At 36.8% G+C, this 115,343-nt stretch carries 125 protein-coding genes, 1 pseudogene, 2 riboswitches and 2 other annotated features (2 of these 130 cut by a window edge); of the genes and pseudogenes, 34 read left to right on the top strand and 92 right to left on the bottom strand.

Translation table 11 applies throughout. From position 1 onward, the window contains the following. From SJW71_RS02730 to putP, 5 genes are all read right to left on the bottom strand, one after another. Nucleotides 1-809: the 5' portion of a GNAT family N-acetyltransferase gene (locus SJW71_RS02730; RefSeq protein WP_431811727.1), read on the bottom strand. It extends 16 nt beyond the left edge of the window; 809 of the gene's 825 nt are visible here — the first part of the coding sequence; the start codon lies at nucleotides 807-809; the stop codon falls past the left edge of the window. Next, on the bottom strand, nucleotides 809-1,954 hold the full coding sequence (locus SJW71_RS02725) for a M20 peptidase aminoacylase family protein (RefSeq protein WP_274794743.1): 1,146 nt from the start codon (nucleotides 1,952-1,954) through the stop codon (nucleotides 809-811). The genes SJW71_RS02730 and SJW71_RS02725 overlap by 1 nt, the downstream gene beginning before the upstream one ends. Nucleotides 1,955-2,157: 203 nt before the next feature. Then, a complete protein-coding gene (locus tag SJW71_RS02720) occupies nucleotides 2,158-3,645 on the bottom strand; it encodes a peptide MFS transporter (RefSeq protein WP_274794744.1) in 1,488 nt (495 codons plus the stop codon). A gap of 397 nt (nucleotides 3,646-4,042) precedes the next feature. Beyond that, on the bottom strand, nucleotides 4,043-5,326 hold the full coding sequence (gene hflX / locus SJW71_RS02715; protein WP_274794745.1) for a GTPase HflX: 1,284 nt from the start codon (nucleotides 5,324-5,326) through the stop codon (nucleotides 4,043-4,045). 132 nt (nucleotides 5,327-5,458) lie between these two features. Next, on the bottom strand, nucleotides 5,459-6,946 hold the full coding sequence (putP, locus tag SJW71_RS02710; RefSeq protein WP_274794746.1) for a sodium/proline symporter PutP: 1,488 nt from the start codon (nucleotides 6,944-6,946) through the stop codon (nucleotides 5,459-5,461). A 185-nt stretch (nucleotides 6,947-7,131) separates the two neighbouring features. On the opposite strand from putP, the gene SJW71_RS02705 reads away from it, so the two are divergent. Further along, on the top strand, nucleotides 7,132-8,292 hold the full coding sequence (locus SJW71_RS02705; protein WP_312506987.1) for a class I SAM-dependent methyltransferase: 1,161 nt from the start codon (nucleotides 7,132-7,134) through the stop codon (nucleotides 8,290-8,292). Between the two features lie 121 nt (nucleotides 8,293-8,413). On the opposite strand, the gene SJW71_RS02700 is transcribed toward SJW71_RS02705, so the two are convergent. Together SJW71_RS02700 and SJW71_RS02695 are read right to left on the bottom strand one after the other, a co-directional pair. Then, nucleotides 8,414-9,733 carry an ABC transporter permease gene (locus SJW71_RS02700; protein WP_431811726.1) on the bottom strand — a complete coding sequence of 440 codons (1,320 nt, stop codon included), beginning with the start codon at nucleotides 9,731-9,733 and terminating at the stop codon, nucleotides 8,414-8,416. Nucleotide 9,734: 1 nt separating this feature from the next. Beyond that, nucleotides 9,735-10,421, bottom strand: coding sequence for an ABC transporter ATP-binding protein (locus SJW71_RS02695; RefSeq protein ID WP_407135279.1), 687 nt, complete (start codon nucleotides 10,419-10,421; stop codon nucleotides 9,735-9,737). A gap of 419 nt (nucleotides 10,422-10,840) precedes the next feature. On the opposite strand from SJW71_RS02695, the gene SJW71_RS02690 reads away from it, so the two are divergent. The 3 genes from SJW71_RS02690 to SJW71_RS02680 all read left to right on the top strand — a co-directional run bounded on the left by SJW71_RS02690 (nucleotide 10,841) and on the right by SJW71_RS02680 (nucleotide 14,717). Further along, nucleotides 10,841-11,461, top strand: coding sequence for a DUF47 domain-containing protein (locus SJW71_RS02690; protein ID WP_274794750.1), 621 nt, complete (start codon nucleotides 10,841-10,843; stop codon nucleotides 11,459-11,461). Between the two features lie 21 nt (nucleotides 11,462-11,482). Beyond that, the gene (locus tag SJW71_RS02685; protein WP_274794751.1) at nucleotides 11,483-12,499 is read left to right on the top strand and encodes an inorganic phosphate transporter; all 1,017 of its coding nucleotides are present in this window, start codon (nucleotides 11,483-11,485) and stop codon (nucleotides 12,497-12,499) included. A 106-nt stretch (nucleotides 12,500-12,605) separates the two neighbouring features. Beyond that, a complete protein-coding gene (locus SJW71_RS02680; protein ID WP_431811725.1) occupies nucleotides 12,606-14,717 on the top strand; it encodes an MMPL family transporter in 2,112 nt (703 codons plus the stop codon). Nucleotides 14,718-14,762: 45 nt separating this feature from the next. Here SJW71_RS02680 and SJW71_RS02675 read toward each other — a convergent pair whose 3' ends face one another. From SJW71_RS02675 to SJW71_RS02590, 18 genes are all read right to left on the bottom strand, one after another. Next, on the bottom strand, nucleotides 14,763-15,371 hold the full coding sequence (locus SJW71_RS02675; RefSeq protein ID WP_274794753.1) for an alpha/beta hydrolase: 609 nt from the start codon (nucleotides 15,369-15,371) through the stop codon (nucleotides 14,763-14,765). 17 nt (nucleotides 15,372-15,388) lie between these two features. Continuing rightward, entirely contained in the window at nucleotides 15,389-15,580 is a 192-nt protein-coding gene (locus tag SJW71_RS02670) for a hypothetical protein (RefSeq protein ID WP_004231917.1), read from the bottom strand. Between the two features lie 21 nt (nucleotides 15,581-15,601). Next, on the bottom strand, nucleotides 15,602-16,066 hold the full coding sequence (locus tag SJW71_RS02665) for a hypothetical protein (RefSeq protein ID WP_274794754.1): 465 nt from the start codon (nucleotides 16,064-16,066) through the stop codon (nucleotides 15,602-15,604). A 138-nt stretch (nucleotides 16,067-16,204) separates the two neighbouring features. After that, nucleotides 16,205-16,825, bottom strand: a complete 621-nt coding sequence (locus SJW71_RS02660) for an NUDIX hydrolase (RefSeq protein WP_431811724.1) — start codon at nucleotides 16,823-16,825, stop codon at nucleotides 16,205-16,207. An 11-nt stretch (nucleotides 16,826-16,836) separates the two neighbouring features. Continuing rightward, on the bottom strand, nucleotides 16,837-17,934 hold the full coding sequence (locus SJW71_RS02655) for an AI-2E family transporter (protein WP_274794756.1): 1,098 nt from the start codon (nucleotides 17,932-17,934) through the stop codon (nucleotides 16,837-16,839). Between the two features lie 152 nt (nucleotides 17,935-18,086). After that, a complete protein-coding gene (locus SJW71_RS02650) occupies nucleotides 18,087-19,784 on the bottom strand; it encodes a M3 family oligoendopeptidase (protein ID WP_431811723.1) in 1,698 nt (565 codons plus the stop codon). Between the two features lie 142 nt (nucleotides 19,785-19,926). Continuing rightward, nucleotides 19,927-20,460 (bottom strand): YdcF family protein, encoded by a 534-nt coding sequence (locus SJW71_RS02645; protein ID WP_396631764.1) that lies wholly within the window; start codon nucleotides 20,458-20,460, stop codon nucleotides 19,927-19,929. A 117-nt stretch (nucleotides 20,461-20,577) separates the two neighbouring features. Beyond that, on the bottom strand, nucleotides 20,578-22,320 hold the full coding sequence (locus SJW71_RS02640; RefSeq protein WP_431811722.1) for a methyl-accepting chemotaxis protein: 1,743 nt from the start codon (nucleotides 22,318-22,320) through the stop codon (nucleotides 20,578-20,580). A gap of 346 nt (nucleotides 22,321-22,666) precedes the next feature. Further along, on the bottom strand, nucleotides 22,667-23,962 hold the full coding sequence (locus SJW71_RS02635; protein ID WP_312506992.1) for an arsenic transporter: 1,296 nt from the start codon (nucleotides 23,960-23,962) through the stop codon (nucleotides 22,667-22,669). 65 nt (nucleotides 23,963-24,027) lie between these two features. Further along, a complete protein-coding gene (locus tag SJW71_RS02630; protein ID WP_431811721.1) occupies nucleotides 24,028-24,747 on the bottom strand; it encodes a YebC/PmpR family DNA-binding transcriptional regulator in 720 nt (239 codons plus the stop codon). Nucleotides 24,748-24,948: 201 nt separating this feature from the next. Next, nucleotides 24,949-25,410, bottom strand: a complete 462-nt coding sequence (locus SJW71_RS02625) for a low molecular weight protein-tyrosine-phosphatase (RefSeq protein ID WP_274794762.1) — start codon at nucleotides 25,408-25,410, stop codon at nucleotides 24,949-24,951. A 60-nt stretch (nucleotides 25,411-25,470) separates the two neighbouring features. Beyond that, nucleotides 25,471-26,073: a lysophospholipid acyltransferase family protein gene (locus SJW71_RS02620; RefSeq protein ID WP_274794763.1), complete on the bottom strand. Its 603-nt coding sequence runs from the start codon at nucleotides 26,071-26,073 to the stop codon at nucleotides 25,471-25,473. A 78-nt stretch (nucleotides 26,074-26,151) separates the two neighbouring features. Then, nucleotides 26,152-26,985, bottom strand: a complete 834-nt coding sequence (locus SJW71_RS02615; protein WP_431811720.1) for a putative RNA methyltransferase — start codon at nucleotides 26,983-26,985, stop codon at nucleotides 26,152-26,154. A 2-nt stretch (nucleotides 26,986-26,987) separates the two neighbouring features. Beyond that, nucleotides 26,988-28,355, bottom strand: a complete 1,368-nt coding sequence (locus SJW71_RS02610; protein WP_341387016.1) for an MATE family efflux transporter — start codon at nucleotides 28,353-28,355, stop codon at nucleotides 26,988-26,990. Between the two features lie 138 nt (nucleotides 28,356-28,493). Beyond that, on the bottom strand, nucleotides 28,494-29,261 hold the full coding sequence (locus SJW71_RS02605; protein ID WP_274794767.1) for a tyrosine-protein phosphatase: 768 nt from the start codon (nucleotides 29,259-29,261) through the stop codon (nucleotides 28,494-28,496). A gap of 135 nt (nucleotides 29,262-29,396) precedes the next feature. Continuing rightward, entirely contained in the window at nucleotides 29,397-30,347 is a 951-nt protein-coding gene (locus tag SJW71_RS02600; protein ID WP_274794768.1) for an ABC transporter substrate-binding protein, read from the bottom strand. Then, nucleotides 30,331-30,888 carry a hypothetical protein gene (locus tag SJW71_RS02595; protein ID WP_322610579.1) on the bottom strand — a complete coding sequence of 186 codons (558 nt, stop codon included), beginning with the start codon at nucleotides 30,886-30,888 and terminating at the stop codon, nucleotides 30,331-30,333. Before SJW71_RS02595 ends, SJW71_RS02600 begins: the two co-directional genes overlap by 17 nt. 164 nt (nucleotides 30,889-31,052) lie before the next feature. Then, a riboswitch (cobalamin riboswitch) is annotated at nucleotides 31,053-31,250 on the bottom strand. 93 nt (nucleotides 31,251-31,343) lie between these two features. Further along, nucleotides 31,344-31,898 carry a hypothetical protein gene (locus SJW71_RS02590; RefSeq protein ID WP_274794770.1) on the bottom strand — a complete coding sequence of 185 codons (555 nt, stop codon included), beginning with the start codon at nucleotides 31,896-31,898 and terminating at the stop codon, nucleotides 31,344-31,346. Nucleotides 31,899-31,987: 89 nt separating this feature from the next. On the opposite strand from SJW71_RS02590, the gene ytvI reads away from it, so the two are divergent. After that, on the top strand, nucleotides 31,988-33,046 hold the full coding sequence (ytvI, locus tag SJW71_RS02585) for a sporulation integral membrane protein YtvI (protein ID WP_274794771.1): 1,059 nt from the start codon (nucleotides 31,988-31,990) through the stop codon (nucleotides 33,044-33,046). A 99-nt stretch (nucleotides 33,047-33,145) separates the two neighbouring features. On the opposite strand, the gene SJW71_RS02580 is transcribed toward ytvI, so the two are convergent. The 13 genes from SJW71_RS02580 to hmpA form a co-directional block, all read right to left on the bottom strand. After that, on the bottom strand, nucleotides 33,146-34,300 hold the full coding sequence (locus SJW71_RS02580; RefSeq protein WP_274794772.1) for a C40 family peptidase: 1,155 nt from the start codon (nucleotides 34,298-34,300) through the stop codon (nucleotides 33,146-33,148). Between the two features lie 325 nt (nucleotides 34,301-34,625). Further along, entirely contained in the window at nucleotides 34,626-36,614 is a 1,989-nt protein-coding gene (locus SJW71_RS02575) for an ABC1 kinase family protein (RefSeq protein ID WP_431811719.1), read from the bottom strand. A gap of 173 nt (nucleotides 36,615-36,787) precedes the next feature. Then, on the bottom strand, nucleotides 36,788-37,738 hold the full coding sequence (locus SJW71_RS02570; RefSeq protein WP_274794774.1) for a c-type cytochrome: 951 nt from the start codon (nucleotides 37,736-37,738) through the stop codon (nucleotides 36,788-36,790). 235 nt (nucleotides 37,739-37,973) lie between these two features. Continuing rightward, nucleotides 37,974-38,678, bottom strand: a complete 705-nt coding sequence (locus SJW71_RS02565) for a DsbA family oxidoreductase (protein WP_431811718.1) — start codon at nucleotides 38,676-38,678, stop codon at nucleotides 37,974-37,976. Between the two features lie 12 nt (nucleotides 38,679-38,690). Beyond that, nucleotides 38,691-39,467 (bottom strand): sulfite exporter TauE/SafE family protein, encoded by a 777-nt coding sequence (locus SJW71_RS02560; protein ID WP_431811717.1) that lies wholly within the window; start codon nucleotides 39,465-39,467, stop codon nucleotides 38,691-38,693. A gap of 80 nt (nucleotides 39,468-39,547) precedes the next feature. Continuing rightward, complete coding sequence (locus SJW71_RS02555; RefSeq protein WP_404809742.1) at nucleotides 39,548-39,775, bottom strand: sulfurtransferase TusA family protein; 228 nt, start codon at nucleotides 39,773-39,775, stop codon at nucleotides 39,548-39,550. 144 nt (nucleotides 39,776-39,919) lie between these two features. Beyond that, nucleotides 39,920-41,047 carry an MBL fold metallo-hydrolase gene (locus tag SJW71_RS02550; RefSeq protein ID WP_274794777.1) on the bottom strand — a complete coding sequence of 376 codons (1,128 nt, stop codon included), beginning with the start codon at nucleotides 41,045-41,047 and terminating at the stop codon, nucleotides 39,920-39,922. 81 nt (nucleotides 41,048-41,128) lie between these two features. Next, entirely contained in the window at nucleotides 41,129-41,524 is a 396-nt protein-coding gene (locus tag SJW71_RS02545) for a DsrE/DsrF/DrsH-like family protein (protein ID WP_312506999.1), read from the bottom strand. A gap of 17 nt (nucleotides 41,525-41,541) precedes the next feature. Continuing rightward, complete coding sequence (locus SJW71_RS02540; protein WP_274794779.1) at nucleotides 41,542-42,108, bottom strand: sulfurtransferase TusA family protein; 567 nt, start codon at nucleotides 42,106-42,108, stop codon at nucleotides 41,542-41,544. 45 nt (nucleotides 42,109-42,153) lie between these two features. Then, nucleotides 42,154-42,453 carry a rhodanese-like domain-containing protein gene (locus SJW71_RS02535; RefSeq protein WP_274794780.1) on the bottom strand — a complete coding sequence of 100 codons (300 nt, stop codon included), beginning with the start codon at nucleotides 42,451-42,453 and terminating at the stop codon, nucleotides 42,154-42,156. Nucleotides 42,454-42,464: 11 nt separating this feature from the next. Continuing rightward, entirely contained in the window at nucleotides 42,465-42,806 is a 342-nt protein-coding gene (locus SJW71_RS02530) for a rhodanese-like domain-containing protein (RefSeq protein WP_274794781.1), read from the bottom strand. Nucleotides 42,807-42,848: 42 nt separating this feature from the next. Beyond that, complete coding sequence (locus SJW71_RS02525; protein ID WP_274794782.1) at nucleotides 42,849-43,109, bottom strand: metal-sensitive transcriptional regulator; 261 nt, start codon at nucleotides 43,107-43,109, stop codon at nucleotides 42,849-42,851. Between the two features lie 231 nt (nucleotides 43,110-43,340). Continuing rightward, entirely contained in the window at nucleotides 43,341-44,507 is a 1,167-nt protein-coding gene (gene hmpA / locus SJW71_RS02520) for an NO-inducible flavohemoprotein (RefSeq protein ID WP_274794783.1), read from the bottom strand. Nucleotides 44,508-44,697: 190 nt separating this feature from the next. Between hmpA and SJW71_RS02515 the strand changes: the two genes are divergently transcribed. Next, nucleotides 44,698-45,135, top strand: a complete 438-nt coding sequence (locus SJW71_RS02515) for an Rrf2 family transcriptional regulator (RefSeq protein ID WP_155593299.1) — start codon at nucleotides 44,698-44,700, stop codon at nucleotides 45,133-45,135. 48 nt (nucleotides 45,136-45,183) lie between these two features. Here SJW71_RS02515 and SJW71_RS02510 read toward each other — a convergent pair whose 3' ends face one another. From SJW71_RS02510 to SJW71_RS02490, 5 genes are all read right to left on the bottom strand, one after another. Next, nucleotides 45,184-46,164: a GNAT family N-acetyltransferase gene (locus SJW71_RS02510; protein WP_274794785.1), complete on the bottom strand. Its 981-nt coding sequence runs from the start codon at nucleotides 46,162-46,164 to the stop codon at nucleotides 45,184-45,186. A 68-nt stretch (nucleotides 46,165-46,232) separates the two neighbouring features. Next, a complete protein-coding gene (locus SJW71_RS02505) occupies nucleotides 46,233-46,610 on the bottom strand; it encodes a VOC family protein (RefSeq protein ID WP_322605292.1) in 378 nt (125 codons plus the stop codon). Next, on the bottom strand, nucleotides 46,611-47,030 hold the full coding sequence (locus SJW71_RS02500) for a DUF1801 domain-containing protein (protein ID WP_341387025.1): 420 nt from the start codon (nucleotides 47,028-47,030) through the stop codon (nucleotides 46,611-46,613). Nucleotides 47,031-47,081: 51 nt separating this feature from the next. Then, entirely contained in the window at nucleotides 47,082-47,738 is a 657-nt protein-coding gene (locus SJW71_RS02495) for a YdeI/OmpD-associated family protein (protein WP_274794788.1), read from the bottom strand. Between the two features lie 269 nt (nucleotides 47,739-48,007). Continuing rightward, complete coding sequence (locus tag SJW71_RS02490; RefSeq protein WP_312507003.1) at nucleotides 48,008-48,502, bottom strand: DUF1648 domain-containing protein; 495 nt, start codon at nucleotides 48,500-48,502, stop codon at nucleotides 48,008-48,010. Nucleotides 48,503-48,812: 310 nt separating this feature from the next. On the opposite strand from SJW71_RS02490, the gene SJW71_RS02485 reads away from it, so the two are divergent. Continuing rightward, nucleotides 48,813-50,507 carry a methyl-accepting chemotaxis protein gene (locus SJW71_RS02485; RefSeq protein WP_274794790.1) on the top strand — a complete coding sequence of 565 codons (1,695 nt, stop codon included), beginning with the start codon at nucleotides 48,813-48,815 and terminating at the stop codon, nucleotides 50,505-50,507. Between the two features lie 68 nt (nucleotides 50,508-50,575). Here the strand turns inward: SJW71_RS02485 and SJW71_RS02480 are convergent, their stop codons facing one another. Continuing rightward, nucleotides 50,576-51,046, bottom strand: coding sequence for a hypothetical protein (locus SJW71_RS02480; protein WP_431811716.1), 471 nt, complete (start codon nucleotides 51,044-51,046; stop codon nucleotides 50,576-50,578). Between the two features lie 180 nt (nucleotides 51,047-51,226). Beyond that, nucleotides 51,227-51,465: a binding site (T-box leader), on the top strand. An 88-nt stretch (nucleotides 51,466-51,553) separates the two neighbouring features. Here SJW71_RS02480 and SJW71_RS02475 point away from each other — a divergent pair. After that, nucleotides 51,554-53,125 carry a 2-isopropylmalate synthase gene (locus SJW71_RS02475; protein ID WP_431811715.1) on the top strand — a complete coding sequence of 524 codons (1,572 nt, stop codon included), beginning with the start codon at nucleotides 51,554-51,556 and terminating at the stop codon, nucleotides 53,123-53,125. Between the two features lie 49 nt (nucleotides 53,126-53,174). Here the strand turns inward: SJW71_RS02475 and metG are convergent, their stop codons facing one another. The 4 genes from metG to rsgA form a co-directional block, all read right to left on the bottom strand. Then, on the bottom strand, nucleotides 53,175-54,809 hold the full coding sequence (gene metG, locus SJW71_RS02470; RefSeq protein ID WP_431811714.1) for a methionine--tRNA ligase: 1,635 nt from the start codon (nucleotides 54,807-54,809) through the stop codon (nucleotides 53,175-53,177). Between the two features lie 56 nt (nucleotides 54,810-54,865). After that, nucleotides 54,866-55,128: a binding site (T-box leader), on the bottom strand. Nucleotides 55,129-55,229: 101 nt separating this feature from the next. After that, on the bottom strand, nucleotides 55,230-55,877 hold the full coding sequence (locus SJW71_RS02465; protein WP_341387028.1) for an HAD hydrolase-like protein: 648 nt from the start codon (nucleotides 55,875-55,877) through the stop codon (nucleotides 55,230-55,232). Nucleotides 55,878-55,892: 15 nt separating this feature from the next. Next, a complete protein-coding gene (gene fosM / locus SJW71_RS02460; protein WP_431811713.1) occupies nucleotides 55,893-56,318 on the bottom strand; it encodes a FosM family fosfomycin resistance protein in 426 nt (141 codons plus the stop codon). 17 nt (nucleotides 56,319-56,335) lie between these two features. After that, complete coding sequence (gene rsgA, locus SJW71_RS02455) at nucleotides 56,336-57,406, bottom strand: ribosome small subunit-dependent GTPase A (protein ID WP_312507009.1); 1,071 nt, start codon at nucleotides 57,404-57,406, stop codon at nucleotides 56,336-56,338. A 407-nt stretch (nucleotides 57,407-57,813) separates the two neighbouring features. On the opposite strand from rsgA, the gene SJW71_RS02450 reads away from it, so the two are divergent. Both SJW71_RS02450 and SJW71_RS02445 read left to right on the top strand, forming a co-directional pair. Next, the gene (locus SJW71_RS02450) at nucleotides 57,814-58,896 is read left to right on the top strand and encodes a type III polyketide synthase (protein ID WP_274794797.1); all 1,083 of its coding nucleotides are present in this window, start codon (nucleotides 57,814-57,816) and stop codon (nucleotides 58,894-58,896) included. Nucleotide 58,897: 1 nt separating this feature from the next. Then, nucleotides 58,898-59,440: an isoprenylcysteine carboxyl methyltransferase family protein gene (locus SJW71_RS02445; protein WP_407135315.1), complete on the top strand. Its 543-nt coding sequence runs from the start codon at nucleotides 58,898-58,900 to the stop codon at nucleotides 59,438-59,440. A gap of 19 nt (nucleotides 59,441-59,459) precedes the next feature. On the opposite strand, the gene SJW71_RS02440 is transcribed toward SJW71_RS02445, so the two are convergent. After that, a complete protein-coding gene (locus tag SJW71_RS02440) occupies nucleotides 59,460-60,653 on the bottom strand; it encodes a GTP-binding protein (RefSeq protein ID WP_431811712.1) in 1,194 nt (397 codons plus the stop codon). A 169-nt stretch (nucleotides 60,654-60,822) separates the two neighbouring features. On the opposite strand from SJW71_RS02440, the gene rpmG reads away from it, so the two are divergent. After that, nucleotides 60,823-60,972, top strand: a complete 150-nt coding sequence (rpmG, locus tag SJW71_RS02435) for a 50S ribosomal protein L33 (protein WP_274794800.1) — start codon at nucleotides 60,823-60,825, stop codon at nucleotides 60,970-60,972. A 320-nt stretch (nucleotides 60,973-61,292) separates the two neighbouring features. Here rpmG and SJW71_RS02430 read toward each other — a convergent pair whose 3' ends face one another. The 4 genes from SJW71_RS02430 to SJW71_RS02415 all read right to left on the bottom strand — a co-directional run bounded on the left by SJW71_RS02430 (nucleotide 61,293) and on the right by SJW71_RS02415 (nucleotide 63,668). Then, on the bottom strand, nucleotides 61,293-62,018 hold the full coding sequence (locus tag SJW71_RS02430; protein WP_431811711.1) for a hypothetical protein: 726 nt from the start codon (nucleotides 62,016-62,018) through the stop codon (nucleotides 61,293-61,295). 11 nt (nucleotides 62,019-62,029) lie between these two features. Continuing rightward, the gene (locus tag SJW71_RS02425; protein ID WP_274794802.1) at nucleotides 62,030-62,311 is read right to left on the bottom strand and encodes a hypothetical protein; all 282 of its coding nucleotides are present in this window, start codon (nucleotides 62,309-62,311) and stop codon (nucleotides 62,030-62,032) included. Beyond that, nucleotides 62,301-62,876, bottom strand: a complete 576-nt coding sequence (locus SJW71_RS02420; protein ID WP_274794803.1) for a hypothetical protein — start codon at nucleotides 62,874-62,876, stop codon at nucleotides 62,301-62,303. The genes SJW71_RS02425 and SJW71_RS02420 overlap by 11 nt, the downstream gene beginning before the upstream one ends. Nucleotides 62,877-63,017: 141 nt before the next feature. Next, entirely contained in the window at nucleotides 63,018-63,668 is a 651-nt protein-coding gene (locus SJW71_RS02415; protein ID WP_274794804.1) for a hypothetical protein, read from the bottom strand. Between the two features lie 235 nt (nucleotides 63,669-63,903). Between SJW71_RS02415 and SJW71_RS02410 the strand changes: the two genes are divergently transcribed. Both SJW71_RS02410 and SJW71_RS02405 read left to right on the top strand, forming a co-directional pair. Further along, the gene (locus SJW71_RS02410) at nucleotides 63,904-65,163 is read left to right on the top strand and encodes a hypothetical protein (RefSeq protein ID WP_431811710.1); all 1,260 of its coding nucleotides are present in this window, start codon (nucleotides 63,904-63,906) and stop codon (nucleotides 65,161-65,163) included. 169 nt (nucleotides 65,164-65,332) lie between these two features. Further along, nucleotides 65,333-65,947, top strand: coding sequence for an exosporium glycoprotein BclB-related protein (locus SJW71_RS02405; RefSeq protein WP_274794806.1), 615 nt, complete (start codon nucleotides 65,333-65,335; stop codon nucleotides 65,945-65,947). A 103-nt stretch (nucleotides 65,948-66,050) separates the two neighbouring features. Here the strand turns inward: SJW71_RS02405 and SJW71_RS02400 are convergent, their stop codons facing one another. From SJW71_RS02400 to SJW71_RS02345, 12 genes are all read right to left on the bottom strand, one after another. Then, entirely contained in the window at nucleotides 66,051-66,563 is a 513-nt protein-coding gene (locus tag SJW71_RS02400; RefSeq protein ID WP_274794807.1) for a YfiT family bacillithiol transferase, read from the bottom strand. A gap of 81 nt (nucleotides 66,564-66,644) precedes the next feature. Next, entirely contained in the window at nucleotides 66,645-67,124 is a 480-nt protein-coding gene (locus SJW71_RS02395) for a hypothetical protein (protein ID WP_274794808.1), read from the bottom strand. 71 nt (nucleotides 67,125-67,195) lie between these two features. Further along, nucleotides 67,196-67,846: a hypothetical protein gene (locus SJW71_RS02390; protein ID WP_429978448.1), complete on the bottom strand. Its 651-nt coding sequence runs from the start codon at nucleotides 67,844-67,846 to the stop codon at nucleotides 67,196-67,198. A gap of 213 nt (nucleotides 67,847-68,059) precedes the next feature. After that, nucleotides 68,060-68,824 (bottom strand): alpha/beta hydrolase, encoded by a 765-nt coding sequence (locus SJW71_RS02385; protein WP_274794810.1) that lies wholly within the window; start codon nucleotides 68,822-68,824, stop codon nucleotides 68,060-68,062. Beyond that, nucleotides 68,821-69,603, bottom strand: a complete 783-nt coding sequence (locus SJW71_RS02380; protein WP_274797390.1) for an ABC transporter ATP-binding protein — start codon at nucleotides 69,601-69,603, stop codon at nucleotides 68,821-68,823. The genes SJW71_RS02385 and SJW71_RS02380 overlap by 4 nt, the downstream gene beginning before the upstream one ends. 29 nt (nucleotides 69,604-69,632) lie before the next feature. Then, complete coding sequence (locus SJW71_RS02375; protein ID WP_409264009.1) at nucleotides 69,633-70,622, bottom strand: FecCD family ABC transporter permease; 990 nt, start codon at nucleotides 70,620-70,622, stop codon at nucleotides 69,633-69,635. Nucleotides 70,623-70,656: 34 nt separating this feature from the next. Then, a complete protein-coding gene (locus SJW71_RS02370; protein ID WP_274794811.1) occupies nucleotides 70,657-71,664 on the bottom strand; it encodes a FecCD family ABC transporter permease in 1,008 nt (335 codons plus the stop codon). Between the two features lie 103 nt (nucleotides 71,665-71,767). Continuing rightward, on the bottom strand, nucleotides 71,768-72,748 hold the full coding sequence (locus tag SJW71_RS02365) for an ABC transporter substrate-binding protein (RefSeq protein ID WP_322605280.1): 981 nt from the start codon (nucleotides 72,746-72,748) through the stop codon (nucleotides 71,768-71,770). A 204-nt stretch (nucleotides 72,749-72,952) separates the two neighbouring features. Continuing rightward, nucleotides 72,953-73,783: an AraC family transcriptional regulator gene (locus SJW71_RS02360; RefSeq protein WP_322605279.1), complete on the bottom strand. Its 831-nt coding sequence runs from the start codon at nucleotides 73,781-73,783 to the stop codon at nucleotides 72,953-72,955. 10 nt (nucleotides 73,784-73,793) lie between these two features. Further along, nucleotides 73,794-74,258: a DinB family protein gene (locus tag SJW71_RS02355; RefSeq protein ID WP_322605278.1), complete on the bottom strand. Its 465-nt coding sequence runs from the start codon at nucleotides 74,256-74,258 to the stop codon at nucleotides 73,794-73,796. Nucleotides 74,259-74,272: 14 nt separating this feature from the next. Then, on the bottom strand, nucleotides 74,273-74,836 hold the full coding sequence (locus SJW71_RS02350) for a nucleotidyltransferase family protein (RefSeq protein ID WP_322605277.1): 564 nt from the start codon (nucleotides 74,834-74,836) through the stop codon (nucleotides 74,273-74,275). A 16-nt stretch (nucleotides 74,837-74,852) separates the two neighbouring features. After that, nucleotides 74,853-75,662: an alpha/beta fold hydrolase gene (locus SJW71_RS02345; RefSeq protein WP_322605276.1), complete on the bottom strand. Its 810-nt coding sequence runs from the start codon at nucleotides 75,660-75,662 to the stop codon at nucleotides 74,853-74,855. Between the two features lie 113 nt (nucleotides 75,663-75,775). Between SJW71_RS02345 and SJW71_RS02340 the strand changes: the two genes are divergently transcribed. After that, nucleotides 75,776-76,570 carry a sulfite exporter TauE/SafE family protein gene (locus SJW71_RS02340; protein WP_322605275.1) on the top strand — a complete coding sequence of 265 codons (795 nt, stop codon included), beginning with the start codon at nucleotides 75,776-75,778 and terminating at the stop codon, nucleotides 76,568-76,570. Here SJW71_RS02340 and SJW71_RS02335 read toward each other — a convergent pair. Further along, the gene (locus SJW71_RS02335) at nucleotides 76,564-76,929 is read right to left on the bottom strand and encodes a YybH family protein (RefSeq protein ID WP_431811709.1); all 366 of its coding nucleotides are present in this window, start codon (nucleotides 76,927-76,929) and stop codon (nucleotides 76,564-76,566) included. The genes SJW71_RS02340 and SJW71_RS02335 overlap by 7 nt on opposite strands. Nucleotides 76,930-77,048: 119 nt before the next feature. Here SJW71_RS02335 and SJW71_RS02330 point away from each other — a divergent pair, with 119 nt between their 5' ends. Continuing rightward, complete coding sequence (locus tag SJW71_RS02330) at nucleotides 77,049-77,537, top strand: SRPBCC family protein (protein ID WP_312506547.1); 489 nt, start codon at nucleotides 77,049-77,051, stop codon at nucleotides 77,535-77,537. Between the two features lie 320 nt (nucleotides 77,538-77,857). Here SJW71_RS02330 and SJW71_RS02325 read toward each other — a convergent pair whose 3' ends face one another. From SJW71_RS02325 to SJW71_RS02315, 3 genes are all read right to left on the bottom strand, one after another. Then, nucleotides 77,858-78,622, bottom strand: coding sequence for a hypothetical protein (locus SJW71_RS02325; RefSeq protein ID WP_322605274.1), 765 nt, complete (start codon nucleotides 78,620-78,622; stop codon nucleotides 77,858-77,860). Between the two features lie 73 nt (nucleotides 78,623-78,695). Further along, nucleotides 78,696-80,327 carry a ribosomal protection-like ABC-F family protein gene (gene abc-f, locus SJW71_RS02320; RefSeq protein ID WP_322605273.1) on the bottom strand — a complete coding sequence of 544 codons (1,632 nt, stop codon included), beginning with the start codon at nucleotides 80,325-80,327 and terminating at the stop codon, nucleotides 78,696-78,698. A gap of 356 nt (nucleotides 80,328-80,683) precedes the next feature. Continuing rightward, entirely contained in the window at nucleotides 80,684-81,046 is a 363-nt protein-coding gene (locus SJW71_RS02315; protein WP_431811708.1) for a hypothetical protein, read from the bottom strand. 128 nt (nucleotides 81,047-81,174) lie between these two features. Between SJW71_RS02315 and SJW71_RS02310 the strand changes: the two genes are divergently transcribed. The 3 genes from SJW71_RS02310 (at nucleotide 81,175) to SJW71_RS02300 (ending at nucleotide 83,456) form a co-directional block, all read left to right on the top strand. Beyond that, nucleotides 81,175-82,035 carry an endo alpha-1,4 polygalactosaminidase gene (locus SJW71_RS02310; RefSeq protein WP_274794821.1) on the top strand — a complete coding sequence of 287 codons (861 nt, stop codon included), beginning with the start codon at nucleotides 81,175-81,177 and terminating at the stop codon, nucleotides 82,033-82,035. A gap of 114 nt (nucleotides 82,036-82,149) precedes the next feature. After that, nucleotides 82,150-82,623 carry a DUF2243 domain-containing protein gene (locus tag SJW71_RS02305; RefSeq protein WP_274797392.1) on the top strand — a complete coding sequence of 158 codons (474 nt, stop codon included), beginning with the start codon at nucleotides 82,150-82,152 and terminating at the stop codon, nucleotides 82,621-82,623. 14 nt (nucleotides 82,624-82,637) lie between these two features. Then, nucleotides 82,638-83,456, top strand: coding sequence for a cytochrome c oxidase assembly protein (locus SJW71_RS02300; RefSeq protein ID WP_274794822.1), 819 nt, complete (start codon nucleotides 82,638-82,640; stop codon nucleotides 83,454-83,456). Nucleotides 83,457-83,468: 12 nt separating this feature from the next. On the opposite strand, the gene SJW71_RS02295 is transcribed toward SJW71_RS02300, so the two are convergent. Further along, on the bottom strand, nucleotides 83,469-83,978 hold the full coding sequence (locus SJW71_RS02295) for a DNA-deoxyinosine glycosylase (protein ID WP_407135345.1): 510 nt from the start codon (nucleotides 83,976-83,978) through the stop codon (nucleotides 83,469-83,471). Between the two features lie 18 nt (nucleotides 83,979-83,996). Beyond that, nucleotides 83,997-84,791: a DUF2268 domain-containing protein gene (locus SJW71_RS02290; protein ID WP_274794824.1), complete on the bottom strand. Its 795-nt coding sequence runs from the start codon at nucleotides 84,789-84,791 to the stop codon at nucleotides 83,997-83,999. A gap of 104 nt (nucleotides 84,792-84,895) precedes the next feature. Here SJW71_RS02290 and SJW71_RS02285 point away from each other — a divergent pair, with 104 nt between their 5' ends. Next, a complete protein-coding gene (locus SJW71_RS02285; RefSeq protein WP_274794825.1) occupies nucleotides 84,896-85,156 on the top strand; it encodes a hypothetical protein in 261 nt (86 codons plus the stop codon). Between the two features lie 55 nt (nucleotides 85,157-85,211). On the opposite strand, the gene SJW71_RS02280 is transcribed toward SJW71_RS02285, so the two are convergent. Next, a complete protein-coding gene (locus SJW71_RS02280; protein WP_431811707.1) occupies nucleotides 85,212-85,946 on the bottom strand; it encodes a polysaccharide deacetylase family protein in 735 nt (244 codons plus the stop codon). Nucleotides 85,947-86,216: 270 nt separating this feature from the next. Here SJW71_RS02280 and SJW71_RS02275 point away from each other — a divergent pair, with 270 nt between their 5' ends. The 4 genes from SJW71_RS02275 (at nucleotide 86,217) to SJW71_RS02260 (ending at nucleotide 88,229) form a co-directional block, all read left to right on the top strand. Next, on the top strand, nucleotides 86,217-86,339 hold the full coding sequence (locus SJW71_RS02275; RefSeq protein WP_274794827.1) for a hypothetical protein: 123 nt from the start codon (nucleotides 86,217-86,219) through the stop codon (nucleotides 86,337-86,339). 160 nt (nucleotides 86,340-86,499) lie between these two features. Further along, nucleotides 86,500-86,802 (top strand): YunC family protein, encoded by a 303-nt coding sequence (locus SJW71_RS02270; protein WP_274794828.1) that lies wholly within the window; start codon nucleotides 86,500-86,502, stop codon nucleotides 86,800-86,802. Nucleotides 86,803-86,909: 107 nt separating this feature from the next. Further along, nucleotides 86,910-87,536, top strand: a complete 627-nt coding sequence (locus tag SJW71_RS02265) for a DUF2238 domain-containing protein (RefSeq protein ID WP_312506551.1) — start codon at nucleotides 86,910-86,912, stop codon at nucleotides 87,534-87,536. A gap of 48 nt (nucleotides 87,537-87,584) precedes the next feature. Next, on the top strand, nucleotides 87,585-88,229 hold the full coding sequence (locus tag SJW71_RS02260; RefSeq protein ID WP_274794830.1) for an SIMPL domain-containing protein: 645 nt from the start codon (nucleotides 87,585-87,587) through the stop codon (nucleotides 88,227-88,229). Between the two features lie 40 nt (nucleotides 88,230-88,269). Here the strand turns inward: SJW71_RS02260 and SJW71_RS02255 are convergent, their stop codons facing one another. From SJW71_RS02255 to SJW71_RS02235, 5 genes and pseudogenes are all read right to left on the bottom strand, one after another. Beyond that, nucleotides 88,270-88,917 (bottom strand): uridine kinase family protein, encoded by a 648-nt coding sequence (locus SJW71_RS02255; RefSeq protein WP_322605267.1) that lies wholly within the window; start codon nucleotides 88,915-88,917, stop codon nucleotides 88,270-88,272. An 86-nt stretch (nucleotides 88,918-89,003) separates the two neighbouring features. Then, nucleotides 89,004-89,552: a histidine phosphatase family protein gene (locus SJW71_RS02250; protein ID WP_274794832.1), complete on the bottom strand. Its 549-nt coding sequence runs from the start codon at nucleotides 89,550-89,552 to the stop codon at nucleotides 89,004-89,006. Nucleotides 89,553-89,573: 21 nt separating this feature from the next. Beyond that, entirely contained in the window at nucleotides 89,574-90,446 is an 873-nt protein-coding gene (locus SJW71_RS02245) for a DUF4097 family beta strand repeat-containing protein (RefSeq protein ID WP_431811706.1), read from the bottom strand. A 14-nt stretch (nucleotides 90,447-90,460) separates the two neighbouring features. Then, nucleotides 90,461-91,158 (bottom strand): annotated as a pseudogene (locus SJW71_RS02240) (ABC transporter permease). Further along, a complete protein-coding gene (locus SJW71_RS02235) occupies nucleotides 91,151-92,071 on the bottom strand; it encodes an ABC transporter ATP-binding protein (protein WP_431811705.1) in 921 nt (306 codons plus the stop codon). The pseudogene SJW71_RS02240 and the gene SJW71_RS02235 overlap by 8 nt, the downstream one beginning before the upstream one ends. 156 nt (nucleotides 92,072-92,227) lie before the next feature. On the opposite strand from SJW71_RS02235, the gene SJW71_RS02230 reads away from it, so the two are divergent. From SJW71_RS02230 to SJW71_RS02220, 3 genes are all read left to right on the top strand, one after another. Further along, nucleotides 92,228-92,950: a response regulator transcription factor gene (locus SJW71_RS02230; RefSeq protein WP_312506554.1), complete on the top strand. Its 723-nt coding sequence runs from the start codon at nucleotides 92,228-92,230 to the stop codon at nucleotides 92,948-92,950. Next, nucleotides 92,941-94,035, top strand: a complete 1,095-nt coding sequence (locus tag SJW71_RS02225) for a sensor histidine kinase (protein WP_431811704.1) — start codon at nucleotides 92,941-92,943, stop codon at nucleotides 94,033-94,035. The genes SJW71_RS02230 and SJW71_RS02225 overlap by 10 nt, the downstream gene beginning before the upstream one ends. Nucleotides 94,036-94,133: 98 nt before the next feature. Beyond that, nucleotides 94,134-94,376: a hypothetical protein gene (locus tag SJW71_RS02220; RefSeq protein WP_004231701.1), complete on the top strand. Its 243-nt coding sequence runs from the start codon at nucleotides 94,134-94,136 to the stop codon at nucleotides 94,374-94,376. Between the two features lie 48 nt (nucleotides 94,377-94,424). Here the strand turns inward: SJW71_RS02220 and SJW71_RS02215 are convergent, their stop codons facing one another. From SJW71_RS02215 to SJW71_RS02180, 8 genes are all read right to left on the bottom strand, one after another. Continuing rightward, nucleotides 94,425-94,583, bottom strand: a complete 159-nt coding sequence (locus SJW71_RS02215; protein ID WP_004231699.1) for a DUF1540 domain-containing protein — start codon at nucleotides 94,581-94,583, stop codon at nucleotides 94,425-94,427. Nucleotides 94,584-94,686: 103 nt separating this feature from the next. After that, entirely contained in the window at nucleotides 94,687-95,571 is an 885-nt protein-coding gene (locus SJW71_RS02210; RefSeq protein ID WP_431811703.1) for a helix-turn-helix domain-containing protein, read from the bottom strand. 67 nt (nucleotides 95,572-95,638) lie between these two features. Continuing rightward, on the bottom strand, nucleotides 95,639-96,901 hold the full coding sequence (locus tag SJW71_RS02205; RefSeq protein ID WP_312506557.1) for an erythromycin esterase family protein: 1,263 nt from the start codon (nucleotides 96,899-96,901) through the stop codon (nucleotides 95,639-95,641). Between the two features lie 18 nt (nucleotides 96,902-96,919). Continuing rightward, nucleotides 96,920-97,657, bottom strand: coding sequence for an ABC transporter permease (locus tag SJW71_RS02200; RefSeq protein WP_322605262.1), 738 nt, complete (start codon nucleotides 97,655-97,657; stop codon nucleotides 96,920-96,922). Beyond that, complete coding sequence (locus tag SJW71_RS02195; protein WP_274794840.1) at nucleotides 97,657-98,367, bottom strand: ABC transporter permease; 711 nt, start codon at nucleotides 98,365-98,367, stop codon at nucleotides 97,657-97,659. The genes SJW71_RS02200 and SJW71_RS02195 overlap by 1 nt, the downstream gene beginning before the upstream one ends. Next, a complete protein-coding gene (locus SJW71_RS02190; RefSeq protein WP_312506559.1) occupies nucleotides 98,364-99,275 on the bottom strand; it encodes an ABC transporter ATP-binding protein in 912 nt (303 codons plus the stop codon). The genes SJW71_RS02195 and SJW71_RS02190 overlap by 4 nt, the downstream gene beginning before the upstream one ends. Nucleotides 99,276-99,411: 136 nt before the next feature. Continuing rightward, nucleotides 99,412-100,794: a sensor histidine kinase gene (locus SJW71_RS02185; protein ID WP_312506560.1), complete on the bottom strand. Its 1,383-nt coding sequence runs from the start codon at nucleotides 100,792-100,794 to the stop codon at nucleotides 99,412-99,414. Continuing rightward, nucleotides 100,791-101,459, bottom strand: a complete 669-nt coding sequence (locus SJW71_RS02180; RefSeq protein WP_274794843.1) for a response regulator transcription factor — start codon at nucleotides 101,457-101,459, stop codon at nucleotides 100,791-100,793. Before SJW71_RS02180 ends, SJW71_RS02185 begins: the two co-directional genes overlap by 4 nt. A 379-nt stretch (nucleotides 101,460-101,838) precedes the next feature. On the opposite strand from SJW71_RS02180, the gene SJW71_RS02175 reads away from it, so the two are divergent. Beyond that, nucleotides 101,839-102,717 carry a LysR family transcriptional regulator gene (locus SJW71_RS02175; protein WP_274794844.1) on the top strand — a complete coding sequence of 293 codons (879 nt, stop codon included), beginning with the start codon at nucleotides 101,839-101,841 and terminating at the stop codon, nucleotides 102,715-102,717. A 55-nt stretch (nucleotides 102,718-102,772) separates the two neighbouring features. Here SJW71_RS02175 and SJW71_RS02170 read toward each other — a convergent pair whose 3' ends face one another. Then, nucleotides 102,773-103,213 (bottom strand): VOC family protein, encoded by a 441-nt coding sequence (locus SJW71_RS02170; RefSeq protein ID WP_431811702.1) that lies wholly within the window; start codon nucleotides 103,211-103,213, stop codon nucleotides 102,773-102,775. Nucleotides 103,214-103,569: 356 nt separating this feature from the next. Here SJW71_RS02170 and SJW71_RS02165 point away from each other — a divergent pair, with 356 nt between their 5' ends. Continuing rightward, the gene (locus SJW71_RS02165) at nucleotides 103,570-104,415 is read left to right on the top strand and encodes an aldo/keto reductase (RefSeq protein ID WP_274794846.1); all 846 of its coding nucleotides are present in this window, start codon (nucleotides 103,570-103,572) and stop codon (nucleotides 104,413-104,415) included. Nucleotides 104,416-104,469: 54 nt separating this feature from the next. Here the strand turns inward: SJW71_RS02165 and SJW71_RS02160 are convergent, their stop codons facing one another. Next, on the bottom strand, nucleotides 104,470-104,853 hold the full coding sequence (locus tag SJW71_RS02160; protein WP_274794847.1) for a winged helix-turn-helix transcriptional regulator: 384 nt from the start codon (nucleotides 104,851-104,853) through the stop codon (nucleotides 104,470-104,472). A 109-nt stretch (nucleotides 104,854-104,962) separates the two neighbouring features. Here SJW71_RS02160 and SJW71_RS02155 point away from each other — a divergent pair, with 109 nt between their 5' ends. From SJW71_RS02155 to SJW71_RS02145, 3 genes are all read left to right on the top strand, one after another. Beyond that, nucleotides 104,963-106,147: an MFS transporter gene (locus SJW71_RS02155; RefSeq protein ID WP_407135364.1), complete on the top strand. Its 1,185-nt coding sequence runs from the start codon at nucleotides 104,963-104,965 to the stop codon at nucleotides 106,145-106,147. A 193-nt stretch (nucleotides 106,148-106,340) separates the two neighbouring features. After that, the gene (locus SJW71_RS02150; RefSeq protein ID WP_431811701.1) at nucleotides 106,341-106,739 is read left to right on the top strand and encodes a hypothetical protein; all 399 of its coding nucleotides are present in this window, start codon (nucleotides 106,341-106,343) and stop codon (nucleotides 106,737-106,739) included. Between the two features lie 94 nt (nucleotides 106,740-106,833). Further along, a riboswitch (SAM riboswitch) is annotated at nucleotides 106,834-106,941 on the top strand. Between the two features lie 83 nt (nucleotides 106,942-107,024). Next, nucleotides 107,025-107,762, top strand: a complete 738-nt coding sequence (locus tag SJW71_RS02145) for a cyclase family protein (protein WP_431811700.1) — start codon at nucleotides 107,025-107,027, stop codon at nucleotides 107,760-107,762. 29 nt (nucleotides 107,763-107,791) lie between these two features. Here SJW71_RS02145 and SJW71_RS02140 read toward each other — a convergent pair whose 3' ends face one another. Together SJW71_RS02140 and SJW71_RS02135 are read right to left on the bottom strand one after the other, a co-directional pair. Further along, complete coding sequence (locus SJW71_RS02140) at nucleotides 107,792-108,388, bottom strand: DedA family protein (protein ID WP_407135369.1); 597 nt, start codon at nucleotides 108,386-108,388, stop codon at nucleotides 107,792-107,794. A 94-nt stretch (nucleotides 108,389-108,482) separates the two neighbouring features. Next, on the bottom strand, nucleotides 108,483-109,256 hold the full coding sequence (locus SJW71_RS02135; RefSeq protein WP_274794853.1) for a Cof-type HAD-IIB family hydrolase: 774 nt from the start codon (nucleotides 109,254-109,256) through the stop codon (nucleotides 108,483-108,485). 336 nt (nucleotides 109,257-109,592) lie between these two features. Between SJW71_RS02135 and SJW71_RS02130 the strand changes: the two genes are divergently transcribed. The 3 genes from SJW71_RS02130 (at nucleotide 109,593) to SJW71_RS02120 (ending at nucleotide 112,216) form a co-directional block, all read left to right on the top strand. Further along, nucleotides 109,593-110,276, top strand: coding sequence for a DUF2225 domain-containing protein (locus tag SJW71_RS02130; RefSeq protein ID WP_431811699.1), 684 nt, complete (start codon nucleotides 109,593-109,595; stop codon nucleotides 110,274-110,276). 22 nt (nucleotides 110,277-110,298) lie between these two features. Continuing rightward, a complete protein-coding gene (locus SJW71_RS02125) occupies nucleotides 110,299-110,652 on the top strand; it encodes a hypothetical protein (protein ID WP_274794855.1) in 354 nt (117 codons plus the stop codon). 145 nt (nucleotides 110,653-110,797) lie between these two features. Continuing rightward, complete coding sequence (locus SJW71_RS02120) at nucleotides 110,798-112,216, top strand: erythromycin esterase family protein (RefSeq protein WP_431811698.1); 1,419 nt, start codon at nucleotides 110,798-110,800, stop codon at nucleotides 112,214-112,216. A gap of 47 nt (nucleotides 112,217-112,263) precedes the next feature. Here SJW71_RS02120 and SJW71_RS02115 read toward each other — a convergent pair whose 3' ends face one another. The 3 genes from SJW71_RS02115 to SJW71_RS02105 all read right to left on the bottom strand — a co-directional run. Beyond that, a complete protein-coding gene (locus tag SJW71_RS02115) occupies nucleotides 112,264-113,439 on the bottom strand; it encodes a DUF4272 domain-containing protein (RefSeq protein ID WP_407135377.1) in 1,176 nt (391 codons plus the stop codon). A gap of 1 nt (nucleotide 113,440) precedes the next feature. Further along, a complete protein-coding gene (locus SJW71_RS02110) occupies nucleotides 113,441-114,742 on the bottom strand; it encodes an SMI1/KNR4 family protein (protein ID WP_431811697.1) in 1,302 nt (433 codons plus the stop codon). 155 nt (nucleotides 114,743-114,897) lie between these two features. Further along, nucleotides 114,898-115,343: the 3' portion of a MerR family transcriptional regulator gene (locus tag SJW71_RS02105; protein ID WP_274794859.1), read on the bottom strand. The gene runs 409 nt beyond the window's last position; 446 of the gene's 855 nt are visible here — the last part of the coding sequence; the start codon falls outside the window, past its right edge; the stop codon is at nucleotides 114,898-114,900.

Raw genomic sequence — 115,343 nt, 5'->3', positions numbered from 1 at the left:
GAGCGTCTGACTAACAGATAGCTATGAACATATTCCTTGTGCTTCTTCACGCGTACAATGGCGTAATCTTGATTAAATAATGTAGTTAAGATTGTCCGTATTTTATAACGCCAGTCCTCAGCAAGTTTTGGACTCTCGACTTTCATCTTCTGTAAAAATTGAGGGATTGCTAATAGATAGGCATCATTGTAAAAGGATTGTTCCATCTGAAATTCATTTTCTATATCAAGTACTGGCAAACCATCTACGGTTAATGTCCACGGCACGATTTCCTGTGCTATTTCTTCTAACTCATCAAGGCTATCTGTCACCTGTTCACGTTCGATCCACCACTCAACGACCAACCTATCCGAAGGTAGTCCTTCATTAAAATCATCTTGGAGCGGGCCATAGTAATCATTTTCATATTGAAAGCTCGTAGCATTCAGTTTAAGAAATGCTAGATTAGCTAAGCCAGCTTCTAACGGCTCAATTAACCAGCGAACAAGCTGAAATCCATTCTCTTTTGCGTATTCTTGTTGTGCGTGCTTCAATAACTCACCTACACCTTGTTCACGATATGCCTTTTCAACACCAATCATGTGCGAATGTAAATACATTTCTCTATCTCGATAGCCAACGAAGCAATAATTAAAACCAATTAATTTTTCATCTAAATATGCCCCTAATACTAATCCGCCATTTTGAACAGCAGCTAATAATTGATGGGAGGGAATTGCTTGGCTGCCCCAAATTTCTGCATTCAATTTCTGTACTTCTGCAATTTCTATAGGTGTCACTACTTTGTGAATACGCACTTTCTCTAACATTATGCTGACGCCTCCTTTATATGCCTAGACTCCAATGCTAGCAAGACCGCTCTCGTCAGAATTTCAACTCCTGTGACAAGTCTTGCTTGTTTAAATTTCATTTTAGGATGATGCAAGCCTGGTGTAAGCCCACAGCCTAAGCCCAGCATCGTTGTTTTTAAATGTGGTCGTTGTACAGCATAGTGATGAAAATCCTCACCACCAGGCGTATGAACAGGCTTTCTTAAATTCGATAAACCAGCTGCTTGTATAATTGCTTGCTCCATAATATATTGAGCACTTGTATCGACCTCAGCAGCTACAATATTAGCAACAGTACGTAATTCAATTTGCACCTTATGCAATATTTTAGAGGAATCAATTACACGTTTAACCCCTTGAGCTAAATCATCCATTACATTGTTTTGTTGTGCGCGGATATCAATAGTGAATGAAGCATTGCCAGGGATAATATTGCCTGACTCTCCTCCAGCATGAAATTTGGTCATTTTAACAGACACAGGTACCATAGGATCTGTATGGATGGTTCGTAAATCTTCAATGATTGTTGCACCCACTTCAATTGCATTGACGCCCAGATGTGGCCTTGCAGCATGGGCATCCTCTCCAATAATCTCACCTTCTAGTAAGCGAGAAGCCCCGTGATATAAGGCAGCACAATAAGTACCATCCTCTAATTCATGAACAGGCCTTAAATGAACACCGAATAAATAATCTAAATCATCTATAACGCCTTCTTCTAAAACGGATAACGCCCCTGTCCCTTTTTCTTCAGCAGGTTGGAAAATAACACGAATTGTACCATTGAATGATTGCTTTAGTTCTTTTAGAAGTAATAACGTACCAATGGCCATCGTCATATGTCCATCATGTCCACAGGAATGATTCGCTCGAAAATGACCATCAACCTCCTGCCATAGTGCATCTATATCTGTTCGTAACCCCACTTTCGGATTTCCGTTGCCCACATCAACATATAGCCCTGTAGAATGCTTAAAGCGTATTGGTGAAAATCCTTCTTGTGTTAATAGCTCCACTATATAATTGGTTGTTTCTACTTCGTGCCAGCTAATTTCAGGATGAGCATGTAAGTATGTAAAAATCTCCATTAGCCTTGGCCTCAAATAATCTAACTCTTCTTTCATGGCTTCCAACCCCTTAAATTTTCTTATTATTAAAATTATTATAACGAAAATAATCATGTTCTACATAGAAACTTATACCCGCATTCAACAAAATAACTACTTATGATAATATATTTCATTCTAAAGCTCATAGATAGACATTTATTTAGACAGCAAAAAAAGATGCAAGCACAGTTACTAACTACTGTACTTACATCTTTTCTTTAGTTAATACCTTTCATCGCCTTTGAAATAACCGGTGAAAGAATTAATATTATAATTCCAATCACTATAGATAGTGATCCTAAGAAACCAAAGTATGTGAATTCGCTTACAACTTCGTAAACTCTTACTAATTGAGCATTAATAGCTTGTGCTGCTGCACTTGTTAAGAACCATAAAGACATTGTTTGTGCTGCAAAGGCTTGTGGTGCCAGTTTCGTTGTAGCTGATAAACCAACTGGTGATAATAATAGTTCACCAACAACTACTAGGAAGAATGACAGAACTAACCATAAAGGACTTACTAACGTTTCTCCACCAGATAAGTGTGCTGGAATCATCATTACGATGAATGATAGACCCGCAAAGAACAATGCATATGAGAACTTGCGTGGTGTTGTCGGTTGCTTGTCCCCCCATTTAAGCCATAGCATAGCAAATAATGGAGCTAATGTTATGACAAATAACGGATTCAACGACTGGAACCATGAAGATTGAAGCTGAATACCACCAATACTTAACTGTGTACGCTCATCTGCATAGGTCGCTAAAATCGTTGCTCCTTGTTCTTGAATAGCCCAGAACATTACCGCTGATAAAAATAATGGAATGTAAGCGAGTAGACGAGATTTCTCATCCTTCGACGTCTTTTTACTGCGGTACATATAAATAAAGAACACCGTTGGGATAATCACACCAAGTGCTGTAATAATTAAACTAAATACATTCATTGTTAATGTACCCGTTTTAATACCAATAGCACCTAAAATGATAAGAAGTAATGCTACAATCCCGAATTGTGTAAAGACTTTTTTACGTTCTTCAGGCTTTAATGGATTATTTACTTGTAAGCCAGCTAAGCCTAAATATTTTTTCTCTGTTAATTTGTAGACAATTAAACCAACAAACATCCCAAGACCTGCTAAACCAAAGCCAAGGTGGAAACTATACTTTTGTCCAATTGTTCCGACAATAAATGGTGCAATGAATGCCCCCATGTTAATACCCATATAGAAAATAGAAAAACCTGCATCGCGACGACTATCTGTTTCAGCATAAATGTCCCCAACAATACTTGAAACGTTTGGTTTTAATAAACCTGTCCCCATAACGATAAATGCCATTGAGGCAAATAGCATGCTGACACCACCAGGCAATGCTAGCAGCAAGTGACCGATCATAATTAAGACACCACCATAAAAAATGGTTCTACGTGTCCCTAAAACTCGGTCGGCTATCCAGCCACCAATAATACCAGACATATAAACGAGTGAACCATAGATGGCCATAATTGAGTTCGCTGTTCCGCGGTCTAGACCTAATCCACCCTCATTCAATTCATAATACATAAAGAAGATGAGAATTGCCCGCATACCATAATACGAGAAGCGTTCCCAAAATTCTGTGAAAAATAAAGTAAAGAGCCCTTTAGGGTGTCCAACAAAGCCATTTTGAGGGACAGATTTTACAACTTCATCTTTACTAGACATACAATACCCTCTCCCGATTAAATTATTCTCTAAAAAACATCATTACCCTAATTTAAGGATAAAAAATCTTTGTTTCATCATACTAAAGCGTTTTTTAAACTTTAGCAAGAGTTTTAAAAAATGTTGAAAATTTATCATTTTTCAATAAATTCTGACTGATTGATAAAGAAATTATTAAATCCTTTGATATATCTAAGTTTTCTCACTCTTTAATTGTCGATAAACACCATAATAACATTAAATTATTCTAAAATATCTAAAATTCAGATTTATAACTTTATTTACAAATTTACACTATTGCGTCTAGGATTTTGATTACAGCTTTGTTCTAGATTCTACTATTCCCCCTAATGACAAAAAGCATGCCAAAATTTCTTTTGGCATGCTTGGTTTCATTTTATTTTACATATTGCTGGTACTTTGCATAATCAGATGCTTTTACTTCAAGGGATAATAATGTACCATCCTCTTCATAAGAAGTATTAAAAACAGAGGCATATTCATTTAAATAAGAAACAACATTCCCTTGATCATACGGTATTAACATATCACACGTTACATAGTGGGAGAAGATATGCTGACGAATCAATTGTAATAACTCCTCTAAACCAATCCCTTGTTTCGCTGATATCCAAATATTATCACCACTTACTACAGGGTAAGGAACATTTGCAATATCCGCCTTATTGTATACATAGATAGTTGGAATGTCTTCAACGCCAACTGCCTTCAATGTCTCATTTGTTACATCCATCATAAATGCATGCTCTGCATTTGAAACATCTACAACATGCAATAAAAGATCAGCATCTCGCGCCTCTTCTAATGTAGATCGGAATGCTTTTACCAGATGATGTGGTAATTTACTTACGAAACCTACTGTATCTGTAAGTAAAAACGTCTTTTTATCAGGTAATTCTATCTGACGAACAGAAGTTTCCAATGTAGCAAAAAGCATATCTTTTTCAAATACTTGTTTATGCTCTTCCTGCCCTATTTGTGTAAGTAACTGATTCATGATTGTTGATTTACCAGCATTTGTATATCCAACGATTGATACAACGGGAAGTGCATTTTTACGGCGTTGTTTACGTTGTGTCTCTCGTTGCTCTTTCACGTGTTCGAGATCCTTTTTAATTTTGGCAATTTGATCTTCAATTTTCCTTCTATCCAGTTCAAGCTTCGTTTCACCAGCTCCACGGTTTTTAAAGCCACCTCCAGTACCACCACCCTGACGACTTAGAGAAGCATGTAGGCCTACTAAGCGAGGTAGCATGTATTGCAACTGAGCTAATTCCACCTGCATCTGTGCTTCTCTTGTTTTTGCTCGTCTTCCGAAAATATCCAAAATAAGCATCGTACGATCAATAACTTTCGTTGCTAAATCACGCTCTAAATTGCGGATTTGTGAAGGAGACAATTCATCATTAAAAATAACAAGATTTGCTTGTGCTTCTTCATAAAAACTTTTGATTTCCTCTATTTTACCTGTACCAACATAGTGTGAAGGTGTAACACGCTCTAAATTTTGTGTAACAATTCCTACCACTTCTACATGCAAAGCCTCGGCTAAATTTTGTAACTCTTCCATTGAATAATCAAAATGCTCGTCATTTCGTAAATTGACGCCAACAAGTATGGCCTTTTCAACTAATACATCAACTTCCTTAATTCTATCCATTAGAAACCTCCCACCAAAGCCTGGTGTCCCTACGACAAATTTTCTTCATCTTACCATAAAATACTCTTTTTCGTATTTGTGGACCATCCGTATTTTTTTAAAAAATGCGCCTCTCTAAAAGGCGCATTTTCATTACTTTCTTTCTTCTTTTAGTAATACTTCTGAGCGAGTAAATTCTTCTTCAATTTCTTTATTCGGCTTATATGTCAGCATACTAACAACAACCGCAACGATTAAACAAACAAAGAAACCAGGAACAATTTCATATAAAGCACTTGATAAAGCATCCACTTTACCCCAAATAAACGCAGTTGCGGCACCTGTTATCATTCCGCTTAGCGCTCCATAATTGGTTAATTTTCTCCAATATAAAGAAAGCAATATAACAGGTCCAAATGCTGCACCAAACCCTGCCCAAGCAAAACCAACTAGGCTTAAGATAGAGCTATCTGGATTCCACGCTAGGATACCGGCAATAATCGCTACTACTAATACCGCCATACGTCCAACAAAAACATAATGTTTATCATCGGCTGTTTTGTTGAACAACGCTTTATATATATCCTCAACAAGTGCTGAAGAAGTGACGATTAGTTGTGATGAAATAGTACTCATAACAGCTGCCAAAATAGCCGCTAACATAATACCCGCAATAAATGGATGGAATAAAATTTGCCCAAGTACAATGAAAACAGTTTCGGCATCCTTTAACTCACCAGCGTTTTGCTCATAATAGGCAACACCTACTAAAGCTGTCCCAATGGCCCCGAATAAGCTTAACATCATCCAACCAATACCAATACGTCGAGCCTGCTTTGTTTCCTTTACTGAACTAATAGCCATAAAGCGTACAATAATATGTGGCTGTCCAAAATAGCCTAATCCCCAAGCAAGAGAAGAAATAATCCCTGCTGCTGTTGCAGTGGCTGGTAATAAATTTAGAAGATCTGGACTAACGGCTTTAATTGAAGAAATTGTATCCCCTAATCCACCCGTTACAAATAAACCAAATAGCGGTACAGTAATAAGTGCTAAAAACATAATAAGTCCTTGTAAAAAATCTGTATAACTAACCGCTAAAAATCCTCCAAATAGTGTATAGGCAACTACTACTGCCGAAACAATTAGTAATCCTGTGTGATACTCGTAACCAAATGAACTATCGAAGAATTTACCACCTGCTACCATTCCTGATGATACATAAAATGTAAAGAATATTAAGATAATAATACCTGACGCAATTCTTATTAGCTTCGTATTGTCACGTAGGCGGTTATCCAAATAACTTGGAATCGTAATGGAATCATTCGTAACCTGTGTGTAAACACGTAACCGTGGAGCAACAAGTAACCAGTTTAAATAAGCCCCTATTGTCAGTCCTATTGCAATCCAAGCCTCTACAAGTCCTGATACAAATATTGCACCTGGTAAACCCATTAGAAGCCATCCTGACATATCTGCGGCGCCTGCACTTAGCGCAGTTACTGCTGGACCTAAGGAACGACCTCCTAGCATATAGTCTGTTAAATTCGACGTTTTAGCAAATGCATACCAACCAATTGCTAGCATGGCTATCATATAAATAATAATCGCCAATAATTGATACATGTTATCCGTCATATTTTTCCTCCTTTGTTCAATCTTTAATTTTACTATCTATATTAAAGATACCACGATTATACAACACTACATATGATTACTCTAAATTTTCGTGAAATTTTTTCTGAATGCCAAAGTAGTCATTGTACATTATAAAATGTGATAAACTAGTGCCATCTATTACACAATAAAGTAGGCGAAAATGTATGACATTTGAAGAAATGAAAACTCTGCTCACTGAGCAAATTTTGCAGCAACAACTTGTGACTGCTACTATTAGTCAACCACGTATGAAATCGAATGAAATAAAACGTATAAAATTAAAGCCTTTACTATTAAAAAATCACTACCATATACAAATTGAATACCAATATGAACGCATTTTAAAACATGAGAATATTTTATTGGCTGACTTCCCTTCTAAGCTAGAAGCCATTTTTGAAGATTATCGACAAGCTCATATTGATTTCTTAGATGAAAAAGTACAAATCCAATTATCGAAAAAGAATAAAGTACTTTGGAAATCAGATAAATCAGCTTCACCGAAAGAGGTTAATTTAGCCCATAATCGGAAGAAAAACTACTTACTTTCAGATGATCAACCATATCCTTTTTTAATTCGACTAGGAGTTCAAACTGAGGATGGGAAAGTTAAAAAACAAAAATACGATAAGTTTAAACAAATTAACCGCTTCATTGAATTTATTGATGATGCTTTATCTTATTTACCTCAGAATCGACAAGTGCGTATTTTAGATTTTGGTTCAGGAAAATCTTACTTAACCTTTGCTTTGTATCATTATTTAAAAATCGAAAAGGGCTTAGATATTCGTGTTACTGGTTTAGATTTGAAAAAAGAGGTTATTGAAGAATGTTCAAGAATCGCACAGGATTTAGGTTATGACCAGCTTGAATTTCTGGTAGGAGATATTAATGATTATAATGAAGAATCGTCCGTGGATATGGTAGTGACCTTACACGCTTGCGATGTTGCCACAGATATGGCATTAGCACGCGCTGTAAAATGGGGAGCAAGTGTTATATTAAGCGTTCCTTGTTGTCAGCATGAGTTAAATCGTCAATTAAATACACCAGCTCTTGATATTATGTTGCAACATGGACTTGTCCGAGAGCGTTTTGCAGCACTGGCTACAGATGCTATTCGTGCAGAAATTTTAAACCTCGTTGGCTATGAGGCTCAACTTTTAGAATTTATTGATATGGAGAATACACCTAAAAACATTTTAATTAGAGCATATAAAACAGGTAAAAAACCTAGTGAAGAGCAGCGTACTAGCTATAATGCCTTTCTACAATTACTAAATGCCACACCATTTTTAGCAAATGAGCTAAAAGACTACTTATGAAAATCTTCTCAAATAAAAAGGCGCCCCAAACAATATTGGACGCCTTTTTATCTTTGTTTATCAAACCCACAGTGGCTGAGGGTGTTTCAAGTGTTTGTACACCCCGCCGATTTGTCGTAGATTAAAGCTCTTGTCGTAAAGCTTGAATAACATCAATCTTTGTAGCTTTCCGTGCTGGACGATAGCCTGAAATCATCGCTACCCCTATACTAATGGCAGCTGCAATAATGACTAGTTGCCACGGAATAAGAGAAAATGTAATATCATTTGTGGCAAAAGCATCCTCTCCTGTTGCTGCTTTAAGAATCAAGGGTAATGCTGCATTTGCCGCAAAGCTAATGGCATACGAGATGGCAACTGCAATAAGCGTCCCCAAAATACCAATAACCGTACTTTCCATTAAAAATAGTCTTTGGATAAGCTTCGGACTTGCACCAATAGCTTTTAACACACCAATTTCTCGAGTACGCTCTGTGACAGCCATTGTCATTGTATTAAAAATACCAATTGAAGCAATCAATACAGCAATTGTCCCTACAAAGATTAAGCCAATTTTTAAGACAAGGAAAAATACATTCATTTGATCTAATTGTTCAGTTACTGAATATACACTATAGCCTTTATCTTTTAATTTCTCTAAAATCGGCTTTACATTTTCTAAAGTATCAGCATAAATATTAAATTCTGAGTAAAACAACTCATCCTCTTTACTAGCACTATCAGTGGATAAATTTTCAACCAATACTGACTTTTGAGCTTTATCCATATGAATGGAATTATCAACCATCCAGTCATAAGAAGGCTTCTCCATCACACCAACAATTGTATAGCTCATTTTTGGCGAGTTTTCATTTGTGCCAGTCTGAGGCACTAAGGACAGCTCAATATTTTTATCAATCAACGACTCTTTATAGCCTTCTTCACTGCCATCATAGTAGGTTCCTTCTGCCTCAGCCTTTTTACTCTTTTCTTCGATAATATCGCGTTCTTTTTCATTCAATAATGTTTGAGCGAAGTGATAACCTACAACGATTTCATTTGGTTTTGTTGGATAACGACCTTCTGCAAGCTTACCATTTACCTGCTCAAAGTCCTGCATATCCGATAAAGTCAAAGTAGAGGCTGTCTCACGATCTCCTAAAAACGACTGTGCAGAAGCATTCACATTAATCGTTTCAAGTACTGTTTCCACATGGTCCAACTTTTTAATTTCTTGAACCTGTTCTTCGGTGAATTGATTATCTCCATATATTTGAATTTTCGTAACGGTTTCATTCGAAAGAATATCATTGCGTAGTGATTCCTGTAAACCAAAGCCAACCGAAGCTAGCACGATAAGGAACGCACAGCCCATTGTTGCTGCTAAAATTGTCATAAACACACGTAATTTATTTTTCTTGATATGCTGTGTTACAAAATCGATTTGGTCCTTAAATAACATTTTAAGCCTCCTCCTTTACGAGTTCGCCATCATACATACGGAGTCGTCTATGTGCGATAGAGGCTACTTCTTCATCGTGTGTAATAATGACAAAGGTTAGCCCCAATTCACGATTTAAACTTTGAATAAGCAATAATATATCTTGCTCTGTTTCTGAATCAAGACTTCCCGTTGGCTCATCAGCAAGCAATATTGGAGGGTTTGTAATAAGCGCTCGGGCAATGCTGACACGCTGTTGTTGCCCACCCGATAGTTCATTTGGATAATGGTCTGCTACTTCAGTCAAACCAACCTTGTCCATCAATTTCTTTACTTTTTCCTTACGTACAGCCTTACGTAAACCTTGTAGTTTTAAAGGCAATTCAATATTTTCGAAAGCAGATAAACCAGGCATCAATTGAAAGTTTTGAAAAATAAAGCCGAATTGGCGTAAACGAAATGCAGCACTTTCTGTTTCAGTCAGATTGGCAGTTTCCTTACCATTCACTCTAATAGATCCTTGTTCAGCTTTCATAAATCCAGCTAATACTTGCAATAACGTCGATTTACCAGATCCACTTTTTCCCACAATAGCAACAATTTCTCCTTTATTGACCTCGAAGTTCACACCCTTCAATACTGGTACTTGTTTCTCCTTCCCCTTTTTTCCAATTAAAAATGTATGTTGTAAGTTTTCAACTTGAATCATTATAAATAATGCTCCTTTCTCCTTCATTTCCCATTGTAGAGAATAATTCTTAATAAAGAGGAAGGATAAAAATGAAGATATTCTTAAGAATAAGAAGAGAGTCCTTCAAAAATAAAACGTATTTACATTCCCTTTACAATTCAACATGCTAAATCAAATGTTTACACTATTTTTCTCTTATAAATCTGTATTAAACAGAGGAGAACTCTTCAAAAAACCTAGTATTAAAGGTAATTCTCTGTACTACAAAAAACAAATACAGTGGAGTCATCATTATTTTGTGAACGAATTGTATATTACAGCAATGTAAATTTTATTGTCGAATAGTAAATTTTTATGTAGATAAATTAAAGATTTTGTTATGATAGTAAAGTTTAGAGGTCGATTAATTTATTTATATCCAGGAGGATTCGATTTACATGCTTAACTCAAAAAAACAAGACCCTTTCTTTATTGCATTGCATAAAATTGCTGAAAATATGAGAGAGGCTGTACATTACGCAAATGATTTTCGTATTCACAGTGTAGCTGACCTTAAAGAGATTAGCATTACAATGAAAAATTACGAAACTGCTGGCGATAAGCTCATTCACGAACTGATCGTAATGTTAAACAAATCATTTATGACACCTATAGAACGTGAGGATATTTTAGAGTTTGCCATTCGTATGGATGATATTTTAGATGGCACAGAACATTGTATTGCACACTTTGAAATGTTTTCACTTACAGAGATTGATGAATCCATGCGCACTTTCCTAGGATATATCTCTAAGAGTGCTGATGAAATTGTCAAAGCGACTGAAGAGTTAAAGAAAAAGAATCTAATTGGCATGCGTCCACACGCCATTCTTATTAAAGACTATGAACGTGAATGTGATGAGGTACAGCGTACTTCCATCAAAAAACTGTTTTTAAACGAAAAAGATCCGATTCGCCTTATTAAATTTAAAGATATATATGAACAACTTGAAGATATCGCTGATCATTGTCAAAACGTAGCCAATACTATGGAAACAATTATCATGCGTAACGCATAATTAGGAGATGGGCAATTTACAATGAATACAATCATAATACTAACCATACTGGTCGTCATCTTTGCCCTTACATTTGACTTTATCAATGGCTTCCATGATACAGCAAATGCTATCGCAACTTCGGTTTCCACTCGGGCATTGCCACCTCGCACAGCGATCATTATGGCAGCGACTATGAACTTTATCGGTGCCATCACCTTCGTAGGAGTTGCTAAAGCTCTAACTAAAGACATTGTAGACCCGTTCTCTTTAAATGCCTTTGAAGGAGACACAACAGGTTCAGTTGTTATTTTAGCTGCATTAATTTCAGCTATTATTTGGAATTTATTGACTTGGTACTTTGGTATTCCATCTAGTTCTTCACATACGTTAATTGGTTCGATTGCAGGTGCTGCTATCGCATCAGCAGGCTTTAACGTGTTAAACTACGGCGGCTTTACTAAAATTATTATGGCATTAGTGCTATCCCCACTACTTGCCATTTGTGCTGGCTTTATCATGATGACACTTTTTAAATTATGGTTTAAAAATTTAAATTTATATAGAACAAATAAAGGTTTCCGAACAATGCAAATCTTCACCGCAGCCATTCAATCGTTTACTCACGGGACAAACGATGCACAGAAGGCAATGGGGATTATGACAATGGCGCTAATTGCTGGTGGCTTGCATACTGGAGATGAAATACCTTTCTGGGTACGTGCTGCAGCCGCTACAGCAATGGGTCTAGGTACATCTATTGGTGGATATAAAATCATTAAAACAGTTGGCGGTAAGATTATGAAAATTCGTCCAGTTAATGGTGTTGCGGCGGATTTAGCATCCGCTACAGTTATTTTTGGTGCTACGTTAATTCACTTACCAGTATCGACAACACATGTTATTTCTTCTTCTATTATGGGTGTTGGTTCTGCACAGCGCGTACGTGGTGTAAACTGGGGAATGGCTCGAAAAATTGTTACTACGTGGGTAATTACGATGCCAATTTCAGCAGTGATGGCATCCGTTATTTATTTCATATTATCATTATTCTTTTAACGAAAAAGGCTCCTATCCAATGGCTGGATGGGAGCCTTTACTTTGTCACACGACAAAAAGCGACACATCCATTACACTAATTGAAAAGGGGGATACATAAATAACTATGAAAACAATTTCGACATTTATTACAGCACATGCGAAAGCAATCGTAGCTATATGGCTTATTATTTTTCTAGCTATGGCTTATTTTGCTTTACAGCTTCCGGGTAAACTTCAAGGGGATGGCTTTTTTGTTGAAGGCGATCATACCTATGTTACAAATGAGCTAGCAGAAAACTTTGATTTGCCTTCTGATACGATTTTGATTGTCTTTGATCAAGCAAAAGATCAAAAAATTGAAGATACTTTAAAAAAACTCGATCGTATAAATGAAATACATTCAATTCAATCGCCTTTAGAAGATTCCTCTTTACGTAAAGATGACATTGCCTATGCGATGGTTCATTTAAAAAATGATGTTGAGAATCTTCCGGAGATTGTCGAGGAATTCCGTTCATTAATTGAAGGAGACGGCATTAGCATTACTGGAGGACCCGTTATTTCTGCTGACATTAATACAGCCAGCCAAAAAGATTTAGCGTCAGCTGAAGCCATTGGGTTACCAATTGCCATTGTTGTTCTTTTATTGGCTTTTGGTACAGTGATTGCTTCTATCCTACCCATTGTCATTGGTATTGTTACAGTCGTTACTGCCTTCGGAATAATGACATTACTTAGCGGCAGTGTGAATCTATCTATTTTCGTGTTAAATATTGTTCCAATGCTTGGGCTTGCTTTAAGTATTGATTTTGCCCTACTGTTTATCAATCGTTACCGAGAAGAGCGTGCACATACCTCTATTGGACAAGCTATTCAAACTGCTATACAGACAGCAGGACGTTCCATTATTTTCTCCGCAGTTTGTGTCATGATAGGTTTAGGCGCAATGATTGTTATTGATGTAGAGATTTTTCACAATATCGCTCTCGGGGGCACAATCGCCGTCCTATTAGCCGTTCTTTCTGGTCTAACATTACTCCCTGCCACAATGATGCTTTTAGGAGATAGACTTAATAAATGGCGTATATTGCGTGTTAAACCAGGTGGTGCGAACCGTTGGCGTGGCTTCGCTGGTTTTGTCATGAAACATCCCGTTGCGATTGTCATTTCAGCATTATTATTACTTGGTATTGGTATGCTCCCATTAAAGGACATCAAACTAGTGATTCCACAGGTTGACTCCTTACCAACCAAATATGATGCACGTTCAGCATATGACCAATTAGATAAAACATTTGGACTCGGTGAATCATCTACTTTATATTTGTTAGCTGAACGCAAAGAAGGTTGGGAAGATAGTGAGGCACGAGAGCTTATTTATACTATTCAAGAAAAGCTATTAAAGGATCCGTTAGTCTTAGAGGTCTCTACAATATATACAGCCGCGAATATTCAAACACCTGAAGAATTATCAGCATCTTTAGCTGTTCCACAGGTCGCGGAACAATTAAAACCTGTTATTCATACCTTTTCAAAGGATACACAACTATTTATCCCAATTACCATTGATGCAGCAGGTTCTTCCACTACTGCTCAAACGTTTGCACGAACATGGATGGAAAAAGATTTAAATGTAAGTTTTGCTCTTGGGGGGCCAGCTAAATTTAACCAAGAGATTTTCGATGAAATTGCTAGTAAAATTGTTTTGGCTATCGCCATTATCATCGTCTCTACATTCTTTATTTTAATGCTTGCATTCCGCTCAGTCTTAATTCCATTAAAGGCGATTATCATGAACATTATTGGTCTTTCATCTGCATTCGGTATACTCGTTTATATTTTCCAATATGGACATTTTGGTATTGAGGCAGGCTCAATTGTCTTGATTATTCCTGTCATTGTTTTCTGTCTCGTGTTTGGTTTAAGTATGGACTACGAAGTCTTTTTAATTTCTCGTATCCAAGAGGAATATTTAAAAGGGGCAGATAATACACGTGCAACCATTGATGGGCTGACATCTACTAGCCGTATTATTACATCGGCAGCGCTTATCATGATTGTTATCACAGGAGCATTTGCTTTTACGGACGTCATGCCTGTAAAACAAATTGGTGTAGGGATAGCCATTGCTGTTGCTATTGATGCGACAATTATTCGTCTAATGCTTGTACCTAGTCTCATGAAACTATTTGGCGATTGGAACTGGTGGCTACCATTTTCAAAGAAAAGTAAATAAACGAATTAAAATCCGCCTCTCCATAAAAAGAGGCGGATTTTTCAATTAAGCATAGATACTGTTATACCATTCTTTTGCTGCATGTACTTCAGGAATAGTAAGCTGATGTCCAAAATCAAACCATTTTGTCGTAACCTTAGCACCTGCTGAAGTTAACAGTGTTTCTAAATCCTCAGATTCTTGTGCAGTACACATCTGATCATTCGTACCAGCACCGATAAATACAGGAATAGAAGAAAGTTGCGGTAATTCAATTCCACGTCTTGGTACCATTGGATGATGTAAAATAGCTCCCGCTAATGCATCATCATAATGGAATAGCAAGCTTGCCGCAATATTAGCACCATTTGAATAACCTATCGCTACAATTCGTTGCCGATCAAAGCCATATTGCTGTGCTGCCTCCTGTAAAAATTCATATAGCTCCTTTGTACGAAAGATTAAATCCTCTATATCAAAGACACCTTCTGCTAGTCGACGGAAAAATCGTGGCATTCCATGTTCAAGTACATTTCCACGTACACTTAAAATATTAGCTGTTTCATCTATCTCTTTTGCCAGCCCAATTAGACTTTCTTCATTACCTCCCGTGCCATGTAACAACAATAACGTCGGTTTTGTTTCATCTGTCCCTTTATAAAAAATGTGTTGCACTGACAATCACCTCTCAATTATCTTGAATTCGAGATAATTGTAGCCTGTGGCAAAATTAAATTCAAGCTTTTTGACTTATTAATTTCTCGATTCTCTCGATTTGGTTGTTCTTCGTGATTTTTATAAAAATTAGTAATGGTATAAACTGAAAATAAACATGCTGCAATCACCACAACAATAACAATTCCCACTAATTTTTTCCCGTTCATTGATATTTATCCCCCGTATTTTTATTTCTTTGTACGAAAGCCCTCTTCTAGTAAATATTCCTTTGCTGCATCATACGTACCAAATGCCTCTTCAAGATTTTCCCCATGATATACATTCCAAGAACGTTGCTCAAAAGCAAGTTGCAATTGAGCACCTTCTCGGCTATGCCAAATCTCTATAATCGGCTCCTGCTCTTCTACTTCTTCTGATAAGTACTGAATCGAATCTTCAATAATTTCACGAAGCTGTTGCTCATCAAAATCACGAATATTCACTAATCCTTTTTCGTTAGCCACATGCTCATAGCGTAATAAATCCCCAACAAAGACAAATCCATTGCCATTGGGATGTAGCTTTTCAACTACAACTGTCTTTTCATAAAGACTGTCCATATAGTGATAATTTAAGCGTTTTAATGAAATTTCCTTTCTTGTTAGTTCAGTAAACGATTCAATAACCGCTTGTTTTTGTTCAAATGTTAGCATATAAAAAATGCTCCTTTTCTTTACAATCTATCTTACAGTATAACGTATTTTTTGTTTTTTTATCGTGACGTTTCTAAATCATTTTTGCCAATAAAAAATAGGACAAGCTTATACTAACAGCCTATCCTATAAAAAATATCATGTCTGATTAAATATTTTTTCGCGTGCAAATTTTATTACTTGTGCAACATATAGTTCTCGATAAGGAACAAATTGTGCGTTACTAACTGGTCGGACAATATTCATGCGTTGACCATCTGGAAAATATTCGTAGCCTTCAATATTTAACGTCGTTGTTTCGCCTAAGAAAAATGCCTCTGCTTCATCAAGTCTTGCTCTCACTACACCAGAGACTTCTTCATACTGTAATACAAAGGAATCCCAATCATGTTGGAAGGGATATATGTAGACATGGCAAAATTCATTGTCGATCATATTTTCAGAAACAATACTACAAGAGGTCATGCCCATTTTCACTACTTCATGGACATCTATATCTAGACCCAGTTCTTCTTTTACTTCACGAATACCTGACTCAACTGTTTCAATAGCTAATAGATGCCCTGCTGCTGTAATATCAAGCAACCCTGGGTAATCCTTTTTCTGCGAGCTACGTACTTGAAAATAAATATAGTCTTCATTGACAAGCCAGCAATGAAATGTCTCATGCCAAAGCCCTTTTTCATGTACTTCTGCCCGTGTCGCTGTGCCAATTTGCTCATGCCGTTCGTTAAACACTTTTACAATTTCTTGTTCCATTTTTTCGGCTCCTATACTGACTTCGTCGCTTTTTTCTTAATCGCATTACGTTGATCATAAATATTAGATACGATAACCTTTAGTACCGCGTAAAATGGTACAGCAATAATAATACCAATAAAGCCTGCAATATTACCCGCTGCTAAAATAATTGTAATAACGGTTAATGGGTGAATATCGAGTGATTTCCCCATGACATTTGGTGTAATAAAGTTGCTATCAATTTGCTGTGCAACAAGGGTTACAACAGATACCCAAACAACTAAAATAGGATCTTGAATAACTGCCACAATCAATGCTGGAGCAAAGGCTATCCAAGGCCCAATGAATGGGATCATATTCATAAAGAACGCAAAGATCACTAACAGTAACGAATATTCTAATCCAATAATTAAATAACCGACATACATGATGAGTGCTAATAAAAAGCTAATCTGCAGTTGTCCCTGAATATAACTGCGTAATACATCATCAATTTCACTTAATGTCTTTTTTACCCATTGTTGACGCTCGCCACTGAAATATTTATAGATAGATGGGGCAAATTTTTCATGATCCTTTAGCATAAAAATAAAGAAGAATGGAATTAAAATAGCTAATAACGACACAGAAACAATGGATTGTAAAAAGGACACAAATCCCTTACTCGCTACTACTGCGATATCCTGTACAGAATTCGCCATTTTTTCAATAACATCATTTAATTGCTGTGGGAAATTATCTTTATTTTGCGTTACATAGTCTGTTAGTTGTTGGATGCTCGTACTAATACTCGTACTAATCATAGGGGCATTCTTCACTAATTTATTAACTTGCTCGGCAATCGGATTACCGATAATCCAGCCAAATATCCCCGCAATCGCTATTAACCCAAATACAATTGTCAATATACTTGCCCATCTAGGCATTCTCCGTTTTTCTAAAAATCTCTGAATCGGTTCAGTCACATAATATAGGACACCACCAAGTAATAAAGGCACAAAAATAGCTTTTAATATAATGACTAGTGGTGAAAAAATCCAATGAATCTCTATAAAATATTTAATGATTAGTAGTGTAAGTAATATCCCTACGCCTACTTGAAACCAAACTTTCCTCGTCACTTTCATTCACTTCCTTTTATCACAGTTACTGAAAATACTACTGATATATTAACCATTTCGCAAGTATCCTAGTATTTTTAGACAAAATAAAATTGTATGGAGATGATCAATTAAAAAATTCGCTCACTTCATGGAAGTGGAGCGAATTTATAGATTAATTAAAGTGAGGAGTCATCAACTGAATTTAAGTATGCCTCAATTTCCCCAATAACCGATTCAACACAGCCGTTCTCAAATGGCGAAATTAAGCCTGCCTCTTTTACTAGCTTTGTAAAGGACATAGATCCTCCTAAGCCGCATAAATGTATATAATCTTTCCAAGCAGCCTCAAATTCTTCACGTGAACGCTTCCAGAACTGGAAGGCGCAAATTTGGGCTAGCGTGTAATCAATATAATAGAACGGGCTCGCATAAATGTGACCCTGACGTTGCCAAACGCCCCCTGCTGCAAGATAGCTATTATCGTCATAGTTACGATGTGGTAAATATGTTTCCTCGATTTTCTTCCATGCTGCCTTACGTTCAGCTGGTGTCATTGTAGGATTTTCATAAATAACATGTTGGAACTCATCTACTGCAACACCATATGGTAAGAATAGAAGACCGCTACTTAAATGTGTAAATTTATATTTCTCTGTATCTTCTTTAAAGAATAGTTCCATCCATGGCCACGTGAAAAACTCCATACTCATTGAGTGAATTTCACAAGATTCGTAGGTTGGCCACAAATATTCTGGTATGCCAATATTACGACTTGAATACACTTGGAAGGCATGTCCAGCCTCATGTGTTAACACATCAATGTCACCTGACGTTCCGTTAAAGTTCGAGAAAATAAATGGGGAATGATAGTTTTCAATAAATGTACAATAACCACCACTCTCTTTACCTTTCTTCGCTACAAGGTCCATTAATTCATGCTCAATCATGAAGTTGAAGAATTCTCCTGTTTCTGGTGATAACTCCTCATACATTTTCTTACCATTTGCTACGATCCACTCTGGATTACCCTTCGGTGTAGCATTGCCTGATAAGAAGTTTAATGCTTCATCATAGAATTTAAAATCTTCAATACCAATACGCTTTGCCTGGCGCTCATATAGCTTCGTTGCAACAGGTACGATTAAATCTCGAACCTGATCACGGAATTTTTTTACCATTTCAGCATTATAATCGATACGATTCATGCGAATATAACCTAGCTCTACATAGTTTTTGTAGCCTAGTTTAACAGCAATTTCATGACGCACCTTTACAAGCTCATCATATAAACGATCAAATTCTTCCTCATGTTCAGCAAAGAAGCCAAAACGAGCATCTGTCGCAGCCTTACGTGTTTCTCGTTCAGTTGATTCCGAAAATGGGCCAAGCTGAGCAAGTGTTAATGTCTCTCCATTAAATTCGATTTGTGCGGAAGCAACAAGCTTATTATATTCAGAAACAAGCTTATTTTCTTTTTGCATTAAATCAATCACTTCTGGGGAGAACCCTTTAATTTGATAGGTTGCTAGATCGAATAATTGCTGACCCCATTTTTCTTCTAATTGCTGACGGAACGGTGAAGCAATTAATGCTTTATAGTATTCTGTAGTTACTTCCTCTAGCTCTGGACCAACTTCATCGAAATAATCACGTTCTGCTTGATAAAATTCATCATTTGTATCAATAGAAGCACGAATATATACTAAGTTAGCCATTGTAGCAAAGTCATTACTAATTGTATTTAACTGTTCAATGATGCCACTTTGCTCGTCCATAGATTGTGCATTTTTAAATTGTTCGATGAGAGCTAATTGTTGCTCTTTCATAACTGCCACATTTGGACGGTTGTATTCATAGTCTTTAAACGTTTTCATTGAAGTCCCCTCTTTCTGGCCTATCCCCGTAATATTTCTATTATATGCCAAATGAAACCTATTAAGAAACAATTATCTACACTGAGCAATAGTTTTTTTACGAGGAAGCACTAGATAATTTTTCAACGAAGGACATAATTATTTAATAGCCTATAATATATGTTTTTAATAATGCGGCTCTTTCTCTTATTCTTAGTTTAGCTTCTACTGACTTAGGTGTTTTGGCCGCTACGACATCCACTTCAAAATTTAATGCTTCAGCTAGATATTTGGCACGTTTCAAATGAAAGTCATTAGAAACGATGGTGATTTTCTTTGTCTCTTTTGGTAATAGTTCTTTAGAAAATACTAAATTTTCATAAGTCGATGTAGATTGATCCTCTATGATAATTCTTGAAGCCTCAATACCTTTCTGTTCCAGATAATCTTTCATGACAGATGCCTCTGTTCGATCTTCATCAGGTCCTTGCCCACCTGACACAATAACCTTAACATGCGGATAGTTTGTTAAATATTGTACCGCCACCTCTAATCTACTTTTTAACGACAGCGATGGTACACCACCAGGCTTTACTTTTGCTCCAAGTATAATCATATAATCGGCAGAGCCATTGGCATTTGGTTCAACTCCCTGCTCGATTTCTTTTCCCAACCAGATATAAAGAACAATGCCCATACCTACTAGAAGAATACATATACTTATCACCCATTTTTTCACAAATCACCCCTCCTTTACCTTTTATTAACGTGGATAAAGTAAAAAGGATGCTTGGTCAACAAGCATCCTGAAACATCATCTCAATATAAAGCGTTTAATGGACTCCTGTAATGCAGATATTTCATCAGTTAGATCATTAGATGATTCACTAACAAGCTGGATTGCTCGTTGTTGCTCATCTACAGACGCAGTGACCTCTTCAGATGCAGCAGCATTCTTTTCACTAATCAAGGCTATGCTTTCGATCGATTGCATCATATCATTCTTAGAGTTATTTAAATATTCTACACCCTCTGTCATATCTCCTATGAAGGCTATTATCTTTTCAACAGCCAATTTAATTTCTTTAAAGGACGTCTCTGTTACTATGACAGAATCATTTTGCTGACGCACAATCACATGTGTCTTCTGCATCTCATTGTTGACTAAGTTTGTTTCACTTTCAATACCCTTTAACGTCGTGCGTACAAGCTCAGTCGCTACAGCTGTTTGATCAGCAAGCTTTCGTACTTCCTCTGCAACAACTGCAAATCCTTTGCCCTGTTCACCAGCTCTAGCTGCTTCTATTGAAGCATTAAGAGCAAGTAGGTTCGTTTGATCTGAAATTTCGGTTATCGTCCCTACAATACCTTCAATTTCACGCACCTTGACAATTAGACTACTAAAAACAGACTGCATGTTCTGAATCAACGTTGAAGACTCATTGGATTTTTCTTTCAAGCTATCTATATTAACAAGACCTTCTTCATTTGATTCCTTCATATGCTGGGATGTATCGAGCATTAATTCATTTTTTTCATGTAATCCTTCTATTAGACGCGCAAATTCTATAGCTGTTCGATTTGTATCTTCCGCATCAGATGCTTGCTGGACTGCGCCTTCCGATACTTCATTAATGGCTTTAACAATCTCATCTCCATACGCATTTGTTTCTTCAGCTACTGCTGATAGGTTGGCTGATGTTGATTGAATTTCTACTATCGCTTCCTCTACATCCGAAATAAGCGTTTTGAGCTGATCAACCATTTCATTAAAGCCTGCATTTAACTGTCCAATTTCATCTGAACGCTTTAAATGTTCAATGTCTACAGTTAAATTCCCCTTAGCTACTTCGAGCACACGCTTCGATAATTTTTGTACGGGCAATGCCAGATGTCTAGATACTAAAATAACAACAATGGTCCCTATAATAATGGCACCAATTAATGTTACAGCAATCACTATCAGTAAGGAATGTGCCCCTTGGTTAAAGTCTTGCATATACGTACCAGATGCAATAATCCATCCCCAATACGGATCTTTCTCAGAATAGATAATTTTGTCAGCTAAAACATCCTGACCTGGAAGTTCAAACTCATATTCTGTAAAGCCACCACCATCAAGTGCCTTTTCTGTTACTTCTCGAATAAAATAATTACCACTACTATCTTGGTCATTCCATAGATTGTCTCCTTCTCTAGTAGGGTGTGTTGTTAAAGTACCCTTATCATCTAGCACATAAATATAGCCATATTCACCTAAATTACCAGGATAGTTAATTGGTCGCTTCCCTTCACTATCTTTAGGACCAAGTAAAGCTTCTCGTACTCGCTCTTGTGCTACTTCTAAAGGAATATCGCCCTTTTCAACACTCTCATTTGCGAGTTCAATCAATTGCAAAGCCGATTCAACACTATTGTATAGTACTTGCTCTCCAATCTCCTCCATTCCATTTTTCGCCTTACCGTAACTAACTATTCCAATAATCAAACTTGGAATAGTCAATAGTGCTAATGAAATAATAATTAGTTTCCCCTGTATCGAACGTAAAAATCTCATACTTTAGCCCCCCCTATTTTCTTCGTTCAAATATATTAATTTATATTATGTTATGGTTTGATAGTTTTCACAATGGGTAAACGACAAATTATTTTCTAATTTCCCTTAATCTGGTTTAATTCTACATTTAATATGCAAAATGACACATTGATGGTAGTACTGTTTAATTTATGTAACAAAATAAAAAACTATTTTTCTACAAGATCTACGCTCATAGAAAAATAGTTCAAATTAATCAATAGCTTGTATTTAAGAGCTCTTCAGTGCAGACATCCAAGCCTTTTTTATTTGCCTTATAACTTGTCCTTTTAAAGAAATCGAATTGTGCCCTATTTCAATAATAAAACTAAGATATGATACTTATCCAAATAACTAATCCGACTAAAGTAGCGAACAATGTTGGGATTGTAAGAATAATGCCGATTTTAAAATACTGCCCCCAGCTAATTTTAATGCCCTTTTGAGCCAATATATGAAGCCATAATAATGTCGCGAGTGAGCCAATCGGTGTCATTTTTGGTCCTAAATTGGTGCCAATGACATTTGCATAAATTAGACCTTCTTTCATCATACCTGTTGCGCTTGTTTCGGAAATAGCTAAAGCATCAATCATGACAGTGGGTAAATTGTTCATAACCGCTGATAAAATGGCTGCTACAAATCCCATAGTAATAGTGGCTACTATAAAGCCTTGCTGCACAGCTTGGTCTAGCAAACTTGCCAATAACCCCGTCATACCTACATTTTTCAAGCCATAGACAACCACATACATACCAATTGAGAAGAACACAATATTCCACGGGGCCCCTTTTATAACTCTCTTTGTATCAACAAACGTACTGCGTTGTGCTAAACATAAGAAAATTGCCGCAACACCGCATAAAATAAAGGATACAGGGATGTGCAAAACTTCACCAATCACGAACCCCACTAATAGAATAACAATCACATACCAAGCTATTGCAAATAGTTTCGGGTCTCGAATTGCCTGCTTAGGATGCTCAACTGCCTCCAGAGAATAATCTTGTGGAATGGATCGACGAAAAACAATGTACAGGACTACTATACTTGCTATTAAAGAAAAGAAGTTAGGTACAACCATATGAATAGCATAATCTATAAAGCCGATCTCAAAGAAATCAGCTGATACGATATTTGTTAAATTACTAATAACAAAGGGTAAAGATGTGGTATCTGCAATAAAACCACTTGCAATGATAAATGGAAAAATCATTTTTTCCGTTAAGTTCAGCTTTCTCACCATTGCTAAAACAATGGGCGTTAATATTAAAGCGGCACCATCATTAGCAAATAAAGCCGATACAATAGCTCCTAAACAGGCAATATAAACGAATAAACGAATCCCGCTCCCCTTAGCAAGCCGTGCCATATGCAGAGCTGCCCATTCGAAAAAACCAATTTCATCTAATATAAGCGAAATTAAAATAATACCGATAAATGAAAGCGTGGCATTCCAAACAATCCCAGTTACCTCTAATACATCTTGCCAGGTGACTACGCCAATTAATAGCGCAATAGCTGCTCCTATACAGGCTGACCAGCCAATTGATAGTTTACGCGGCTGTACAATAACGAAAAATAATGTAACTAAAAATAAAATAATCGCTAAAGTAGTCTGCATATTTTCCTCCCTAATTAAAAACCAGTAGCCTTATAGCTACTGGTTTACTCATTTAGATTAGCGGTTTATTCACCTAAATCTGCATTGTGGAAGACGTTTTGTACATCTTCTAAATCTTCTAAAGCATCTATTAGTTTTTCAAACTTTGCTACATCGTCACCAGTTAATGTTACTTCAGTTTGAGGTAGCATAGATAGTTCTGCTACTGTGAACTCTTCAACACCTGCAGCCTTTAATGCTTCTTGTGTAGCAAAGAATTGATCTGGCTCTGCATAAATAATAACTGCTTCATCTTCTTCTAGAATATCACGAGCATCAATATCTGCTTCCATTAAAATTTCTAGTACTTCATCAGCAGTTTTGCCCTCTAAACCAATTACTGCTGTTGAATCGAACATATAAGCTACAGAACCACTGACACCCATATTCCCATTATTTTTACCAAATGCTGCACGAACATCAGATGCTGTACGATTCACATTGTTTGTTAAAGCATCCACGATAATCATTGTGCCTGCTGGTCCAAAGCCTTCATAACGTAATTCGTCAAAGCTTTCATCACCGCCACCTTTTGCTTTATCGATGGCTTTTTCTATAATATGTTTTGGAACACTATATGTTTTAGCACGTTCAAGAACTACCTTAAGTGCACGGTTTGACTCTGGATCTGGTTCGCCTGATTTAGCTGCCACATAAATTTCTCGACCAAATTTGGCATAGATACGGCTTGTGCTTTGATCTTTAGACGCTTTCTTTTCTTTAATGTTATTCCACTTACGACCCATTGTTTCCACTCTCTTTCAAAAGATAATTTTATAAAAATAATAGATACACATTTGCATATCTGAAAATGGTAATTAAATACTTATCGTATCTTTACTCTGCAAATAATAACACAATGATGCTTACAAAGCTAGATATACCAATGTTTAAGCGAACTTTTTCTAAAGCAATAACTGTTAAAATTTGCGCTATTTAGTATTGCCTTACAACAACTCTTGTTTTATTTTTACGAGTAACGCCTGACATCCCTCACGTACTAAATCGTAGGTTTCTTGAAAATCTCCCGTATAGTAAGGATCAGGGACGTCCTTATGATGCTCTGTTAAATCTAAAAAACGAAATATCTTTGGTGAATGGGGATCACCTAACATCGTACGGATATTGCGAATATTACTTTCATCCATACCTATAATGTAAGCAAATTTTTCAACATCAGCTTGTTGCAATTGTCGACCACGCATTCCTGTAGTAGAAATGCCATACTCTTTAAGCTTATCTTGTGTACCACGATGAGGGGGCTCACCAACATGCCACGAACTCGTAGCAGCAGAATCCACTTCAATTTTATCATTCAAATGCTCTTTCTCTATTAAATCACGCATGACAGCTTCTGCCATTGGAGAGCGACAAATATTGCCTAAGCACACGAAAAGTACTCGAATCATTCTACTATCCTCCCACAATAAAACACTCAAAATCAAGTTGATTCTGAGTGCCACTTTATTTTATTTGACTGCAATTCGTTTCTGTAATTCTTCTGTTAAAGCAATCAGTTCATGTTCAAGGTGTTGTGTAAATTGTTCACGACCTTCTTTGCCTTTACCTGTTACATAGAATGGCTCACCATAAATTAAATAGCCTTTGCCACGCTTCATTACATCTCCAGCATTGCGTGCACCAACATAAGCAGCAGGAACAATTTGCACCTTTGCCAGCTGTGCAATTGTAATCGCTCCTTGTTTTAAATCAGAGCCTTCTGCATTTCGAGTTCCAGATGGGAAAATCCCCACGATTTTGCCTTCCTTCAATAACTGTGAAGGAATTTTAATCACGCTTGGACCAGGATTATCACGGTCTACCGGAAAGGCATTTAAACGCTCAATAAGCCATCCAAGGCCTTTCATTTCAAATAATTGCTTCTTTGCCATAAAATGAATTTCCCGTGGATACATGGCTACACCAAGGTTTAAAATATCAACATAGCCTGTATGTGTACAAGCTATAATAAACCCACCGTCTTTTGGTAAGTTTTCTTCTCCATATACACGAGCCTTTGAGCCCATTAATTTCAATATTACTTTGACAACATTTGCTGCTAATTTATACACTGTTACATTCCTACCTTATTCAATAGTTATTCCCATTGTAATCGAAAAGACCAGTATACTGCAATTGCCTGCGACCATCTAAACCTTCCCCACTAGTAGATCTACATCGATTGTAATTGCATTTAATATGAGGTCTTTATCCTCTTTTTTATGCCAGCCCATTGGTGTCATTTCTAATAACGCGGGCACAAGATTCTCATCAAGTGGTAGAGTATAGGTAACACGTTCTTTGGTAACCTCATGAAAGCTATCTTGAAAACGTGCAACAATCTGCTCGTTAGAATAGGTTTCTTTGCTTGAATCTGCATATAATTGAGCACGCAGTTCCTGTAAGTATCCGCTTTGTGGCACAACCTTTACAATACGGCCATCAGGCGCAAGAAGCCGTTTAAACTCCTCATAATTGGCAGGTGATAAAATATTTAAAATTGCATCAAAGCTTGCTTTCGCAAACGGACTTTTCGCCAAATCACCTACACACCAAATTTGTTGTGGATAATGACGAGCTGCAGCCATTATGCCTTCTTTTGCTATATCAATTCCTATACCTATCCCATACTTTTTGGCCTTCATAATTCGAGCTAAATGTGATCCTTCTCCACATCCAGTATCAAGCACTGTTTTTGCAGGCGCTACAATCTCACTGATTTTAGCTTCCACTACATCATAGATTCCGCTATCAATTACAGCCTTGCGGGATTCAAAAAGACTCTTACTATATTTAGAGGAGACGCTATTCGTTAGCATATTGACATAGCCTTGCTTGGCAATATCAAATGAATGGTTGGCAGAACAAACCAACCTCCCTTGCTCATAAACATACATCGATTGCTGACAAACCGGACAAGCAAAAAGATTAATCTGTTGATCCATTAATGCTGCCCCTATTGCACGTTTAGATAATGCACCCATTGCTATGCCTCCTTCTGTTCGTTAGGTGAAACGAGGGCAAATCGCTCCCATTTACGGCTCTTCCATCTAAAGTATACGATAATTGCCCGCAACCATTCATCTGCTGAAATGGCTAGCCAAATTCCAACCAAGCCCCAATCCAGTACAAAGACAAATAAATAACCCAATGGAAGACTCATGCAAACCATTGACAGAAATCCGATTTTCACAGGGAACCTCGCATCCCCTGAAGCACGTAACGAGTTAATGACAACAATATTCATCGTGCGGCCCGTCTCAAGTAAAATACTTAAAGCTAACACGGATGCTCCAATTGCTATAACGTTAGGGTTATCTGTAAAAACATGCATAAGCTGCTTGCGGAAAATCGTGACAAAAGCGACCATTATAATCGTAAAAACAAATGCCGCACGTACGCTAGTCCAAAGCTGATGATAAGCATCGTCCTTTTTCCCTGCACCTACATGACGACCAATAATGATTGCTGTTCCTGTACCAATAGCAATCGCAAATAAATAGGTAAACATTGAAATATTCATGGCGTATTGTCGTGCCGCTAATGTTTCTGCTCCTAAATATGTTGCATAATACAAGAAGATGATTTGACAAAACTGATAAAGAACCTGCTCAAATGCAGACGGTAGGCCAATGTTCAATATTTTTTTTACATATTCCTTAGAATACTCGAAATAATATTGAATCTTTATACGCACTTCCATGACCTGATATAACAACCAGAAAAATACGAGTACCGCTAAACCTCGACTAATAACAGAAGAAATAGCTGCACCTTTAACACCAAGCTCTGGAAAACCTAAATTCCCAAAAATAAGACCATAATTTAAAACCACGTGCAATATATTCATACCAAGTGATACGTACATTGTTTGCTTCGTCCAACCATGTACGCGGATAATTGCAGCTAAAGCATTGATAATAGCCTGAAGGAAAATAAAACTCCCGATGATTGCTAAATAGCTTTGCGCATAGTGGAGTACTTCTCCCTGTAAATTCATCATTGTCATTAAATGACCAGCAAAGAAGAAAAATAGAATACTCATCAAAAGCCCAACGGCCAAATTCATTGTAACAGCTAAAGCTGATATTTTTGCTGCTTCGAAGAACCGTCTTGAACCTAAGTATTGGGAAACTACAATGGATGCACCATTACCAACCACTTCAAGAATCAAGATAGCTATATGGATATATTGATTGGCTGCACCTACTCCTGATACAGCATTATCTGATAAAGCACTGAGCATAAAAGTATCAGCTAGTCCCATTAACATAAATAAAAATACTTCTAAGAAGATAGGCCACGTTAAATGGAATAGACTTAACTTATTTGTCTCTTTAATTGTGTCTGCCAATACTTTCACTTCTCCTATCTTTTTCTTGAAAATCTATTGTATCTTATCACAAATTTTCAGACTGTAAAGAGGTTTATGATAAGACAGCGCTTCCACACAAAAAATCCCCTTCACATAGCTTTGTGAAAGGGCTTTTCCTTACGTCAAACAGTAAGACTGTAATTGCTTACGTTTTTCAGCTGTTAGTCCAAATTCCTGTTCCATAAAGGCAGTCTTTGAGCCATAGAGATCATCCATAGCATCCAATGCTGCTTGTAAATAATCTTCACGAGCAGACATCAATGCATAAAATTGCTGTAATTCTTGTTCATTATACTGATGCTGAATAGCTTGAGCCATTTTTTCCACCATGGGTTGTAAGTGTATATTAGTGTCTAGGTAGTCTTCCATGATTGTTTCCTCTGGTACATCTAAAGCTAGTAAAATCAGGGCGCCTCCTATACCTGTTCTATCTTTTCCAACTGCACAATGGTGAACAAGACCTAAATTATCAGGATTTTGAATGGTTTTCATTAGCTCCTTAAATGAGGGATTATTAAAAGGCATTTGCGCATAAAAATTTCGGAACATTTCGGGGCTTACTACTTTATAAAAATCTTTACCACCAGCATTTGTGGGCATTTCAAAAGCATGATTACCCTTTGCTGGTATTTGAATATATCGAGCATGTGAGAACACGGGGTTAGGATTATGCTGTGCTTCCTTGTTGTCACGGTAATCAAAAATAGTTTTAATACCTAACATTTCAAATCGCTCTTTATCTGCTGATGTCATTTTACCAAGTGCTGCAGAGCGGTAGAATAAACCCTTCTTTACAATACGTCCATCCCTTGTCTTATATCCCCCCATATCTCGGAAATTATAGACTGCCTCAAACGGAATAACCTGTGTATCTAACTGTTCCATTCACTACCCTCCCTAAATTATTAAGCATTCTTACCTTTATTCTATAGAACAAATTAAATTAATTCCAATTTTCACGCTAGGTAATAACTAACCATATAAAAATGGCTAGCCGTTAGATCGGCTAGCCTTGAATTGTTATTTAAATAACTCTGGATACACAGCTTTAGCTACTAATTCTACTGCTTCTCCAATACGTGGACCAGGACGATTAGAGATATCAGTATCAAGAGACTGTACAGCTTTATCTTGAATAGCTTTCACAGTATTCCAACCATCACGTGTCAAAATTTCCCCTATAGGATCTTCTGTATAGTTTACTGTTGTTAATATAACCTCTGGATTTTTCGCAATAACCTCTTCCTCAGACACTTGCGCCCAATTGTCTAAATCAGCAAAGACATTCTTAACATTGGCTGCATTTAATATTTCTTGCTGGAAAGTTCCAGCGCCTGCCGTATAAATATCTGGCTTAGGACTAATCTCTAAATAAACATTTTTCGGTGCTTTTACTTCTTTCACCTTTGTTTGTACTTCAGTAATTTTCGCTTTAATCTGTTCGTTTAATTCATTTCCTTTATCTTCAACACCCATTACAGCAGCTAGTTGTTCAATATCCCCATAAACATCATCAAATGATGTGGCAGATTCAATAACAAAAACTTTCAGTCCCGCATCTTCTAATGGTTTCAATGCATCCTTAGAGCCAATTGTGTAAGCAATGACCACATCTGGCTTTAAGGCTATAATGCGTTCACTATCGAAATTCTGAGAATCAGATACTCGTTCGATTTTTTGTGCTGCTTCTGGATATGTGTCATACTCTGTTGCTCCTACGATTTTCTCACCAACACCTAGTGCAAATAAAATCTCCGTATTACTTGGTTGTAAGGAAACAATAGTTTTTGGTACTTCTTTAAATTCTACTTCTACACCACGATCATCTGTTACTTTGTAGGTTGTTTGTTCAGTTTGTTGCGTATCCTGTGAAGCCTCTTTATTTTTTGTATCTTCTGAGGTACCACAACCTGCTAAAACTAATATTAGTACTAGCACTGATAGCCATTGGAAATTAAATACTTTCTTCATTCTTACTCTCCCTTTTCTTTTTCATTGGATAGGATTTACTAATAAACGGTATTTCAGCTATACCTGCTTGGTGATTCATATAGACTGCCATGACAAAGCATACATTTGCTAACAAGCCTAAGTAGTCGAAAAGGATAGCTGGTACCTCTCGTTCCTCTGAAACCTTATGTAATGTACGATATGATTTTTTGGCTTCACTGCGGCAAAGATGTAAAGCAGCAGCAGCCTCTGTGCCCTGAGGTAAAACAAAACTTTGTATTTCTTCCTTCACATGACGAACATAAAAGTCATAGCGTTCGCTTAACCAAGAAAGATCTTCTTCTGTTACTGCTAGCTTTCCTCGGACTGAACCATTGACATGGTAAGCCATAGGTAACATAATCAGCAAATCATCTGCGACAACTTGTACATCCTCCTTTTTTACTGCAGCTAATGCAACCCCTAGATGTGTTGTGAGACTATCTGTTCGAATCTCATAATCAACCGTTGAAGCCTTCTCACGCATAAACGGATAACAAGAATAACGTGCATCCTTTTTCACTTGATGTACCCCCTTCCCATTTTGATAAATTCTTACATGAACGATAGCATAAAAAAACGCCGCTCCTTTAAGCAAAGGAACGACGAAAATAACATAATGATTGCCAATTACTATGACATTACCTATGTAATTTGCCGTATATCCTCCTAGCTTCCGAAGAGTTGTTATACGTTCAAATAAAGGTCGGTCTCCTGGCTTGTACAATTCATTAATGAATTTTAATGAGCTATAAAGAACCTTCCCATCTCCTTGGAGACAGTGGTATATCTTTATAATGGCTGTACTTACAGTTGCGGAAACAGCTTCGGTTTTTCACCGAATTCCCGATTATGCTAGTTAGCACCTTTATTCTGCAAGAATATTTCATTTGTAAAGCAGTTTACCATATATTAATAGGAAAAAACAGTTGTACTCCAAATAGAAACTTTACATCTGTACAAAAAAACACCATCTCGCTACTTTGAACGGATGGCTGCCTTATATTTCTTTTTGTGTTTAACTTCGTGCTCTTCATCAATTAAGCGGTGTGCAATAGCTATTAATTTAGAGTCATTCGTTTGATCATAAAGCTTTTTAAAAGAAATAATAATATCATAGCGAATAAGAGAGGGATGCTTTTCATCCAAACATGTTTGAAATCTCTTAGCTAGATACGAGACAACTAAGTCTCTTTGTACTTGACCTGCTAATCCAATTTTCCAAATAGCTTGTAACGCGTTCCTCGCCGTGGCAAATCGCTCATCATACGTCACAGCCCAAATTTTCAAAAAATCCTCCAATACCCTTTCTTCTGGATCACTTTTTGCGGCTAAGGCACATAAAATTTGTGCAGCACGTGCACGAGCATGTCCATCTTTGTATGTAAGTGCTTGTACAAGCTGTTCCCATACTGCATATGTCCAATCTACGGGCTCCTGCATAATTTTCATTAGTTCCTCGTAAGATTCATATTGAATATCGTGGTCACGCTCTGTTAGATTACTAAAAAGTTGCAAAATCTCTTTTTCCATAATTTATCCCTACCTTTATTGATTCAGAACGTAATAAAATTTGATTTATGGTACACTTAACTTAATTTTTTCGCAAAGAAGGTGAGTTTATGAATAAATTTAATGCTAGGAAATTGATTTTTCGAGTAATTGTGATTCTATCCTTACTTGTAGCTGCCTATTTTATTATCCCTGTGTCCATGCCTTTACTATTTGCAGGTATAAGTGCATTTTTCTTAGAACCAATCGTCATGTTCTTTAAAAGGCGATGGAAGATGTCACGGAAAATAGCAGTTGCTTTTATATACATAGTGAGTGTTATGGTTATATCTATTATTTGCTATCTGTCCATTACACAAATCATGTCGCAAATAATTTTACTATCTAAGCAAGCTCCCTATTATATTTCCAAGCTATCAGATATGTGGCTCCATATGCAAGAAAATATCTCTAAATATACAGAAGACTTTCCACCAGAAGTAAGTGCTTCACTTCAAAAAACCACAATGGATTTCATAAAAAAAGTTGAAGAATTCTTTTTAAGCTTTTTTAATTATAGCAAAGTTTCAGCCTTCTTTTCAGAAATTCCAAGCCTATTTATCAGTCTTCTCGTTTATATGATTGCTCTATTCCTATTTATGCTTGATTTGCCTAAATTAAAGCAAATCACTTATAAATATTTAAAGCCCAACACTGCAAAGAAAATAAAGATTATCCTTAATCGTCTAAAGGATGCAACTTTCGGTTATATGAAGGCACACTTATTTGTAAGCTTTATTATTGGAGGCGTCACACTTATTGGACTTCTATTAATCCAGCCCAAATATGCCATAACAATGACGATTATTATTTGGTTAATAGATATTGTCCCTTTCCTAGGCTCTATCATTATTTTAGCTCCATGGGGACTTTATCATTTACTGATGGGTAACACAGCTATTGCTGTAAAATTATTCATCTTAGCTGCTATTTTACTTATTATTCGTCGAGTAGTCGAGCCTAAATTAATGGGAGACCATATCGGTTTATCTACATTGCCAACATTAATCGCCATGTTCATTGGTCTTCAGTTATTTGGTATTATCGGTTTACTTGTCGGTCCCTTTGTTATAATTTTCTTTATTGCATTGAAAGAGACAGGTGTCATTAAGTTAAACTTTAAAATTTAAAAATTTTTAAGCTAAATAAAAAAAGGTCATCTTTGTATTTTTTCTCTACAAAGATGACCTTTTTCTCATGTCAATCGTCTATTAGTTAAAGAGGCTTGCTTATTGAATACGACCGAAGCCTACTAAATATTGATTCCACCAATCAAGTGATTCAATTACGACACCGTTGTTTTGAGCATCGATCATTGTGTTGTTACCTAAGTAAATACCTACGTGCGCTACCCCAGACCCGTAGCTGAAGAATACTAAGTCACCAACTCGTGCTTCACTTGCTGAAATACGCTGTGTTGCTAAATATTGTTGTGATGCTGTACGAGGTAAAGAAACACCTGCTTGTTTGTAAGACCATTGTACAAGACCTGAGCAGTCAAAGCCTGTTGATGGGTTGCTACCACCCCAAACATAAGGACGACCTAGGAATTGCTTAGCAGTTGAAATAGCATCTCCTGATGATGCTGTACCAGCTCCAGAGCCAACAATAATTTTTTGTGGTTGACCACCACCAGTATTTTGAGTTGCTTGTACTACTGGCGTTGCTGCTTGAAGAGCACGTAAACGAGCTGCTTCTTCTTCAGCTGCTTTACGCTCCGCTTCTAAACGTTCTTCTTCTTGTTTCGTTGCAATTTGAGCTTTTAATGCAAGTGATTTCGCTTCGTTTTCAGCCTTTTTCACTTCCATTTCGCTTTCCTTTTGTTGAAGCTCTTGGAATTGTTTTTGAAGCTCTTTTTGCTTTTCATCTAATGTAGCTTTTTGTTGCACTAAGCTTGCTTTATCTGCTTCCTGTTGATCCACTAATTCTTGGTCAGCATCCATTAATGTTTTAACCGCTACGACACGGTCCATTAAATCTGCAAAGCTTTTTGCTTCAAGAACGACATTTAAATAAACGCCTACAGTGTTATCTTGTGCTTGATATGCAGCCATACGCTCACTTAAGATTTTAGAGCGTTGTTCAATACGTTTTTGTGTTTCAACAATACTAGCATCTACTTCTTTAATTTCAGCTTGTACTTGTTTAAATACTTTAACTTTTGCGTCGATCTCTTGTTGTAGCTTTGTTAATTCTTGCTCTAATTTCTTCACTTGTTTATCTATTTCAGCCTTTTTCTCGATCATTTGTTGAGAAGTTTCTTCGGCATGTACTTCTGTTGGTTGAATTGTATTAAATAATAAGCCGCCTGCTAGTGCCAATGCTAGCACCATCGACTTACGCCATTTATTGCGCTTTCCCACGTTACCTTCATTTCCCTTCATCTATCAATTTCGCTCTCGATATCCTATGTAATCACTTGAACGATTTCTATTTTAATTAATTGTTCTTATATTTATATTAGCCTTTTAAAGTTTAGCATTTCCGGCATAACTTTTATACTATTTCTCATCTATTTAATACATTAGTAAAACTCGAAATATTTCTGTAACATTAGATATAATGCGTATTTATTCTACAAATAACCAATTTAATCTACATAGCGATAAAAATAGCTTATTCGACATTAGACCTACGCATCGTTTTGTAATGTTTTTGTAATATTTCTCTACAATGTTTCAAAAAAAAGATAGGGAAAAGATTCCCTATCTACTGTTTCATTGATCTTAGAGCTTGTATCGATAATCTTACTAATAAAATGGCACATAAAAATAAACCCAAATAGGCGGCAGTATTTAAGTAAACCGCATAAGAATCATGAATAAATTGGGAGATAGCTAAAAGCGCCACGGATATAATGCCAAAGGTGATCCCTACTAAAAGCAGCACAAAGCGAGAAAACAAATGTGTAATAAAACGAGCATTATGTTCATCTGAAAAAACATCATGATGTAAAATAATCTTCCCGCTTTCAACGCGTTGAATTAGCTGATCTACTCTTCTTGGCATTTTACGTAAAGTAGGTATAAGCATGGACAGTTCTTCCTGAAGTCGCTCTTTAGTAGCCATTGGTTCTTTAAATGGCTTTAAGAAAGAGGCACGCATATATGTAGCAGAAAAATCCTTTGCCTCGGTAAAAATATCAAAACGGGAATCAATTACTCGTAAAGTGCCATCCAGTGTCACTAAGGAACGAAGAGCCAACCCTACTGCAGGATAGAACGCTAAACCAAAGTCCCTTACTACTGTAAATAATGCATGAATTAATTCTTCAGTCGGTATACGATCAACATAGGAGATTTTTAGTAAAATTTGATCAATTGCTTGCTCCATCCTTGCACGGTCTGCGTGATCAGCTTTTTCCACTAATAATGTTAAGCCATCATATAAAACGCTTGAATCATTAAGCTGAATGCCCATCAAGAATAGCTTCAAACCCTCCTGCTGTGTAGCGCCTAATCGCCCAACTGCACCAAAATCAAGCAGAACTGGTGTGCCATCTGTTTCATCGATGTGGATATTTCCTGGATGCGGGTCTGCATGGAAAATTCCAGAGAATAACATTTGTTCAAAAAATGAATATAATACTGTTCTTGCGAATTGCCTACGATCGATAGACAACCGTTTGAATTCAGCTGCCCCATCTGCTACGCTTTGCCCTCGAATATATTCCATCACAATGACATTCTCATTACTGTAGGCTGTGTATATTTTAGGTATTCGAACTTTATAGTCACTTTTCGCTAGAGCATTTTTAACCTGTAAAGTATTACGGACCTCAATATCTAAATGAATCTCCTCACGTAATCCATCCGCAAATCCACCAGCTAGCTCCCGAAAGCCTAATGACTCTGCCCAAGTTGATTTTGTTGAAAGCCAGTTGGCAAACTCCTCTAAAATTTCAAGATCATCACGCATGATTCCTTTTACTTCTGGACGCAAAAGCTTAACTACAACATCTTCATAATTTTTAAGTCGCGCCTTATGCACCTGACCAATAGAGGCAGCCGCAATGGGTTCCATTTGAAAATGGCTAAATATTTCATTCATTGGTTGTGGAAGTGAGCCTTCTAAAATTTGTGTAACTTGCTCCTCTGGTAAAGGCTTCACACGGTGCTGAAGTCTTTCTAGCTCATCTATAAAAATGGGCGAAAATAATTCCTTCCTCGTTGACAGTACTTGTCCAAATTTAATGAAAATCCCACCACATTGCTCTAATGTTGCTCTTAAGGCAATGGCAAGCTCTTTTTCATTTTCACGTTGCCTAGCATATTTAATCGTTTGCACAACACCGTTTGTGACAGCAATTTTTAGTACTTGCCTTAAACGTTTCTGTTGTCGCCAATAGCTACGCAGTCGAAATAACATGGATTTTTGGCCGTTTCGCCGGTCTCCTGTTGCTATACCACTTGGATCAAACAGTTCAAAAACTAAATAGAGTAACATAGAAATGAGTAGCATACTCCCAATCCAAATGAGCGTACTGACTTCTGTCACCGTTTGCATCATCGTTTCTGATAAAAAATCCGTATGGCGCAAATAAGAATACCAGTAAACAAAAGAGGTTAATGTCACACTAATAACAACCGATAGCACTCTACGAACAAAATTGATATTGGAGCCAATTAATCGTCCACTAACAATGTAAATCAAACCAGATACTATGATAATTTGGATCAAAAACTTCAAAAAAATCAACAGTGTCACCTCCTGCACCATTTCCATCTCTTACTACCGCTAGTATAGCAAATTTATGTACTAACTTTCTTTTACAAGGATCATAACTAATATTTTGTTATCCAAAATTGCCCATGAGCCGCTTAACTTAACAAATAGGAAAGGGACGCTGTCAGCCAGCATCCCTTCAGTCATTAGTTAGTAGAAAGCACTTTTTCCCAATCAATTGTGCCATTTTTAATTTGTTCTCGTTTTTCTTTATTCATAATGTCATTTGGGCGCCCGCCTTTTGGCCAGTCTTTATCGTGGTTTGCCCATTCTGGTCGATCCTGCGATAAAATAAAAGCGGCTAAATCAGCAGCATCCTGATCTGTTAAAGTACCTGCTGCTCCGACTGGCATATTGTTTTGAATATAACCAGCCATTTTTGATATCCGCGCCATCCCTGCTCCATCATTGAAGGAATTATCTCCCCATAATGCAGGACCTGTATTTGCACCCGTACCAGAACCATCAGCAGCATGACAAGCTATACAGGACTGTCCATAAAGCTCCTCACCATTTGCAACATCTGGAATCGGAACATTCTTCATATCACTTGTACCAGCCCATTCACGTTTTGCTCCTATTGGTACACCTTCAGAAATATAAGCAAAATACGCTACCATGGCCTCCAATTCATCACTATTCATTTCAAATTTTTTACCATTCATACTACGAACCATACAGCCATTAATACGCTCTTCTATCGTCACAACATCACCAGAGCGTCCAATATATTGTGGATAATTTGCCATGACCCCTACTAACGACGATGCTTGCTCATCATAGCCTGCTCCTGCATGACAGCTTGTGCAAGATAATTGATTCCCCACATATTCATCTGCTGCAACATGTGTGTTATTCACTAGCTCATAGCCGTATAATATCGCCTCTTTCATAGGTCCATCCGGCACCTCTTCAATACTTGGTGGAGCATAGACCAACGACTGAGCAGCTGCTGTTGTTGGTATTTGTGTCTGCACTGTCTTTTCATCCTTGCCAGCATTTGACTCTACTGAAATTTTGTCGCTGACAATTGTTCCAACAAAGATTGAGCCTGCTAACAGTACTGTCCCTGCTACTCCTGCTACTATAGGTTTCATCTATAATACCCCCCTTTGTATCTTCCTTTTCATTTTAGCAACATAGCAATTATTTGGATGTGATTTTTCTCACACATACCTAAAACAGAACCATTAAGATGATAAAAATGGTTAAAATATACATTTTTATTGTCCTACAACAAAGAAAACAAGACTTAATACCTCTTGCAGTATATAGCCATATCTGAATAAAAAAGTGTCGAGCACATCATGTACTCGACACTCATCTAGCCTTTTACAATTTACATACTCCATCGGCACATACAGACTCACCATTTCCCATTATCTTTATTATTGGTTGGATACCCGCTATTTCCGCCGCTTGATGTAAAGTTTTTACAAAAACCTCATTTGGTTCAGCGCCTTTAATACCATATCTATTTTCAAACACAAAGAATGGTACACTTTGTACCCCCAGTTGTTGGGCATCATAGCGATCCTGTTCTAATGCTTCACTAAAGTCAGCCGATGTTATGATTTTCTTCGCTTCTTCCACATTTAAATTTAATTTCGCAATAACTTTTAATAAAAAATCGTCATCATTTACATCTTTACCCTCTTTAAAATAACCAGCCATTAATGCTTCTGTATAAGCCGTCGCTTTACCAAATTGCTGTGTCCACTTCGCTAAACGATGTGCTTTTTCAGTATGGGAAGTGGACATCTTAGCAAATTCATAATCCAAACCAACCTCCATTGCTTTCATAGCTATGCCCTTGACCATTTCTTTTACTTCTTCTAGCGTGATATCATATTTTTTAGCCATCGCCTCGTAAAAGGTTGGTGCATTCACTTTTGGTATATCTGGGTCTAATTGAAATGCTTTATATTCAATTTCCACTAGTCCTGTATAGCCTGCAATATCAATTGCCCGTTCTAGTTCTCGCTTGCCAATATAACAAAACGGACATGTGAAATCAGAAAAGACTTCAATTTTCAAAGCTATCCCCCCTTATAAAATGTCCATCCAAATTTTTATCGCTGTTGCTAATATAAGAACCGCTAAAATAACTTGTAGGAATTTCGTATTTAACTTCCCCCCTACTTTCGCACCAAGTGGAGCCGCTATTAGACTAGATACAATTAAGATGAGCGCTGGAAGATATTCAACTTGTCCTGTCATTAATTTTCCAACGGTACCTCCTATTGAGGAAATAAAAGTAATAGCAAGGCTTGACGCAATGGTCATACGTGTTGGGATTGCTAAGACAATAAGCATTATTGGCACTAATAAAAAGCCACCAGCTGCCCCCACAATCCCTGAACCGATACCAACAATAAATGCTAATATGACTGCAAGTAGTTTATTAAAAGTAATCTCCTGCATCGATTTATCATCAATTTGCTTTTTCGGGATGAACATCATCACAGCTGCAATCAACGCAAGGATACCATAGACAATGTTAATACCGGACTCTGATAAAAATTTTGAACCAAAGCTCCCTACAAAGCTTCCTGTTAATATGGAGCTCCCCATATAGATTATAAGTGATTTATTTAAATATCCTCCTTTGCGATATACCCAAACTCCAGCAAGTGCAGCAAAAAGCACTTGAATCGCACTAATCCCTGACACCTCATGTGCAGAAAAGGCCGCAAAACCTAATAATGGCGGGATATATAGTAGCATCGGGAAATTAATGATAGCACCGCCAATCCCCAACATCCCCGATACAAATGAACCAAGAAAACCAATAAGTAAAATGGTTAAGATCCATGCAATATCCATTTGTTTTTCCTTCTTTCTGGCTGCAATCAATAAAGAGAAAGGAGGGTTGTTCTACTGTAATAGACAACCCTCAATCCGCTCTATGCTTTCTGAATTAAAAATGTAATGACGCCAGCCTCTTCGTAGTGGTCTAAAATGATATGACCCCCAGCTTTTGCCCAAGCAGGAATATCCGCTAAAGCTCCTTTATCTGTCACCTGAACTTCTAAAACTTCCCCTGCCTTTAAGGTGTCGATTGCTTTTTTTGTCTTCACAATAGGCATTGGACAAGACAGGCCTTTTGCATCTAGTTGTAAATTAGGTTTCATCATAATCTCCTTCGACTCGGCAAAGCTTGTAAGCGATTTTGCCGAGTCTTCTTGTTTTTTATCTTCATGAAGGAAGAGCGCCTTCAATCCACGGAATTTACATGTTATAAGCATGCATGCGTACTCATTGCACTTTAGCATGCTCTATCGTACAGCACAGCGATTTGGTCCAATTTCCATTTCTGTTTGTTCATCTGGTGCAGGTGTTATTTTCCCCATATTGACCTGACGAATTTCTTGATAAGCATTCGGCTGTGGAGGGAGTTGATCGGTCACCACATGTCTAAATTCTTCTTCATCTTGTATATTCAAACCATGGTTTTGGGCAAACAAATCTCCTAAGCGTTTTGCCACGGTTCCATCTTCATTCAACTCATCAATAATCATAAAATGCGCTGGTAATACAATAAGTTCATCAGACAATTCGCGATAACGCTTGTAAAGCGTAACACGTAAATCTCCAACCCAATCATCAGCAAGTCCCGCTAAATCAGGACGTCCGATTGAATCAATAAATAAAATATCTCCTGTTAACAGATATTTGTTATCGACCACAAATGAAGTAGAACCAATTGTATGACCTGGAGAATAGATAGCTCCTACATCTATTTTAGATGCTCCGATTTGAACAGTTGTTCCATCAACTAATGGCGTATATTGAAAGACAACCTCTTCCGCATCTTTTGGTGGTAAATAGTAAGCTGCACCAGTTGCTTCTGCAATATGGCGACCACCTGAAATATGGTCTGCATGTAAATGTGTATCAAAAACATGTTTAATTTTAACGTTCTGTTGTTCTGCAAAGCTTGTGAATATATTCGTAAAACGAACAGCATCAATGATAGCAGCTTCTCCTTCAGATATGATCATATAAGAAAGACAGCCCTTTCCTAAACGGACAAACTGATAAAGCTCGCCACCACCTGTTAAATCGCCAACTTTAATCGGCTCTAGGTATTCACTCCAAGATTTCATACCTCCTGCTAAATAAGCAACATCTCGACCTGCTTCAGCTAGCATTTCCGCGATCATCAATGATGACCCCTCTTTTGCACAAACTACTAATACTTCTTTATCTGATGGGATTTCCGGTAAAATCTCCTCAATTCCATCTAACAGTTCAAAATACGGAATATTTAAGTACTCAAAGCGGCGACCATCAATTTTCCAATCTTCAAATGCATCCGCATTACGAACATCTAAAATAAACAATTCTTCATTGTTAATAACCTTTTTAGCAACTTGTGACGCATTCCACTTCTGAATTGACATACAGTTTACCCCCATAGGTATAATTTTAATGTTTTTTATAGCGGAGAGCTTTCTCCACTCTCCGCCTTGAAGTACAAGTCTTTAGAAAGTTAGAGATGGCGCTGCATCTTTCGCAAATTCAAGGAATGTTACAGCTCCGCCAACCTCAATACCATCAATAAAATCTTCCGTCGATAAACCCATTACATCCATAGTCATTTGACAAGCAATAAATTTCACACCTAATTCCTGTGCCATTTCCACCAATTGAGGAATGGCCGGAACATTTGCTTTTGCAAAACCTTCCGCATAATGCTCTGCCCCAGCAGGCATTGGTAGCGCATGCATACCTTGCTTATGAATAAAATTCAATCCTTCAAATGTGAAGAAGATTGCTACCTCCTTTTCTGAAGCTGCCGCTGCCGTTGCGATATTAAACACCTTATAAGCATCAAATAAACCACCATTACTTGCAATAATTGCTACCTTGTTTGACATAATAAAATTCCTCCAATTTAAATGTTTTTTGTAAGTTCACCCTTCCAGGATGTCATTCCTGGTAAGACATTAAATACCTTTGTAAAACCATGTGAAGCAAGCTTCTGCGCAGCCATATCACTGCGTTTGCCGGTACGACAAATAATATAAATCTCCTGCTCTTTATCAAGCTCTGAAAGACGTGCCTCTAGTTCGCCCATTGGGATAGATTTTGCCCCTTCAATATGGCCAAAAGCGAATTCCGCTTCCTCACGTACATCAAGAATTAATCCTTCACGACTAGTGATTTGTTCTAGATCAATTGTTTGATCAAACGTTATGTCTTCTATTTGATCGTTGGTACATTTACGAATATAATGTTTCAGCACGCCATCCTCTTCTATAGTGCCTATATATTGGTGGCCTACAGTTTCAGCCCATGCCGCAATATCGGCTTTTGACCCTTTATCTGTCGCAGATACTTCTAAAATTTGACCATCCACTAAATCAACCATAGCTTTTTTTGTTTTCACAATCGGCATCGGGCAAGAAAGGCCCTTGGCATCTAGCTGAAAATCCGCCTTCATATTTTCCACAACCTCCATATACCATACCCGGTATTATTTTTAACAAAAAAATATAGATATTATCTATATTTGTACTTTACCCTCCCAAGCTAACATACCACCAGCCATATTCGATGCATCAAAGCCATTATCTTCTAATAACTGGGTAGCACGACCACTACGGGCACCTGAACGACAAACCATAATATACGACTCATTTTTATTTAATTCATGCAGTCGAAATTCCAATAAACCAAGCGGTATATGCATAACATCTGGTATATGTCCAGCTTGTACCTCATCTACCTCTCGAACATCAATAAGGTTCAGCTTTTTCCCCTGATCTATCAAATGTTGTACTTCATTCGCCGTAATTTCCTTCATTCTATCTCCTCCTAGTAAGCACTCATACCACCTCGAACATTGGTAACACGTTCAAAGCCTTGCTTTTTCAATTGTTTACACGCCTGACTACTTCGCATACCACTTTGACAAATAACGATTACTTCTTTATCCTTTGGCAAATTGTCAAAGCTCGATCCAAGTGGCATGTTTTTAAATTGAGAGATATGCCGACCTTTATATTCAGCAGGTGTGCGTACATCGATAAATATCTTATCCTTATCATTCAGCATATTTTTTAATTGCGCTGTCGAGATTGACTGAACGCCCTTTGTTGGTTTCATTCGCCAAATAAAAAATACAGCGATTAACGCAATAATTATCCATATCTCCAAATGATCATTCCTCCTTCTTTATACGTTAAAGGGTATATAAATTTATCGGCTTTTCACAACTAGATCCATTGCCTCTTGGATGGCTAGATTCATTTTTTCTGCATCACCTTCGGCAGTCGATACACAATCCAATAAATTTTCACTTACAATAACACCGATCGTCCGATCAACCGCAGAACGCACGGCAGATAGCTGTGTGATCACATCCTTACAGCTTTGACCTTCTTCCATCATGCGTAAAATACCACGCAATTGACCTTCCATACGTTTCACACGATTTGCAGTGTTTGAGCCATATGCCATTCTGTTATGCCCCCTTCCAAAACGATTGATTGAACTTACTTACGAGATTCATATTATACCCCTATAGGTATATTGTCAACACGAAAGCTTCAACCTTTTTTCTTTAAGGACTGTAATCCGTCGTTTATATGCCTCTTTCTGGTCTCTTCACTTTTTTATTTCTACCCGTCACTATGCCCACAATAAAAAAACCCTGTTATGAGTTTTTTCTCATAACAGGGAATCCTCTTATTATTTAGCTAATTGCATGGCTGGTCCGAAGAACTCATAGTGAATTTTCTCATCCTTCACGCCAATTTCCTGTAAATTTTTAATAACAGCTTCCATGAAGCCTACAGGTCCACATACATAAACATCTGCATTATCAGCTACTTTTTCTGCTAATAATTCTTTAGTGATAAGCTTGTCTTCATCAGAATATAAAGCTGTGTATGAAGCATTTGGCAACGCATTTACTTTCTCCTTAATGTCATCGCTAAATGCCACAACTTTCTCATTACGAGCACATTGGATAAAGTTAACTTTATTTGTTGCATCTTCTTTTAAAGATTGTAGCATACTGTTTAAAGGTGTTACCCCAATACCACCACTCACAAATGTAATTGGTGCAGCAGTTTCCTCTAGAACAAATAAACCAGCTGGAGCACTTACATCTACTAAATCTCCAACTTGTAAGTTATCGTGAATAAAGTTAGAAACTTTACCATTTGGTGTATGATCGCTTTCGCGTTTTACTGAAATACGATAGCCATCTTCTGCACTTGCCTGTGAAAGTGTGTATTGACGATTCATTAAATACTCTTCGCCCGGCACTTTTACACGAATGCTAATGTATTGGCCTGGTTCATAAGTCGGTAATGGTGAACCATCTTCATTTACAAAATAAACAGATGTAACTAAGTCGCTTTCTACAACTTTTTTCGCCACTTTTAATGGTTTAAATAGGCGCCATCCACCATTATTTTCAGCCTTTTGGTATAACTCTTCTTCCACTTGAACGAAAATATCAGCTATAACGCCATAAGCCTCAGCCCATGCATTAATAATATCATCTGTTGCTGCGTCACCAAGTACTTCTTTAATTGCTTTTAATAGATGTTCTCCAACAATTGGGTAATGTTCAGGTAAAATGCCTAAACTACGGTGTTTATGTGCTATAAGCATTACAGCAGGTAAAATCGCTTCTAAGTTTTCAATATGAACAGCAGCAGCATAAACAGTGTTAGCTAATGCTGTTTGTTGACGGCCTTGTTCTTGATTCGTGTGATTAAAAATGTTCAGTAATTCTGGATGAGCTTGAAACATATTTTTGTAAAACGTCTTTGTAATTTCAACACCATGAACTTCTAATACAGGTACTGTTGCCTTAATAATTTTAATAGTTTCTTGTTTTAACATATCGCTTACCATCCTTTCGTGATTACAATATAACGCTTTCATTTCCTTAAAGCAATATATGAAATACATCTTTAACAAAATGGACATAATTAATGTATTTTAAATACATCTTTAAAAAACGTTTGAAAATATTATACTTCAATGTAAAAATGCTATAATAATTTTGAATTATAGAAAGTAGGGTGTTCTAATGCGCTTAACTTTATACACAGACTACTCTTTGCGTACGCTTATTTATCTAGGTGCAAAGGAAGACGGCCAATTATCAACTATTCAAGAGATTTCAGATGCTTATAATATATCGAAAAACCACTTAATGAAGGTGACACATCAGCTTGGATTATTAGGCTATATTGAAACAATCCGTGGTCGTGGTGGCGGTATTCGCCTCGCTATCGATCCAAAAACTATTACTATTGGTGAAATTGTGCGTCATACAGAAGAGGATTTTCACCTTGTAGAATGTTTCGACAAAGAAAATAATCTATGTAAAATAGCCCCAGAATGTCAGCTAAAAGGTGTTCTGTACGAAGCTTTACAAGCCTATTTAAGTGTGCTAGATCGTTACACTTTAGATGATTTCCTACATTCTAAAGAAAAATTAATGGCTCTTCTGCTAGGTAAGTAAAAATACCCGCTCAACACTTGTTGGACGGGTATTTCTTTATGAAGATGCTTATAATTGCTTTGAAAAGAAAATCATATCTAAGGCACGAATGCCGTTTTCATAAATTGGTTCTGGGTATTTACGAAAGAAATCTTTTTCAATAGCCTCCATGCGGAAGCCTGCTTTTTGATAAAAGGCAATATTATCAATACTTGAATTTGCTGTTCCAACTAGAACGGTTTGATAGCCTTCCATCTGGCATATTTCAGTGAGTTGTCGTAATACTTCCTTACCTATTCCCTTCCCTTGATACGTTGGAATAATAGCAATATTCTTCAACTCAATTGTTGTATTAGATTGGGGAATTATTAAGGCTACCCCAGCTAGCACCTCGCCACACTTAATTTTATATAAGGTACCCTGATCTAGGTAGTCACGAACTACCTTTTCACTGTCATCCGCTAGTAAGAGCTGCGGTAAGAAGTCTTCACGTTTACCATCTACTTTCTCTAGCGATGTTCTGTAACGAACAAAATCCTCCCGTTCAAAGACATTTAACACACATGGTTGCTTTTCTTTTACCTCTAACCATGAATGCTCTTCTGGATATTCACTTTCAACTCCTAATCGAATAAAAGATAGCTTTTCCTGTGCCTTTTGTGAACGGATATTAACCTTCCTTGCACCTGCAAAAACACGTAATAAACCAAGTTCAAAAAAAGCAATATCTAAGATAGCTGTTTTGGCTTCAAGATTATAGCCCTTTCCCCAAAATGGGTAGCCAAGCCAAGACCCAATATGACAGCTCTTTTTTTGATGGTCTATAAACATTAATGATGTCACGCCAATTAGTTGCCCTTCCTCATTCAAGACAACACGAGGAACTGTTTTACCTTCTTCTTCATCCACACATTCACGTTTAATAAAATTAATTGTATCCTCTACCTTACCAGCAGGTAACCCAAGCGCATCTCGAACCTGTGGCATAGAAGACAATTCATGCATGGCTTCAGCATATTTAATATCATGCTTCACTAAAGTTACCGCCATCTACTATTCCCCTTTACTAACATTGTATTTTTTAACATTCTTTAAGAATATATTCATATCCCTGACCTTCAATTATATGATAGCTGCCAGGACACACCAAAACGATCCTGAATCCACGCAAACTTTTTAGAAAACCCATAATTATCAAGAGGCATTAATGCAAGTCCACCTTCTAATATGTGCGTAACTAAATAGCTTATTTCTTCCTCCGAATCACACTCTATAAAGATAGACGTGGATGGGGTAAATGTGAAATTGTGCTGGATAACACTATCATTCACCATTAATTTTAATCCCTTTAAATGGAGAACTGCCATCGCCACTTGCTGTGAATTTTCCGTATACGTCAGACTGGCAACCTCTAAATCTGTAAACCATTGCTGATACTGTTCAATAGCTTCATTCGCTTGCCCTTGAAACATTAAAAATGTAGTTGCACTTTTCATCTATTTTTTTGCTCCTTCATAGTGAGTGATCCATTGTGCTGGGGTCATTTTTGAAACAAGCTCTCCTATTAAATCAAATGGAATATATTTTGTACTTGTAAAACGAATACAGCTTTTCCCCATGTTTAACTTCGTTGATACTCTCTTCGCATATTCTTCCTGAAACCAAGAGAGCAATGCTGGATCTGCGTATATCCCCATATGGTATAGCGCAATATGACGTTTTTGGACTGCAAGGCTAATAAAAGGTAATGGGGTATTTGGTGTAACATGATAGCCATCTGGATAGGCTGTTAAAGGAACAACATAGCTAACCACGCCATATTGCATTGTTTGTTCAAATCCATCTGGTATATTCGTTGCAACAACATCTACAAGCTGGCTAAACGCAACACGCCATTTTTCTTCAACTTGCTCCATGTATATATTCTCCATACCTATTGCCTCACTTTATCATTTATTTTAAAATCTTTATTCATTTGCCTCAGCTTTTGCTTTGCGATATAACTCCTTGGTTTTGTAGCCTAATCCAATAATTTCGCGCATCTCTTGTAGGCGGGCTATTTGTGTATCCTGTTTTTTAGCACTATAAATATAACGCGCCCAGTCCTTTTGATAGCCTGGTGTTAGCTCATCATAAAATGCTAAATCATAAGGGTTGTCTGCAAGTGAATCACGTAATTGAGGAATCATCCTTTCATAATCACTTACACATTGACTACTTGCCGTCTTCTTTTTCCCTTTTCCTTTACCATCTCGCTTGATGCTTAAAATTGAAAATGTATCATCTAATGACATTAGGCTAGCAAATTTCAAATCACTACCAACGATGTACTTTTCGTCGTCAACTTGGATTGCTGGAAAAATTTCATCACGATGGATAAACTGTTCATATTTTTTATTCCCCTTTTTAGGATAAACAAAAAATAAGTAACCTTGTTCTTTTAGACGAGTACCTTTTAACACTTTTTGTAAATACGTTACCATCTCCTCCACAGAGAACACAAATGAAATAATGCGATCAAAAGGTGCTTCTCCTACCTGAGAAATCCCTTCTAATGGCAAATCTTGTGGTTGATTGACTATAGCAACTGATAATTCATCATTCAGTTTAAATTTTTTCTGCATAGCTTACATTCCTCTCCTACTGCTTCTTTATTTCAATTTTAGCATTTAACAAACTGCTCATACATTTACATCTTAGTTTTGATAGTATACTGAAATATTCAAAACTTGGGTATAAAAATATTTCAAGTTTTCCTCTAGTTAGAGATGAATGCTGATGCCCCCATAGGTGATATTTTTCGGAAAAAGAAAAAGAATCGAGATGGTACTTCTCGATTCCTTTTACTTACAGTCTAATCACTTGAAATAATCCCAAGGCTTAGTTTGTTACTTTATTTTATTTTAGCGGTAGCAATAATCCCTTTAATAATCGGAATAGCCGTCCCTATTATAATGACCGGTAAAAACCACCAGCCTATGGAATTGGCTTCACCAAGACCTATACGAACCATTTGAATCGAAATAAATGCGAATAAAATGAGACACAGGTTTTTTACTTCATTTAGTATTTTTCTGCTATTTAAATAAAATGCTTTTACATTATTTTCATTCAAACGTGCTGGATAATTATGCATATGTGGTACCTTTTCTAGAAGCCCCAATACAATCCATAAAAACAAACCAATGAATGGTAAAATAAATAGCTCTATTTTCGAACCCCAACGATCAACCTCACCTAAACCATTAAAATGACCAGGAATTTCGCTAGGTATTTTACCCCAGAGTAAAATAATATAAAGGATAGATACAATAAATGCACTACCACCAATATAGTCCCATATCTTTTCTGATTTAGTTTTTGGTAGTTTTAAAATTGGCCTATACATTTTTCCCACCTCTGTTCATTTCCTTTATTATTTCTACGTACAATTACGGTTTAAGTTTCAAAATTCACGAAAATTGACTTAGTATTCAATACATGCCATTAATTATCCCTATTATTAGCAGTATTATAGCCGAAAAATCTCCATTTTTTATTACTCTAATCATAATTTAATACTATCTTCAAACTATTAACTACTGTAAAAATACTCATAATACTTTGTAAAATCCATATAATCTGATATAAATGATATATATACATATTTCATTATTTTGTAACATTTCTACTAATTACTGAGAAAGGATATTTCAACTATGCGATTTACTATCTACAAGAAATTATTACTCGGTTTTTTTATAGTTATTTTAGTTCTTGTTACAACAATCGGCTTAAATATAAAACAGCTGGATTCAGTAAACAAAACATATCGATTATTACTGGAGGAGCAAACTACTAAATCTATAAGTATTCAGGAATTACGTGTAATAGCTAAACAAGAAATTGTAAGTATGCGAGGTTATTTACTTCTTGGAGACAAACAAAATTTACAAAGTAATCAAGATTCACGAGAGGAATTTAAGAAAAAATCTGAAGAGTTAATGGCCACTTTGGATTCAGAAGAATCTATTAAATTCCTAGAAGCTATTAACAAAAGCGAGCAAAACGTCCAACAATTTGCGGACCGAATGTTTTCTTTAAAAGCTGAAGGAGAAACAGAAAAGTATGAAAAGCTTGATAGTACTCAAGGTCGATTAATTATCAAACAGTTCGATGAACGTGTTGAAAACCTTTCTAATTATCAAAGTAAATATATTGAAGAAAAGATGGCTGCTACATCAAAACAAATCCAAGATATTAAATTCCAAATGATTCTTCTTGGGGTCTTCGCTGTTGTCATAAGTCTGATAATTGCTATGGTTGTAGGTAGTTTAATGTCTCGTCCTATCAATGGCATGGCTAAGGCAGCGAAAAGAATAGCTGAAGGTGATTTAACAGCCGAACAAATTCGCATTAAAAATCGCGATGAGGTTGGAGATTTAGCACTAGCATTTAATCAAATGGCTACAAACTTAAAGGAGTTAATTAAGAATGTACGTCAGAACACTGTGCAAGTTAGTGGCTCAGCAGCAGAATTAACAGCAAGTGCTGATCAAACTATACAGGCTACCGAACAAATCACTTCTTCTATTCAAGAGGTTGCTAGTGGCTCGGAGGCTCAGGGTAAAAATGCTACAGAAAGCTCTGAAGCAATGAAAAACATGACAAATGGTATACAACAATTAGCTTCTACAACAGCAGCTGTTTCTGAATTAGCAATGGAAACAAACTCAGAAGCTAAAAAAGGTAATGAATCATTACATCGTGTCATTTCCCAAATGACTACAATCAACACAGCCGTCCTAGAGTCTGCAAGTGTTGTTAAAAATTTAGATGGTCATTCTATTGAAATCGGCAATATTATTAGCATTATTACTGACATAGCAGAGCAAACAAATTTATTAGCCCTCAATGCTGCTATCGAAGCAGCCCGTGCAGGTGATCATGGGCGCGGCTTTGCTGTGGTTGCAGATGAAGTGAAAAAATTAGCTGAGCAATCAAAAAAATCTGCAGAGCAAATTGCTACTTTGATCTCCGAAATTCAGCAAGATACAAGCCGTGCTGTAGCTGTGATGGATACAGGTACCCAAGAAGTTCAAATTGGTATGCAAGTAGTAAAAGTGGCTGAAGAAGGCTTCGCCAAAATTGTTGAGCTTATTGAACAAGTATCCATGCAAATTCAAGAGGCCACAACCGTGTCTGAGGAAATGTCATCGAGCGCGGAGCAAATTTATGCTTCCTTTGATGAAATAGCAACGATTGCTCAAATGTCCTCATCCAATTTGCAAAATGTCGCTTCTGCCTCGGAAGAACAATTAGCTACAATTGAAGAGGTAGCAGCTTCTGCATCAACTCTTTCCAATATGGCAGAAGAACTTCATACGCAAGTCTCTCGCTTTAAATTAGATTAAAACAAGAAAAAGACTGCTCATTTTCTTTAGGTGTGTTGCCTATAGAAAATGAGTAGTTTTTTATTTACTTATTTGAATGCTTCTTTTATAAGAGCAATCAAATCCTTTATAGCTTTTTCCTCTTGTATTCTATAATTTTCACTATCAATTCGTAGCATCCCCTTTTCATTGATAGAAATATGATATGAACTGTTTTTGTGATAAATAATAAACATATATCCTTCGGTATAAGAAAAATGTGAGTTAGACCGTTTTAATTTTAAATCTTCTAGTGATTCGGTTAACGAGAGAAATAAAGGATTATCTTTATTAATGTTTATTATCTTGGTCGTTGATTCATTTAAGATACTAATTTTATGAACTTCTTCACCTAAATGATCTGTAGAAAGAAAATCCTTTATAAGGTATTTTGTTTTGTATTCATTGTAAAAATTTAATAAGATCATTGCTATTAAAAATAATGCTAGAATACAAATAACTTTTTTCTTTATTGAAAACAACTCCTTCAAATTATGTAAAACTACTTTTCTTCTATCCATAATGTTAATCCATAAATTTAATTATATACCATTAATTACTATATAAAATAGGCATTTGCACATACCATTGAATATCAAAATTTTATAAAATTGCCACGCCTTTTAGACAGAATTAAAAAAATTTTTAGAAAATTATTGACAGCGCATTAATATCCAAGTAATATTGCTTTCAATAACACATTGCAGGCCAAGATTGGAAATAGTAAAAGTGGTTGTGTACTTGTAGAGAGCCGATGGTTGGTGTAAATCGGTAGACACACATTTTGAACTCGTCCATGAGCTACTCCCTGAACATATTAGTAAGGGATGTCGGTTTCCCCCGTTAACAGGATAGACAGTGATAGCTGTCGATAAGAGGATATTTTCTGTAAAGAAAATGTCAATTAGAGTGGTACCGCGAGCATAAACTCGTCTCTATTTTTATAGAGACGGGTTTTTTTTATTTTTATTAAATCATTGGCCTAAGTGTAGATTTTAAACTGATTACTACAAAAGGAGTGTTTGAAAATGGGAAGAAAAATTTGGGTGTTTGATACAACATTACGTGATGGCGAACAAGTGCCAGGAGCTAAACTAAATCTGTATGAAAAAGTTGAGATTGCCCAGCAACTAAAAAAATTAGGGGTCGATATTATCGAAGCTGGATTCCCTGCTTCCTCACAAGGTGATTTTGATGCCGTCAGAGCTGTTGCTGAAAAGGTTGGCAATACAAATGACATTATGATTACGGCATTAGCACGTGCTGTAAAGGCGGATATTGCTGCTGTCTATAATGCTGTCAAATACGCTGAAAACCCAATGATTCATATGGTACTTGGTACATCTGATATTCATGTGGAGAAAAAATTCAGCAAATCAAAGGATCAAATTCTTCAAATTGGCGTTGATGCTGTGAAATACGCAAAAACACTATTACCACAAGTTCAATATTCAACAGAAGATGCATCTCGTTCAGATTTTGAATATCTATGGAAAACGATCGAAGCTGTTATGAGAGCTGGCGCAACTATGATTAACGTTCCTGATACAGTAGGCTTTGCAGAACCAGAGGAATTTGGAGAAATGATTTTTAAATTAAATGACCGTATGAAAAATTTAGATGACAGCGTTCTTTTAAGTGTTCATTGCCACAATGACCTTGGAATGGCAACGGCTAATACGCTTGCTGCCATTAAAAATGGTGCAGATAAAGTAGAGTGTACAATTAATGGTATTGGCGAACGTGCAGGTAATGCTGCATTAGAAGAAGTTGTCATGGCCCTAAAAACTCGTAGCTCTATTTATAATGCTGAAACACGCATCAATACAAAAGAGATTATCAATACCTCTCGTCTTGTTTCTAGCTTTATGGGCTTAGATGTTCAGGTCAATAAAGCCATTACAGGAGATAATGCATTTGCTCATTCTTCTGGTATCCATCAAGATGGGTTGCTAAAATCTCGTGATGCTTATGAAATTGTCCATCCCGAAGACGTAGGTCTTGATGATATGGAGCTAGTACTAACAGCTCGTTCTGGTCGTCATGCCGTAAAAAATGCTCTTGAAAAATTAGGGTTTTCTAATCTTTCAACAGATGAATTTGAAGGGATTTTTGAAGGCTTCTTAAAGCTAGCCGATGCAAAAAAAGAAGTATACGATCACGATTTATACGTTATTGTTGAAAGCTATTATGAAAAGCATGATGCCAACAATAAGAACGCTACACACTACAGTGACCAATTCTTTGATTTCGAAGATCTACAAGTCGTCAGCAATGCAAGCTTCCCTTCTGCAAGTGTTAAGATCTGTAAAGGTGGCGAGGTGTTTAAAGCAAGTGCAGTGGGCTCTGGCCCAATTGATGCTTTATATTCAGCCATTGCAGAAATTACAAACATTGATGTAAAGCTTGTGGAATACAATATCAATAGTGTCTCACGAGGCAAAGAAGCTTTAGGTAAAGTAAAAATTACGATTGAGCATGCAGGTGAAAAGTATATTGCTAAAGCAGCAGATACAGATATATTAAAGGCAAGCGCCCTTGCCTATATTAATGCCATCAATAGCATTGTCGTGGCAAAATTAACACCTGTGATGAATTAAATAATAGAAGAGAGCAGTATGGCTTTAAGAGTCATACTGCTTTTTGATGCTAGAGACTGTCCCTCAGTAATTTTTGATACTCCTCATCAATTCGCTCTACATCTAGACGTTCAAACAATGGCGTCACATCTTGAATGATTGCAGGCAGTTCCACTTGTTCATGCCACATCATATCATTGATGCCTAACATGTTTCTTATTTTCTCAGCTGAAAACGGTAGAAACGGATGTAGTAGCTGGCCTAGATTAGCAATAATATAGACGCAGGTTGCTAATGTATGATTGCCAGCCTTCACATTTTCTTTTACCTGTAGCCATGGCTGTTGTTCGTCAAAATAGCGATTAGCCCCTCGAATATACTCAAAAATAGTCTCTAACGCCTGTTTGAAATGACCAGCCTCTATAAGAGTACCTGCTTCATTAAATAGCTGAATCGTTTGTTTACGAATGTCGCTATCCACTTCCGCTTGTGGCACCTGACAAGAGAATGATTTCTCAATAAACTTCAATGTACGGTTCACAAAATTACCATAGGCTCCTAGTAGTTCACCGTTATGGCTATAAATAAATTCGCGCCATGAAAAATCAGTATCACGGTTTTCTGGCGCATTTATTGTTAAAAAGTAACGAATAGAATCTGCATCATAGCGACTTAGAATATAAGGTACCCACACAGCCCAATTTTGACTAGTAGATAATTTGCGTTTTTCTAATGTTAAATATTCATTCGATACGATATGTGTTGGTAAAGCCTTAGCTCCGATTCCCATTAAAATTGCAGGCCAAATAACCGTATGGAAAGGAATATTATCTTTACCATGGACATAATACGAAATGGTTTCTTCATTCCATAAGTCTTCTATTGCTATTTGATGCTCTTTTGCCCATTCTAGACTGGCTGTTAAATACCCTGCAACTGCTTCAATCCAAACATATATCTTTTTCCCCTCAAAGCCAGGCACTGGAACATCTATACCATTTGGTAAATCTCTTGTTACCGCTCGGTCAGGGACTCCCTCTGCCAAATAGCGCTCCGTCAATCCTATAGCATTATCCCGCCAACGCTTTTCTGCCTTTGCTTCCGCTAAATAAGACTCGAGCCTTCCTTGAAATTGACTAAAGGTAAAATAAAAATGTTCTGTCTCTCTAATCACTGGCTCATTCCCACAAATTTTGCAGCGCTTATCAATTAAATCTAGCGGATCTAAAATTTCTGAGCAGTTATCACACTGGTCACCTCTTGCCTTCGCACCACAATTCGGGCATATCCCTTCGACAAAACGATCCGGTAAAAATTGCTTATCTGTCTCACAGTAAGCCTGTTCAATTTTTTTCTTGTATAAGAAATTGTTAGCAAGCAGCTGTAAAAATAAAGCCTTAACCGATTCATGATGATGCTCTGCGTCCGTTCTTGTGTATAAATCATAAGTAAATCCTAAGTCATTGAAACATCTTGTAAATTCATCATGATAATGATTGGCAATAGCCTCTGTTGTAGTATTTTCTTGTGCTGCACGAATTGAAATAGGCGTGCCATTACAATCACTGCCCGATACATATAACACCTGCTCGCCTTTTTGTCGGTAATATCTAGCCAAAATATCACCTGGTAATAATGCGGCAACATGACCTAAATGCAAAGAGCCATTTGCATACGGCCAAGCTCCTCCAATAACAATTGTCATTCTAAATTGCTCCCCTCACATAAAAAATGGTAAAAAAAATCGCCCTAATCAAATCTGATTAGGACGAGTATACCCGTGTTACCACCTATATTTACAAATAGCTCACACTATTTGCCTCTATCAGTACGTCTCATTCAATAAATAAAAGATACTGCCGCTGTTGTAACGAGTGCCCATCTCGTCGTAATCTACTTGCTAAAAAGCTTTCGGTACGAAGCTCAAAGGTCATTTTCAAAAGGGGTCATTTACCTCATTTCCACCAACAGAGGCTCTCTACAAAATGCTAGTCCAATTTACTTTTCCTTTTCAATGCTTTTCTTATAGGATTGGCACTATTTTACTCTTTCTTGTGCGAGATTGCAATGATTGTCGTTATAGCAGCCCTTCACCAAAAGTTGAGGGAGGAATGTTTGTAGGTAATTAATCTAGCGTTATGTTTAATAATGCTGTTAAATCCTCTATGACAATATCGGCCTTCGCTAATTCGTTATCTTGCGCAAAGTCAAAACGAACGCCTATCGACAGTAGCTGATTGTCATGTGCAGCCTGAATATCAGAAGATCGATCTCCTACTACTGCTCCGTCCTGTACTCCATTTTCAATTATTACCTTTTTGACCAATTCGGATTTATGACCACTTGCAATAGATTGAATGCTATATATTCCCTTTATAAAGCGTCCTAATTGATATGTTTCAACAATTGCCTGTAAATAGTCAACCTGCCCATTACTCGCTATGTATAACGGATAATTCTCTGACAATGCTGCAAGGGCTTGTTCAGCATGTGGATACAATGCCCCTTTACGATTACGTATTTGCTCAATCAACTTTACATGAAATAAGACATTACTCTCTTCACGTATTTCTACCGAATGCATAGGACATAATGTTTCCCAGACAACAGGTAATGGTACACCCATAATTTCTCGATACTTTTCTATCGGCGTTTCTCCCTGCCATAAGCCCTTTGAACGTAGTACATCAAATGTTGCATCAAGTGCAGGCTCTAAAATGAGATTGGTTTGAAATAATGTACCGTCCATATCAAAAATAAACGCTTTATTCATTGAATCACTCCTTGATTAATGATCAAAAAACTCCATATGCAGCTTTTCCTTCTTATAATAACTCAAACGGTCTTGCAAAGTTCCCGTATGAAATTCAAATTTATGGCCATCAGGGTCCGTAAAGTAAATCGATTTTTTATCCTTTTCGTCTCTTTCTCTACCTGCTAAAATATTAACCTTTAATTGCACTAATCTATCATACATTTTATCAAAGTCATCCTCAGAGATCGTAAAGGCAATATGTGTGTAGGAATGCTGGATATCATTGCGCGGTATATCCTTTTCTACATTAAGGGCAAGCCACAGCCCATTTACATCAAAATAGGCTGTAGTCTTCCCCTTTACTAATAGCTTAGCATCGAAAACATTTTCATAAAAAGCGATGGATTCCTCTAAATTAGAAACCGAAAATAGTAAATGATTGATATGTTGAACTGTCATAGAAGTGCTCCTAATGATTATTTATTTCTTTTTTTCAATCCCTTTGTAATTTGCTTCCACTTACGCTGTTCCTCAAGCTTTGCCTGGGCATTTGTTTTACGTTCGATATAAGCCAATTCTCGTTGTAGCTTAAAGTAGCTCTGCAGACGATATTGGTCCAAATCACCATCTATAATAGCTTGCTGTACTGCACAATAAGGCTCTGTTTGATGGGTGCAATCACGATAGCGGCAAGCTGTTGCTAGTTCTTCAATATCTTGAAAGCTCGACGCCAAGCTATCACCTTGATCCCATAATTGAAGTTCTCGCATTCCTGGCGTATCAATCAAACAGCCTCCAGTAGGTAACATTACTAACTCTCGATGTGTCGTTGTATGACGTCCTTTAGCATCATCCTCACGAATACCCGCTACCTTCATCAGCATTTCTCCACATAATGCATTCGTTAATGTTGATTTACCTGCCCCTGAAGAGCCCAGTAACGCCCCCGTCACTCCTTCTTGAAATAATGCCTGAATCTCCATTAATCCTTCACCAGATAAAGCACTCGTTACAAAAATATCTACGCCAAATGCCACGGTCTCCACTTCTTGAACTAGGCTTGCAACATCCTCACATAAATCCGCTTTTGTCAGTACAATAACAGGCTTTGCACCTGAATCCCATGCGGCCACTAAATAGCGTTCCATACGTCGAATATTAAAATCCGCATTCAAGCTCATAACAAGTAATACAATATCGACATTCGATGCGACAATCTGCTCTTGAATTTCTTGACCTGCCACTTTACGTGAAAAGACAGACTTGCGCTGGAATAATTGATGAATGATCGCTCGTTCCTCACCTGGCATTTTCTCTACTAGTACCCAATCACCAACCGCAGGATAGTCCTCACGAGCTAAAGACGTATAGGCATAATGACCAGCAATTGTCGCTAGCCATTCTCCCTCTTCGGCCAACACACGATAAGAATGTTTATGTTCTAAGGTAACCCTTGCAGGCACACAGTTTTTCAGTTTTGGCTGTTTTTTCATTTCTATCATTTGCTCTTCAAAATAAGTTGTAAAACCTAATGTTGTTAATTTCAATTTAATTTCCTCCTAAACGTACATATCATGATGCCTTTTAGCGTAATTGCAATTGACACTTACACCATAGGCTATATCGCGGTTCAGCAATTTGGGACCACGATAAAAAAACCTTGTATCTGCAATTCGGCAGTTACAAGGTTTCACAGGCACGTTTAAAAGGTACACAAATACTCCGAGCTATAGCACGGTGTCATGTTGTATAGTTTAGGCGTGTGAAATTGAACAAACCGAATTGCAGTTCACTAAAAACAGATCTATTCATCATGTCACATCACCTACTTTCCATTTTGTTGTTATTAATATAGCTAAATTTTCAGAAATTGTCAATTCCAATTTTATAAGCATTTATTCCAATCCTCAACGCATAGAATGAACAAGACCACTAACTGCGAGGAGATGTTGGATTGCCTAAAATCATTTCTATTAGCACACATCAACCGCCCTACACATTACAGCAAGCAAATGCAGAGGAACTAACGAAAGAGCTTTTCTATGCAAAAATCCCAAAACTAGAGCGATATTTAAAGGTTTTTGAAAATGGTGGTATCGACACACGACATTTTTGTGTACCACCAGAATGGCATCGTACGAATCACTCTTTTGAGGAACGTAACGAATTATATATTGAATTAGCTACACAATATAGCGTGAACGTCATCCAAGCGTGTTTAGAAAATAACGCCTTTTTATTTTCCCCAATTTCTCCCGAAGAAATTGATGCCATTATTTTTGTTAGTAGTACGGGCATTTCAACACCTAGCATTGATGCGCGTGTTATGAACAAGCTTACCTTTTCAGATCGACTTAAACGTATTCCACTTTGGGGGCTTGGCTGCGCAGGTGGAGCAGCTGGAATTAGTAGAGCTTATGATTTTTGTAAAGCACATCCCCATTCGAAGGTGCTTGTTGTTTGTGTTGAGTTATGTAGCCTCACTTTTCAGCCAAATGATTATTCTAAAAGTAATTTAATCGGTGCATCACTTTTTGCAGATGGTGCCGCTTGTATTCTCATTTGCGGAGATGAAATAGCAATAGACACAAAAGTTCCGTCCCCTACTATTCTAGCTACAGGCTCTAAATGGATGCCAGATTCAGAAAGTGTCATGGGATGGGATGTTAAAAATAATGGGCTCCATGTCATCTTTCAAAAAAGTATTCCTGCCATTATCACCAATTGGCTAGGACCTTTCATTGAACAATTTTTAATGGAACAAGGAATGTACAGCGAACAACTTACTCATTTCATTGCTCATCCTGGAGGAAAAAAAGTATTACAAGCATATGAGGACACACTTTATCTTTCTTCCCAAAAAACCGACATTTCTCGGGAAATATTACGCCACCATGGCAACATGTCATCACCAACAGTGTTATATGTATTAGAGCAATTTATGCTACATGAAGGACAAGTGGAGGATACAGGTTTACTCGTCGCTCTTGGCCCTGGTTTTTGTGCAGAAGCTGTATTATTAAACTGGAGGGAGTAACATGATCTTCTATCTAATTTTAACTCTTGTCATTCTACAAAGACTGACAGAAGTAGTCATTGCCAAGCGCAATGAGAAGTGGATGCTTTCACAAGGAGCTTATGAAGAAGGTTCTTCTCACTACCCGTATATGGTTACTATGCATATTAGTTTTTTCTTGTTTTTAATTGTGGAAGTCGTTACAAATAACAATGGTCTCTCGCCCTTATTTCCATTATTTTTTATATTATTTATAGCTGTTCAGGCATTACGGATCTGGTGTATTCGCTCCTTAGGGACTTTTTGGAATACAAAAATCCTCATATTACCTGATGCTCAAGTTGTTCGTAAAGGTCCATATGAATATATGCGTCACCCAAATTATGCTGTCGTTTGTTTGGAAATTCTCCTTTTACCGATTATGTTTCAAGCTTACTTTACCGCGTTTTGCTTTACATTACTAAACATTACAATGCTCTCTGTACGAATCCCTATAGAAGAAAAGGCATTGCGAGATGCAACAAATTATAATAACGTATTCCAAAAGAAGATTTCGGAGTCTTAACCGAAATCTTCTTTTCTTATTAATGCCATTCCCAGTTAAACGGATTTTGTAGAAGCTCCCATGGGTTACGAAATTCTTCATCTGTTAATAAGCAGCTGTCTAACTGTTTGATAATCTCCTCTTTATCTAGATCAATACCAATCATAACAAGCTGAGTCAATCGATCTCCGAACTCCTCATCCCAATCCTCCAACACTTCTGGACTTTGTTGGAATACATTCTGTTGCTGAGTACTAGACAAAGCTGCTACCCAATATGAAACAGGTTCAATTTTTGCAGATGATCCTGCTTGTGATAGTAATAACGCAACATCCTGGTGTCTTGCACTCCAAATAATCCCCTTTGCTCGTACGATCGAGTCTGGCATTTGATCACACCACTCAACAAATCGCATAGGATGGAATGGTCTTTTGCGTTTATAAGTAAACGAAGAAATCCCATATTCCTCTGTCTCTGGCGTATGATTCTCATGGCCCAGTTCTAACTCCTTTAACCAACCAGCTGATTCTGATACACGCTCAAAGTCAAAGCGACCTGTATTTAATATGTCAACTGGATCAAGAACACCGTTTGTTGTACGAATCAGTTTTGCTTCGGGCTGCAGCGCACGCAAAATACGTTCTAATCGTTCAAGCTCTTCCACAGATACTAAATCACACTTATTTACCACAAGGACATCACAAAATTCAATTTGATCAATAAGCAGGTCTGCAACATCACGCTCATCTAATTCGCCAACTGCTTCCTTCCGCTCCAACAAGCTTTCCCCTGACTGAAAATCATGCCAAAAGCGATGTGCATCTACAACCGTAACCATCGTATCCAATTGACAAAATTTCGTTAAATCAATTCCTAGCTCCTCGTCTAAGTAACTAAATGTTTGTGCCACGGGTATTGGCTCACTAATCCCTGTTGATTCGATCAATATATAATCAATATTACCAAGTTTAGCGAGACGTTCCACCTCCTGCAATAAATCCTCTCGTAATGTACAACAAATACAGCCATTGGATAGCTCCACAAATTTTTCTTCCGTTCGTGAAATACCGCTACCATTCGCAATAAGCCCAGCATCAATATTAATTTCACTCATATCATTGACGATAACAGCAACACGTAAATCTTTCTTATTCTGCAATACATGGTTCATCATCGTCGTTTTACCGGATCCTAAATACCCACTTAATACAGTAACAGGAATTCTCTTTGTCATGTTTACAACTCCTTAAATCGTAATTATTACTATTTACAATTTGTAATTTAAACATACAATATTGAAAAATGCAAAGCTTTTTATTACCTTCAAAAATAAACTTGACAATATTTAATCTTAAATACAATAATTAAATCGTAATAATTACCATTTAAAAAGAGGCCTATTTATGCGTGTACAAGTAACATTAGCCTGCACCGAAACAGGTGATAAAAACTATATAACAACTAAAAACAAACGTAATAACCCTGAAAGGTTGGAGCTAAAAAAGTACTCTCCTCGCTTAAAACGCAAGACACTACACAGAGAAACGAAGTAATTTGAAGAAAGTAACCGTTAGGGATTAAGTTTATCCTTCTTTTGAGCAGATTCCTTTAGATGGTTGATGCCTTCTTTGAGCGGGTTCACCATCCTTTCGAGCGGTTATGCCTTTTCTTTGAGCGGGTTCACCATCCTTTCGAGCGGTTATGCCCTACCTTTGAGCGGATTCTCCATCCTTTCGAGCGGTTATGCCCTACCTTTGAGCGGATTCACCTACCTTCTGAGCGGTTCGAGAACCGCATTGAGAGGGTTCCATTCCAGAATAAAAATGACTGTTTCAAAAGTAAACATTTTGAAACAGTCTGTATAAATTCATAGCTATACCTGCTCTCTATTGATTTCTAATGCCAGCTCGTCTAATTTTTGATCTAATTCATCGAGTATACGTAATCTATAATCTATTTGCTCCTCAATATGAATGGACTTTTTCATTTCCTTATTCATATCATTAGTTTGTTTTTCCATTTCATTTGATAATCTTTCAATCTCTGAATTTTTCCTCTCCAACTCTTTTATCAAGTGTTGATGAAGGCTGTCCGTTTCTATTTTATCTCTATATGATTTTTCCAAGACCTCTATCATTTTTTCCATATGACTACCTGCTGCTGATGTAAAGTCGTTTAATTTTTTTTCAAGCCCTCCGACAATCGCTTTATAGTCAATATCAATTGTAGCTTCATTCGAAACTTGTTGGCTTTCCTTTAATAATTTATTTTCAGCCCGCAATTCAGCGATTTCCTTTAATAAAGACTCTATTGATGCAATTTGTTTTTTTCTTTGGACTTCTCGCTTTTGAATCTCTTCATCATATGCCTGCAGCTCCTTATCAAAGTCTCTCTTCAACTTTAAAAGCTCCATCGAAAGTTCTTTTCTAAGCCTTGTTAATTGTACATTCTCTCGTTCAAGTCTTAGTACCAATGCGTAATAATCACTGTCCCTTAGTCTTTTTACTTCATTTTTATACTTAGCTAACTCTGCCCTTAAAAAAATAATCATTTGTTGGAGCTGTATTGGATCATTGTTTTTCACAATATCATTTTCCATCGTCACACCCCCTAACCCGAATAACTTTTTAACAAATCAACCACCTCTTCAAACTGTGCTTTACTATCCTCTAGTATTTCATCTAATTGCTTCATCAACTTTGCTTCTAGTTCTCGGATATCATTTTGTCCAGTATTTTTCTTTTCACCTGAGACCAAATAGGCCATTAATTGATGTAATGTACTTTTTTCAAGAAACGCAAAGCTATTATCTTGTTCATTACGCCGATTGAGTTGCTCCTTTAAAAGTTGTTGAGTTACACTACTGTACTCTTGCTTTTGATCATCCTTCATTGTCATCCTCCTGTGCTTGACCGATACCATTAAGGTTAATAGGATTTAAAACAACAATACCATCTGTTAGCTGATCACAATATGTAAAGCCCATAATAGTGCCAGAATACGATAAATTATGGGACCATTTTATTTGAAAATTAGTAAATGAAATGGTTTCATTGGGCTCAATTGTTGTCTTCCCTACTGGTCTCAGCCAATACTCTTCTTTGCTTAACTTATCATTAAACCGTTCCCAATTAATTTGCCCTTGTGTCTTGAAATTTGGTGTGAAATTTTCATGAACATATCTCCCAGAAAAATAAAATGGAGAATCCTTAGGTACCGTTATGCACAAATAGGGGTTTGTAATAGCTGTACTACCGATGTTGCGAATATGATAGGAGCCTAAACATAAACTCTCTTGCTCAGGAATATAGGAAATATTGAACGAGGTTGTAAAATAACTAATGAGGTTAAACCTGTTTGGAATTGTCAACTCCTCAACTAACTGCTTAATTTCATGAACATAGGCGTTTGTTTGTTCTTTTAGTGCCAGTATTTTGTCTTCTATACGTTTTGTCACTTCGTACCTCCTTGTTGTTATTTACTTACAAAGCGTCTCTTCAACTCTTAGAGAACCACTTGACTCGCTAACACGACAAAATAAAAAAAGAGAGGATAACCCTCTCTTCATGATATGACTTTCTTCTATTTGTTAGCACCATTAACCCATAGGTGGGAAAATAACAGGGCATTGTTGTGGACGAACCGCAGTTGGACATGAGAATGGTAAGTCTGCTCTTGGTTCGCAGAAAGTTGCTAAGAATTCCACAGTAACTGGGAATGTAGATTGAATACTTTGACAAACAGCAACAGTAATTGTCAACGCAGAGAACGTGATTGTACCTGCTGCAGCACCTGTTCCAACAGTAAGTGTTCCAGTTGTACAAACGAAGCAATCTAAATCTGTGTATAAAATTTCAACGTCTGTTCCCTTAGGCGCACATAACGTCACTTGCTCACAGCGAGAAACTGGAATGTTAGTGCTTGTGAAAACAGTACCATTAGGTAAAGTAACGACAATTGTTAGAATGAAGTTCTTTTGAACATTTAGATGTTGCAGACAAACAGTTGATCCATCAATAGTGAATTGGCGATTCTCACGGTTTAGAATCACAATTGGATTTGTAGCTGCTGGAATTACTCGACAAGTAACAATAGCACCTGTTAAGTCAGTAGTTGCTGTAACACCTGGGAATGTAATTGGTCCAGTAGGCGAAATATCAAACGACATTTCTTTTACAATCCAGTCGTATACCTTATCAACATTTATACAGATTAGTTCCTGCGCCTGGGATGGCATATGCTCTTGCATCCTTTTGACACCTCCATAAAATTTTTATCTTTCGTTTGTAGCATATGTTTTTCAGCTATAAGTGCATGGGCTAACAAATAGTTACATTGGATATTTATTAAAATCAGCCAAGATCATTTTTACATCCAGTTCTTTCTTTATGGTAAGAACTAAAATATTGAGAGGACCGGTATATTTGTAACAGAAAGTCAATATTTTTAATAAACTAATAATGGACTGAAAGGGGTGAACTACAATGGAAGAATCAAAATTGTATACCACTCAAGAAATTGAAAATTTAAAGCAAAAAATTGAAACATATAGAGAATCGTTAACCTCGTTAAAAATGGGGACGTCAATTGAAGATTTCCTTTATATGAAGCAGGAATTTGATGGACTAAAAACACAAATGGCCCACTTAGAGGGGATCACAGAGACATTAGATACTAAACAAAATTCATATATAAAAGGATATGATGATCAAATCAGGGTTCTTTCAATACAACTTGAGTCTTTGAATCAAACCATTGAAGAAATGAACCAAGAGATTTTATCAATTTTAAATAAACTATTGCCAGTTAAAGGAGATGATACAACGACCTTACCTTCCTCCATTGAAATGCCTTCTCAAACTTATTCTAATCTTTTGCCAAGACAACCTAGAATGACACAAACAGCAGATCAAACTACAATTACATCAGCACAGCCATCTTATAGACTACTACAAAGTGTGGCAGGTAAAGCCAAAAAACACCAACCAAATGTAAATACCGGGGCTCCCTCTCCTCAAAATGGTCTACAGGCAACTAAACCTGAAGAGCGGCATTTTAATCAGCAATATTTTCAATCAATCAATACGCACCCGAGCCAAATATATAATGGCTTATACAGAAACACGACAGTTGAATCCACCTTCCATTTTAAAAATGCCACGGATGCAAAGGAAGTTCCAGTAAGTGTTTATGATCCATTACAGCCTACTTCAAGTGAAGAAAACATCGAGAATGAACCTTTACAATCTGTTCATGAATCGGAGAGTACTAAAACGACGGAAATTTTAGATGCTCCTATCGAGATTGTGAAAACAGAAAGTGAACATAACCTTCATGAGATGCCAGAAGTATCTAATGAGTCGTTAGAACAAGCTATATCGGAGCTACCTAGCGAGCAAATCAACCAAGTCATTTCAGAAAATGTAGAAGTGCCTGTAGACACATATCACTCTCCTTCATTGGAAACTGAAGAATATGTTGAAGGGTATCAAGCTGGAACAGCCTTTGAGATTCATCCATCCCTTGAAGAAGCGCAACCTGAACCTGTAATTAGGCCGATTGAAGAAGAAAATAAGCAACCCGAACCTGTAATTAGGCCGATTGAAGAAAGTAAGCAGCCCAAACCTGTAAAAGAGCTAATCGAGGAAGAAAGTAAACAGTCTGAACTTGTAAGTAAGCCGATCGAAGAAGAAAATAAGAAGGGAAAGAACTCCTTTTTCGATTTCTTTAAAAGATGGAGTTAAATTTATCGTTCTATAAAACATCCACTATGTATGACCATACATAGTGGATGACTTTATGTTTCAAATAAAAGCTGACTTTCAGAAATCATTGAATTTATAGGTGATGAAGATATTTGCCCTTCCCCCCCTTTCACATATGAATAGAATAATGAAGAAAGGGGGTGTAAAAATGTGTTTGAATAATTCAATGTGTGGTTGCTCTGGTAATGGTCATGGTAATGGTGAATGTACTGCTCTAGGCCCATTTATCGGAATTGATGCTGCATGTATTACTCCACCGGTAGCTACAGGTGCGATTATCCCATTTTCTTCAGGGATTGACCCTGTTGCATTAGTAGCTGTTGCAGGTGGTTTAATTGGGACTGTAAGTCTTGTTGGCTTCGGGACATCTGTTCCAGGGATAGCTCTTACTGGTGTTAATATAGATTTAACAAGTACTCTTACAGAAGCGTTTAATGTTCCACGCCCAGGTACAATTACATCTATTTCCGCTACAATTTCAGCAACTGCTGCTTTAACTTTAACAGGAACAGGGACAGTTAGAGCACAGATTTACCGCGCAGTTCCAGGAAGTAACGTTTTCAGCCCTACTGCAGCATTTGTTGATTTATTACCAGCATTACCATTAGCAGCTGTAGTAGCTGGTACGATTGCAAGTGGCAATGCAAACGTATCTGTTCCAGTAAATACTGGAGACCGCTTAGTAATGGTGTTCTCCTTGACTACTTCAGGGGTTGCTGCGACTCTTCTTGGTAACGCAAGTGCAGGAATCAATATTGTATAAGAGAATGTAGATCACAACTACTAATAAAGTATTAGCATCCTTAAAAAAATGAAATCAACTGAATGAACTTATAATAGGCGATTTGCAAGAAATCGCCTATTTTTTATGCCCCCAAAGCAAACTGAATATGTGCCAAATGATGCTTACCATGCCAAGCATATAAACCGATTGCTTGCTCCAGTGTTGTCAGTCCTGAATCAGGATGATTGAATGCTCGTTGTAATTGCTCATCTTTTAAGTTACTTAGCAAGTAAACCCAACGTTCATGTAAATTTTCTATTAAATTATAAGAAGTTGCTACTGGCATTGCAGAATCTGGTAGCTGTGCCCATTCCGCTTCATTGTATGGTTTAATGGTTGGGACGTCCTCTGTTAGGGCTAGCTTAAAACGGATATAGCTATTCATGTGGCTGTCGGCAATATGATGGACTAGCTGTTTAACTGTCCAACCATTTTCTCGGTAGGTTTTTGCCAATGCTTGCTCACTTGCTCCACTCAAGGCCTCTGCAAGCTGCATCGGTAATAAACGAATGTCGTCAATCCATTCTTTTACCTGCTGTGAAGTAACCTCTTTTGGTAATTGAAACTGTCCAATAGGATATTGTAGATCTGTCATATTGTTCTCCTCCGTATCAATTGTGTTTTCTGTGCTATTCAAATGGTAGTATTATAACTTACAAGAAAAGGTACTTGCCAATTATTGACGAATATCATATATCAACGTATCAAAGTATTTCCCATTCGTATACAGCAAGAGAGCCCATTCACCAGGCTTAGGGATTTTTACACTAGAGGGTGCATGAGCATCTGCTCCATTTACTGGCCCACCAAGCACAATGCTCCATCCATCTACTAAAATTGGCTGGATGGCCTTTGATTCTTTATGATAACCTACAACCGTTAACTCTGTACTACCACTGTCATCCATTCCCCATAGATGCCACATCCACTTTTGTGTACTTAAGCTTGGCATATCAGCACCAATGACTCCCGATTTATTAGCATTACCAATGATGCCCCTATCGCCGAACTCAACTGCTTTACGACTCCAATCAATCGAGGAAAAATCACTTTCCTGTACAAAATCAGGTATACCCTCTGGCATTGTTATGTTCTCTTTATCTGCACAGCCTACCACGAGTAACAATAGAACACATAACAGTACAAATCGTTTCATAACATCCCCCCCATTTCTTATAAACCGTTTTCTTCATTAAATTATTACAGATAATTCAGTAAATTAAAATGCTAAATGCCTAGAGATTTTTTAACAACAGCTACTAATGGCTTTAATGGATGGATAACTGATATAGCTGTTTGCTCTTCAAATTGTTGTGCGGCATCTACCATTGAAAGCTGCGCTACAGAGATCAACCTTTGTTCATCAGTTAATGAAAGCAGAGTCTGTAAAATGGCATCACTGTAGGCTTCCTTTTTTCCCTGCATAATGAGGTCAAATGTATTCTCAATGACTTTTGCCACGACAGTTACTGATTTTTCATGATGCTTAGCATATTGGTGAAGTCTAGCCATTGTTCCTTCAACGGTCATAGGATTTGTAAAAAGAATGGTTATAGGTTGTTGTACGTTACATATGCTTTCAAAATATAGCTCATCAATCTTTATTATGGGAATTGATGAATCGACAGTAGCATCATCCTGTAACAAGGCAATATAATTAGTACATGTTATTAAAATAGCATCCACATCACAGCTAGCTATCCATTCGATTTGTTCCTTAACTTTACGAGCTACATCACCCATTCCTTTTGATACTCGCTGCATGACTCCAGGATCTACAAAATGAAGCAATTCCATATCCTCATCATTTTGGAAAGTACGCTCTATGTACTCTATATTGGAATAATGGGCATGCAAACAGCCAATTCGTTTCTTCAAATACCTTCCTCCTCATTGGAAAGCCTCTTTTCCATTGTTACCTTACCAGATTCCCTCCCATTTCTTCTTTTCTTACAGCATATCTTAATAATTGATCTAATGCACTGGAGTAAATTACTCCACCTCAATTCATCATAGAAAGATGACCTATTAAGCATACATATTCATAAAAATAACCGCATTATCAAAAGACAATGCGGTCTACCAATTTGTTTATTTATGCATAAAGCGTATGGCTCTACTCATAACAGTTGGTACAATTGAAGCATGATTTTCGTCTAAAGCCTCGTAAAACTCAACATTCATTATTTTTTCTAGTAACGTTGCCATTTGGCGCGCATCATCCACCATAAAGGTTTCAAGTTCACCTGCACTAATAAACAATGTTTCGTTCATTTCTTGATGCTCATTCAAAAATACTGACGCACATTGTACTAATTCATGCTCATTCCACCAAATTGAAGGGCTAATAGCTAGATAGCGTTGGAAGCTAGATTGATGGTGAAACAGTTGCCAAAGCGTAAAATAACCTCCTAAGGAATGACCAAATAAAGCTTCCTGTGCTTTATTCACAGGATATTGGGCCTCAATTGTCGGCTTCAGCTCTTCCTCTATAAAGCGGCTAAAATACACTGCTCCTCCTAACTTTTCATGACCCTTCCCTTTAAATCGTGCAGGATAAATATATGTCTCTGCTGGCGCCGTAAAATCATAAAATCTTCTTTCACGCATATCATCGCCATGTCCGATGCCTACAACAACAGCTGGTAGGACCCCCGTCTTTGGTGCATTACGACTTTGTAAACGTATCGCTTCCTTTACAAGATTAAAATAAGATGAGCCATCTAGTACATACAACACCGGAAAGCCTACTTCTGGTGCTTCCTCACTTGGCACATAGATATTAATCGTGTACGTATAATCCGTTAATTTCGATGTTATTTGTTGTGTGGCATGCTCTATTTTAGTTCTCTTCATTTGTCACCCTCCTTTAAAATGTCATAGCCATAGCATACAGGTGTATTCGTTACTGGATCTTCCATAATGCGTGCATCAATATGAAATACTTTACGCATCACTTCTGCACTTACTATTTCCTGCGGCGTTCCGGTTTGTATAATAACACCTTTCTGCATCGCAATAAGATGATCTGAATATCTGGCAGCGTGGTTAATATCATGTAGAACCATGACAATTGTACAGTCGTGCTGCTCATTTAAGCTTTTGACTATATCCAGCACTTCTAGCTGATGTGCCATATCTAAATAGGTAGTAGGCTCGTCCAACAGTAAAATATTTGTTTCTTGTGCTAAAGCCATCGCTAACCAAACGCGCTGACGCTGACCTCCAGACAGCTGTGCAAGCTCTCGATTACGATATTCCATCGTATTTGTGACAGTTAACGCCCACTCAATCATTTCCTCATCTTTATTTGTTAATCGATTGACATTGTTTCGATGTGGATAACGACCATAGGCAATTAACTCCTGCACCTTTAATTGACCAGGTGCAACAGGTGTTTGAGATAGAATAGCTAGTTTCTTTGCAATATCCTTGGTCGATAAATTTTGCATATTTTGCTCTTGCAAGTATACCGTGCCTTGCTGCTTTTTTAATATACGTCCAATTGTTTTAAGAAGGGTTGATTTACCACACCCATTTGGACCAATAATCGTTGTCACCTTGCCCTCTTCTATCGTTAAATTTAAGCCTTCAAATACACGAACCTGCTCATAACCGGAAGCTAAATTTTCCATTCTAAATGCAGTTTGCACATCATTTCCTCCTATGCCTTAGATTTCACAAGTAAATACAAAAAGTAGGGAATCCCAATAATGGAAACAACAATTCCAACAGCCAGTTCCGATGGTGCAAATACGGTTTTGCCAATAAAATCAGCTAAAATTAACAAGGCTGCACCAATCAATGCACTTACCGGCATGACAAAACGGTGTTGAATACCGACCAGCTGCTTCGCAATATGAGGAGCCATTAAACCTATGAAGCCAATACTTCCTGATACGGATACACAGGCACTAACAAGCCCAACACTAGCTAATAACAGCTTCATTTTCTCTTTTTCAACAGCGATTCCTAAACTTGTGATGCTATCCTCTTCAAGCTGAAAATAATCAAGTAAATGCGATTTTCTATACACATACATTCCTAAAACTAAGAGCCAAGGTAACATCGTTAGGGCAAAAATCCAATTCGCATTATAGATAGACCCTGCCATCCATATAGCTGCAGATTCAAAATCTTGAGCACTCATTTTTAAAGATAAGAATAATGACAAAGCACCAAACCCACTATTAATCGCTATCCCTGTTAAAATTAAACGCTGCATATCTAGATGACCATTTTTTAAAGCAAATGAGAAAATCAATATAGCAGCAATCGCACCACCGATAAAACCGAACAATGGCATCATTAAAATAGACAACCAGCTACTCATATCTGCACTCACTAGTTTTAATTGAAAGAAGAACATAAAAATTACGACCGCTGCACCAGCGCCAGCATTAATTCCTAAAATCCCAGGGTCCGCTAGTCCATTGCGTGTAATCCCCTGTAAGACAACCCCTGCCAAACCTAAGCCAATGCCGACTAGTCCGGCAATAACAATTCGAGGCAAGCGAAATTCAAAAATTACTAGATCAAATTTAGGATTTGGCTCAATCCGCAACAATGTTTTAATGACATCCATGACAGACATATCAAAAACACCATTTGTTATATGTAGATAGCTCGCAAGCAAAATTAATAAAATAAGCATTGATATAGTTAGAACAAAAATATTGGAGGTTTTTTTACGCACGTTTTTCACCTCCGTGCTTGCGAACTAAATATAAGAAGAAGGGTACGCCAACTAATGCTGTTAAGACTCCAATTGGCGTTTCAAATGGATAGTTAACATAGCGACTAAGGACATCACAAAGCGCTAAAAAGAAGGCACCAATAACAGCGGCACAAGGAATGATATAGCGATAATCTACTCCAACTAAGAAACGTGTAATATGTGGGATAACTAGCCCTACAAAGGCGATTTTTCCAACAAGAGCCACCGCTGTTCCAGTCAAGCATACTACTGCTAGCATACTAATAATTCGCACTGCTTTTGTTTTCTGCCCAAGTCCCATAGCTATATCTTCACCTAATGACGTAATAGTAATGGCTTTCGCAGATAATAAAGCCAGGACTAATCCTGTTAAACCAAACGGAATAGAAAGAATAAGCATATCCATGTCCACCATATGTACTTTTGTGTTATACCAAGCACTGACTGTTTGCGAGACTTGGAAATACATCGCAATGGCAGTAGCAATACTGCTTAAAAACGTACCAATGACCGTCCCAATAATCGCTAACCTTACTGGTGATAGGCCATTGCGAATTAATGAACCAAAACCAAAGACAATGCCGGCTCCCAATGCTGAACCAAGCATAGATAATAAAATCATTTGATAGTTTGGAAGTCCGGGGAAAAAGACGATAGCTAATGTTATGACAAAAGCGGAGCCGTCGTTAACGCCCATTAATGACGGTGAAGCTAAATAATTTCGTGTAATCCCCTGCATAACTGCTCCAGCTACTGCCAAAAAAGCTCCTACTAACAATACTGCGGCTACTCGGGGAATACGTCCTGTCCGTATAATTTGATGATCAACATTCGAAGGATCAAAAGCTGCCATCGCCTGCCATACTGTCATTGCACTAATATCCTTCGTGCCATACGTAATAGAAACAAGTGCCACAAGGGCAATAAGGAAAGGAAATACCGCTAATATTGAAAATGACACTATGTTTATTTTTTTCAACTTTTACACCTTTTTCTTTACCATTTTCACACCCAAACTGTTACTGAACAAAAGGCCGGTAATAGCCCGGTGACATCACCAAATCTACTACCAGCCTGCTATACTATTTAAGTAATTTTTCAGCTGCAGCATCTAAGAATTTTACCTTAGACCAAGCCGTACCACCTTGTGCTAATGGCTCAATTGCATTAACGAAAACCTGATTATTTTGCGCTGCCTTCAAGCTCATGAAAATCGGATTCTTTTGTAGATCCTCTAAAGCTTTTGGCGTATCCTTATTCTCTGAATCCTCGAATTGTAAGAAAATCGCATCTGGATTTACTTGAGCTAATGTTTCAAGTGATAGTTCAGCTTGCGCCTTAGCTGTAGTGACCACTTCTGGGACGGGTGCTCCTAAATCTTCATAGAGGACTGGATTTAAATAAACACCTGCTGGATAAATGTACATTACACCACCACGAACACGGATTATTAATACTTGCTTATCTGCTAATTGTTCCTTTGATTTCACTTGTGCATCAGCAACTTTAGCTTCATAGTCAGAGATGATTTTTTTAGCATCCTCTTCTTTACCAGCTAATTGTGCAAGTAATGTTAAATTTTCCTTCCAGTTTGTTGAAATATGTGAGTACGGAATCATTGTTTGAATTTTGTTCAGCTTTTCAGCCGTTTCCTCAGGGAATTTCGAAGTGCCAACGATGACATCAGGATTTAGATTAAGAATGGCTTCCGCATTTGGCTCCATTTTATTTCCTACAAGTGTAGTACCTTCAAAATCCGCTGCTAGATAAGCAGGAACTTTACCACCAACTTCTAGTACACCTACTGGCTTAATGCCGAGCATAGCAGCGTCTTCCATTGATTCTAGACTTGCAGCAACAATATTGTTAACTTGTGCTGGAAGCTCATATTTTTCACCTAAGTATGTAATTGTTTGTGTTTGTGCTTGTTCTGTCTGCGATTCTGTTGCGCTTGTCTCAGCTGTATTAGTTGTTGACGTAGACTCCTCCGCCTTATCTGTCCCACATGCGGCAAGTGACAGTGCTAAAAGTGCCGGAGCACACATTTTAAAATATTTATTCATAAAAATTCTCCCCTAACAATCTTTTATTGATAATGATAATCGTTTTCACAAACAAGTCAATACACAATTGATATTCATTATCATTTACGGATACTATCCTAACAAAGTAAAAAAAGATTGTGAATGGACGATTTCGAAAATGACATGGATTTTTGCCGATTTAAATAATAAAAAAACTGCTTCTTTTTTTATAAGAAACAGCATTTACACATAGTTAGCTTCTTCCATTTTTATCTTTCGATAAGCTGAAGGTGACAAACCAGTACATTTTTTAAAGACTCTACTAAAATAAAAGCAATCTACATACCCTACACATTCAGCAATTTCAGCTATAGGAATTTCAGCATATTCTAGTAAGTCCTTTGCGCGCCGTATACGATATTCCGTTATATAGGTGCTAGGATTCATACCTGTATGCTGCTCAAATAAATACGCAAAGCGACGCCGTTCAATTCCAAATTCTTTAGAAATATTTGACACCAAAATCTGCTCTGCATAATTCTCATGTATATACTCTAAGGCCTGTTCCATCCATTTACTAGCACTATCTAAAACCTTCATTTTTGCCGCTATAAGAATATTTTCTAGCAAATTCAAAAATAAAGTCTTGGACTTAAAAATAGCCATACTTCCTGGAAGTGAGTAGCTTTCTATTATTTGCTGGACGATGTTAATGATTTGCGTGTTAAAGCCTGTATTGATTGAAAAATGTTGCTCTGCTAATGGGAAAAGAGCAGATTCCTCTGTAGGTAGACTATAATGAATAACTGCATATTCCCAACCTTTGTGACTGGTAACCTTTACTTCTATCGGCATCTGGGAACCTGCATGGACAATCATTCCCGGCTCCATAACATAGGGAGTTCCTTTAAAGCTAAAGATGGCACTACCTGCAAGAGGTATAACTAAGCCACATTTTCCTGGCGCTGTTGTTCTTCCTGTATCTTCTTCACCGGGTTCCATTCTTTTAGTAAAAACATCCGTAAATTTTACAGAAGCATGTGCAAAGTAATCAATTAAATATTTGATATCCATATGCTAACTCCTAAACATGTATAACATTCTGAATCTGTGAAAAATGATGTAAATCATGATTGATTAACCCGATAAAATAGTCAACAATGATTATCTCTGATTGACCAATTGTAAATGTCTGCTGCCATTGCTCATCTGTAAATTGCTGAAGAACTTGTAATAGCTGACTCCTTGAGGTAATAAAATCCGTGATTGTTTGATCCATATGCTGTTCCCGACTTTTCTTGGCTGCACTCGTATTTAGCTTTTCAGCATCTGGTCCTTTAGGTAGACGTTCATCAACAAAGAAAAAAGGTATGCGTTGATTTAACACAAATTCATCCCAGGGGTGAAGATGTCCTATCACCTCTGCAACTGACCATTTCCCAGGTTCAATTGGCATACGCCATTGAACTTCAGATAGAGACCTAAAATCGCTTATCCAATCCATTGATTTTTTATAGTGGTTGATAACATAGGTTTTATCTCTTTGCAATAAAGCTCACCTCTTTACTGAAGATTAATTTCTAACTTTGGCCATCTTAAGTGCCACTGTTTAAGATGCATTCTTTGACGATAAATCTCATAATTATTTTCAAGGAAAAATGGCGTCGGCTCTACAATACCTGCTCCTAGATGTCTAACCCCATACGGTGCAGCAATCTCTAGTAAACCTTTTGATAATTTCACGCCAATAGCCGTTGGTATTTCAGGGAAATGAGCAATTCCATCAACAGCAGATTTGTACGGTTTACTTCCATTAAGGACGTGCATTCGTGCTTGATTTTTCACAGACCATGGCTCATTTGGAGATATCTGTTTGAGTTCCTGTTCATAGTGTTTTTCTATTTTTTCCGCTACCTTTTCTTTATCAAAATATATCACATCAATATCAGCAATCGGTGTTCTATCTTCTTTTTCATGAAGGACATCCCATACCTTTGAGCGAATGATCCCTGCACATACCCACCAATCTGGCAGCTGCAATGTTTCCACTGTAGATAAAATTTCCATCATCCAATCATCTGCCACTATTAGATTTTTTAGTTCTTCCTCCGTTTGTAGCAATCTCAAGTCGTCAGCCTCCAATTTAACTTTTACACCAAACTTTTAATCTTGTCGCTACCTTTTCTGGTTCATCTCGGAATATATCATGTCCAGCTCCTACAATTGATTCAACATTTAAATGTCCTATTTTCATTTGTAAGTTCTGGATACAATTTTTTCTTATCGTATCTAACTCTGCAGGTATCGTTGCATGTATTAACAATATGGGGCATTTTACCATACTCACTACATGATCAACTGGCTCCAAATTCATACCTTTTAACATCGCTTGTGCAGTGAAGATAGAAAGAGTTAGTCTAATTTCTCCATTTTGCTCCCTCACCTGTGCTTTTGAAGCTGCTTTCAACTCCTCGGACCATCTAGAAAGCTCCTCTTTTTCAGAGTTAAAAAATTCCTTCCATGATGGAAAGCGGACATTTTCACAAAAGGATTCTACATCTTTTAATTCCTTTTCTAGAGTGGTCCCTATATCTTTCCCTGACATATATCCTCCATCTAGTAATACGACACCTTTTATTTGTTGTGGATATCTTGCTCCAAAGTGGATAGCCAAGTCTGCTCCAAAGGAATGCCCAATTAAATAAAAGGTTTTATTTTTTAAATATGTACTTATTATTTCTTCTATCATTTTAATTAAATTGGAAGGGAGATAATTCTTCTCTTCTTCTAAAGCTGTGCTATAACCATGTCCAGGTAAGTCAAAAGAGATAACATGATACTCTGTTAAATATGTTGCTACCTCTCCAAATGCTAAGCCTGTGCTTCCAAGTCCATGTAAAAAAACTAAAGATGTATTTTGAGGATTTCCCCATTGATATATTTGGTAATTCATCTAATTGCCCCTCTTTTTCTATAAATTTATTTTATAAATTTCCAAAAATAATATATTAGATTTATGCAATAATACCCTTTACCCTAAAGCTATTAAAGTGAAGGGAGAGGCTTATGAATAGAATGCTTATATTGCTCTTTGTACTACTTAGCTTAATTGGATTTTTCTATATAAAAATATCTTTAACACTCGTATGTATCGGAATGGTAGCGGCCTTTATTGGCACACTTGCGGGAGGTGGCGGATTAATTACGCTGCCTGCCATGATGCTTGTCGGTATACCAATTCAAACAAGCATTGCAACTAATAAATTTTCGACGGGCATTTCAGCTTTATCCAGCATTTTTTATTTGCTCTACCACAAGGAATTACATGTCACATCTATTATAAAAAATATAACGCTTGCTATTGTAGGAGGGATTTGTGGCGCACTTCTAGCCGTATCACTATCAGATCGAATAATGAATGTCATTGTCTGCGTACTACTTATTTTAGCCTTAGTCGTCACGTTGAAGAATAAAGAATGGAACGAACTACCTGTAAAAACACAATATAAAACACATCGTCTTTGGCAAGTGTTTTTCATCGCTATGTATGATGGGGGCTTTGGCCCAGGCTCTTCAACATTTAGTATTTTACATTATCTACGTTCCCATCAAACTTACATAAAAGCTGTACAGCTCACACGTGTCCTCATCTTTGGAAGCTGTACAGGAGCATTTGTTATTTTTTACAATACTGGCTTTATTCAATGGCACTATGCGATCGCCATGGCCATTGGCTCAATCATAGGCTCACAGCTAGGTCTTCTAGTGTTACCACGTATTCCATTAAAAATAGCCAAAAAATTACTAACTACTATTATTCTTTTATTGATTATCCAAGTGGCATTTACATTCATTTACTGAGCACCACTCAAATGTTCGTGTATTAACTTCCATTCATCGTCAACGAATGTAAAAATATTTGTTGCTCTACCGCTACCTGTTACAAATTTTCCGTTTAGATAGCCTTCATAGTAATATGTATAAAGACAGGTAGCTGTTTTTTCGTCAACTGTTATCCAGTTTACATCTGATGCCGAATAAACTTCTTCTTTGATTACATTCCACGCATGCTTAAAGTACGCCTCAATTTCTTCTGTAGTAGTGCATGTTTTATCAGAGAACCAATAAATTGCCTGAGGATGCAAGATTGCCTTTACTTGATTAAAATCATGTGTATTTGTTGCTTGTATATACCTTTCCAGTGCTTGTTGATGTGTCATCAGCTCTCCTCCTTTTTAACAATATTATCCTAAATTTTAATGATTGTCGTGTGACATTTTGCTGTTAAAGCCTATAATGAAGATAAAATATATTATGCGTAGTATTTAGGAGGATAGCTATGTTAGCTACTATTAAAAAGCACTCAGATTGTCATGTCGTAACGTACAAAAGACCGCTACCACATTCAATTGACACTGTTTGGAAGGCCATAACTACCAATGAAAACCTACAAAAGTGGATGAGTAATCTTGAAATAATTGACCTACGTCAGCACGGTAAAATACATTTTAATATGAACGATGGAACAGATACCTATGAGGAAATTGCCATAACAGATTATGCTGAAAAACAAGTACTCGAATTTGAATGGGGTCAAGATCGCGTTAGATTTGAACTGTCACCTACAGACAATGGCTCATTATTACGATTAATTGAGACCCTACAAGAGCTAACCGACCACACGCCAAAGGATTTAGCAGGATGGCATATATGCCTTGACTTGTTATCAGATTTATTGAATGGTGTAGAACATCAAAGCTTCCCAATGGAAAACTGGCAGCAACGTTTTAACGAATACAAGAAGCTCATAGATGATGTAAGATCTTAAATTGCAAAAAACCTAGAGCAACTACTGCTCTAGGTTTTTATAGTGTTGAAAAACAATCATAGCATTATTACGAAAGGGAAAGTTCGTTTCAAATGGATGTTATCTTTTTAGCAAAGATTTATGTGCTCCCTACTCTTTTAATGTGTGAGCTTCTTACTACGATATGGTTGATTGGCGTTCCAGCGTTACTCCTAGGGGATTAGCGTCACAGATGAGACCCTGGAGCGAACGTTAGGGAGTGAAGCGGCTCATCGGACGCCCCCTGAAAGGGATGCTGGCGGAACAGAAATCAACGCCTCACCTTGCTAAACAATCTTTTTCTATTGATAAAAAGCTGTAGCAATTTCAAGAGCTTTTAACGGCTCTTTGATCGAATCGAGTGTGTAGACAAGCTTTTCATCCTGCCACACAATTAAATTACCAGATTGATATACATCCAGCTGAGCTAAACCATATTGCTTTGGAATAGGTAGCATATGATTTTCTAAATATTTTACTGCCTGCTTAGCAAGCTTAATACCTGCCTCTGGGTCGTCAGTGCGTGTATGTGTGGCGATGGCCCATCTCCCTTCATTCCAACCCGTCCATAACGAGCCAGCACCCGCATCTTGATAACCCGTTATATTGTAGCCAAGATCAACTTCGTGCCCTCCATTTTGACTAAAATTATCGAATGCGATTTGTGTACTAGCCCCTTCAGCACTTTTGTATTGCTTGACGAACAATCTACAGATGGCAGTCGCAGAATTCTTTAATCGAATATCATTAATTGGCATATTTTCTTTACTTTCATAAAAGATAATTTCAACATGGTCCCCTTCAGCACGTGTTGTGGCCGTTAAAAAAGCATCATCTGCAATCGGTAATGTTGTTGGCATTTTTATTGGTATATCCGAATGGATCTGATCCTTTATTTGTTGAAGAGATTCACCTTGTGACACAACTGTATCCCTATTGTCATTATTAGATTGTACGACGGGTTCATCGATCTCATTTTCTTGTGCTTGATGAATTTTTTCATGACCAGCACAAGCACCTATGATACTACTACTCAATAGTAAAATGAGAAATAGCCATCTTTTCATTGTGTTAACCTCCATCTAGTAATACCCTTTTTCGGCATTTTTCCCTGACAACGGTTAACTTAAACTTGTTTATCTATTTAAGCTTATTGATTTGCTGTGTCAGCTCATTAAACTTTTGGTCAAGCATTGCATAGTCTTTATCCTTTGCTGTAAGAAAACTCAATTTTCCTAACACCTCTTGCCTTTCCGTTTCAAGCTTTAAACGAAGAGCTACAAGATCATCCAACTGCTTTGGAGCCTCTTTACTCCATTTTTTCTCCATCTGTTGACCGCGAAGCTCCCAAACACTATTCGTTACTTTCTCTAAAAAATATCGATCATGTGATACGACAAGTATTGTCCCATTATATTGGGCAAGTGTGCGCTCCAATTGCTCACGCGAAGGTAAATCAAGATGATTCGTTGGCTCATCTAAAATCAGAACATTCCTATCCTCTAAAATATAGGCCATCAGTTTACACTTTACACGTTCTCCCATGCTCATTTTTCCTATAGTAGACGTCCAATGTGTCAGTGTAAACCCTAAATTCTTCATTAAATTGCGAACCTTGCCCCGCTCTTCAAATGTTTCTCTGTAAAAATATTGCTCTGGTGTCTGATCAATTGGTAAATCAAAAACTTCCTGCGTCAGATAGCCAATATTGGCAGCAGGAGATAGCCACACTTCACCCTCTGCTTCTAACTTGCCTAAAAGTACTTTTAAAAAGCTTGTTTTTCCACTTCCATTGTTTCCTATAATGGCGATTTTATCTCCAAATTGAGCAGTGATATTAACATCTTTAAATAACATGCGATCACCGAAACATAAAGATAAGTTCTTGGTCTCCAAAAGACGCTTACCGACACGCTGAGATGTTCCTAAAGAAAAACGAATGTCTGTATCTGGCTCCACAGCTTCAACTTTTGCCTTTGCAAGCTCAGCTTCTAATCGTTTTTTCTTAGATTTCACTTGCGAGTCTAGACGTTTTGCTTTCACACGATGATATTCCTTAAAGCCTTCTAGTTTTGTTGACTGTGCATGGCCCTTTTGCGACCATGATGTTAGCTCCTGCATTTGATCCTCAATACGCTCTATGTTTTTTTGCTGCTTTTCGTAGGCACGTTGTTGCGTTAATCTTCTATGCTCTCTTTCAGCCATATAACTTGTATAATTGCCATTATGTTCAATCAGACTCTTTTCCTCAATAGACCAGATTTTTGTAGCAACCTTATCTAAAAAATAACGATCATGTGAGACAACCATTATCGTTCCCTTATAGTTTTGTATTTGCCTTATCAAAAAAGCTGTACTTTGTTCATCTAAATGATTGGTTGGTTCATCAAGCAGTAAGAGTTGGGCATTCTGTGAAAAACCCTCTGCTAGACGCATTTTTAGCTTTTCACCACCACTTAAAGCTGTAAATGACACATTTGGCACCTGCCATTTAGCCAACAAATCTGCCTCTCCTGCTGTTACTTCTAGTTTGTCAAATTGGGCAAGCTCCTGCTCAACAAAGGCAATCTTGATATTCTGTATCCCTTGTATTACTCCCTTAGATGGCAAAACCTTTCCTTGTATTAACTGTAATAATGTTGATTTTCCAGCACCATTTCTACCAATAATTCCGATGACCTCACCTTGCTTCACTGTGCCTGTCATATGCTCAAATAGTAAGGTATCCTTTATTTCATAATGTACATCCTGTAATTTTAAAAGTTCCTTCATACTATCCATCCTCTCCAGTTGGAGGGACAAAAAAATCCCTCCAAGTATTTTGGAAGGATTAGTCTCTACAATATCATACACAAATAAGCTATTGAAATAGCTATGTTTGTCACTCCAGAATCTTTATGAAAAAGTTTTGGAGTAGCTAAATATTAGTATCTACTTACTAATATCAAGCAATTATTATGAAAAATGGGCAGACTAATCCTATTTTTGTTGTTCGCGAAATATAAAATTTCAAATACAAAAAATAAGATTAGTTATTCATTAGCCACCCATCTTCCCTTCTTCATTAGTTACCGTCAATTGTAACATCATTTTTGAAAAATAAAAATTCTTTTACTCTTTATTAATGCTTATCTAAAACATTCATACGAACGGATTTGGTTTCTGGAAATTGTTCGGAAATACCAGCCATATCTTCTACTCCAGCGGAAACCAGCTATAAATTCCCTTCCCACAACTGTTGGGAAAAACCAAAAGCTTCTACCGCTATTCATCCAAATATAAGTATTTCTAAATAAACAGGAACGTATACCACTTGTACCTACACGCGATGTAGGGATTGTTGGTGAAAAGCCTGGTGGGGTACTCATTGGCATTTGCCCTCCCGGAGGTGACCCAAAATTAGAAGGTCCAAATGATGTAGTTTCAAAATGATCATAATCTGCCCAGCCCGGTCTTCTAAAATTATCTTCTCTAAATGGATTATTGTACACACAAACCCTCCTTTTACATTATTCAATATATGTAAAAGGGCGATTAACCGTTGAGCCATTGCCTAACTAAGACAATTCGTTTCCTATTATTGTATAATAAACGGGATATTTTTCTAAAAGGAGTCCCTATGAAAAAAATACTTTTACTCTTCATTGCTATGCTTACAGCAATAAGCATTTGGTTTATGATTACTAAAAATCCTGCTTCATCCTCTTCAACTAGTATTCAAGCAAAACTTGCAGATGTAAAGGATTATAAATATTACTTAGATAAAGGCAATGATACCATTGGCGAGGATATGACTAAGTTAGATTTAGTTATTGTGGAACCCATCGAAATGCAGCAAAAATATATAGATAATGCTCAAAAGAACGGCACTTTAGTTTATGGATATATTAATGCAATGGAGGCAGATCAATGGAATACAGTCCTCTATCGCCAGCTAGAAGAAGATGATTTTTATCGAGACAAGCAAGGTGAAAAAATGTACTTCGCACAGTGGGATTCTTATTTAATGGATATGACTTCTTCGCATTATCAAGACATTTTGCTAACAGAAATAGAGAAGCAAATTGTTCAGAAAGGCTTAGACGGTGTGTTTTTAGATACTGTTGGTAATATCAATTCTTATTTACCTGAAGATGAACAAAAGTGGCAAAATGAAGCCATGTTATCTTTTATCCAACAAATTAAACAACGCCATCCCACTTTATCGGTTGCTCAAAATTGGGGATTTAAAACGCTAATAGATTATACCGCCCCCTATGTCGATTTTATTATGTGGGAAGACTTCTCATATCATGAGGTAGGGAATGATGAATGGTCTCTCGAAATGATGAAAAAACTTGTCCATCTACGAGAGGAATTTGGTACACAGGTTATGGCAATCGGCTTTACAGATGAATTAGAAAGCCGTGCATTGGCGAAGAAGTATAACTTTAAATTTTTTTATAGCCCGGCTGGTTCATACTATAATACCTGGCAATGAGCGTAGCATCCCTCTGAAAACACTTGTTTCGGGGGGATATTTTGTTTAAGAGCTCCTCTCGTGGGTAGACTAAAAGAAATTCAACGTGAGGTGATATGCTTGGGGATGACAGAGATGTATGAGGAAAAAAATCATAAACACGAAAATCGCTTTCACTATAAGCAACGCAATATGTGGACAGGTATACTATTCGGACTTGGGGTTGTTGCATTTATAGATGAGGTTATTTTCCATCAATTATTACATTGGCATCATTTCTATGATAAATCTACAGCTAATATTGGATTAGTGTCAGATGGTTTATTTCATGCCTTCAGCTTTTTTGCTACGATTGGCTCTGCTTTTCTATTGGCCGATTTACATCGAAGACATGGATTTTGGTTAAAAAGATGGCTTGGTGGTATTTTTCTCGGAGCTGGAGTCTTTCAGCTTTACGATGGGATTATTCAGCATAAATTCATGAAACTTCATCAAATTCGCTATCATGTCGATATTCTACCCTATGATCTAGTGTGGAATATATTAGCAGCTATATTAATTGTAATTGGTATCATTTTATTATTCCAAACAACTCAAAAAGCACGTTAGGAGGGTTGCTCATTTTGCATTCTCATGAAGCTCACATCCAAAATTTTTTCACCTTTGGACAGCAAATATTAGCTTTTCCATTTTTTATAGCACTTATTTTCTATATCGTTGCTGTCATTGTTTCGAATCAACATAAAAAGCAATGGTCACATTATCGTACTAGCTGTTGGATAGTAGGATGTGTAAGTGCCCTTGTTACATTAATTGGCCCATTGGCTTCCCTTATTCATGTCAATTTTGTCGCACACATGATAGGTCATTTATTGCTTGGTATGCTTGCCCCACTACTTATGGTATTAGCAGCACCTATGACATTACTTTTAAGGACCTTACCAGTAAATACGGCACGTACTCTTTCTCGGATAATAAGAAGTCCTTATTTCCGTTTTGTTCGTCACCCGATAATTGCATCTACGCTAAATGTAGGTGGTCTATGGTTACTCTATACAACACCACTTTTCAACATGATGCACGAACATTTACTTTTATATATTTTTATTCATCTTCACATTTTTCTAGCAGGTTATGTGTTTACCATTGCTTTTATTTATATTGATCCCACTCCACATCCACACTCCTATGTCTTTCGATCCATTATATTATTAGTAGCATTAGCAGCTCACTCTATCCTAGCAAAATATATTTATGCGTATCCTCCTCAGCATGTAATAGCTACACAGGCAGAGCTAGGTGCCAAGATCATGTATTACGGTGGCGATGCAATTGAAATGATTATTGTTTATATCCTTTTTTATCATTGGTTTAAAAGCGCAAGAAATTTTAAGGCAGCTATTTCTTCTCATTCGAATTACTCAAATGAACCTAGGTTTTAGTGATTGCTGAAATTAAGTTAAATAGGATTGGATAATGCGCCAGTCCTCTAGCTTTTCAGCAAAGGATTTTATATTTTTTCCTGGGATTGGACTTGTGGACGGCATTTTTTTGTAAGCTCGTCCTTCAAGCAGTTCTAGGCCAAGATGCTTTTTAAAAACTTCAAATGCCTTCCCTCCATTAAAAAGCACTAATTGGATGTTAGGATACTTTTCAAAAAGTGTTTGAAAATCATTCGGCTTTTCATTACGAATCGCTGCATCAAGACTACCTTCACGTTCACAGGTTTCAATCGTATCCCAAAGACCAATTGAATTGCTTTCTAATAATGCAATTCTTTTATCATATTCATCTGGAATATCTGTTTCCAATACTTCACCAATAATGGGCCAAAAGTGATTGCGTGGATTACCATAGTATTGCTGCTTTTCTAATGATTGCTTTCCAGGCATCGAGCCAACAATAAGCACCTTTGTTGATGAATTTACGACTGGTAATAATACATTTGTTATTTCATTTGACACAACAATCACTCCTTTTCTCTATTGTAGCGGAAAATCTGATCCAGCAAGTATATCTTGGCTTGATATGGATAACGGATGATGAGTAGGATGATTCTTTATATATGTCTGCACGATCTCGTAGCCTATACAGTAGCCTATCCACAAAGGAAGCTTTCCACCATATAAAAATGGCCTATGTTTTTCAACTCCTTGAAGTTTTAAATGAGGCAAAAAATAGGTCTTCCACAAAGCTAAAAGCTCTTCCAATTTGTAGTTCTTTAACCACGGTAATAGCCATTTTTCTCCGTATAATTCTTGCACCGCACATTCTGCTAATCCCTCTAAAATAAGAGAATCCAACAAAGTCATATCTCCAAGAGACTTTTTTAAGTTGTGTAAACGGCATACATGGTTATATTCATGGGCAAACAGCGCTTGAAGTTCTCTTGTTTCTATTTCACCAATAAATAAAAAAAGTGCTTGAGGATATGCAACACCGTTTTTATTGGTCATCGTTTGCTGCTGTGTGATTGGAAAAATATAAATAGGTACTGCTGGACCATTCCATTTTTGTTGTAAATAAATAAATTCCTGTTCCACACAATCCCAAACATTGTTTTTCTTTAATTTCTCTAATTGAACTACCTCATTTGGAAGAAAAAGCCCCTGTTGCTGTAATGAAAATTGTATTTCTTCTGGCAATCCATCTTGAAATATCTCTCCTAAACGCTCACAAAGAATGGAACACTGTAAGCTATTTAGTTCTTTTTTTCTTGCCAATTTCCTTGCACTTATAAATTCCTCCAGCCACTTATCTGTTGACACGACTGCCATGTCATCACCTCTATATAGCATATGTTGGAATAGACAATCGGCTAGTGATAAATGCATTAAACCGCATATATTAGCTTGTAATGACATCGAAAGGAGGGATATGTGTGAATCCATCTGATGCTTATAATCTCTGCTGTAAATATCATGGAAAACGTGTAAGGATTTCGGATTCATCTGGTAGAGTACATGTTGGGGAAATCACAAGGGTAGACAGAAGACAGGTATGGATTCTACCTGATAGAAGATACAGTGGTTATGGTTTAGGATTTTGGGGATTCGGGGGATATAGAGGTGCCGGTTTTGGCTATGGAATAGCTTTAGGAACAATATTAGGTATTGCACTAGCTCCAATTATTTTCTTCTAAATCAAACTATGAAAAATAAGCCATTTCAAACCTAGTTGAGATGGCTTATTTTTCGTTATTGAATTTGCTCTTGTTGCTGTTTACTTTCAATCAACTCGGATATTGTGACAAATGAATAGCCTTGTTTTTTTAATGCGGGTATTATTTCTTCTAGTGCCTTAATCGTTTGCGAACGGTTCCCGCCACCATCATGAAATAAAATGACATCTCCAGGTCTTGTTCCCTTCATCACCTTTTGCACTATTTTCTTGACACCAGGCTCCTTCCAATCTTGAGTATCCTGATGCCAAGACCACATTACGACCTTGTAGCCGTCCTTAACAGCAGCATTTATCATAGCATCCGTATAATTTCCACCAACGGGACGGAATAAAACTGGGGAAAAACCAGTAATACTATAAATCGTGTCATTCGTTTGTTGAAGCTCTTCTTGCAATTTTTTGATGGAAACTTTAAATGGATGTGTATACGTATGATTTGCTAATTCATGCCCTTCTGTATAAGAACGTAAAACAAGCTCTGGATACTTCTCTGCATTTTTTCCAATAATAAAAAAGGTTGCTTTAGCATCATGTTTAGCTAGTAAGTCAAGCACTGCAGCCGTGTATTTTGGATGTGGGCCATCGTCAAAGGTAAGGGCAACAATTTTATCTTCTGTATTGATATCCCATACAACTTTACCTGTCTCTTCATAATATGGGCGCCCCTTATCTGCATAGCCTTTCATTCCTAAAAGTCCCGAGATGATTAAAAAGCAAACTGTTAGAAGCAGTACATAATTACGTGTCATAGCATCACCTCCCAAGTCCAACATTCAGAACTCCGTCAACTTACTATTTACGAATTACAGTGAATTATACTTCCAAAAGGACTAACGGTTTTCTCCTTTAATTATTTCAAAAAAACATTATGAACTACATAAAATTTTGAACAATATGTGAAAGGTTATGAATAGACCTTTATTTTTTTATGATCTAATGTAAAATAAAATCATCATTGATATATAACAGATTCACAAATAAATTAAATGTTATGCAACACAATAAAGGAGATGACATATATGTGGGTTATTACGGTTTTTGAAAAAAATACGTACCGCATGTTTGAATACAGTACTAAAAGTGAGGCAACAATTGCTTTAAATAATTTTAAGCAAACCGCTTTACTTTCTTATACAAAATAAAGGTAAAGGAATCTATTCATTACGAGTAGATTTTTTTTGGTTTTTTCCATATAACTAATTGATTAGTTTAGTTGTCACCTTCTTTCACATTTTTTTAATAGAAATGTTGAACACCTTACTCACCATCACCATATGTATATAGAGAAAAGGAGTGATTTTGATGGTGACAATTGAACCTATTATGATTAAAGGGCATTTCTTCACAGCAGTAGTTGTTCAATTACCTAAAACAACGCTACTGACCATTTCCAATAATACAGGCTATATTATGTGTGGAGCATTAGATGTTGGTCTTTTAAATAGTCGCTTAGTTGATCGAAAAATTGTTGCTGGTCGTGCAGTTGGGGTGAAGACAATTGATGAGCTTTTAACAGCTCCATTAGAATCGGTAACATATGAAGCAGAGCAGCTTGGTATTACAGAAGGAATGTCTGGCGTAGAAGCACTTTTAAAAATGATTTAACATACTAAAAGCGTCAGTTCTAGAGTAACTAGACGCTTTTTCTTACTACTTCTTGAATAAGCAATTTCCCCCTTCCCCATACTGTGGGACAAAGGGAGTGTATCATTATGAATAATCGGAAACATTTTAAGATACATGTAACATTACTTGCTATCGTCCTGATTGTCTTCGTCTGGTCTGTCATTAAGCCATCCTCCTACTTAGATTGGCTAGCAGAAGTAAGCCCTGGCATTGTGGCGATTATTGTTGTTGTTTGTATCTATAATAAATTTCGCTTCACAACATTTTCTTACTTTATCATTGCCCTACTTTCAATCCTTACTTTTATAGGTGGGCATTATACCTATTCGGAAGTCCCCCTTTTTAACTGGATAAAAGAAGAGTTTCATTTACAACGTAATCACTATGATCGCTTTGGCCATTTTTTAAAAGGTTTATTAGCTATTGTTATAAGAGAAATACTACTTAGAAAGACTACGCTTACTAAAGGAGCTTGGTTAACAGGCATAACAATTAGTATTTTGCTTGCAATTGCTGCATTTTATGAAATCATCGAATGGTTAAGCACAAGAGTCTCGAAGGGCAGTAAAGGGGCAAAAGACTTTTTAGGAATGCAGGGAGATCGCTGGGATGCTCAATGGGACATGTTTTTAGCCTTGCTAGGAACAATTTTAACCTTATTATTATTTACAAAGCTCCATAATAAATTATTAAAAAAACTAGACAAGTCATAAACTTTTTTGCATAGCTTATACTATAAAGCTCACGAAGGGTGGTATTGTATGTACTATGCACAGGTCAATCAACAAGCAACCCATACATCGCGTGTTATGACTGTAACTGGCAACGGACAGGTAAAGGCTACGCCCACTTCTGCTCAACTACAAATTGAAGTTCAAACACAAGGGGATAATGTCCAGGTGCCACAACAGGAGAATGCGATCATTATGAATCAAGTCATTCAATCACTCGTAGCGCTTGGTATTCCAAGAGAACAAATTCAAACAACAAGTTATACAATTACACCGCTATATCAGTTTGAAGATGGCAAGCAAATTTTTAATGGCTATGAAGTGATTAATGCCGTTACTGTCAACGTAACGAATATAGACGATCTTGGCTTAATCATTGATACTGCCATAGAGCATGGGGCAAATCGTATTGCCAACATTCAGTTCAATATTGACCATACAGATGCTTACTATCAGCAAGCATTAAGAGTAGCCCTTCAAAATGCTCTTTTGAAGGCAAAAACGATTGCGGAAACCATGCATCTTCCTTTACAACCTCTCCCAATTGAAATTGTCGAGGAGCAGGTTAACACACCTATCCTTTATCGTTCTATGGTTGATGCCTCTGGAAATACACCTATCGCACAAGGGCAAGTAGCAATCCAAGCTACTGTTCGCGTAACATATCAATACTAACAAATAGAGCCTTCTGCTTGTGGCGATGAAGGCTCTTTTATTATTTTAAAAAAATATTTTTCTCAATATGAAATTCATTTTGATGTGTTTTAATCACCACATCAAAATACTGACTATACGGATGCATAAATAACTCATATTGAATACGTCGTTCATTATGTGACTGCTTTAAATAATTGAGTTCTGTTCCTCTTTCGTTTACATCACGTCCAGATCTTCTCATTAGTTCTGTAGCTTCATCTGTATAAAAGTAAATTTTTAAGTCAAATAACTCCGGATTTATAAACGCTACACTCATACCTTCAACAATCGTAATTGGCCTTTTGGAAGAAACGAAAGAACTTTTCATATAATGTGTATCGATGGTCCATAAATCTAGTCCTTCTTTTATCATCTGAACATCTCTTTCCAATGAAGGTAGATGATGTGCAGCAGGATGACAAGCAGTCATTTTAAAACGATGATCCTGATGTTGATATGTATAATCAATGATTGCCTGTTTGCGTATATCTGAACTCACAATATACGGATCCGTATTCATATAATTCACTTCATCTCGATTTAAAGCATTTATTAATTTATGGGCAAACGTTGTTTTTCCTGCAGCTCCATGCCCTGAAATGCCAATGATTATCCTTTTATCAGCTAACGTAATCCATGTTAAAATATCTTTTAAAATGGTCTCCATTATACACTCCTTCTTTTATATAGAACAATTTCTCTGAAATCATACTAAAAGGTATGATAAGACACTCCTACCATACCACCTTGTATTTAAAAATCCGGATTCCATACTCGCTCTATTCTGACATTGCTATGCTTTTTACTTAATCGAAAAACATCTGGATTGCTTAAATTTTTCCAGCTTTGAAAATCAACGTCCTTATCATAATACTTCAATAACAATGCAATGATATTGCCATGACTTACGATTACTGTACTCGCAACATTTCGAGCAAATGCTTCTTCTACAACATTTACAATTCGATTCATCGCTTCTTTACTAGATTCGCCACCATCAAATGTTAAATCCAAATCGATAAATGTTGCCTGTAATTTTTCATACCAATCCGGTAAATCTCTAGTACTTAAAAGTCGCTCTGAAAGTCTTTCCTCAATTTCTATCGTAATATTATCCTTCGTACTTAGTGGTTCTATGGATTGAATTGCTCTTAAAAAAGGGCTAGAAAGAATTCGATCAATTTTTATATCCTTGAAAAAATCTACTAAACTTTCCGCCTGCTTTTTTCCCTCCTGCGTTAAAGAGGCATCTTCAGATTGCCCTTCTGCTAGACAATGTCTAATGACGTAAATCTCCCCCATAAAAGCCCCCTTTATTTGTATTTATTTAACATTTATTATACCTGCTTTACTGACTAGTTCCAACTTATTTGACGACTCTCCAATTGTCCCACTCATTGAATTTCCACTCACATCTTTTTTGTTTAAACCTTTTAAATCAACAGTAATGTCTGCTGAATCACTCGAAGCTGAAAGCTCTAATGATTGTGGGTTATTTTTATAAGAAATCGTAATATCTCCTGAGCCAGTTTCGATTAATAATGATTTTTCTTCATCTATCTCTTTCAAAACAACCTCACCGCTAGATGAAGTAATTTTCGTCTTTGTGCTAGAAACGTTAGTAATGTAGCTATCACCATTCGTAGCACTTATTAATAATTCTTCCAAAGAGCTATCTAAAATATTTATTTCCCCATCCTTCGATATAAGTTCTCCTTTATTGGCTGCAAGCCCCTTCATTATAGTTGAGCCTGATTCACTTGATATTGTCATGACCTCAGTTGCTAAATGATTAATACGAAGATCCCCATAACTATTTCTTATTGCAATTAATTTAACTGAATTCTTTGGTATAGCAATGTGAATAGTTCCTTTTTCGCCAATACTAATATTTTTTAGAATACCTACTTCTGTATCTCTTTGAAATACACTTATTTTTTGACCATCTTCTTTTATTTCCACAGGGTCACTTTGTTTCTTTTGCTTATTTCCTTTAATATTAATTTTCAGTTCCTCTGAATCTATATTTTCTAATACAATATTCCACGACTCATTGTCTATTTCTAGTATTTGAATTTGCTGTCCATCAAAAGACTTTTGTTTTTCATAGCTTTGCTCCCCATTTAGTTTCAAGACAACTAATAGTCCACCTACTAGAATAAAAAATAGTAGAGTCGTTACAATGGTTTTTTTCATCAAATCTCCTCATTTCACGTTAGATCCACTTTATCAACTTTGCGGTAGGATAGATAACCTACAAAAAACCCTACTAAACACAACATAATTGGCACAGCAATGATTTGAAATAAACTAGAGGAGGTAGAGCCATCAGAAATTGTAGCGTTAATGACAAATCCAATGAATACAGCTGATGTAATGGTTGAGGCGGTTGATTTTTTTCGCATACCAAAGTACAACGGTATTAAGCTTACGCCAGCTGTCATAAAAGCACTTAGTAGCAGCGAAGGAACTGTCTCAAGCATTTCTTTTAAGTCAGTAGATTCCCCAAAAAGACCCAATGTCGGATTTAAAAAATAAATAAGTAAATTGATAACGATTGTTGCACTTATGATGCTTACAAAACAAAAGCTAAAGACGAGAAGAAGCTTAGCGACTATAATTTTTTTCTTTTCAATGGATATGAAAATAATAATTGAACTGTTTTATTTTTATATTCATCGATAACTAGACGTGCAAGAATAACACTCGAAAAAATAATAAAGACAATTCTAATTAAAATGTTCGTTAACGACATAAATTCTGTGTAATTCTGAAACTCACTATCCCCCTCAGACCCCACCGCCATTAATGTAACAGCTACAAATATACCTATTATACTAATGATTAAGCCATTAAAATAACCCGCCATCCGATTCTTTTTCCACTCTAGCCTTAGTAGTTTAAGCATGTTGATTTCCCCCATCAATCAGTTTTAAAAAATACTCTTCTAAATGCTGTTGTTGCTTTTCAATACTATGAACGACAATGCCATTAACAATGAGTTCTTTATTAATTTGAGATGATGAATTATTTTCATCAAATATACGCACCCTCTGTTGACTCGCGATTTCATAGTTTCGAATGTTCAAACTCTCCAGGACATTCGTTGTTTTCTTTAAATCGTCCACCGTGATTTCAAGATATTCCATTGTTTCTTTTCGAATATCATCCATCCTGACTTCTTTTAGTAATTTTCCATGCTGAAGAATGCCTACTGTATCCGCGATAGATTCAATCTCTGATACAATATGACTCGAGATTAAAATTGTGATGCCATACTCTTCTTTTAGTAGCACTAGCAATTCACGCACCTCTTTAATGCCAATCGGGTCAAGACCATTAATCGGTTCATCTAAAATTAAAATCTCTGGCTTGGTAACAATGGCACGCGCAATCCCTAATCTTTGCTTCATTCCCAAGGAAAATTCACTAATCTTTTTATTTTCAACACCTTGCAGGCCAACTATTTTGAGAGCTTCGTCAGCTGCCTTTTTTTCATAAATGCCCATATATTCGCAATGTAGTTCTAAATTCTCCTTTGCTGACAGCCTTTCATAGAATTCGGGGTACTCAATAATGCTTCCTATTTTGCTTAAATATTGATAAGAAGTCCTCGTAACAGGTTGATTAAAAACTTTAATGTCACCAGATGTAGGTTTTATTAAATTTAAAATCATTTTCATAATGGTCGTTTTCCCCGCTCCATTCGGACCTAAGAAACCATAAATCTCTCCTGGCCGAATATTCATATTGACACTAGAGATGGTCTCTACTCCTTTAAAACTTTTATTTAATTGTTTAATTTCAATAACAGCTTCCACAGTTTTAGCTCCTCACCATTTTGTTTTCGTTACTTTAAGCTTAATAAAGGAAAGTAAAAATAAAGTAAACACAATGGAAAATGACCGTAATATTTTTACTGAATGAGGATTTCAAAACTAGAAGCTGTTATGATGAAAAGGAAAAGAGGGATAAAAGTGGAAACGGCAAATATCTTAATCGTGGATGATGAATTGGGCATTTTAAAATTATTAGATATTACACTACGGAAAGAGAACTTTATAAATATTGAGACTTCTTCAACCGGTAAAGGAACTCTACAGCTTGTTAAGGACAATGATTACGATGTCATTCTGCTGGATATTATGCTACCTGATATTAGTGGCTTTGAGTTATGTACGGAAATACGTAAGCATACCAACACACCTATAATTTTTGTCAGCGCTCGGTCAACAGATTTTGATAAATTAACTGGTTTAGGTATTGGCGGCGACGATTATATAACAAAACCATTTAATCCTTTAGAGGTTGTAGCTAGAATAAAAGTTATTCTTCGACGTCAAAAAATGTATGAGGCTGCTCAGCAACAACAAAGTATTAAGTACGATTTTGGTTATTTTGCCTTTAATCCGGAGTCGGCGACGCTGAAAGTAGATCATCAAATTGTTGAATGCACCGCTAAAGAACTGGAGCTTCTGCACTTCTTCTGTAAAAACCCAAATCGTATTTATACAACTTCTCAACTTTACGAATTTGTCTGGGGAAATGATGTTTATGGTGAGGAGAAGACTGTTACCATTCATATTTCGAAATTACGAAAAAAACTTGGGGATGATACGCGTAAACCTAAAATAATCGTTAATCTGCGAGGCATTGGCTATAAATTTATCCCACCAAAAGAGGGATTATTATGCGAATAAATACTCGATTTACACTACATCTCGCTTTGGGGATCATACTGTGGATACTTTTTAGCGGCATTTGCATTCTAATCGGGCTTGAAGGTATTCTTCCAATCTTTAAGCACACTGTTAGTGAAGATTATGAGAATTTGCTGGTACTATGGATTTTTTGCTTTAGCACGTTAATTTGCATTGCTGTATTTGGCTGGTATTTTGGAGGTCCGCTCGGTTTTATCATGACTTGGATTCAGCAGCTTTCACAGGAAAACTACATAAAACCAAATGGGCTTTCTAAGATTTATAACCGGAAAGGCAAACTTCGTATGCGCTTTATGCTATACCAAGAGGTACTAGAACATCTACAATCCTTATCAGCAAAACTCAAGGCTGCCGAAATAGAAAGAGCCCAAGTGGAACAAGCAAAACAAGAATGGATAGCTGGTATATCTCATGATTTGAAAACACCACTTACCTATATTACAGGCTACTCTACACTATTATTAAACGATCTATATGAATGGTCGAAGGAAGAAGCACATAGTTTTATTCAGGAAATTGCTGATAAAGGAAAACATATGGAGGAGTTAATTCAAGATTTAAGTCTCGTTATTCAGTTAAATAATACAAATGGAAAACTACCCCTTCACAAAACAAAACATGATATTGTTGAATTTACAAAAAGAATTGTTGCTAACATAAGCAATTATCCACAAGCAGAAAAATATATATTGCATTTTCAAGCAGATAAAAATTCTATAAACATTGATTTTGACACTAAATACATGCAGCGGATATTGCAAAATATTTTAATGAACTCGATTATCCACAACCCTCAGAACACTGATATTTATACACATATTTTTGATAGCGATCAATTTGTTGAAATTCACATTGTGGATAACGGAGTTGGTATGTCTCCCGAGATGACAGAGAATATATTCCAACAGTATTATCGTGGGACAACTACAGATACCTCTTCTGAAGGCACTGGATTAGGCATGGCAATTGTTTATAACCTTGTTCAAGCACATAGTGGCACTATTTCTGTAGAAAGCGAGCTTGCTAAAGGGACTACATTCACCATTAGACTTCCGAAAAGATAACATAACACTAGCATTTATTTCTAAAGAACATCATTCATGAAACCTTATTGTAGCTCATATAATTAGACATCATAAATTGGTTCAATAAGGAGGATTCAATGCAATCTGAAAAATTGCGACTAAGGAAGATCCAGCGTCTTGCATATGAAATCATGGATGAGATGCACAAAGAGAAACATCGCACTGAAATGCACAAATTAATTCCGATTATTGATAATTTGTCGCGGGCAATTGGAGATTTAACAGATTCTGTTGGTAAATACTCGTTGGATTATGTAGAAGAAAAAGTAAAAAATGCGCATGCACTTTTATTTAACAAAGAAAAAGTGGATATTTATTAATAAAGACAGGGATAAAGGGTAATCATATTCATGATTACCCTTTAGTCATTAATGCGTTTCAGGTTCGAATGTTTTACAGTCTGTTTCCTCACTGTTGGAAGCATGTTGTCCCTTCTGGCTGACAACATAAATTTTTTCTGCAGTACATTTGTTTCCAGAATCCCAAAATGTACAGTTATTGACTTCACAAAGAATTTCTTGTGCCATCGTTTCACACCTCCTCTTTATTAGCTTTAACAAATTAGAGGTAAACGATACGTTATTAATCAAAGTCAATCACTGGTGAAGCTTGAATAACAAAGCATCAAAATCAATCCATGCTAAAGTCTAAATTAGCTGGTTGTTTAGGTAATCGTTCCTGTGAAAGCATGTTAGTTGAAGGTACCTTGTCGTCGACTTCCTCAAAGCGGAAACCATCTGCCCATACCTTACCCGAGCCAATCAATAACACACCAAAATAAATGGAATCACCTTCTTCAGGCACATCTAACACAATAGAATAGTGATTCCATTCGGTAGTCCCTTTTACAGACCGTTGATCCATATTGTCAAATTGAATCGTATCACCCGTAGCATTGTCAATGCGCATCCATGCACCACATTTGGCAGCATCTACAGTCTTTAAATAGCATGACATTTTCAAGCGCTTGCCTTTAAATTCAGCTGCTTGAAAGCCCTGCATCATCGTAGCGAATTGTCCATTATTCGCTGAAGCGCTTGAAGAATACAATACTCCCGAACGAGTTCCTGAATGAAATACCTTGTCATCTGTATGAAATTGATATAACTCAGGATTCCCACCGCTCAACATCCAACCCTTAACCTGTTCATTTGATACCACTAATTTTTCCTCCTCCGTCATGCTTAATGATTGCATCATTTTTCGATACTTCCCTGGCGGCAAAGCGTAAATTTCTTTAAAAGCTCGTGTAAAAGCTTCTTGTGATTGAAACTGAAGTGTAAATGCAATTGTTAATATCGATGCATTGGAGTACATTAAATAACTTGCCGCCAAAGCTAGTCGGCGTATACGAATATACTCACCAATTGTTAATCCAGTTTCTTGTTTGAAAATGCGACTTAGATGATATTTCGAATAGCCAGCAGTATGAGGAAGGTGCTCAAGTGTCATTTCTTCCGTCAACTGCTCCTCAATAAAGGCAATGGTCCTTTGCGTTGCCTGACTATACTCCATGTTACTCACCTCATCTTCATCATACTGGAGAAGGAAAAAGCTTTTTTGATAAAGGTTGCTAATTTTTTTAATCGATTATTTTGGTTGGCGTTGCTTCTTGTACAACAATAAGACCATCATAAGCTTCAACAGGTGTCATTTTAATGGTATACAGCATTTGTGTTAGCTTATACCATGGACGAAAATCGTCACCGACATTGCCCATTCTTTGGCTTTTAGAAAGAATACTTGCTAATTCCTCTGATTGACTAGCATGTTCAAAATCTACATAAAAAATAGTATCGTTAACCTCACTAAAAGCATCTACTAAAGCATTATGATGTTCAATCGTGTATTCCTTTCGTTCACCAGACCCATTTTGTGCTTGGAATGTATTTTTTACAAAGTCTGTACCAATCGCAAAATATTGATCTTTATATTGCTCGTTTAAATATTGTCCCATCGATTGATATCCTGCCATCGTCGCAGAGGTTTTCTCAATATGACCATTATGTGCTGACATGAATACTTTATCATGCCCTTTCGTGGCTTCATATTCAACAATCCATTGTAAATTTTCAGCTAAATATTCATCTCGTAAATTCATATAGTTTCCATCATTCAAAAATAATTGCGTTCGCTGCTTCATTATTTGAGCATATTGTGCCGCAAAGGAGAAAGCATCCTTCGATGACTTTTTCTCATATGCCTCTCTATTCGATTGTAAATCTTCAATAATTGTATCAATCGTTTTATCCAGTTCTGTTAGCTGATTATTCGATAATTCTCTCATCGTTTTGTTTGAAATATGTTTTAGCTCGGCCTTAAATTTCTCAGCATTCCCCGCATGTACATCTGTATAATAATCTAGCAATCCCTTTTTGCTATAATCATAGCGTTGCATATCATTACCATAGAAATAAATTTTATCTTGTTCTTCGACTGCCAGATTATAGTCGTGCATCCACTGCACTAATTCTACCATTTGTTCGGTTTGGTAGATGCCATAATCTAAAGCTTTTATAGCTTCCTCCGCCGTACCAATACCCTTTAAAATAAATTGGTTAATTTGCTGGGCACCTCCAAAATCCCCTTCTAAAACAAAGACTTGGACATGTTCATTTTTGATCATCGCTTCAAACAGATCTTTTTTTAATGTTTGAAATTCAATATTTCCGTGTGTTGCTTCCCCAAAACCAATAATTTTCACATCATCAGGAATAGAAATATTTTCTATTTCACTAATGTATTGCGAGGCATCTGTTACTGCCTCTCCCTGTCCACACCCTGCTAAAGCAATAAGTAGCAAAGATGCAGTGAATAATCGTAAACTTCGTTTAATCATTGTCATGTCAATACTCCCTTAAGGTTAAATCGCTTTTCGTTGGAAATAGTAATATCCGCCGAGGAAAAATAGGATGAATCCCCCACCTATAACTGTTAGTAATTGCTCCCAAGGCACAAAAAATACATCGTCTGTATTGCCACCTATATACATCATTGAAAATGGTTGTGCCCAAGGATAATATGGACCAATTCGCTCAGAATTTACCGCTAAAATAGAAGGTAACGTAAATATGACATTGACAGCAAAGGGAGCAGCAAAGCTTTTAAACATAATGGACATCCACAATTGTAAGGCTACTAGGGGTAATGTTGCCACCCAGCCTCCTGCAATACTTTTCCACACGATCTCTATTGGAAAGGGATCCGTGTAGCCCTTCAGCATACCTACAGCATAGATAGATCCTAAATACAATAATTGCATAGCCAAAACAAGCAGCATAACCAATACATATTTCGCGACAAATACTTTCCCTCTTGTTACAGGCAGTGCTAAAAGCTGCTTCCATCCACCTGACTGATGCTCATATCTACAAATGATACTTGCAAAAACGCCAGTAATAAGAGGTAAAAATAATAATGCATATGTTAAATTCATTGAGAATAAGGAAATAAACCATTCATTGATTTGAACCCCTGACATAGTATTCTCTAGATTGGCTGATAGTCCAATAAACAAACCTATTATTGGTCCTGCGAAAATAATCGGCACCATTTTTGATTTACGTAACTTAAACCATTCGGCTCGAAGTAGAGCAATCATTATTTCACGTCCCTTCTTGCAAAATCAATCATCCCAACAATATATAGTAAAATACCAATTCCTACGCCTAATAACACATTGATGATTGGCTCATCCCATTGGTTCATTAATGATGGCCATTTCCATATCATCCAATCTGGTAAAACAAATGAAGAATAGGCAAATATCACTCCGAAAATACCTACTGTAATAGGAATCCCTTGATTGTGGCTAACACTCGCAATCCAAAGCTGGAGCGCCAATATAGGCAATGCTGCTAGCGCAGGAAAATAACTAAATTTGGCAACCTCTAAGTAAGGTACAGGTGCTCCTAAGTTTAAAAACAGCCCATAACTAAGCGTAAAAATCATCAGTACTGTGGAAGCCAAAAATAGTAATAGGGCCAACACTGTAAATTTAGATAAATACACGGATAATTTTGAAACAGGTAAGGCAATCAGCTGCTTCCAAGCATTTGTCTCATTTTCAATACTCGCCATGAATGAAGTTAGAATAGCAATGCCCAGCACAATGGCAAGCGGTGTAAAGGAATGGATGTTTAATAAGTAATAGCCCCAATCGTCCTCACTTTGTTGTAATAAATAATCTTTCCTTACTCCGTAATTAACCATTTGTAGGGCGACTACACCCAATGGTCCTAAAAGCGTTAAAAACCATAATCCTTTACGTTTGATCTTCAAGAAATCAGCAGTTAACAATTTACCTATCATATCGCCTGCTCTCCCATCGTCATTTGCAGGAAGATTTCCTCCAATGAGCGTTTCTCTTCCTCTACACGGAATACAGAAATGCCCTCCTGAACAAGGACTTGGACAATATGAGCTACTTTTTCATCCGAGCATTCCTCTAAGAAAATAACGCCATTTTGATAATCTGCCTTAATGCCATTTGCCAGTAAACAGCGCCATCCCTTTTCACTATTATTTACTTTAAATAGTACCTTTGGCTGAGCGAATCTCCGCATCTCCTCAATGGAATCTTGGAATATCAATTTCCCCTTAGATACTATACCTACTTGTGTAGCCATTTGATCGATCTCTGATAATAAATGACTGGAAATTATAATCGTCATGCCGTATTCCTTCGGTAGTCGTTTAATTAAATTACGAATTTCAATAATGCCTGAAGGGTCGAGACCATTAGTAGGTTCATCTAGAATGAGTAATTCAGGATTATGTAGTAGTGAAGCTGCTATTCCAAGACGTTGCTTCATACCTAGCGAAAAGCCCTTAACCTTCTTATTGGCAGCCTCTTTCAAACGAACAATTTCTAGAACCTCATCTATTCGAGATTTAGGCACACCTAAAATTTTTCTTAGCGCCTCCAAATTCTCATAGGCTGTTAAATGTGGATAATACGAAGGATTTTCTACTAACGAGCCGACATTAGCTAAGATTTGGATACGCTCCTTCGTAATATCCTTTTGGAAGATTTTTATTGTCCCTGAGGATGGCTTCATTAAACCAAGAAGCATACGAATCGTTGTCGTTTTTCCTGCCCCATTCGGTCCTAAAAATCCATATATTTCGCCTTTTCGTATTTGCAAGTTCAAATTTGCTACAGCTTGCTCTTTTCCAAAGCGTTTTGATAAGTTTTGTGTTTGTACGATATATTCCATTGTCCTCACCTCTTTCATTATCATAAGAATAGAAGTTTAAAAATAGGTAAGGGCCAAGTTTAAATTTTGTTTAAAAATGTCTACCATCATCAAATGCCAAGCTTTCATTACACTAAAAATAAAAATCTGCGAGCCTTTACTTCCCAAGCTTCGCAGATTGCATAACATTTTTGATTATAATTTTTGTGCCAGATTGACTAGAAGTTATTTCCCACTCTAAATCCATACCCTTTACCATAATATCGACAATAGATAGACCAATCCCTGCTCCTTTTGCATTGGATTCATTTTTCATCCCTTGACCATGATCCTCAATAATAAATGCTTTATAGCTATCCGTGGATTTTGTTTTCACACTTATATATTTACCACTGTAAGCGTGACGTAGCACATTTTGAAAGATATTATCAAATATTCGCCCTAGCCATAATGGATCAACACTCCACTCATTGGATTCAAATGCTTGCAGTTCAATATCGATAGTAAATCCTTCTCGTTCAAAAACTGGGTACCAGGTTGTTAAATGTTCCCGCACAAACCGAATAACATTGATGTTTTTCGGTTCGAATTTATATTTGCTTGCCATTAGCAATGTGTACGACATTAAGTTTTCAATTAAAGCATCAATATTCACAATGGATGCTTCCATTGCTTTTAAAGCCTGTATACCTTCCTCTGACAATGCTTCTTTGCTAATTGTATAAGATTGAGCCCTTACTTTTGTTAAAGGTGTTCGCAAATCATGTGATAAATTGGCGATCAGCTCTCTTCTTAGTTGTTCTTCCTTCTGCTGACGCTGTTTACTATCTCTTAGCTCACAAACCATTCTGTTAAAACTATGCTCTAATTGTCCAATTTCGTCCCGCTTTTTCACCTGTATTTCAATAGGTAAACCGTCAACATCACGAATTTCCATAGCCTCTTGTAGATGTAATAGTCTTTTTCGAATTCCCTTGAAAAATAAAAATGAAACGGCAATAAAAAATAGGATAACGGCTACAACACCAAAAAATAAGAAGCTACCGTAGTTATCATAAATCTTTATAAGTGGGGGCTTAAAGACATCCCTTGAAATCTCTAACACAATAAAGCCATTTGACACATCATCACCTAAGAAAGCAATTACAGTAAATGGATCACTTCCATAGCGCTCTTTAATAAATTTGGTTGTAAATGCAGGTGTCCATATTTTAGGAAGCTCATCCTGAACATTCATGGTAGTCAGTAAATTTCCCTTTTCACTTACCCAGAACATTGAAGCTGTAGGATATTGCTTTTGCCATTTTTGAAAAAGCTGTTCAATGGTAGCTTCTGATGCATTGTTTATACTTTTTGCTTGTGTATGCCATTGTTCTTCAATATCACTTTCCAGAAGAGCTTCACTTGAAAAGTCTCCAGATCCTGTCTTTGAAATGCCTAACATGAAAGTAGCAACACCGAGATAGGAAATTTGAACAATCGATATAGCTAATACAATAATGAGCATATATTTCGCTAATAATGAACGGAAAAATTTCATAGTTTCACCCTATAGCCAATTCCTCTAATTGTTTCGATAATCTGGGGTTTTGCAGGATTAATTTCTATCTTTTCTCTTAAATATCGAATATGAACCATCAATGTTTTATCACCTTCAATGTAACTCTCACCCCAAACACCCTCATAGAGTTGTTCCTTCGTTAAAATTTGATTTAGATGACGAATAAAATACTGCAATAAATAAAATTGTTTGCCAGTGAGAAGAATTTCTTCTTCATTTAATGTATTAATAATTCGCATATCTTTTGTATAAATTTTAAGATGCTGCAATGCCAATACATCATCGTTTTTTTGATATCTTCTTAGTAATACCTCTAATCTTGCTACTAGTTCATCAGGATGGAATGGCTTTGTTAAATAATCATCAGCAAAATTAAGCCCTTCAATTTTATCCTCAACGGCTGTTCGAGCAGATAGCATCAAAATAGGTAAATCTTTATTCTCTCGTTTTATTCTTTTGCCAATCGAAAAACCATCTAACCCGGGTAGCATGACATCCAATATAGCAAGATCTTTTGAAGCAATGTGTTGTTCAAGACCTTCGCCAGACTCTAGCCATGTTACCTCATAGCCTCTTTCCGTTAACTCCTTGCTAACCCATTGTCCTATTTCTTTCTCATCTTCTATGTACAATATATGAATCAATGTTCATCCTCCTTCTTGTTGATAATCAAAAGCTATATTAAAATACCATATTTTGCAATATGAAGTTAACTAAAAATTAAAAACAATATTATTGCATACATGGTTATTATAGGATAAACGCTATTTATTTTCTTAGGAAATTTGAAAAATGTCTATTAATTGAGTAGATATAAAAAAGCGCAACTATTAATAGCTTTGTGTAAGTTGCGTTTTAAAGGTAGATATTATTATCTGTAATTGCTTTCTCATCTGCTCTAAATACAATTAGAAACTTCACACGTAGGTGCTAGAATATGCTAACATGACACTAACTATATGAAAAACATTAAAAAAATTTGTTTTACTTAGGTTTTACATATAATAAAGGGGTGTGACTTAATTGGATATTCGACAACTAAGATATTTTATAGCGATTGTGGAGGAAAGGAAGATTTCTGCTGCTGCTGAAAGACTGCATATTTCTCAGCCACCATTAAGCCAACATCTAAAAACAATGGAAGAAGAGCTTGGTTCAAAATTGGTAGAGAGAAGCGGCAAGTACTTTGAAGTGACGGAGGCTGGGAAGACCTTATATAAATATGCATTGCAGGTTGCTCAATTAATGGACGAGGCGGAAGCAGAGGTCAAGGATGTAGGGCTAGGCATTCATGGACGATTAACATTAGGCATCAATACATTTTCAGTTGTTGAGTTACCCCAATTATTACATCAATTCCAACAACAATTTCCTAAGGTAACTTATAAAATTCAACAAAATGAATCCTCTTATCTCTGTAAGCTTGTAAGAGATCGTGTAGTAGAACTAGCGATCATTCGTTTGCCCTTAGAATTAGATGATTTCTCTGTCCTTCATATGTACACAGAACCGTTTTATTTTATACAATCCAAGAAGTTTAAGTTGTTAGAACATGAGGTGACTTTGGCCGAAATTCAAAATTGGCCGATTTTATTACCGAGTACAGAAGGGTTAGGAGTTCACTATTCAATTTTAGAAGCATTTTCCCGCTTCCAATTACAGTCCCATATCGTCGGGGAATGTTCAGATACTGCGCTTTTGATGAATTTAATCGAATCAGGTTTTAGCTCCTCCATCGTACCTGAAACCATTCTAAAGCAATTTGAAGACCTACCGCTTCATGCCTACAAAATCCCAACTACAGAGTTATCCACTTCCGTAGGACTTGTATGGATGAAGAATCATTATTTATCTAAAGCTGCACAAAACTTTGTGAATTTAATGAGGGAACATTATTGTTAAGCAGTCAATGACAAAGAGCACACTAACGTTTCTAGTGAGCTCTCTTTTTGAATCATTATTGAATAATTAGCATGTCATTTTCATCAAATTTCCACATATCACCATAAGCTACTTCCCAATAGTAACCGTTTGGATCTTGGAAGTAGCCACTATAACCGCCCCAAAATACTGTTTCTGGCTCTTTTACAATAGACGCTCCAGCTTTTTTAGCTAATGCAAATACGCGGTCCACCTCTTCTTTTGATTTACCATTGTAAGCAAGGGTGATACCTCCAAAGCCGGGGCTAAGTTCTGGTGGGTTTGCTTCATTGATATCGTTTACAAGACGTTCAATTGGAAATAGTGATATTTTAGTTCCCCCATTATTAAAGAACATTACATCTGGATTTGTTTCTTCTCCATACACTACTACTTCAAAGCCAAGTCCCTCTCGGTAAAAGGTAAGTGACTCCACCAAATTTTTAACGCCTAATGTGATTAAGTTTAAACGATTCATTTTACAATCCCCTTTTTAAAGTAGTATTACTATTTAAATTCTCTATCCAACAAATTTTTCCTTTTAATTCGGGAAGAAAGTCATTTGGTTGCATCAGCACAGAGATAATCATAATCTATTCATTTTTTTAGATTTCACTATGGATTACCCTTCATTTCTTTATATCCTCCTGATTTCACCTGTAATTTTAAATTGCAAAAAGTACTATTAAAAAACTTTTATCTCTCTAACCATTGGCATCACACAAAAGTTACCTCGACGTTTCTATGAAACAAAAATGTACGTACTTTTTTTTCCTCTTGTGGGGCATCATAATGAAAAAGCAATCAAGCAAACACACAATTGGAGGAATAATAATGATTACTCATTTACAAGATACAATCACATTAAATAATGGCCTACAAATGCCTGGTATGGGTTTAGGCGTTTTTCAAGTAGAAAATGACGCTACTGCAGAAATGGTTAAAAATGCGATCGAGGTTGGCTATCGAAGCATCGATACTGCTGCTATTTATGGAAATGAAGCAGGTGTAGGAGAAGGTATTAAACAAGCTCTAGCATCAACTGGCTTACGTCGTGAAGATTTATTTATTACATCAAAAGTATGGAACGATGGCTTAAGCTATGATGAAACAATTGCAGCATATGAAGAGAGCCTAAAAAAATTAGGATTAGATTATTTAGATCTTTATTTAATTCATTGGCCTGGTAAAGATAAATATGCTGAATCGTGGAAAGCACTTGAAGACCTATATGAACAAGGTAAGATCAAAGCAATCGGTGTATGTAACTTTACTGTGGCACACTTGGAAAACTTATTATCATTTGCTCGTATTAAACCTGTTTTGAACCAAGTGGAATTCCACCCACGCTTACAACAAGTGGAGCTTCGTTCATTCTGTGACAAGCACCAAATTCAACTTGAAGCATGGGCACCTTTAATGCAAGGTGGTCTTCTTGAAGATGAAACGATTTCAAAAATTGCAACAAAATACGGAAAATCAAATGCTCAAGTTATTTTACGCTGGGATGTACAAAATGGAGTGATTACAATTCCAAAATCAGTACGTAGAGAGCGTATGATGCAAAACGCTGATATCTTTGACTTTACTTTAACAGACGAAGAAATGGCATTAATCAATGAGATGAATCGTGAACAACGTGTTGGTCCAAATCCAGATGAATTTGACTTTGCTCTATAAGCATTAAAAAGAGGAAAGAGACTGTCTTGTATGTGACAGTCTCTTTCTCCCTCATTATGATGTTTGCTGCATAGCGATATCTTCATCGCGTTGTTTTAACAGAACATCTTCACCTTTATCCTTTAGTAATTCAACATGCTTTTCGCCCCAAGTGCAAAGCATATTCAAAATAGGCTCCATCCCTTGTCCATAGGAAGTCAATGAATATTCCACTTTAGGCGGTACTTGATTGAAGACCTTGCGATGGATTAAACCAGCTTGCTCTAACTCTCTTAATTGACTTGTAAGCATTTTTTGGGAAATGCCTGGAATCAATCGTCGAAATTCATTTGTTCGAATTTCACCATGGTGGTTCAAATGGCAAAGAATGACCGGTTTCCATTTACCACCAATAACTTCAAGCGTAGCTTCAACACCTATATTATAAATTTTTTGCATTGTAAACCCCCGTAATATTCAAAAGTAACTAAAAGTACTCTACACAACTTTTAGGCATGCATGAATATTACTACACATACTAAAAAAAATCAAAGGAGATATTAGTAAAATGTCACAATCAAAAAAGCCAAATGCAAAATTGACATTGCTAGCACTTGCAATCAGTGCATTTGGTATAGGGTCCACTGAATTTATCAGTGTTGGACTTTTACCATTAATTACAGATGATTTTGGTATATCTTTAAGCACTGCCGGTTTAACCGTTTCTATATACGCACTAGGTGTCACTGTTGGTGCTCCATTATTAACAGCCTTAACATCTCGTCTTAGTCGAAAAACAGTTTTATTGCTTGTTATGACCATTTTTATAGCGGGGAATTTAACTGCAGCTATCGCACCAATTTTTTCTATACTGATAATAGGTCGTATTATTTCAGCATTAGCTCATGGTGTGTTTATGTCGATCGCCTCTGTTATAGCAGCTGATGTAGTTGAACCAAATAAACGAGCAAGCGCGATTGCCTTTATGTTTACAGGCTTAACGCTAGCAACTGTGACCGGTGTTCCACTTGGTACATTTATTGGACAAGTAACAGACTGGCGTATGTCGTTCATTTTTATCGTCATTATAGGCATTATCGGTTTAATTAGTAATGCTTTACTAGTACCTAACCAATTATCAAAAGGTAATCCTATTTCTTTACGTGATATTGGCAAAGTATTAGGCAATATTCGCATGTTATTAATCCTTTTCATTACAGCAATTGGATATGGTGGGGCCTTTGTAGTCTATACGTATGTTTCTCCTATTTTAGAGCAATATATGGGCTATTCCCCACATGCAGTAGTGATTATATTAGTTGTCTATGGTATTTGCGTTGCTATTGGTAATACATTAGGAGGCCATTTTGCTAACCAAAATCCACTACGTTCCATCTTTATAATTTTTGTTGGACTTGCCTTAGCGTTACTTGGTATTGGCTTCACTCTTGAATCACCGATTATCGGATTAATCATGGTACTGACAATGGGATTATTTATGTTCATGAATGTCCCAGGATTACAGTTATATGCTGTTCTACTGTCTGAAAAATATGTGCCGTCAGCTATTTCTATGGCTTCAGCATTAAACATTTCTGCTTTTAACATTGGTATATTTTTAGGATCCTATATTGGAGGTTTTATTATTCGCCATCAATCATTAGCACATACGCCTCTTTATGGATTCCTAATGGTTATGCTAGCAGCGATTGTTACATTATTATGGTTGCTTTTCGATAATAAAAAACGATAATATTGTTAGTCCGTTTATCTAGCATTTACTTGATATTTTAGTAATTTAAACATCGGTATATATACAATATTGATAAAAAGGAAGCTCCCTGTGGCTTCCTTTTTGTGTTATAAGTAAGACAAGAATGGAGTTACACCTAAATTCGCTTGAATACATAAGATAAGATATCAGCTATAGGATAGGAGGAATTCCATTGTATTACAATCCTTATCCGTATTTCGTTCATCCCTATCATTACTCAGCGCCACCAATGGCCAACCACCTTGCTGTAAGATCCTTTCCCCAACATCTTGCAATGCTGACCAACAATCCCTTTCCACCTGTTGATACACATAAATTAAAATCATCGGTTACACGGATAAAGGCAATTATGCAGCAAGCCCAATTACTGACGGATAAAATTGAAAGCTCCCAGCAATTTGCCCATGATTTAATGAATGCAGCACAACTTTCAAATAAAGCAGAAGTGGAGAAATTAATTTCATCCACAGGTATTACGATGAAATTCGAAACGAACTATACACCTGATAGTTTTAGAATACGTCTAATTGATAATGGCTGTTGTGGTGTCATATTGAATTTAAATTGGTGAAAAAAACTCTAACCTTGTATCCCTATTGAACTTGTAAACTATAGAAAACTATGATAAAGTGTTTGTATTATTATTTCTGAAAATTCTTATATTTTTCTTATCAAGAGAGACGGAGGGATTGGCCCGATGAAGTCTCAGCAACCAGCTCAACAGTATGGTGCTAATTCCAATTGGCCTAATTCCAAAGCCTTGAAGATGAGAAGATGAACTACCGTTGTTTATTCAGGAGTCCTCTTCTATAGGGGGCTCTTTTTTTACTACTATTTTAAGAAAGCAGGGAAAACGATGTCTAATGAATTATTACAAGCATTACAATTATTAAAATCTAAACAATGGGTCGATTTAACACATACATTCGGCCCTAACTCACCCCATTTTTTCATGTTCGAAGATGCAAAATTTGAAACATTATTCTCTCACGATGATGGGTTCTTTGCACAACAGTTCACTTTCCCTGGTCAATATGGTACGCATATCGACCCACCCATTCATTTTGTGCGAGACACACGGTACCTTGAAGAGCTCGATTTAAAAGAGCTTGTTCTTCCCCTTGTTGTCATTGATAAGTCCGAAGAAGCTGCTAGCAATCATGATTTTTCTTTAAGTGTTCAAGATATACTTGAGTTTGAAGCACAGCACGGAAAAATTGAGGCAGGTACCTTTGTAGCGCTACGTACCGATTGGAGTAAACGTTGGCCAGATAAGGAAACATTCAGCAATAAAGATGCGGAAGGATATAACCATATTCCAGGTTGGGGCTTAGAGGCTTTACAATTTTTACTGACGGAACGTAAAGTTAGTGCGATTGGTCACGAAACATTCGATACTGATTCAGCAGCTGATTTTCGTAAAAATGGCAAACTAGATGGTGAATACTTTGTGCTCGAACAAGACACTTATCAAATTGAGTTAATGACTAATTTAGACAAGCTACCTGCAACAGGTGCAATTATTTTTAATATTGTACCTAAACCAGAAAAAGCATCTGGATTCCCTGTTCGCTCCTTTGCTATTTTGCCATAACTTAAAAGTCGGTATAGAGATACCGACTTTTATTTTTGTACATTTCTTTTTTTGAATATAAAGTAAACGACGAACATTAATAGAACAAATAATAGGATGAGATACATACTATAATGGGATAAGTAGTAACCAACAAACCGCCATTTCTCTCCAAGCATTTTCCCTAACGTTATAAATGTGAATGTCCAGATAAATGCTCCTGTATAGGCAAAGAACGCAAACTTTTTATATGGATAATTATTAATAGCCGCAATATACGCTGTTATGTGGCGGACACCAGGGATAAAATAGCCTATTAACAATAAGATAGGTCCAATTTTGGCAAACATTTTTTTCGTAAAATCAATTTTTTGTTCAGTTATATGAATTTTTGGCCCATACTTTTGTAGTAATGGTAAGCCAAATCGATAACCAATATAGTAGCTTAAAGTAATACCTCCAACTGCGCCAATCATGGCACTTAATAATGCAGGGATATGTTCAAGGCTTTCCCGATAAACACTATAACCTACATATGTTAAGAAAACCTCATCAGGAAGTGGCAATCCAACTATACCTCCAATTAGGATTACGATAATGCCAAAATACCCGTAATGTTCAATTAGAGATTGCACGTGATGTGCCATAAACTATCCCACCTAAAAATTTTTTAACTATAAAATATACAGGTTTCATTATAATCAAACTGCGGAAAACAGAAGAAGCAACTTGAAGATTGTTTTAAATTATTTGAAGCTGACGCAAAGCAAAGTCAATACCGCCCTCGGTAGATTTCTTTGTAACAAAATCAGCAACGTTTTTCAAAGCTAAGCTTCCATTTCCCATAGCAATTCCTAATCCTACCAGCTCCAGCATATCCATATCATTATCCCCATCTCCAAAAGCAATGGCATTTTTAGAATCAATGTTAAAATAATCTAGTACTGCTTGAACAGCTATTGACTTGGAAACATCCTGCTGTAGTACATTCACAATATAAGGATGCCATCGCTGCCATAATATATTCGGAAATTGACTAACATATCTTTTTTCTCCCTGTTCATCTGTATATAGACACATGAGAAAAACTTCCTCATTCGTAATTTTTTCATTTATAACCGGAAAATCTCCCAAAGACAATGTTTCCTGCATAGCATGTAAAGCAGCTGGACTTTGTATGCTATTCATCGCTAGCTGCTCTGTAAAAAATGTTAAGCTATGCTGTTGTTCCATTGCAAAAGCCTCAACATTTTGGACAATCTCTTTAGCAATAGGCGTTTTATGTAGGACAAGATCATGATGTTTCACATATGCACCATTTGCCGTAATAAAGGTCTCTATCCCCAACTCTTCCAACTCACGGCACATGGATAAAGGTCTTCCTGTAGCTGCTACAAGGTGAATTCCCTTATTCTTTAACAAATCAATTGCCTGCTTTGTACTTTCTTCTACACAGCCATCCTCATAATTGATGAGTGTGCCGTCTACATCAAAAAACACTATTTTATAGTTCAACTTGAATCATCCTCCAAAACAATACTTTTGAACCACACAAAAAAAATCCCTTTAACGATTACTAATAAAATATTTGTACGTATTTCGACAAACTTTCAACCATCTATATAACTTACATTAACAGCACCGATAAATACTATTAAAGGAACAGTTCTAGTGACAATTAATTAATAATGTAATGATTATTTTTATTTTAATAATTCTAAAGAAGTATACCAAAGAACACAGAATTGTTAAAATAAAAGATAATCATTTAAATATATTGAATGATACTTTTTAACGAATAGATAGAACAAAAGAAATAATTTTCTAAAGCAGGCAAAGGAGTTGATTCTTATGGCATTTAACATTTATTACTACGAAAGTAGTGTAGATTGCAAATTTTGCAAAAGGCATTTTACAACATATAAAGTACGCCCTAATCGATATAAAATCATCGAGGAACAAACAGATTTCATGCCTGTTTATGATGGCCTAAATCCTTTGCTGTATGAGGTCGCTGTATGCCCACATTGTGGCTACGCCTACCACAAATCTATGACAAGGACTTATGGACCGTTCATGCAGCTCATTGATGAACTATACATTAAAGAGCTCCAAAAACCCATAGACATCTGCCAGGAACGTACAATCGATGATGCCATAATCAGTTTTAAGCTTGCTTATTTAGTATCCCGTGCTTCAATGGAAGAATCTCTCTTAATGGCGAATTTCGCATTAAAAATAGGTTGGCTATATCGTTTAAAAAACGATGAAGAATCCGAAAAACGCTACCTTTTTGCAGCAAGAGACTTTTATAGTAAATCCTTTGCATCCAATCAGGAGGGTGGAGAGAGAATTCAGTTTTTACATGCTGAACTAAGCCTCCGACTTGGTGATATGGCGGAAGCCCAAAAAGGCTTCTCTCGCTTAATCGCTGATAGAAATGTCTCGCCAAAATATCGAAAGCTTGCCCGTAATCGTTGGGAAAATTATAAATATGACGAACAACCTATAACAGTTAATGAAACTATTAATTAATGGGACGAGGAGAGGACTTGTAATGTTGCTATTTCATAAGAGAATAGATGTGAGAGAAGAAGATATATTTTCAGAGTTGCATCACTTTCTATTAAGAAAAAATAATCGCTACTTAACAAATGATGAGGTTGTCACTTTAACAGGAGTGTCCTCTGAGCTGCTTTTCAAATGGGTAAAAGCAGGAAAGTTAAAAAAATCAATTTTCCCTAATTTAGGTGCACCTTGTGAACGTTGTGGACAAATTACACAGGCTAAAATTTGTGTTAGCTGCTCCTCCTCCATTGTTGGTACGTTAAAACAAGAAGAAAAAGACCGCGCATGGTTCAATCAAATCCAACGTAACCATGTTAGAGCTAGTACGTACCATTATAAATAGCAATCGAACATCTTCATTAATCAAAGATGTTTTTTCTTTTTAACTGACCCTACCAAATTTAAACAAAATTTAAACTAACTCTTCCTAAGCTTTAAACTAAGCTCTCTATAATTAGTATCAACATAAAGAGAAGGACTGATTATCAATGAAGAAGGCTAGGAAGCATAAAGTTTTATTAAGTTTTGCACTGGCAAGTTTAATGACATTGAACGGCGTAGCAAGTGTCTCTGCAGCTGTTCCTGCAAAAGAGCAACAGGTCAATATAGAAAACAAATCTACAGTTAAACAGGCTAGGACCTCTAATGAAACATTACTTGATTGGAAAAAGTGGGTGAACGATCATGCTTACAGTTTGTCATCCATCCAACCTGAAGTATCGAGTGGAACGAAAATCCCTTCTAATCAATTTGAGGATTTGGAGATGCTTAAGCCGTTATTACACGATAAACGTATTGTTTTTCTAGGAGAGAGCTCTCATGGTGTGGCACAATTCAATCATGTTAAAACACGTTTAATACAATTTTTGCATCAGGAAATGGGCTATAATGTTCTTGCCTTTGAAAGTGGTATGGGTAATGTGATGAACGCCCAAGGGCAAATTGACAAACAAGCAGCTCTACAAACAATGAAGGATTCTATTTTTGGAGTTTGGTGGACGAAAGAAACATTGCCTCTGTTTGACTATGCAAAATCAACTCAAGCAACAGAACAACCACTTATACTTACTGGCTTCGATATTCAACAGCAAGGGGCATTTACGAACGGCGATTGGCTCCAGAATCCTAAGTTAGCTCAACAATTTAGTGAAGCTGAGAAACAACTAGCTGAATGGAGCTCCGGGAAAGATTTAAAGGGCTATCAGCAAGTAAAAGCTACAATCATAGATGTGTATAAACAAGTAAAGTCTCAAATTCAATTGAAAGAAAAAGAATTACAAGCGGCTTATCCAAACGAGTCTCATATTGTCAAACTAATGGAACGTACTGTAACAAATCGCATTCGCTTAGCAGACGAATATGTGGAGCTAACGATCCAGTCCAATATTGATATTGAACAAAATAATATTGAAACATTTTTAAAAACAATGGAATGGCGTGATCAATCGATGATGGAGAACTTACTTTGGTTAGCTGAGGAGGTTTATCCAACAGAAAAGTTCATCGTATGGGCACATAACGACCATATTCGTAAGGCACAATCGGAAGTAATGGGTTCCCCTTATCCAGTCAAATTAATGGGGGAACGTTTACCAGAAATCTACAAGAAATATAGCTATGTATTAGGTCTATATATGACTAGCGGAGAGACAGCAAATAATATGGGTGAACCGATGGCTGTTTTACCTCCTATCAAGGGATCTATTGAGGATATACTGTCTTCAACTAGTAAACCTTACACATTCATTGATTTGCGCAACCGCCAGAATGAACGAGGCAACTCATGGATGTTCGAGCCCCGCTTATCTTACAGTTGGGGTATGATACAGGAAAGCTTAGTTCCTCGCGATCAATACGATGGTATACTTTTAATTGATAAGGTGAATAAGCCAACCTATGTGAAATAATTTCATATATTAAAATAGCAAACTAGGCTTCCTAGTTTGCTATTCCTTTAAGTATCCATTGATATAGTATCCCATTCTTCATCTTGATAGCCCATCATCCAGAATAAGCCTCTACGTCTTTCCATCACAACACTTTCATTTAACGATAAAGGAGCTACTTGTCCATTTATTCGACTATCTACACAAGCCCAATGTAATCTGTAGATCTTATCTGCTTCATCTAATATCTCTTCCTTACTGCGCAATACTGTTTGCTTATAAAATTGTTCAAATGTTTCACAACGAGAAACGACCTGTATAGCATATTCACAATCACATACGTCGTCAGGGAAATCTAGCTCTTCCACAAGCCCTAATGCCCAAATGAGTGTCCAATAGGCTTCATACTGCCATGAAATATTGACAGCATCTTGAGGACTGGGATGCTGAGTCTCAAGAAAGAATTTTTCATGCTCTGTTAAAGATTCTTGCACCTCATATGTACGTAACATATTAGTGAAGAATTCTCTAGACTCTTCAATATTTCCATTTTGTGCTACATCACAGGCAAATTGAATAACAATCAACAGGGAAACTGCCCTTTTTGCAATTTCTTCTTGGCTCTTAAAGCGGCAACCTTCTAATGGTGGCAGTTGGGGTAGAGAAGTTGCATATGGGATTTCTTTGTCTGTTAAAAAGGCAATCGTTCTGTTTTTTCGTGTTTCCCCCTGCTCTGATGTCACTTCCTGACTTCTTATCTTCCTTGCACAGGCTTGAGGTCTAAAATTTGCAGGACCTGACTCCCCATTAGAATAAACAATAACGCTACCACTCTGATCCAGTAAAGTGCCATCCGGTAGAAAACCTACACCACCTATGCTTGCTAGCAGTCTCGTAAATAGTTGCATATGGTTTTCCGTTATCTCTTTATCCATTTCGATTGCAATGACTGTATTGAATACAGATATTTGTATCATAACCTGTTCTTTTAAATCTTCATCCTGAAAAGGAATTCTATCGTAATACCCCATCATCCCCGGGATGTTTTGAGTGAAATAATCTGGATTAGTATCTTCAAATAAAACGGTAATAGAACATCTGGATTTTTTGAAAAGCCCTTTGGATTTTACTAAATATCCACTATCACCTCGTTCAATGGTAAAGCCGTTTGCAAATACCTCTGCTATTTTGTCTTGAATATCATCCACATCATTTTTAGACGCAAATATTGTAAAATGATTCAAACTACTCTCTCCTTTGTTGCATAAAGCTTGCCAGTTTCCAATTATCCAAATGATTAAGAACTTGGCTAAACAACTGTCTATTTTTACGAAGAACCTCATGCTCATGCCAATAGGTCAGCAATGGCCGCCATTTTCCCTCGTCAACAATCGTCGTTGGGATTTTGCCTTGCTGCATCATATGCCAAATAGCTCTGATTGAGGTAATCCTCTCTGCCTCACTACCACTCAACCATTCAAGTAATATATCAGCACTAGGCTGTGACTCTGCCAACAGCATATCCCAACCATCGATTGGAAATGCCACATATGGCCTCATCCATTCTATGATGGTTGGATTGTGTAAAAGATGTAATCGATGTAAGGCAGTATAAGCATTAATCTTATCCTTTTCCATATCAGATAAAATGAATGCTAAGCCTTCATCTGCTGGCAAACAATGTGCCGTTAAATAATCACGCAACCAGTTGGGAATATCGCTTTTCTCTTGCCAAAGCTCTCTTACCCAATTTTCAGCCTCTTTTGAACATACCTTTATTAGCACTTCACTCCATGCCTTTTGATCTGATGGAGATAGCGCCCGCATAATTTTATGTTGGAGAGCCTGATACACCTTCTCTTTATCAAAATGCAAGAAGGCTTCCTGCACTTGAACTTCCTTTACGCCATGCATGGAAACATAATGAAGTAACGATTCTAGACTAGCTTTAGCCAATTTTAAATTAGAGCCTAAAAATTGCTTTAGCCATGTTAGCCATATTTGTGAGCTTGTCAGATGAATATCCAAACCATTTTCGCTACAAAATTGTCGGTGTTGCCCACAATCTACCCCAATACATCCTAAAGCTGTCATACTGTCAACATATGTATGAAAGCTGTCGGCAAGGAAATCAAATTCATCCTCTTCATGACTCCAATACCAAATCGATTCATCCTCTAGCTTGATAAGAAGCGCATCCCCATTACCTGCAGTAAAAAATTGTACGTATTGTTGTTCAAGATTTTTATCATCCCCGCCAAAGTATGGGAAATCTAAGTCTTTCAAGCTCCAGCCAAACTCACCTGATGGCGTATCAATCAGTTCGTTTGGCAAGATAGCCTCATCTGGCAACGACCAATAGATACTCACTTGTTGTGAGCTGGTTTGCATTGCTTGACGGAACTTCTTAGGAAGTTGTATACCAAGCCTTGACTCTACCTTGCGTAAATCTTGTTCACTAGCGACAGGTTGTACTTCAATTGGATGTACAAAGGCACCTTGTTGCTTCAGCTGTTTCATCAAAAAATTCCAACGATCAATCCACATTGTTGCTCATCTCCACATCGTGCTCAAATTTCCGTCTTTTTTATTTCTATCGTCAGGAAATCATTTACTAATGAGGTTAATTTTTAATTTAACTACAAAATACTCTTATTTTACTGACATCAAAGCATCCAAGTATGATAAATTACTCAACCAATTTAGTTCGTTCTTCTTAAGCTGTGTTTACTTAATTTTTTTACCTCCATCATAATCTTTGTCACATATTCTTCCTCTCGATTTTTAATAACGGCATCATAAATATATTCCTCATAAACGTATTGACCTAATTCATAGCCCTTTTCATGCATGACATTAAATAATCGTGTATATGTCTCTCCAAGCTTCGCAGAAGGTCCTACATGATAACCAATAACAAATTCACCCTCAATTGCTTTAAAATAAGGATGTCCTTCTCTTGGATTAGGTTGTTCAATATATAGATAGCTATAATTATCGTAATTTCCAGCTAAAACCTGCTCTCTCCTTGTCATTCCACCGATTGGATAACCTGTATCCAATTGAGAACGATCTAACTCCTCGATAAAATCCGATACAGCCTTTACAAACTGCTCTTCTGTAGAATCTTCGATATTTTTACTTAGAT

It is taken from the genome of Lysinibacillus sp. FW12, assembly GCF_050817245.1.
In the GTDB taxonomy this organism is placed as follows: Bacteria; Bacillota; Bacilli; order Bacillales_A; family Planococcaceae; genus Lysinibacillus; species Lysinibacillus irui.
Note: the sequence above shows the minus strand (reverse complement) of the source record. Positions and strands in the feature narration are given on the sequence as shown.

Excerpts from the sequence above, each read along its gene's own strand:
- SJW71_RS02725 (WP_274794743.1), bottom strand. The coding sequence starts at position 1,954 with ATGAAAGAAGAGTTAGATTATTTGAGGCCAAGGCTAATGGAGATTTTT.
- SJW71_RS02720 (WP_274794744.1), bottom strand. The coding sequence starts at position 3,645 with ATGTCTAGTAAAGATGAAGTTGTAAAATCTGTCCCTCAAAATGGCTTT.
- hflX (WP_274794745.1), bottom strand. The coding sequence starts at position 5,326 with ATGGATAGAATTAAGGAAGTTGATGTATTAGTTGAAAAGGCCATACTT.
- putP (WP_274794746.1), bottom strand. The coding sequence starts at position 6,946 with ATGACGGATAACATGTATCAATTATTGGCGATTATTATTTATATGATA.
- SJW71_RS02705 (WP_312506987.1), top strand. The coding sequence starts at position 7,132 with ATGACATTTGAAGAAATGAAAACTCTGCTCACTGAGCAAATTTTGCAG.
- SJW71_RS02700 (WP_431811726.1), bottom strand. The coding sequence starts at position 9,733 with ATGTTATTTAAGGACCAAATCGATTTTGTAACACAGCATATCAAGAAA.
- SJW71_RS02695 (WP_407135279.1), bottom strand. The coding sequence starts at position 10,421 with ATGATTCAAGTTGAAAACTTACAACATACATTTTTAATTGGAAAAAAG.
- SJW71_RS02690 (WP_274794750.1), top strand. The coding sequence starts at position 10,841 with ATGCTTAACTCAAAAAAACAAGACCCTTTCTTTATTGCATTGCATAAA.
- SJW71_RS02685 (WP_274794751.1), top strand. The coding sequence starts at position 11,483 with ATGAATACAATCATAATACTAACCATACTGGTCGTCATCTTTGCCCTT.
- SJW71_RS02680 (WP_431811725.1), top strand. The coding sequence starts at position 12,606 with ATGAAAACAATTTCGACATTTATTACAGCACATGCGAAAGCAATCGTA.
- SJW71_RS02670 (WP_004231917.1), bottom strand. The coding sequence starts at position 15,580 with ATGAACGGGAAAAAATTAGTGGGAATTGTTATTGTTGTGGTGATTGCA.
- SJW71_RS02665 (WP_274794754.1), bottom strand. The coding sequence starts at position 16,066 with ATGCTAACATTTGAACAAAAACAAGCGGTTATTGAATCGTTTACTGAA.
- SJW71_RS02660 (WP_431811724.1), bottom strand. The coding sequence starts at position 16,825 with ATGGAACAAGAAATTGTAAAAGTGTTTAACGAACGGCATGAGCAAATT.
- SJW71_RS02655 (WP_274794756.1), bottom strand. The coding sequence starts at position 17,934 with ATGAAAGTGACGAGGAAAGTTTGGTTTCAAGTAGGCGTAGGGATATTA.
- SJW71_RS02650 (WP_431811723.1), bottom strand. The coding sequence starts at position 19,784 with ATGAAAACGTTTAAAGACTATGAATACAACCGTCCAAATGTGGCAGTT.
- SJW71_RS02645 (WP_396631764.1), bottom strand. The coding sequence starts at position 20,460 with ATGGGCATTGTTCTTTATATCTGGTTGGGAAAAGAAATCGAGCAGGGA.
- SJW71_RS02640 (WP_431811722.1), bottom strand. The coding sequence starts at position 22,320 with ATGAGATTTTTACGTTCGATACAGGGGAAACTAATTATTATTTCATTA.
- SJW71_RS02635 (WP_312506992.1), bottom strand. The coding sequence starts at position 23,962 with ATGCAGACTACTTTAGCGATTATTTTATTTTTAGTTACATTATTTTTC.
- SJW71_RS02630 (WP_431811721.1), bottom strand. The coding sequence starts at position 24,747 with ATGGGTCGTAAGTGGAATAACATTAAAGAAAAGAAAGCGTCTAAAGAT.
- SJW71_RS02625 (WP_274794762.1), bottom strand. The coding sequence starts at position 25,410 with ATGATTCGAGTACTTTTCGTGTGCTTAGGCAATATTTGTCGCTCTCCA.
- SJW71_RS02615 (WP_431811720.1), bottom strand. The coding sequence starts at position 26,985 with ATGGGTGCATTATCTAAACGTGCAATAGGGGCAGCATTAATGGATCAA.
- SJW71_RS02605 (WP_274794767.1), bottom strand. The coding sequence starts at position 29,261 with ATGGAACAGTTAGATACACAGGTTATTCCGTTTGAGGCAGTCTATAAT.
- SJW71_RS02600 (WP_274794768.1), bottom strand. The coding sequence starts at position 30,347 with ATGAAGAAAGTATTTAATTTCCAATGGCTATCAGTGCTAGTACTAATA.
- SJW71_RS02590 (WP_274794770.1), bottom strand. The coding sequence starts at position 31,898 with ATGGAAAAAGAGATTTTGCAACTTTTTAGTAATCTAACAGAGCGTGAC.
- ytvI (WP_274794771.1), top strand. The coding sequence starts at position 31,988 with ATGAATAAATTTAATGCTAGGAAATTGATTTTTCGAGTAATTGTGATT.
- SJW71_RS02580 (WP_274794772.1), bottom strand. The coding sequence starts at position 34,300 with ATGAAGGGAAATGAAGGTAACGTGGGAAAGCGCAATAAATGGCGTAAG.
- SJW71_RS02570 (WP_274794774.1), bottom strand. The coding sequence starts at position 37,738 with ATGAAACCTATAGTAGCAGGAGTAGCAGGGACAGTACTGTTAGCAGGC.
- SJW71_RS02560 (WP_431811717.1), bottom strand. The coding sequence starts at position 39,467 with ATGGATATTGCATGGATCTTAACCATTTTACTTATTGGTTTTCTTGGT.
- SJW71_RS02555 (WP_404809742.1), bottom strand. The coding sequence starts at position 39,775 with ATGAAACCTAATTTACAACTAGATGCAAAAGGCCTGTCTTGTCCAATG.
- SJW71_RS02550 (WP_274794777.1), bottom strand. The coding sequence starts at position 41,047 with ATGTCAATTCAGAAGTGGAATGCGTCACAAGTTGCTAAAAAGGTTATT.
- SJW71_RS02545 (WP_312506999.1), bottom strand. The coding sequence starts at position 41,524 with ATGTCAAACAAGGTAGCAATTATTGCAAGTAATGGTGGTTTATTTGAT.
- SJW71_RS02540 (WP_274794779.1), bottom strand. The coding sequence starts at position 42,108 with ATGGAGGTTGTGGAAAATATGAAGGCGGATTTTCAGCTAGATGCCAAG.
- SJW71_RS02535 (WP_274794780.1), bottom strand. The coding sequence starts at position 42,453 with ATGAAGGAAATTACGGCGAATGAAGTACAACATTTGATAGATCAGGGG.
- SJW71_RS02525 (WP_274794782.1), bottom strand. The coding sequence starts at position 43,109 with ATGGCATATGGCTCAAACACTGCAAATCGTGTGAAACGTATGGAAGGT.
- hmpA (WP_274794783.1), bottom strand. The coding sequence starts at position 44,507 with ATGTTAAAACAAGAAACTATTAAAATTATTAAGGCAACAGTACCTGTA.
- SJW71_RS02515 (WP_155593299.1), top strand. The coding sequence starts at position 44,698 with ATGCGCTTAACTTTATACACAGACTACTCTTTGCGTACGCTTATTTAT.
- SJW71_RS02510 (WP_274794785.1), bottom strand. The coding sequence starts at position 46,164 with ATGGCGGTAACTTTAGTGAAGCATGATATTAAATATGCTGAAGCCATG.
- SJW71_RS02505 (WP_322605292.1), bottom strand. The coding sequence starts at position 46,610 with ATGAAAAGTGCAACTACATTTTTAATGTTTCAAGGGCAAGCGAATGAA.
- SJW71_RS02500 (WP_341387025.1), bottom strand. The coding sequence starts at position 47,030 with ATGGAGCAAGTTGAAGAAAAATGGCGTGTTGCGTTTAGCCAGCTTGTA.
- SJW71_RS02495 (WP_274794788.1), bottom strand. The coding sequence starts at position 47,738 with ATGCAGAAAAAATTTAAACTGAATGATGAATTATCAGTTGCTATAGTC.
- SJW71_RS02490 (WP_312507003.1), bottom strand. The coding sequence starts at position 48,502 with ATGTATAGGCCAATTTTAAAACTACCAAAAACTAAATCAGAAAAGATA.
- SJW71_RS02485 (WP_274794790.1), top strand. The coding sequence starts at position 48,813 with ATGCGATTTACTATCTACAAGAAATTATTACTCGGTTTTTTTATAGTT.
- SJW71_RS02480 (WP_431811716.1), bottom strand. The coding sequence starts at position 51,046 with ATGGATAGAAGAAAAGTAGTTTTACATAATTTGAAGGAGTTGTTTTCA.
- SJW71_RS02475 (WP_431811715.1), top strand. The coding sequence starts at position 51,554 with ATGGGAAGAAAAATTTGGGTGTTTGATACAACATTACGTGATGGCGAA.
- metG (WP_431811714.1), bottom strand. The coding sequence starts at position 54,809 with ATGACAATTGTTATTGGAGGAGCTTGGCCGTATGCAAATGGCTCTTTG.
- SJW71_RS02465 (WP_341387028.1), bottom strand. The coding sequence starts at position 55,877 with ATGAATAAAGCGTTTATTTTTGATATGGACGGTACATTATTTCAAACC.
- fosM (WP_431811713.1), bottom strand. The coding sequence starts at position 56,318 with ATGACAGTTCAACATATCAATCATTTACTATTTTCGGTTTCTAATTTA.
- SJW71_RS02445 (WP_407135315.1), top strand. The coding sequence starts at position 58,898 with ATGATCTTCTATCTAATTTTAACTCTTGTCATTCTACAAAGACTGACA.
- SJW71_RS02440 (WP_431811712.1), bottom strand. The coding sequence starts at position 60,653 with ATGACAAAGAGAATTCCTGTTACTGTATTAAGTGGGTATTTAGGATCC.
- rpmG (WP_274794800.1), top strand. The coding sequence starts at position 60,823 with ATGCGTGTACAAGTAACATTAGCCTGCACCGAAACAGGTGATAAAAAC.
- SJW71_RS02430 (WP_431811711.1), bottom strand. The coding sequence starts at position 62,018 with ATGGAAAATGATATTGTGAAAAACAATGATCCAATACAGCTCCAACAA.
- SJW71_RS02425 (WP_274794802.1), bottom strand. The coding sequence starts at position 62,311 with ATGAAGGATGATCAAAAGCAAGAGTACAGTAGTGTAACTCAACAACTT.
- SJW71_RS02415 (WP_274794804.1), bottom strand. The coding sequence starts at position 63,668 with ATGCAAGAGCATATGCCATCCCAGGCGCAGGAACTAATCTGTATAAAT.
- SJW71_RS02410 (WP_431811710.1), top strand. The coding sequence starts at position 63,904 with ATGGAAGAATCAAAATTGTATACCACTCAAGAAATTGAAAATTTAAAG.
- SJW71_RS02405 (WP_274794806.1), top strand. The coding sequence starts at position 65,333 with ATGTGTTTGAATAATTCAATGTGTGGTTGCTCTGGTAATGGTCATGGT.
- SJW71_RS02400 (WP_274794807.1), bottom strand. The coding sequence starts at position 66,563 with ATGACAGATCTACAATATCCTATTGGACAGTTTCAATTACCAAAAGAG.
- SJW71_RS02395 (WP_274794808.1), bottom strand. The coding sequence starts at position 67,124 with ATGAAACGATTTGTACTGTTATGTGTTCTATTGTTACTCGTGGTAGGC.
- SJW71_RS02385 (WP_274794810.1), bottom strand. The coding sequence starts at position 68,824 with ATGAAGAGAACTAAAATAGAGCATGCCACACAACAAATAACATCGAAA.
- SJW71_RS02380 (WP_274797390.1), bottom strand. The coding sequence starts at position 69,603 with ATGGAAAATTTAGCTTCCGGTTATGAGCAGGTTCGTGTATTTGAAGGC.
- SJW71_RS02375 (WP_409264009.1), bottom strand. The coding sequence starts at position 70,622 with ATGCTTATTTTATTAATTTTGCTTGCGAGCTATCTACATATAACAAAT.
- SJW71_RS02365 (WP_322605280.1), bottom strand. The coding sequence starts at position 72,748 with ATGAATAAATATTTTAAAATGTGTGCTCCGGCACTTTTAGCACTGTCA.
- SJW71_RS02360 (WP_322605279.1), bottom strand. The coding sequence starts at position 73,783 with ATGGATATCAAATATTTAATTGATTACTTTGCACATGCTTCTGTAAAA.
- SJW71_RS02345 (WP_322605276.1), bottom strand. The coding sequence starts at position 75,662 with ATGAATTACCAAATATATCAATGGGGAAATCCTCAAAATACATCTTTA.
- SJW71_RS02340 (WP_322605275.1), top strand. The coding sequence starts at position 75,776 with ATGAATAGAATGCTTATATTGCTCTTTGTACTACTTAGCTTAATTGGA.
- SJW71_RS02335 (WP_431811709.1), bottom strand. The coding sequence starts at position 76,929 with ATGACACATCAACAAGCACTGGAAAGGTATATACAAGCAACAAATACA.
- SJW71_RS02330 (WP_312506547.1), top strand. The coding sequence starts at position 77,049 with ATGTTAGCTACTATTAAAAAGCACTCAGATTGTCATGTCGTAACGTAC.
- SJW71_RS02325 (WP_322605274.1), bottom strand. The coding sequence starts at position 78,622 with ATGAAAAGATGGCTATTTCTCATTTTACTATTGAGTAGTAGTATCATA.
- abc-f (WP_322605273.1), bottom strand. The coding sequence starts at position 80,327 with ATGAAGGAACTTTTAAAATTACAGGATGTACATTATGAAATAAAGGAT.
- SJW71_RS02310 (WP_274794821.1), top strand. The coding sequence starts at position 81,175 with ATGAAAAAAATACTTTTACTCTTCATTGCTATGCTTACAGCAATAAGC.
- SJW71_RS02305 (WP_274797392.1), top strand. The coding sequence starts at position 82,150 with ATGTATGAGGAAAAAAATCATAAACACGAAAATCGCTTTCACTATAAG.
- SJW71_RS02290 (WP_274794824.1), bottom strand. The coding sequence starts at position 84,791 with ATGGCAGTCGTGTCAACAGATAAGTGGCTGGAGGAATTTATAAGTGCA.
- SJW71_RS02280 (WP_431811707.1), bottom strand. The coding sequence starts at position 85,946 with ATGACACGTAATTATGTACTGCTTCTAACAGTTTGCTTTTTAATCATC.
- SJW71_RS02275 (WP_274794827.1), top strand. The coding sequence starts at position 86,217 with ATGTGGGTTATTACGGTTTTTGAAAAAAATACGTACCGCATGTTTGAA.
- SJW71_RS02270 (WP_274794828.1), top strand. The coding sequence starts at position 86,500 with ATGGTGACAATTGAACCTATTATGATTAAAGGGCATTTCTTCACAGCA.
- SJW71_RS02265 (WP_312506551.1), top strand. The coding sequence starts at position 86,910 with ATGAATAATCGGAAACATTTTAAGATACATGTAACATTACTTGCTATC.
- SJW71_RS02260 (WP_274794830.1), top strand. The coding sequence starts at position 87,585 with ATGTACTATGCACAGGTCAATCAACAAGCAACCCATACATCGCGTGTT.
- SJW71_RS02255 (WP_322605267.1), bottom strand. The coding sequence starts at position 88,917 with ATGGAGACCATTTTAAAAGATATTTTAACATGGATTACGTTAGCTGAT.
- SJW71_RS02250 (WP_274794832.1), bottom strand. The coding sequence starts at position 89,552 with ATGGGGGAGATTTACGTCATTAGACATTGTCTAGCAGAAGGGCAATCT.
- SJW71_RS02245 (WP_431811706.1), bottom strand. The coding sequence starts at position 90,446 with ATGAAAAAAACCATTGTAACGACTCTACTATTTTTTATTCTAGTAGGT.
- SJW71_RS02225 (WP_431811704.1), top strand. The coding sequence starts at position 92,941 with ATGCGAATAAATACTCGATTTACACTACATCTCGCTTTGGGGATCATA.
- SJW71_RS02220 (WP_004231701.1), top strand. The coding sequence starts at position 94,134 with ATGCAATCTGAAAAATTGCGACTAAGGAAGATCCAGCGTCTTGCATAT.
- SJW71_RS02215 (WP_004231699.1), bottom strand. The coding sequence starts at position 94,583 with ATGGCACAAGAAATTCTTTGTGAAGTCAATAACTGTACATTTTGGGAT.
- SJW71_RS02210 (WP_431811703.1), bottom strand. The coding sequence starts at position 95,571 with ATGGAGTATAGTCAGGCAACGCAAAGGACCATTGCCTTTATTGAGGAG.
- SJW71_RS02205 (WP_312506557.1), bottom strand. The coding sequence starts at position 96,901 with ATGACAATGATTAAACGAAGTTTACGATTATTCACTGCATCTTTGCTA.
- SJW71_RS02200 (WP_322605262.1), bottom strand. The coding sequence starts at position 97,657 with ATGATTGCTCTACTTCGAGCCGAATGGTTTAAGTTACGTAAATCAAAA.
- SJW71_RS02195 (WP_274794840.1), bottom strand. The coding sequence starts at position 98,367 with ATGATAGGTAAATTGTTAACTGCTGATTTCTTGAAGATCAAACGTAAA.
- SJW71_RS02190 (WP_312506559.1), bottom strand. The coding sequence starts at position 99,275 with ATGGAATATATCGTACAAACACAAAACTTATCAAAACGCTTTGGAAAA.
- SJW71_RS02185 (WP_312506560.1), bottom strand. The coding sequence starts at position 100,794 with ATGAAATTTTTCCGTTCATTATTAGCGAAATATATGCTCATTATTGTA.
- SJW71_RS02170 (WP_431811702.1), bottom strand. The coding sequence starts at position 103,213 with ATGAATCGTTTAAACTTAATCACATTAGGCGTTAAAAATTTGGTGGAG.
- SJW71_RS02165 (WP_274794846.1), top strand. The coding sequence starts at position 103,570 with ATGATTACTCATTTACAAGATACAATCACATTAAATAATGGCCTACAA.
- SJW71_RS02160 (WP_274794847.1), bottom strand. The coding sequence starts at position 104,853 with ATGCAAAAAATTTATAATATAGGTGTTGAAGCTACGCTTGAAGTTATT.
- SJW71_RS02155 (WP_407135364.1), top strand. The coding sequence starts at position 104,963 with ATGTCACAATCAAAAAAGCCAAATGCAAAATTGACATTGCTAGCACTT.
- SJW71_RS02145 (WP_431811700.1), top strand. The coding sequence starts at position 107,025 with ATGTCTAATGAATTATTACAAGCATTACAATTATTAAAATCTAAACAA.
- SJW71_RS02140 (WP_407135369.1), bottom strand. The coding sequence starts at position 108,388 with ATGGCACATCACGTGCAATCTCTAATTGAACATTACGGGTATTTTGGC.
- SJW71_RS02130 (WP_431811699.1), top strand. The coding sequence starts at position 109,593 with ATGGCATTTAACATTTATTACTACGAAAGTAGTGTAGATTGCAAATTT.
- SJW71_RS02125 (WP_274794855.1), top strand. The coding sequence starts at position 110,299 with ATGTTGCTATTTCATAAGAGAATAGATGTGAGAGAAGAAGATATATTT.
- SJW71_RS02120 (WP_431811698.1), top strand. The coding sequence starts at position 110,798 with ATGAAGAAGGCTAGGAAGCATAAAGTTTTATTAAGTTTTGCACTGGCA.
- SJW71_RS02110 (WP_431811697.1), bottom strand. The coding sequence starts at position 114,742 with ATGTGGATTGATCGTTGGAATTTTTTGATGAAACAGCTGAAGCAACAA.